This is a genomic window from Blautia marasmi, assembly GCF_900258535.1.
Classification (GTDB): domain Bacteria; phylum Bacillota; class Clostridia; order Lachnospirales; family Lachnospiraceae; genus Blautia; species Blautia hominis.
In genome coordinates, this window is record NZ_OIWX01000001.1 from 173,014 (window position 1) to 288,356 (window position 115,343).

Sequence of the window (115,343 nt, forward strand, 5' to 3'; positions counted from 1 at the left end):
CCCAGAAGGGCAACCATCACATACCCCAGATTTCCCACAAACTGCATGATAGGCATCATCATGCCTGAGAAAAACTGGGAACGCCATGCAGAGCTGTACAGCTTTTCATTTGTCTTTTCAAATTCACCGATCACGGACTCTTCCTTGTTGAAGGCCTTTACCACGTTGTGTCCGCTGTATATTTCTTCCACCTGCCCGTTTACTTCACCCAGATATTTCTGCTGTGCCTGGAAATATTTCTGAGAATGTTTCATGACTTTACTGATAATCGCCATGGATATAGGCAGGATCAGCAGTGCAGCCAGTGTCATCCATACATTGATACTCAGCATCATCACAAGCACACCGATCAATGTGGTGCAGGAGGTGATGAGCTGGGTCACACTCTGGTTGATCCCCATCTGCAGAGTATCCACATCATTGGTGATACGTGAAAGGATCTCACCGTGGGTCCTGCTCTCAAAATATTTCATAGGAATTCTGTTGATCTTCTGGGAAATATCTTTTCTCAGGCTGTACGTCACATCATTGGATATCCCGGTCATGATAAATCCCTGGATAAAGGACAGCAGGGCGCTGACCAGGTACAGGCAGAGGCATCCCAAAAGAATCTGAACAATCTTGTCAAAATTGATCCCGCTGCCGCCGTTTATCTTGGACACCAGTCCGTTAAACAGCTCTGTGGTGGCCTTGCCTAAAATCTTAGGTCCCACAATATTAAATACCGTGCCTCCCACAGCAAACAGGATCATCAGCATCAAACGGAACTTATACCGTTCCATGTATTTCACCAGGCGTTTCATGGCTCCCTTAAAATCTTTTGCCTTCTCCCCCGGCATTCCTTTTCCGTGACCACCCATCGGCCCTCTCGGTCTTCTCGCAGTATTACTCATTAGCCAATTCCTCCTCCGACAGCTGTGACATGGCAATCTGACGATATACCTCACAGGATTTCAAAAGCTCTTTATGGGTTCCCTGACCGACCACGCGTCCTTCATCCAGAACGAGAATACGGTCTGCATGTAAAATTGTGCTAATACGCTGTGCGACTATCAGGGTCGTGGCATCCTTGGTCTCTTTTTTCAGCGCACGGCGGAGCACCACATCTGTCTTGTAGTCAAGGGCAGAAAAACTGTCATCAAAGATATAGATCTCCGGACGTTTCGCAATGGCTCTGGCAATGGAGAGGCGCTGTTTCTGACCACCGGATACGTTGGTGCCTCCCTGGGATATTTCAGATTCCATCTTCTCTTCCTTCTCCTGGATGAAATCCCAAGCCTGGGCTACTTCAGCTGCACGCTGTACCTCTGCGTCCGTTGCATCCTCTTTTCCGTAACGGATATTGGAATCAATGGTTCCGGAGAAGAGCACACCCTTCTGCGGAACATAACCGACACGGTCTCTAAGATCCGTGAGCTTCATATCCCGGATATCCACTCCGTCTACCAGGATCCGCCCTGATGTTACGTCAAAAAATCTCGGGATCAGGTTCACCAGGGTGCTTTTTCCGCTTCCGGTACTTCCGATAAATGCCACGGTCTCACCTTTATGTGCTGAGAAATCAATATCCGTAAGTGTCTCCTCATCAGCCCCCGGATAGGAGAATCCCACATGTTCAAAGCGCACTTCCCCTTTGGATCCTTTGTCCGGCAGTGCACCGGCCTCACCATCCAGAATGGAAATCTCTGTATTCATAACTTCATTGATACGCTTAGCTGCAACGCTTGCCCTAGGAAGCATAATAGACATCATGGTGATCATCAAAAAGGACATGATGATCTGCATGGCATACTGCATAAATGCCATCATATTTCCAACCTGCATGGTTCCGTTATCCACTGCATGAGCTCCGTTGTAGACGATCAAAATGGTAATACCATTCATGATCAGCATCATAGCCGGCATCATAAATGTCATACAGCGGTTGACAAACAGGTTGGTCTTTGTCAGTCTGTCATTGGCATCCTCAAAACGTGCCTCCTCGTGTTTCTCACGGCTGAACGCCCGGATGACCGGAATACCGGTCAGTATCTCCCTGGAAACCAGATTCAATTCATCAATCATATACTGCAGTTTGGTGAACTTGGGCATTGCAATCTTAAAAAGCAGTCCCACCAGTATCAGTATTGCCACAACAGCCACACCCAGAATCCAGGTCATGGAGGCGTCAGTCTGCAGAACTTTTAAGACACCGCCGATACCCAGAATCGGCGCATAGAGCACGATCCTGAAAATCATGGCAAATACCTGCTGTACCTGCTGGATATCATTGGTGCTTCTGGTGATCAGGGACGCTGTGGAAAAATGATTCAGCTCCTCACCGGAAAAGGATATAACCTTCCGGTACACGCCGTTTCTCAGATTCCGTCCCAGGATTGCCGCTACCTTTGCCGATAAAAATGTAACGGTTATGGCTGCCAGCATGATGACAAGTGCCAGCCCCAGCATTTTAAGACCGGACATCAGTATATAGCGGATCTGCATCTGATCCACATCAATCCCCTGTCCTTCGTACTCCTGCTGCACATACTGCACAGCCGCCTGTGTCACAATGGAGTCCGGCATATCTTTCATATTTGAGGTCATGGCATCCATCATTTCCAGAAGCTGTTCTTTTGGCATCTGTGAAAATACCTGGAAAAGATCTGCGTCCTTGGGAAGCTGCATCTTTTCTTTGATCTGCTCCACCTGGTCTCCGCCTTCTTCCAGCCCTTCCACAGCCATCATGGGCATGCCGAAAATGCTGTTCAGCTTTTCTCTCTTGTCTGTATGCATTTCCTTTAATTCATAAGTATCACCTTTTAATGTATAGGCATCCTTTACAGTATCAACATCTTTTTCTTCCATAAACAGAAACAGCTTTTCCATGGACTCTTTCCGGATCTTTTCCGGAACTCCATCCTCGATCCCCTTCTGCTGGATTCCTATGTTGACGATTTTTGATGTGTAATCCGGCAGAGCCAGGTCACAATTGGCCTGCAGGAATAAAAGAGCAATGATCAGCACAATATAGTACCAGCGCTCTTTCATGTAATGAAACATTTTTATCATGGTGTCACTCCTTTTAGTTTATTTGGTCTGTTCCAGGTTCTCGATCATCTGTTTGAAAAACCGTTTCATGAGACAGATTTCGCTCTCAGAAAAGCCGCGGAAAATGGCATTTTCACTGTCTTCCACCATTTTTTGGACATTTTCGGTAAGCTCGCGTCCTTTGGGACTCAGATAAATACGGCTCATGCGCTGATCTTTCTCGTCCGTCCTGCGGATGATCAGACCCGATTTCTCCATTCTTTTAATTGAGACCGCTACTGTGGGAGGTTTTATTTTCATCTCCTGTGATATTTCCCGCTGACTCAATCCCTCTTTTTTCCCCAGCAGATGAAGCATGGGCACCTGCCTGGGATGCACATCCATCTCCCGCAGCGCATCGTAGGCCCTGCCAAAATACATATGGGTCGTTTTTAAAAACAGACTTTGCAGACTGTCATCATTTTTGCATATCATCTCTACCGCCTCCCTTCTCATTAGTTAGTCGACTAACTTAGTTTATCCCAATATTTATCATATTTCAATATAATCCTCTACATTTTATCCTTTTTTTATATTTTCTTTATCTTATTTTATTAGCCGTCTAATCTTTTTGTTACACCCGGCTAACGAAAAAACAGCCAAAAAAAGCACCGTGCAGACGATAATTTCGTCAATCGCACGATGCATATCCATGATCACTATTCTTTTTTTCGTCATGCTTTTTTCCTGGAAAGCGCAGGCCACATAATACACAGCATAGTAACAAAACAGGCAATGCCTCCGATAAAATTCGAGATTGGCTCTGCCAAAAATACGCCGTTTACTCCAAGACCGGCCATGTGGGGCAGGATGAGGGTGAGCGGCACCACGATCACAGCCTTCCTGAGCAGGGAAAAGAAAATTGCCTGTTTAGCTTTTCCAAGGCCTGTAAAGACCGTCTGCCCGGAAAACTGCAGGGACATAAAACAGAATCCGAAGAAATAGATCCTCATAGCATGGACGCCTGCCTCCATCAGTTCCCCGCTTCCATTGAAAATGGCGATAAAGGCGCCGGGTACCAGCATGGTCAGGATCCAGACCACCGTGGTATATCCAATGCAGATGACAGACATAAATTTAATTCCCTGTTTTACCCGATCATATTTACCCGCACCGTAATTATAGCCTATGATCGGCTGTGCCCCCTGCGTAAAACCATTGACAGGGACACTCAGAACTTCCCGCACAGAGTTGATGATGGTCATGACACCCACATAGACATCCCCGCCAAAGCTCTGCAGCGTAACGTTGCAGACGATCTGTACCATACAGTTGGTGGCCTGCATGATAAACCCGGAAAGTCCAAGAGCCAGAATGTCTTTCACATATGTGATCTTCAGCTTCATACACCCTGCCCTGAGTCTGAGAAGGGTCCGCCTGCCTGTCAGGAACCACACGATCCACAGGGCTGATACCGCCTGGGAGATAACTGTGGCAATTGCCGCTCCCCGGACTCCCATATGAAACAGGAAAATAAATACAGGGTCCAGCACAATATTGATAACAGCCCCGATCAGTACCGTCAGCATACCGATTCCCGCAAACCCCTGGCAGTTTATAAATCCATTCATCCCCATACTGATCATAACAAACACACTGCCCAGCAGATAAATGCTGATATAATCATTTGCATAGGGAAATGTGGCATCACTTGCGCCCAGCGCATACAACAGAGGCCGTTTCACTAAAAGACCCAGGATAATGATCAGAACACCGGCGATCACCACCAGGGCAAAGGCATTTCCCATGATCGTCTCTGCCTTGTCATCCTCCTGTTTTCCCCTTGCGATGGAGCAGAGCGGAGGCCCCCCTGTTCCGATCAGGAAAGCAAACGCCATGACCACCGTGATAATGGGAAACGAGACCCCCACGCCGGTCAGAGCAGAGGAGTCTGCCCCCGGAATACGGCCTATGTACATTCTGTCCACAATACTGTAAAGCACATTGATAAACTGCCCTGCCATAAGCGGCAGCGAAAGCCTTAAAATATTCCCAGGGATATTTCCCTGGGAAAAATCATGCTCCTCCTTATGGGCCTCATGCAGTTTTTTCATCCATTGCATTAATTACTACACTTCCTTTCAACAAGACCGGCCCAGAGCGTGCCATGTTTAAAGCTTCTGCTGATAATCGCTCAGGAAATCAGCCAGCTTGTCTGCCGCGCTTTTCAGCTGTTCCAGATTAGGCAGATAGACAATGCGGAAATGGTCCGGTTCCCCCCAGTTAAATCCTTTGCCGTGGGTGAGGAGCACCTTCTTCTCTTTCAAAAAGTCCAGAACAAACTTCTCATCATCCAGAATATGAAAGCGTTTTGTGTCTATCTTCGGGAAGATGTAAAAAGCCGCTTTTGGCTTCACAGCTGACAGTCCGGGAATATCATTGACTGCTTTGTAGATATATTCCCGCTGTTCGTAGATACGTCCCCCCGGCTGCAGGTATTCCTGGACACTCTGAAACCCACCCAGGGCGGTCTGCACAATGGACTGTGCCGGAACATTGGAGCAGAGGCGCATATTGGACAGCATGTTGAGCCCTTCAATATACCCTTTTGCCCTCTCCTTCGGTCCGCTCAGAACCATCCATCCGCAGCGGAAACCTGCCACCATGTGGGATTTGGAAAGGCCGTTCATGGTGACACAGAACACATCCGGAGCCAGGGCAGCGATAGAATGGTGGACCACACCGTCCATGGTCAAACGGTCATAGATCTCATCAGAGAAAATCATCAGATCATGCTCTCTGGCAAGGGCGGCGATCTCCTCCAGCACCTCTTTCGGATAAACAGCCCCCGTGGGGTTATTGGGATTGATGATCACAATGGCTTTCGTCTTATCCGTGATCTTGCTGCGCATATCTTCTATATCCGGATACCAGTCCGACTGCTCATCACAGATATAATGCACAGCCTTTCCTCCGGCCAGTGTCACACAGCCGGTCCACAGCGGATAGTCCGGGGAAGGTACCAGGATCTCATCCCCGTCATCAATAAGCCCCTGGGTTACCATATTGATGAGTTCACTGACGCCGTTACCCGTATAGATATCCTCCAGGGCAACATCTTTTATTTTTTTGATCTGGCAATACTGCATAATTGCTTTTCTGGCAGCAAATATCCCGTGGGAATCTGAATATCCCTGAGAATCCCGGAGTGTGTAGATCATATCCAGGATCACTTCCTCCGGCGCATTGAAACCAAAAGGTGCCGGATTGCCGATGTTTAATTTTAAAACATCAATGCCACTCTCCTGCATCCGGTTCGCCTCATCCAGCACCGGTCCCCGGACATCATAGCAAACGTTGTCCAATTTTGAAGATTTATCAAAAGTTCTCATGTTAGCTCTCCTCTCCATTTTTCCCAATATATTCCTCTGGGAGCATTATATATACCCTTTCAGGCATATCTTTTTTCACGCGGCTGCCGTGAAGTCTACTCAGACAATTTCTTTCCTATCTGTATCAAATGGAAAATTTTTGCTGATCATGTTGAAAATTTTATCACTTCGCCGTGGAAAACGCAAGCGGCATGATGCTTTTTATATGTTAAAAAGTGCTATGTTTGTAACCGTTAGGGAATGTATCCCGGACGCCGAACCCGGCCGCAGGCTTCCCTGCACGGGCGGGAGCAGAGAACTTCCAAGCTAATGCGTAAGCCGCACTAAGTTCATCGCCTTAGGGCTCTTCACTAAGTGCTTGCTAACGCATGGATCTTGTAAGCTTCTCTAAACGCTCCTAAACGCCCGTGCAGGGAAGCCCGCGGCCGGGTTCGGCTGACTTTGAATGTGGGACAGTTGGCAATCGCTAGTCATCAAATAAATGGATAAAACACGGACAGAAGGGCCTATAAATTACACTGGCTTCTTAGAAAAACAGCCGGGTCTGGTCATAAAGCCTGCCTGTACGGGCGTTTCAGGCAGGCTTATGACCAGACCCGGCGTCCGCCAAATGTCACATTCCTTCCACATCCAATGTTGCTGCCATCAACTCTTTTGTATATGCAGCTTTGGGATTTAAAAAGACCTCCTCCACATCCCCTTCCTCCACAATCCTTCCGTCCTTCATCACCAGAACCCTGTCGCACATCTGGTAGATCACATTCAGATCATGGGAAATAAAAAGAACGGAGAACTTCATCTCCTCCTGAAGCTTTATGATCAGTTCCATGATCTGCCTCTGGATCGTCACATCCAATGCGGATACCGGTTCGTCCGCTATAATAAACCGTGCCCCCTGGAGTAGGGAAACCGCTATACTCACCCTCTGGCGCTGACCGCCGGACAATTCCCGGGGATGCCGCTTCAGATGTTCCTCGGAAAGCCCCGTCTTTTCTGCCATAGCCAGGACTCTTCTTCGGCGCTCCTCTTTTGGAACTTTCTGCATGCGCAGCGGTTCCTCCAGAATCCACTCCACTCGTTTTCCCGGATTGAGGGAAGAATATGGGTCCTGGAATATCATCTGCGGATGTTTCGTGTGATGTATGATCTCACCTTCCTGCACATTCACAAATCCTAAGATTGCTTTGGAAAGCGTGGTTTTTCCGCATCCGCTCTCCCCCACAAGCCCCAGGATCTCATTCTCCCGGACAATAAGATCAACATCCTTTAAAACCTGCTGCTCTATCCTGCCTTCCCGGTAAGATGCGCTTACATGCTTCACTTCCAGTACAGGTCCCATCACCCATCACTCCTTTCCTGTTTCACTGCCGCCCGTTTTCTAAGCGAGGTCCTTCGGTTTGGTATGGCAGCCAGAAGCTTCTTGGTATATTCCATGGAAGGATGTTCAAATATATCCTGCACATTCCCCTGTTCCACGGCCTCCCCCCGGTTCATCACAATGACACGGCTGCAGAGGTGGCGGATAACTCCCAGATCATGGGAGATAAAGAGGATTGCCGTACCCTGTTCTTTATTGATTCTCTGAAGGAGTTTTAAGATCTGTGCCTGTATGGTCACATCCAATGCTGTGGTTGGCTCATCCGCGATCAAAAGTTTAGGTTCCATCACAAGCGCTGCCGCGATCATGACCCGCTGCCGCATACCGCCTGAGAGCTGATGGGGATACTTTCCGTACAACAGTTCCGGATTGGGAAGCTCCACATTTTTCATCATCGCCAGAGCCTTTGCTTTTCGCTCCTGTGCGCTGTAAGAGCTGTGGATGCCCATGGATTCTTCCACCTGTTCACCGATTGTCATTACCGGGTTTAAGGAAGTCATGGGTTCCTGAAAAACAATGCCTATTTCTTTTCCCCGGATACTCCAGAGTTCTTCTTTTGGCATTTTCAGAATATCCCTGCCCTGAAACAGGATCTCTCCCCTAGGCATTCTTGCGTGTTCCCCCAAAAGTCCCATGACAGACAGAGCTGTCTGTGTTTTTCCGGAACCCGATTCTCCTACAATCCCCAGTATTTCTCCTTCCATCATAGAAAAAGAAATGTCCTCCACAATTTTCGTAGGCGGGACTGTATCATGAAATTCAATTGCCAGATTTTTTATTTCCAATAACGCCATATCACTTCCCGCCTTTCTTCTGCAGACCATCACTCAGTAAAGAAAATCCCAGTGCCAGGAGGATAACTGCCACCCCCGGAAACAGGGCACACCAGGGGGCTGTTGCCAGATACGCCTGGGATTCCGACAGCATTCTTCCAAGGCTGGCATCCGGCGGCTGCACGCCGATCCCCAGATAACTCATCCCCGCCTCAGCCAAAACAGCATTGTTAAATCCAATGGCAGCCGTTGCCAGAATTGTGGGAAGCGTATTGGGAAGAATATGCACAAAAATGATCCGCAGATGGGATGCGCCCATCAGTCTCGCACTTTTTACATAATCCATTTCCCTCTGGGAAATAAATTCACTTCTGGTCATACGGGCAAAGCTTGGGATAAATACCACGCCAAGGGCCAGGATCACGTTATATTTTCCCGGTCCTAAAATACTGATAAATACCAGTGCCAGCAAAATGCTGGGAAACGAAACCACAGCGTCATTGAAACGCATCAGCACCTCGTCCAGCCACCCGCCAAAATATCCGGTAAACGCACCCACCAAAAGTCCGGCCCCGCCTCCGATTAGGACCGTTGCCGCACCCACAAAAAAGGTGGTTCCCGTCCCCTTCATGACACGGCTTAAAATATCCCGCCCAAACTGGTCACATCCAAACAGGTGGGCCAAAGAAGGTGCCGCAAATTTTGCTCCGCCGCTCATGGCATCCGGATCATAAGGGGTATACAAAAGTCCGATCAATAAAAACAACAGCATGAATCCTGCAAGGGAAGCGCCGACGAACAAATTGCCTGGCATTTTTTTTCTGTCTTTTCTCATCTTCTCTCCTCCTGCCTATGCATCCATGCGGATCCGTGGGTCTATTTTTCCATATAAAATATCCACTGCGAAATTTATGATAACCACCATAGCCGCGATCAGCACAATGATTCCCTGGACAACCGGGTAATCCCTGTTGGATATGGAAGTGATCAACAGACTGCCCATACCGGGAATGGTAAATACCTGTTCCAGAATGATACTGTTTGCCATAATATCGGCAATGGTCATAGCCCAGAAAGTGAGCACCGGGATCAGTGCATTTTTCAAAACATGCCTGTAGAGGACCCGTCCTGCCCTGTTTCCCCGGCTGTAGGCAGTCCGCACATAGTCCATACGAAGCTGTGTGATCACAGAACTGCGCAGCATCTTCACTGCCATTGCGCTTTTGGGGAGTGCGATGGCTATACTGGGTGCTATGAGGTATGCCAGAAATCCCCCGAAGCTTTCTGAGGGGGATACATACGCGCCGGGCGTAAACCACCTGAGCACCAGTCCGAACAAATACGTGATCAAGATACCCAGAAAAAATCCGGGTACTGACATGATCACCTGATTACAGGTCATGAGAAGGCGGTCAAGCCTGCCGCCCTCATGCTGTGCAGTAAAAATACCGAGCGGAATGGAAAACAGCAGGATAATTAAAAATCCTATCAGCACCATAGTGATATTGATCGGTATTTTATCTGCCAGCATATCCCGAACAGGCATGGAATAGCTGTAGGATTCCCCCATATCGCCGGTCACAAAATTCTTTAGCCACAGACCGTAACGGACAAGCACCGGTTTGTCTAACCCCATCTCATGCTGTAATGCCTCTACCTGTTCTTTTGTGGCCTCTGTTCCCAGTTTTGATTTTGCTGCGTCACCGGGAATCACGGAAAAGGCCATAAAAGACAGAAAAGAGACAATTAACAATGTTATAATGAGAGTACCTATTTTTTTCACAATATATTTCATTCTGTCTTTCTCCTTTTCCGTGTCCCATTCTTTATTTTATCTTATAAATCTTTGCCATATCCAGCACATACAAAGGATAGAATGTAAAGCCGCCGTATGACTTTCTCAGTGCAACCTCTGATGCCATATCCTGGATGTAGACATTTGCCGCATCATCCGCCAGAATGGTTTCCATCTTTTTGTAAAGTTCTGTCTGTTCCTCGTCGTCTGTGCTTTTCTTTACCTGCTGATAGAGTTTATCATACTCTTCATTGCTGAAGTTTATAAAGTTTTTGGAAGCATCTGAGGTAAAGCGCTCCAGCAGGGCCCGGCCGCTTAAATAAGCTGCATCCACACCAACTACAGTGGACTGGAATTTCCTGTCACCGTACACATCACTGAGCCAGCTGTCCCATTCCACAAGCTGGATCTCTGCGTTGACACCGATCTGTTTTAACTGCTCCACCAAAATCTGGGCTGTGTCCACATGCTGCTGGTAATTGGACGGTACGGTGATGGTCATGTCAAATCCATCCGGATATCCGGCTTCAGCCAGCAGTTCTTTTGCTTTCTTCACATCCTGTGGGTATTTGTCTGCAAGTTCAGGCATGTAGTATTTGTCAAAAGCCGGGAACATACTGCTGCCGATTATGGTTCCTTTTCCGTCTGCGATCATATCCAGGACATCCTGACGGTTCACTGCATAACAGAGAGCCTGACGTACCTTTATATCATCAAAGGGGGCTTCCGCATTGTTCAGATATAGTGCCTGTACCAGATTCATGCCGCCTTCATAGATGGTAAAATCCTCACCTTTGAGCTGGGCAGACTGGTTGGAGTCAATACGTGCCATCATATCCAGGGAGCCGCCTTTTAATCCCGTCACAATGGCATTGCTGTCACTTACCACTTTGAAGGTAACTTCATCCAGATATGCCTGATGCTCACTATCCCAGTAGTCTGCGAATTTTTTGATCTTAATATTCTCCTGAGGGGAGCGGGACTCATACATAAACGGGCCTGTGCCCACCGGATTGGTTGCCAGGTCCTGCACATCTTTTGGGATAACTGCCACGATCAGGTATGCCAGGAATTCTGTGTCGGCTTCTTTTAAATGGATGACAATGGTTTTGTCATCGGGAGTTTCAACGTTTTCCACATTAGAAAACGCCGCTATCAACGGTTCTGTTCCTTCCGTGATACCGGCGCATCGCTCGATCGAATATTTCACATCGTCTACGGTAACGTCCGCTCCATTGTGGAATTTTACGCCTTCACGCAGTGTAAAGGTGTAGGTCCTGCCATCCTCTGAAATGGTGTGCGACTGGGCTACTGCATCCATGTAATTGCCTTTTTCATCCGGCTTTACTAAGCCTTCATAAATATTGAATAGGACTTCTTTGGTTCCTGCCGCTACCGATTTGTGTGGGTCAAGACTATCCTCTATATCCTGAGGAATTCCTACTACAATGGAACCTCCCATGGTTGGTTCCGCTTTTGTTTCTGTGGAACTTTCGTTGTTTTTGGACTCTTTACCGCTTTCCTTTTTGTCTTGGCAGCCGCCGAGTACAGTAGTCAGGGTAAGTGCAAAGAGAAGTGTTAAAATTAATCTTGCTCTTTTCATGGTTTCTCCTTTAAACATTAGAAGTTCCCTCATTATTTAATTGTCATGGTTATTGTATCGAAATGATGGGGGGATTGCAAGTATTATTTAGGATACATGGGGAGGTTACGAGATTTGGAGGGGATGCGGGGGCCTGGGTGCGGGGGAAGATTCATCCGACGTTCCGCTGGCAGGCAGCTAACCTGCTGGCATTCACTAAATTCATCGGCAGCGGCCTCTTCATTAAGTGACTGCCGCAGGTGGATCTGCCAGCCGCTCCACTAAACCTACTGAATTTTCCCCCGCACCCAGGCCCCCGCATCCCCTCCAAATCCTGTAGGTTTTGGCTGAAAAAATAATGTTGCCGGGGGAGAGTGTTGGCGGGGTGCAGCGGGATGGCTTCGGAAGGTTTGATGGGTGGGCTTAGTAAATAGGTGAGGATGATATTTATTTTGCGTAATTTATGATGAACGCACTTTGTTTAAAATTAATTCAGGATTTTTTTTAGTTCGTCCATGAAGGTGTTTACGTCTTTGAATTCGCGGTAGACGGAGGCGAAGCGGACGTAGGTTACGGCGTCTAGGTCTTTTAGTTTGTCCATGACGATCTCACCGATCTGGGTGCTGGGGATTTCACGGTCTTCTTTGTTGAAGATTTCAGTTTCGATCTCGTCGATGATCTTCTCAATCTGTTCCACCGAGATTGGACGTTTGTAGCAGGCACGCATGATGCCGTCCTGGATTTTGGTGCGGTCGTATTGCTCCCGGCTCTGGTCTTTTTTGATGACCACCAGAGGGATCGTCTCTATTTTCTCGTAAGTGGTGAAGCGCTTGCCGCACTCGTCACATTGTCTCCTTCTTCGGATGGAATTATTATCTGGAACCGGTCTGGAATCTATGACACGGGTGTTGTCTTGATTGCAAAATGGACATTTCATTTAAAAGTCCTCCTTGATATGTTATGTAAAGTTATAACTGTTCAGTATCCTCACAGTTACAGACAAGAATCCATGCAAAATCGCCTTGGCGATGGGATTTTTGCTTGGCCGTGGTACACTTTCTTACGGTCAGCGCAGTGAATGCGCAGACCTACTGAATAGTTACGTAAAGTTATCTATGGCTTAGTATAGTACAGATAGACGTCTTACGTCAATGATTTTCCCTTGTATTTTTGCAGGCTTTCTGCTAGAATGTGCCTCATGGAAACCCCTGTTTTTTGGTGGATTCCAAAAAGACAGTTCGTAACCATCCTGTCTATAAATAAAACTAAGGAGAGAAAAAAATGAGTATTCAGGAACCAAGTAACCGTTATAGTGTCATACGGGAAAAGAATCCCCGGGAGATTTTGCTCCTTCGGGGAAGCGGCTGTAAATGGCGCCGCTGTACATTCTGTGATTATCATCTGGATTTTTCCAGGGATGAGGAAGCCAACTTTCATTTGAATCAGGCCGAGCTTGCTAAGGTCACAGGCTGTTTTCACAGACTGGAAGTGATCAACTCAGGTAGTTTTTGTGACCTGGATGAGAGGACTTTACAACTGATTCGTGAGGTCTGTGCGGAAAGAGGGATACGGGAGCTGCATTTTGAATGTCACTGGATGCATAAGGATGCGATCCAGGCAGCACGTGATTTTTTCGCAGAAAAAGGTATCTGTCTGAAGATCAAGATGGGGGTGGAGACTTTTGATGAGGAATTTCGTGAAAAGGTTCTCCAAAAGGGAATTGCTGCCGCTTCTCCCCGAGAAATTGCCAAATACGCAGACGAAGTATGTCTGTTGTTCGGCCTTACAGGTCAGACGTATGCTTCTATGAAAAGTGATATTGAGACAGGGCTTTCTTTCTTTGAGAGGATCTGCATCAATGTTATGGTGGAGAATTCCACTAAAATGAAGCCGGACAGGGATGTGATACGGATATTTGCCCAAACTCTTTATCCTGTTTATATAGGGAATGAGCGGGTTGATATCCTGATGGAAAATACGGAATTTGGGGTAGGTGACAAATATGAGTAATGAAATTTTGTTAATTGTATCCCTGGTACTGATCTATAGTTTTGTATTGCTGGCATATTACTTTTTTGATGTGTCCGGCCTGTATGGATGGACTGTTTTCTGTACCATCACTGCCAACATTGAAGTGTTGCTCATGGTGAAGGCTTTTGGCATGGAGCAGACCCTGGGAAATGTACTGTTTGCCTCGTCTTTTCTTGTGACCGATATTATCAGTGAGGTCGGCGGAAAGAAACAGGCACAGAAAGCCGTCAACCTGGGAATCTGTACCTCCTGCTGTTTTATACTGGTTTCCCAGATGTGGCTTTTATATACACCTTCAGCTAACGACTGGGCAAGTCCCGCGTTCCATACGATCTTTTCCAACACACCGCGCCTGCTTTTTGCCAGTCTGCTGGTTTACGCGGTGTCTCAGAAATTTGATGTGTGGGCCTATCATAAATGGTGGGCATTTACCACAAAACGGTTTGGAGATGCGGAAAGTTTTTTATGGCTGCGTAATAACGGTTCCACCTTGGTATCGCAGCTTTTGAATACCGTGTTATATACCTTTGGTGCATTTTGGGGCATGTATCCGCTCCCGGTGCTTCTGCATATCTGTGTTTCCAGCTATGTGATTTTTGTATTCACCAGTCTGCTTGACACACCGTTTGTATATTTAGCGCGTTGGATGAAACATAAAAAAGATGGAGCCGCGGCAAAAAAGAAAAATGCTGCGCTTGAATTGTAACTTGTTCAGGGTGCCTGCTGTTGAAAACGGTATGCACTCTGTTTTTAGATCAGGAGGAGAATTTATTATGGACAAATATTTAGAATACATACTGGAACAGATGAAAATGCTTCTGGCAATTGACAGTCCGTCGGGATACACACAGGAAGTTACGGATTATCTGATGGAGGAATATAAAAGATTGGGATATCTCCCTGAAAAAACCGTCAAAGGGGGCGTGCTGGTGGACCTGGAAAGCGGTGACAGGGCAAACGGGGTCCTTTTGGAAGCACATGTGGATACCCTGGGTGCTATGGTCTCAGAGATCAAGAGTAATGGACGGCTGAAGATCACACCTATAGGCGGAATGAACGCCAATAATGCAGAGGCGGAAAATTGCAGGATCATTACCCGTTTTGACGGTATTTATGAGGGAACCTGCCAGCTTGTCAATGCTTCGGTCCATGTAAACGGGGAGTATGATAAGACCGGAAGAACATTTGATACCCTGGAGATCGTGCCGGATGAACCTATCGCTGACAGGGAGGCTGCAGCCGCACTTGGGATCTCCACAGGGGATTATGTATGTTTTGATCCCAGAACAGTGATAACCAGATCGGGATATATTAAAAGCCGTTTTCTGGATGACAAACTCAGTGCAGCTGTTTTACTGGGTTATGCAAAATATGTGAAGGATGAAAAGATAACGCTGGCAAACAGAGTCTATCAGCATATGACCGTATTTGAGGAGGTGGGCCACGGCGGAGCTGCCTCTGTTCCGGATGGGGTGACGGAGGTGATCTCTGTGGACATGGGATGTGTCGGTGAGGGGCTTAGCTGCACAGAGCGGCAGGTATCTATCTGTGCCAAGGACAGCAGGGGGCCCTATAATTATGATTTAGTTACATCACTGGTGAAAACAGCCCGGGATATGGGGCTTTCGTATGCGGTAGATGTGTATCCTCATTATGGGTCAGATGCAGATGTGGCACTTACCGCAGGATATGATGTGCGGCATGGATTGATCGGTCCCGGGGTATATGCTTCACACGGGTACGAGAGAAGCCATGTGGACGGCGTTCTGAATACATTCCTGCTCTTAAAAGGATATCTTGGATAAAGCGGTGCATCTGTCTGAACATTGCGGCAGTCACGAATACAATGGCAGCTGCCTTTTCATTCAGTGACTACCGCAGATGAACCTTCCCTATCCCGCAAAAATCATAAGCGGTAATCAAGGATCCTTATAATACCTGCAGGATATGTTCATCTATTCGGCGTACAAGGCCGTGGGTATACGTAGCAAAATATTTCTGCCAGAAGGCATACGCTGCCGGGTTCAGGCTCTCGTAGTCTACCCCCAGACAGGTATAGCCTTCTTTTTTTAACAGATTTACCGCATAACTCAGAAGATTCTGGAAAACACCTCTGCCCCTGTATTCCGGAAGGCAGTATGCTCCTGTAATATGCAGATATTCCGGAATTTCCGTGATACAGGTTTCACCTGACTGTGATATCATGAGATATGCACATGGTTTTCCTTTGTATTTTGTCAGAAAGCACCTGCCCTGATCTGCTGTAAATGTACTGCAGAATACTTCACGGGAAGCCAAAGGCCGGTTCATAAAAAGCGGGCTGCTGTAAAAATGGCGGTTCAACATGACCTCCAGTGGATATGCTGTATCAATGGTCTCTCCGGTTAGTTCCTCCATTTCATAACCTTCGTTAAGATTACAGACGATCGGTTCCATAGTTCGGATGGCGTCTATGCAGCGCAGGCCAAAACCGTACCTGAAAAACTGCTGCTGCGCAGCTTCCTCATGAGCATATAAACAGATGCCATGGCTGACTGCCCCGGCCTTTCCCCATTTCTGCGCGGCATGCTGGTACATGGCAGCATATATTTTATCTCTGTCTTGCGTTACTGCCGCGTTAGCTCCCATGGGGGAAAAGACTCCCCTGGCATCCGTGGAGCCAAACGCATGGTCAAAGGGTTCCGTGCAGCATAGAAACCCCAGCATCTTTCCATCTTCGTATGCTGCCACCCCGAGACCATTGTCCGCAAAATATGTCAGATCAGGCAGTTCCACTGCACCCGGCAGGACAGGTACCCTGCTGCGTTCTTCCCGGTAACATAGCAGGGCAAGTTCTCTGGCATCTGCCATATGTTCACGTGTAAAATTGATAGTCCTCATGTACTCTCCTTTTTGATGTTAAAGTATGTCTGCAGCTTGCCATTGCATGTATCTGAAACGGTTTTTGGCAATCTGTACACCACCTTTTGTGGGTTGTACAGATTACCGGGATGAATTTCCAGACACACTTAAATGCGGGATTATTTTTTGTGGTAATATAAACGGCATACATCATCACCTTTGGCTATGGATTTCAAAAGCTTCAACCGTCCCCCGTAAGCTTCACCTATACCATGGTCACCGCACATGGCAATGTCGCAGAGTTTCCGTATTTCCTCGTCAGAACAGCCGGCTTTCTGCCAGGCTTTCACTAATGGGCAATAATGAAAATCAATGGCCAGCTCTTTGTCTGTGCTCTTTCTGATCTTCATCTCAAATACCCACTGGGCGGGTTTGGTAAAAAGTTGTTTTCTGAGGCCTTTCAAACTGCTGGTCCCCCCTTGTCTGACCAGCTCCCCGCCTTGTGAAAGACCACAGCGGCGAATGGCTTCGCTTCCGAAATCTTCCCAGGCAAGCCCTCTTTTTCCGGCCTCGTCACACAATAGATACAGCTAGGCCGCCCGCTGCTCAAGCTGTCCCCGGACAGCCTGAATGAGTTTATTTTTTATCTTCGGTTCGTTGTGGATTTGAGATGTGCAAGTATTTGACATATTATATCCCCCCAATCTTTTTCTCTCTATCATACTACTAATTTTGCTGCCGTTGTAATCCGCAGCATTTTGTGGTATATATTACTTTAACGTAACTGCTCTGCAGGTATGCAAAACGATTGCACTGACCAAAAAAGTCCTGTCCGGGAAGTCCTGAACGAAAAAAACTGCCCAGTCACGTCTTAATAAGTATAGCATGGGGGAGATCTTCCGGCAAATTTAATTTTCTTTAAAACAATAAGGAGGAACTGGCATATGAACTGTATTTTTTGCAATTGTATAGAAGACTCACAAATACTCTATGAGACGGATAATTTTATTGTAGTTTATGATATTGATCCAATTCAGAAAGGCCATTTATTAATGATTACCAAACAGCATTATGGAAATATCCGGGAGGTCCCGGAATCGGTTTTATATGAATTGATCCGGCTGGAACAGCAGGTGGCAGAAATTATAGAAAAAAATTTTGATGTACTTGGGGTGACCGTTATGCAGAATAACGGTCTAGTTATGGATGAGGGCACACATTTTCATGTGCATATCATTCCCCGGTACGCTGACGACGGTTTCTGGGAAAATCAGGCGGTGAAACAACATGAACTGCCGCTGGAGCAGCTCTCCCGCTGTTTAGCAGAACAGCTTCGCTAAAGTATGTCTATAAATTGCTTTCAGTAAGCTGTGCGCCCCACTTTATAGGAGAATTGACCCCGATGAGGGGGCGTAACGGGCTACGTTGACCGAATTGGGGGCAAATATACCATGAAGTGTAACGTGTAGCTTGCCAGAATGATTTTTCAGACACACTCCAGCATTATGATCGATCGATTGTCTTCCCACATCAATAAGCACTATATATAAATATTATATACCATATGCAAATTATTGCATTGCTTTTATATGAATAATTTTCCGAATCCTATTGAAATAACTTATGAAACATGATATATTGTATATAAAGAGGAACAACCGCCCAAAGTGGTTTGACCTGGTAAAGTTAGAAGAACCGCCCTACTGCTCGTCAAAGTTTAAGGGTGGTTTTTCTATGTATACTAATGACCCATCAAATAAATGTAGGTCAGTAGTGCAATTAGAAAGATTCCGAACTGCATCAGATCATTAAAACTGAATTTGTTCTTCATATGCACCACCTCCATTCTATACGGAATGAAGGTCAATCCACCCTGCAACACGCTTGTTCCACATATTGATTATATCATGCCCTTTTTCATTTTGCAATCTTATACTTATCATTTATCATTTACAATACTACTTTTCCTGTAAGTATCCGGTGACATTTCTGTATATTTTTTGAACACTTTTGAAAAATAAGTACAATTTTCAAACCCCAATATTTCAGAAACCTCATACACCAAAAGACCTTCCTCCAGCATTTCCTTGGCCAATTCCACTTTCCTCAGATTCACGTATTCAATAAAATTCTGTCCCATCTCTTTTTTAAATACTGTGCTCAGATACGCACTGGAAACACCGATTTCTTTTGCTGCCTCTGACTGGTGTATCTGTGTTTTCAAGTGGGTGTCAATGTAATGGAACGCACTGCGCAGAATTTCGGAACGGCTGCATTTATATTCGATCAAAAACCTTTCATGAAAAGCATCCGTAAATTCCTGAAACCATTTTTCAATCTCTGACAGACTGCTTATCATCAACAGACATTGGTAATGACAGTTATCCCCCCGCACCTGAATTTCCTCAATGGCTCCATTCAGCCCCTGGGCTGTCATAGAAAACACCCCCAGCATGTCCATAAAAATCCGGCGCAGCACATTCATGCTAATATATTTTTCCTGACGGATAGAAGAAAATATATTTGAAATAGCATTCCCAGTCTCCTCCCTGGCAAATTCGGCTGCCGCCTGCTTCAGTGCGGCCTGCATATGCGGCATTCCCTTAGGGCTGTGTTCTTTCGCCGGTATTTTCTCCGTGAAATAATGTATCCTCTGTTCTTCATCGTAATAACTTACCATGTTGATCTGCTCCGCAAGCGCAACCGCCTGATTCATATCCGATTCCTCTTTCATGACCCCCTCATAAATCCCCAGATAAAGCTTGATGGGAAACCGCTGTGCCAATGCCCGGTAAAGTTCCTCATAAAATGCCTTTGGAAGCCTGCTGTCAAACACAAAATAACAGCACTGGGCCCCTTTATGGATCTGCAGGTATTCCTGCCCGCGCTTCTGAAGCCACCTTCTGCAGTGCTCCGTGACAGCAAATATCCCTTCCTGTTTATCTATGTGGGGCAGTATGCAGAGAAGCGTCCGGTAGGTCCCCACATCCTGAAAAATGTCTTTGCCCGTATGGCTGATGATCTCCTCATACCGTATTTCCCGGACACGAAAAGGCTGGTGTTTTTCTGCCCTGCATTTCTGAAGGATTTGCTGCAGCTCCTCAGAGGAGAGGTTTAACTTTCTCAGATAATCATAAGCCCCCAGCTTCATGGCTTCTTTTACCATCTCAAACTCCTCGTTGCAGCTTATCACGATCACTTTGCAGTCCAGATTATTCTCTCGTAAATATTCAAGAATCTGCAGTCCGTTCTTTTTCGGTATATTCAGGTCAAGAAGCAGAATGTCCGGGTGATTCTCTTCAATGGAACGAATTGCTTCCTGTCCGTCTTTCGCATCTTCCAGCAGGGTAAATCCCAGTCCCTTCCAGTCCAATAACTGATGCAGGCCGACTCTTGCCAGTATCTCATCCTCTATGATCAATACCTTATTTTTCATTTCCAATCCTTTCTGCCTTCGGAACGCGCCTGATAATCTGTCCTCTTTGGGATCCGGATCCATATTTCAAATCCCGCTTTTACCTGTTCCTTAAAGATCAACCCATAATTATCCCCATACAGCATTTTCAATCTGGAATTTATATTGTAAAGTCCCATTCCGGTAAAAGTGCTCCGGTTCCTGTGAGGGCTTTTCAGCATTTCTTCCACCATATCTTTGTCCGCCGAATTTCCATTATTGAAGATGGAGATCATAAAATCCCGTTCATATTCCACAGCAGACACAATGATCTGGCCTGCTCTGATGTCCTTCACGCCGTGCAGAATGGCATTCTCCACAATGGGCTGCATAGTAAACGCAGGAATCTCACAAAAATATAATTCTGTGGGGATCACATTGTAATACTGAAAAGAGTTTCCAAACCTGAATTTCATGATGTCCACATAAGCTTCCAGCAGAGCCGTCTCCTGCCCCACTGTTGTCATGCCGTTCCTGTTGTCATACACACCGTGCAGTATTTCTCCCAGGGATTCCAGCGCGCAGGATGTCCTCTCATCCTGTTCCTCTTTTGCCATGATCCTGATAGAATTTACCGTATTAAAGATAAAGTGGGGGGAAATCTGGGACATCAGCATCTCATAATGGGCTTTTTCCTTCAGATGGCTTTCTGTTTTTACCTTCTCGATCAATTCCTCAATCCTATGTCCCGCCCTGTTATAGCTTGAAATAAATTTATGTATTTCCAAAAAGGACTGCTCCGGCTCCTGGAGTGTCAGGATTCCATTTTCAGAGTTTTCCAGTTTTTCCACCAGATTTGTGAGGGGACTTGACAGCTTTTTAGAAAAATAAACCATGGTTATAATCGTAGCTGCGATCAAAAGCAGTACCATTCCAAGAATATTCCTAGATATCCGTAGGTTTCCCTCCAGATAAACAAGAGTGGGAACCGCATACACTAACCTATTTCCGCCGTGCTCCAAAGAAACAGCCATGTATTGATAGCCGTCATGCAGCGTTCCCCGGGTAATGGTGTCCGTTTCTCCCTGCCATACAGCCTCCTCCTCCGTAAGAGACTGTACCAGTTCGTCTTTCTCTCCATTGTATTCCATCTGCATTTTTCTGCTGTTGTCAAAAATATAAAAGGTCCCCTCATGGGAGGGCACCATAGCCTGGGTAAATTTCCCCCATATTTTTGTACCGGACAGCTGTATCAGGAGGACACCCAGATTTTTTCCGGAATAATCCAGCACGCTTCTGCCAATATAAAGATAACGGTAGTCCTGTATGGGATATGTGGTCATCTCCGCAAAAAAGTCCTGCAGCTCTGCGCAGAATGTAGTTTTCCGCCCATTGTCTATAATCTGCTGATACCAATCCTGCCCTTCATATTCCACTGAAGTACGGCTTAGATTGTGGGCACCTATCAGATATCCGGACTCTGTAAGGATGGCTATCTTGCCGCCTACTGCATTCAACACTGAACTCTCCATCTCGGACAGCCTGGCTGAGAGTTCTGTTTTTGCCTGATACAGGTCATAGCCGTCCTCTGCCCGCGCCATGGTGCGAAGATTCTCCAGGACAGACTTGCTGGTCATCATCATGCTGGTAGAATAATTTGTCACTTCGATCATCTGATCTCCGTTTGCCTTAATCTGGGACAACAGGGTAGTGTCATAGCCGGTCTTGTTTTCTGTGGTGACCCTCTGCAGGTAAATGTTCAAAAACATTAATGCCAGACACAGGGGCAGAACCACAAAACACCCCATATACACTATGAGCTGCGTCCTGATACTTTTATTTTTCAGACTGAAATGTCTGCGTTTTTCCTTTTCCATTCTGTCTCCGACCTTTTTTATTATTCTAATATCTTATCCCTTTTTGTCAATGTTTCCGGTATACTTCCTGCAATTTCCAAGAAAGTACACTTTGGTTTTACAGCCAAATAGGGCTGACACACAAGATCTGTGTGCCAACCCTCAAATATATCTTATCCTTTTACCGCTCCGGCAGACAGCCCCTCCACCAGATTTTTCTGTACCAGGGCGAAGAACAGCAGTATAGGTATCAGGCTGATCACTACCGCTGACATCAAAAGTCCCCAATCCACGGAATACTGCCCGATAAAATCCTGCATCCCCACCTGAATCGTCTTTTTCAATGTTGTATTTATAAAAATAGACGCGTACATATATTCATCCCAGGAGGACATGAAGCAGAAAAGCGCTGTCACAAACAATCCCGGCTTTGCCACATAAAATATGACAGAGAAAAAGGAACGCAGCCTGCTGCACCCGTCAATCATGGCGGATTCCTCCAGTTCCCAGGGAATCGTGGAAAAAAATGCACAGGTATTCCAGATCGCAAAAGGAAGTGTAAAGGAACAATACATAAGTATCAGCCCGGTATAGCTGTCAATGAGCTGAAAATGTTTCATGATTATATAATATGGTATACACAATAGGATTCCCGGAAACATCCGCGTCATCAGCACAGCCATCTTGATCTTTCCCGCTCCCAAAATACGGTATCTTGTCAGCCCGTATGCTGCCATGACAGACAGTACCATACAGATCATTGTGGTCACTACTGTAATAAATATGCTGTTCATAAAGTATCTTACAAAATTGGACTCAAAAATCACATGGCGGAAATTTTCAAAAGTCACATATGTAGGAATGATCTGATTGGGATCGTAGATCTGCTCCTTTGTTTTCATCGCTGTCAGCACCACATACACAAAGGGGGCCACAGCGGCAAATACCATCAGAACCGTAAAAATATAAGCAACTGCCTTTCTGATCTTTTGTTTCTGTTTTTTATCCAGCATTTGCCATCCTCCTACTCTTTCTCGCTTACCATGCGCAGATATATCCCGGAAAATACTGCCATGAAAACAAATAATATCACAGACGCTGCTGCTGCGGTACCAAAATTATGGTTAATGAATGCCTCACGATAGGCAAAGGTATAGAGTATTTCCGTACTGTACAGCGGCCCGCCTCCGGTCATCAGCCAAATGGTGTTAAAGCATGAGACAATGCCGATCAGATTCAGGATCGTAGCAATTGCCAGTGGTTCCTTGATGATCGGCAGTGTGATCCGCCAAAAGCTCTGGAAACGGCTGGCCCCGTCAATCTCGGCGCTCTCATAAACGTCTCCCGGTATCCCCTGCAGGGCAGCCAGGATAAATATCATCTGGAATGGAATCCCCTTCCAGATTGCCACCAGGACCACACACCAGAACGCAGAGCCTATATTGCCAAGCCAGGAGACGGATTCTGTGATCGCTCCTAATTTTACTGCCAATATATTGATGATCCCCACATTGGCATTATATAAAAAGGTGAATGTCATTGCCGCAATGGCATGGGGTACCGCCCAGGGCACCAGGATCAACGTGCGGTAAACAGACCTTCCTTTCAATTTCATATTCAGCGCCAACGCCAGCAGCATAGCTGCCACAAGCTGTACGATCAGATTCACCAGCGTCCATTTTACCGTATTTCCAATAGACTGCAGAAATATCTTGTTGGCAAATATGTTTTTATAATTCTCAAGCCCTGCAAAGGTATTAAAAATGCTGTCTTTTGGACGTACCAGATTATAATTGACAAAGCTAAGATAAATACCGCGCAGAAGCGGATAAATAGAGAGGGCCAGGACAGCAATGACTGCCGGTGCCAGAAGCAGATACCCGGGCCAGTTTTTCTTCAGTTCCAGTCCCGCCCTTTTTTGTTTTCTCGCCATAATCCCACCTCAGGACGGGCAGCTCTCTCCGGCCGCATGCTGCCGCCGGAGAAATGTTAACCCGCTTTCTTGACTATTTGTAATTGGATGCTATATTTTCGTTCAGTTTCTGTGTCAAAGATCCCAGCGCCTCTTCTGCTGTTGCCTTTCCATAATCCACCTCCAAAATTGCATTGGTAATCAGTTCATCAATGGCTTTCTCATTGATAACCGCGGGACGGGCACAGGTATACGGGAATTCATCCGTAAATACTTTCAGACGTTCTTTCCCCTCCAACGCTTTTCCATAATCAAAATCTTTACGGGCAGAGATCTTTCCCTCCACATCCAGGATCGGATCTCCTTTCTCGGAATTGATGTACTGGATCAGATCATAGGCCAATTCCGGGTTTTTGCTGTTGGCATTGATATTCCAGGTCCATCCACCAAGCACGGTTGCCTGCGTTTTTCCTCCCACCATTGTGGCAATGCCATAATCCAAGTCCGGATTAATTTCATCAACACCGGTGGCGCACCAGTCTCCTCCCAGAAGGAATGTAGCTTCCCCATTAGCAAAGCTTTCATAAACCTTATCCCATGTGGTTGCCTCCTTAAATGACTCCACCAGGCCTCCTTTTGTGATCATATCGCAGATATAATTCCAGGCCTCGGTACCCTGTTCATTGTCGATGACCACAGACGGAGTCTCACCGCTTGTGTCGATCACCGGACATTCGTTCTGATAGAAAAAGGAATAAAAGGCATAGGCGCTCTGATAGGTAATGATTCCGCCATAACCGGCTTCTTTTACTTTTTCCAGTGCAGCTGAAAGTTCATCCCAATTGGTGGGGACAGCAAGTCCCAGTTCATCCAGACGTTCCTTGTTATAATACAGACCGCAGCAGTCCATATACCAGGGAACCGAGTAATATTCCCCCTGGAATTTCCCGGAGTTCAGGGGGCCTTCCTGATACTGGGACACCAGCTCCTCTGCTGAGGTCAGATCACTTAAAGGATATAAAAGCCCCATGGCTGCCAGATCAATGGCATGCCCTGAGTTATCCATGATCACCACATCCGCCCCGCCGCCTGCCAGCGCTGCCGTCTGGAAAGATTCTTTGATATCCTGCTGGGAGGCACCTTGAAGTGTGATCTTTGTACCCGGATGTTCCTCCTCATACTGTCTGATGGTTTTTGTAAACTCTGTACCCAGATCCGTAGATTCATCCACCCAGTCATTTGTCATAAGCAGCGTGATCTCCCCTGATTGCTCTTTAGAACCGGTCTCCTGGCTGCTTTCCTTTTCTTCGGATGTATCCTTTTCCCCTGTTTTATCCTCCTGACTGCCTCCGGAATCTCCGCATGCTGCTGTTCCCAGTATCATGGCCGCTGCCGTCAGAATTGCTATTACTTTTCTTCTCTTCATATTCTCTTACCTTCTTTTCCTCATTCGCTTTTTCTTGTTCTTTTTTCCTGTTCCGTATTGCAGTTCATTACGCCGGCTGTTACTGAATTGCTATAAGCACATTAAACCATATCTCTGTTGTTTTTAGAATAAATATATTATTTGACTTTTTGCCCTTCTCCCTTAAAAAAATTTCAGATTCCTTGTCATTCTCAAAGCTGTAATTTTTTTAACCTTTTCATGGGCATTTGCCGAAAAATGTGCTGATAAAGGCAGGAGCGTCTGCCTGTTTTTTGGCTGATTCCCATTTAATTGAAAAATTCTCTTCATTCCCTGATGAAAACATCTGATTTAAAATCTTAGATACAGAAGATAAGGAGGTCTTTGATCATGAAAAAACTAAATGTAGCTTTAGTGGGACTGAGCTTCGGACTTGAGTTTGTCGCCATCTACTGCAAACACCCTGATGTCGGCAAAGTCTATGTTGTGGACAAAAATGAAAAACTTTTAAACATTGCCAGGGAACGTTACAGCATCCCTAAAAGCCAGTGCTTCACGGATCTGCAGAACGTGCTGGACATTCCGGAGATTGATGCGGTACATCTGGTGACACCCCCATCCACCCATGCCCCATTTTCCGTACGGGTGCTGAACGCAGGAAAGCACTGTGGCTGCACCATCCCTATGGGCATGAGCCTGGAAGAGTTGAAACAGGTCATTCTTGCAAGGCAGGCCGCGGAAAAAAATTATATGTTCATGGAAACCACCATTTTTCAGAGGGAATTTCTCTATATGAAAGAGCTGTATGAAAAAGGTGAACTGGGGCGTCTCCAGTATATGACATGTGCCCATTATCAGGATATGGAAGGCTGGCCTGATTACTGGAAAGGTTTCCCTCCCCTTATGCATCCTACCCATGCCGTTGCCCCGTGCCTCATGCTTGCAGGACATCTGCCCCAAAAAGTATATGCAAGAGGTTCCGGTAAAGTAAGAAAGGAACTGGAAGAACAATATGGATGCCCCTACGCTTTTGAAGCTGCATTCATTACGCTTCAGGACAGTGATATCACCATTGAGATGGAACGCTTTTTATATGGAGTTGCCCGGAGTTATTCGGAATGTTTCCGTATATATGGAGAAAATAAAAGTTTTGAGTGGCAGCAGCTGGCGGATGAGGACCCTGTCCTCTATACCAGAACAGGAGCCTTGCAGAAAGTAGATATCCTCAATGAAGAAAAAGAAGAATCCAGCAGAGGCGGTGAAATACTGGAGGAGCGTATCAAAATTCCGGATTACGCCCACCTTCTGCCTGATGAGATCGCATCCTTCACTACTAATACGGTATATAACAATGAAAACACCCATCTCTCCTTTAAGCAGGGCGGCGGACACGGCGGTTCCCATCCCCACCTGGTACATGAATTCATCCGCTCTATCATCGAAGAACGAAAACCGGCCATGGATGATATTATGGGGGCCTACTGGACAGGAACCGGAATCTGTGCCCATGAATCTGCCATGAAGGGCGGAGAAGTGATCACGATCCCGCGGTTTGAACAACTTTAAATATAGTCAAAATCCCTTATTTTCAATACTTTTTTGTTGAAAACAAGGGATTTTTTCGTATAAATCACCTTCTGGTCTTTCTTTCATCCCATCTGTTTTTCTGAATTGTCAAGGGCTAAAACTTTATTAAATTTTCCGTGTTGTCGTATATTGTCCGCACCAGGTGAGAATCATTTTACTAGACATTAAAATTTCCAGGAGGATTCTTGCAATGGCACTTAATAAAGTTGAAATATGCGGTGTGAACACTTCTAAACTCCCTGTACTTACCAATGAAGAGAAGGATATTCTGTTCGAGCGGATCAAAAAGGGAGACACAGAAGCCAGAGAATTATATATCAAGGGAAATTTGAGGCTGGTGCTCAGTATCATCAAACGTTTCTCCGCCAGCAACGAAAATGTGGATGATTTATTCCAGATTGGCTGCATCGGACTGATGAAGGCAATTGACAATTTCGATACAACACTGAACGTGAAATTTTCTACTTACGCGGTTCCCATGATCATCGGTGAGATCCGCAGGTATCTGCGGGACAACAACTCTATCCGGGTAAGCCGCTCTCTTCGCGATACTGCATACAAAGCCATCTATGCCAAAGAAAATTACGTCAAAAAAAATCTCAAAGAGCCCACCATCAACGAAATTGCCGAGGAGATCGGCATGGAAAAAGAGGATATCGTCTATGCCCTGGACGCCATCCAAAGCCCGGTCAGTCTCTATGAACCGGTGTACACAGAAGGAGGCGACACCCTGTATGTCATGGACCAGATCAGTGACAAGAAAAACAGGGAGGAAAACTGGATTGAAGATCTATCCCTGAAGGAGGCCATGAAACGCCTGGATGACAGGGAAAAACACATCATTGAAATGCGTTTCTACGAAGGAAAGACCCAGATGGAGGTTGCGCAGGAAATCGGCATCTCCCAGGCCCAGGTCAGCCGCCTGGAAAAGCACGCACTAAAAAACATGAAAAACTACCTGCGTCCCTGACTTGACATTCTCCCCTATAAATGATATGCTAAACACCAATTCAGAGTGTGTCCGCAGACTGGCGGACCGGATCAAAGATCACACTCTGCCATACAGCCAACGCGTAGACAGGAAGAGTAAAATGGATATCCATACAGAGAGGGATGCATATGGTGTGAGCATTCTATGGAGAAGCATTTGAAGACCACCCTGGAGCGGCTTTAACAGAGCCCGGCCGACACCGTTATCGTCAATTTGAGTGGTATATAGTAACGAAAAAGGTACGGAACCGTTACTATAGGAACAACAAGGGTGGAACCGCGGTATCTTGTTTATCGTCCCTGGACAGTCTTCGGATTGTTCAGGGTTTTTTTGATTTTAATCATAATTCAGGAGGAAAAAAGCATGAAAATCCAATTAAAAGACGGCTCAGTAAAAGAGTATGCTGAGTCCAAATCTGTTATCGACATTGCCTTAGACATAAGCGAAGGACTGGCACGGGCTGCCTGTGCAGGCGAGGTGGACGGCCAAATTGTGGATCTCAGAACAGTTCTTGACAAAGACTGTACACTGAATATCCTCACAGCCAGGGACCCGGAAGGGCTTCGTGTCGTACGCCATACCTGCTCCCATGTTCTGGCAGAAGCAGTCAAACGCCTGTTCCCGGATGCCAAACTGGCAATCGGACCTGCTATTGACACTGGTTTCTACTATGATTTTGAGGCTGAACCCTTTTCAAGAGACGACCTGGACAAGCTGGAAAAAGAGATGAAACGTATTATCAAAAAAGGAAGCAGACTGGAACGGTTTACCCTCCCCAGAGAGGAAGCTGTCCTGTTTATGCAGGAAAAAGAGGAACCATACAAAGTGGAATTGATCACCGACCTTCCTAAAGATGCTGAGATTTCCTTCTACTCCCAGGGGGATTTCGTCGATCTGTGTGCAGGGCCTCATCTCATGAACACAAAGGGCATCAAAGCATTTAAACTGACTTCCTCCTCTGGCGCTTACTGGAGAGGAGATTCCAGCAAACCCATGCTGCAGAGGATTTACGGAAGTGCCTTCTCCACAAAAGATGAGCTGAACGAATATCTGCAGCATTTGGAGGATATCAAGAAACGCGACCACAACAAACTGGGCCGTGAAATGGAGTTATTCACCACCGTTGATGTGATCGGCCAGGGTCTTCCCCTGCTGATGCCCAAAGGTGCCAAAATCATCCAGACACTCCAGAGATGGATTGAAGATGAGGAGGATAACAACTGGGGATACATCCGCACCAAAACGCCCCTGATGGCCAAAAGTGACTTATACAAAATCTCCGGACACTGGGACCACTATAAAGACGGCATGTTTGTGCTGGGGGATGAGGAAACCGACAAAGAAGTGTTTGCCCTCCGTCCCATGACCTGCCCCTTCCAGTATTATGTGTATAAATCCAAACAGCGCTCCTACCGCGACCTGCCCCTTCGCTACAGTGAGACTTCCACCCTCTTTAGAAATGAGGACTCCGGTGAAATGCACGGCCTGACACGCGTCCGCCAGTTCACCATCTCAGAGGGACATTTGATCGTCCGCCCGGATCAGATGGTGGAGGAATTCAAAGGCTGCCTGGCTCTTGCCAAGAAATGTCTGACCACCCTGGGACTGCAGGATGATGTAACCTATCATTTATCCAAGTGGGACCCGGAAAACACAGAAAAGTATATCGGTGATGCAAAGGTATGGGAGCAGACCGAACAGCATATCCGAAACATTTTAGTGGAACTGGACGTTCCTTTTGTGGAGGATGCAGGGGAAGCCGCCTTCTACGGCCCCAAAGTAGACATTAATGCCAAAAATGTATACGGCAAAGAGGACACTATGATCACGGTACAGTGGGATGCACTGCTGGCTGAACAGTTTGATATGTACTACATTGACCAGAACGGTGAAAAAGTCCGCCCGTATATTATCCACAGAACCTCCATCGGCTGCTATGAGAGGACCCTTGCATGGCTCATTGAAAAATATGCCGGCATGTTCCCCACCTGGCTCTGCCCGGAACAGGTCCGCATCCTTCCTATCTCTGAAAAATACCAGGATTACGCAGTCCGGGTAGAAACCGAGTTAAAGAAAAACGGCATCCTTAGCACCATTGATGAGCGCTCTGAAAAAATCGGCTACAAGATCCGCGAGGCAAGGCTGTCAAAGGTTCCCTACATGATCGTTGTGGGAGAAAAAGAAGAAGCTGAAGGATTAGTGGCCGTCAGAAGCCGCTTCCTGGGAGATGAAGGCCAGAAACCCCTGCAGGATTTCATAGATGATATATGCAAAGAGATCCGTACAAAAGAGATCCGCAAAATTGAAGTACAGAACGATAAGTAATTGACAGCAAAGCCGCCTCATGCACACAGATATTGACCGCACAAAGCATCACAGAAAGGAAAAGACTTCATGGACTTTATAGAAATGATAAAAGCAGTCATTCTGGGCATCATCCAGGGTATCACAGAATGGCTGCCCATAAGCAGCACGGGACATCTGATCTTATTTGACAATCTCTGGCCCATGACCTCCACACCGGAATTTTTTGAAGTATTCAAGGTTGTCATTCAATTCGGTTCCATACTGGCTGTACTGGTACTGTTTTTCCATAAACTCAACCCCTTTTCTCCAAAGAAAAGTGTATCCGAAAAGCAGGAGACATTTACTCTGTGGAAAAAGGTTGCGGTAGGGTGCATACCGATCGTGGCTGCCGGTCTTCCGCTGGACATGGTACTGGAGGACTATCTGTCCAGCGTGTACATAATTGCTGCAACCCTGATCCTGTATGGTATTGCCTTTCTTGTCATCGAGAGCAGAAAAAAGCAGCCGAAAATGGAATCCCTGGAGGCACTGACCTACCGGACAGCTTTTTTTATCGGCTGTTTCCAGGTTTTAGCGGCAATACCCGGAACCTCAAGAAGCGGTGCCACCATTCTGGGCGCTGTCATCCTGGGCTGTTCCAGGTATGTGGCAAGTGAATTTTCCTTTTTCCTGGCAATACCGGTCATGGCAGGCGCCAGCGGTCTGAAGCTGCTGAAATATTTTTTAAAGACAGGCATGTTCTCCGGATCGGAGTGGATTCTTTTGATGATCGGAACATTGGTTTCCTTTGTTGTATCCGTATTTGCGATCCGAATGCTCCTGAGCTATATCAGAAAACACGATTTCAAGATATTCGGTATTTACCGTATTATATTGGGTATTATTGTCATTCTATATTTCAGCCTTCTGGCATGATAAGACTCAAACAGGGCGCCTTCCTACGGGAAGCGCCCTGTTTTCCATTCTTCAGCTGTCCGGACAGCCCGTTATTTCACTGCCAGATGCAGTACACTGCACGCAGGTACAGTAAATGCGATTCCTTTGTCTGTGATCTTCACATTCTTAAATTCTTTCACCTTTACATTTTCCGGCTCCTCGAATGTGTTCATGGCATGCATTTCTTCTGCCAGTATCTCTCCTTTTACCTCTGTCACGGGTCTTTCCAGAATCAGCGCGTCCACATCATAAGCCTCATCCAGAGACAGATTTGTGATGGTAATGTGCATCACACCCTCTGTATCCACAGAAACCGATTCCGTCATGTTGGGAACCTGATGCGCATCATCCACACCGATCGTCTTTGTATCCAAATGGCTCTCTAAAAGTTCCGCATCCTGATGATATTTATACATGTTAAATACATGATATGTAGGTGTCAGCAGCATTTTCTCTCCTTCTGTCAGAATGACGGACTGAAGGACATTCACAAGCTGAGCCAGATTTGCCATGTGGACACGGTCACTGTGCTTGTTAAAGATATTCAGGTTGATTCCAGCCACCAGCGCGTCCCTCATGGTGTTCTGCTGATAAAGGAAGCCAGGATTTGTCCCCGGTTCTACGGTAAACCAGGTACCCCACTCATCCACGATCATACCGATTTTCTTTTCCGGGTCGTACTTGTCCATAATGGCTCCGTGCCGGTTGATCAGCTCCTCCATATAAAGGGTTTTGCTCAGAGTCTTATACCAGACCTTGTCATCAAAATCCGTTGCACTTCCCTTGATCTCCCATCCCTCCGGATGTGTATAATAATGCAGGGAAAGCCCATCCATAAATCCATGCTGAAAAGACTGGCTGTGACGGAAGCAGGTATGCAGGACACGCTCTGTCCATTCATAGTCATCTACATTGGCTCCGCATGCAATTTTGTAAATCTTTTTGTCTGCCTTATAATCTCTCACATAAGTCTGGTAGCGGCGGTACTCATTGCCGTAAAACTCCGGAGTCATATTGCCGCCGCAGCCCCAGTTCTCATTGCCCACACCAAAAAATGCCACATCCCAGGAATCCTCATGCCCATTTTTCTTTCTCAAATCCGCCATAGGAGAAACGCCGTCGAACGTCATATATTCCACCCACTCTGACATCTCCCGTACGGTTCCGCTTCCAACATTTCCGTTCACATAGGCTTCACAGCCGAGCTGGCGGCACAGTTCAAAAAATTCATGGGTTCCGAAACTGTTGTCCTCCACAACACCGCCCCAGTGGGTGTTGATCATTTTCTTTCTGTCTTCTTTCGGTCCGATTCCATCCATCCAGTGGTACTCATCCGCAAAACATCCGCCCGGCCAGCGCAGCACCGGTATTTTCATTTCCTTCAGGGCTTCCACCACATCCGTGCGCATGCCGTTTACATTGGGAATCGGGGAATGCTCTCCCACATAAAGCCCTTCATAGATACACCTTCCCAGATGCTCGGAAAAGTGCCCGTAAATTTCCTTATGTATTTTGCTCTTCTTTACGTTAGGGTTGATCACCAGTTTTGTCATATCGCATATTCTCCTTTTCGTAACTGCGAAAACCCTGCACAGTTACCTTTTTGATAAATTATTTCTTATCTATAGAATATCACTTGTATGCACATTGATACAATTTGTTTTTTATCACCAAGCCGCATTAAAAACACGCCAAGCTTTTCCTTTTCCCCCTGCGCCTGAAAAACAGACACACCGCATAAATCACAAAAGCACTGTTACACAGCGAATCACACCACCCACAGGAAATCCCAAAGAAACAGCGCAAAATCCCCTTCTTTTGTAAAGATCAAGTCAAACAGCCAGACCGAGCCCCTCCCCTGCAAAAGCCACAAAAGCGACGGCTGATTCGCCAGAATCCACGTTTCCACACAAACAAGGACTTTACCTTATTCTTTCTTCAGAAACTTCTCCTCCTTGATCTCCACCAAAATAATATCCTCCCCAATCTGTCTAATACACTGCCAAGGAATCACATACTCACTGACCGGTCCAAACAACCCACAAAGCTTCCCCGGCACCGGCACAATAATAGCCGTCAAACACCCCGTCTTAGGATCAAACTCCACATCCAATGGACACCCCAGACTCTTACAAGTACAAATATTAATAACTTCCTTCTGCTTCAAATCACAAACCCGCATAATCCCACCAAATTTCACCCTTATTACCTATCCTATGCCCTCCACCTCGTCCATTTTCCACTTTCTTCCCAACACTCCATCCACTTCCTCCCCTTTCCCTACACACTCAGACTTACCACCCATCCTACACTTTCAACAACCCTCTCCGCACTACTTCTCAGCCTCATCTTCTTCTCCTCGCTCTCTGGGTCACCTATCGCACTATGCTCTCAGCTTTATCTTCCCCTCTTTGATTTCTGGTCACCTATGGCACTATGCTCTGACCCTCATCTTCCTCTCTTCACTCTCTGGGTCACCTATGGCACTATGCTCTCAGCTTTATCCCCCCTCTACGCTCTCAGGTCAAAGGGAAAGGCCGCCAGGGGCAGCAGACCGGCAGGGTTCCTTCTGGCAGATGTTTCGTAGGAGGCGTAGACTTGCTTAGGAAAAAATGAAGCCCCGGACAAGGAGAAATTTCGGTTACCATCCGAAATTTCAGGGCAGTTGAGCAGTACAGCCATAAAGGCTGGACTGCGGTTCTGCCCGGTGCCTTGTCCGGGGCTTCATTTTTTTCTTAGCAAGACTTGCCGACGGAGGCATCTGCCAGAAGGAACCCTGCCGGTCTGCTGCCCCTGGCGGCCTTTCCCTTTGACCGTCCCCTCTCACCCATCACCTCTCCATTTCCACCTGTCCCCCTACCCCCTTATGATTCCGTATGATCCTATCAATCTCCTTCAGATCACAAGAAGGCAGATCTCCCGGAATAGTATTCTTCACCGAACTGGTCGCATCCCCATACTCCAGCGCCTTCCGGCAGTCAAACCCATGTGCCAGCAGCCCATAAAGCGCCCCTGAAATATAAGCATCCCCGCTTCCAATCCTATCCACAACCTCAATATCCCGATACGGCTCCTCCTCATAATACCTGTCTTCCTTCGCATTATAGATCACAGACCCAAACGTATGCACCTTAGGGCTATGCACGATCCTCTGTGTGGACGCCACAATAGAAATAGGATATTCCTCCGTAAAACTCTTCATAATAGACTTCACATCCCCATCCTTCAAAAACGTCAATCGTGCCGTATCCTCAGAACAGAAAAAAATATCCACATAAGGAAGAATCTTCTCAATACATTCCTTCGCCTCAGGCCCAGTCCAAAGATTCCCCCGGAAATTCACATCAAAAGAAATGATCGCCCCGTTCTCCTTAAACCTCTTGATCATCTCCACCGCAGTATTCCTGGTATTCTCCGCCAAAGCCAGGGTAATGCCGCTGGTGTGGAAACACCTTGTGCTCGCAAACATCTCCTCCGGCAGTTCCTCCACCCTAATCTTGCAAAAAGATGCATGGCGCCTGTCATAAACCACACTGGGCTTTCTGGGATAAGCCCCGTTTTCATAGTAATAAATTCCCAGCCTTGCATCCGGCTCCTCATCATACACCAGATAATCATCACTTACCCCACAGAAACGGACTCTGTTCTTGGCGTAGACTCCAAGCGCATTATCCGGCAGCTTGGATATCATCCCCGTCCTAAGACCCAGAAGAGAAGCGCCGGACACTACATTCAGCTCTGCACCGCCCACCTGCTTCTGAAATGTCTCACCGCGCACTATCCTCTCATTATCCGGCGGTGACAGCCTCAGCAAAATTTCTCCCAATGAAAGCAAATCAAAATCTTTTTTCATCCTAAAACCCTCCCTAAATCATCCTTGATCCTACTTAACAGAACGCCGCGTAACGACTCCGCACCTGGACAGTTACAGACAGAACCCATCCACAACCACCTTGGGCAATGGAAGTCCGCAGCATGTGCTTTCCATTGTATTAATAATGGGATGCTGTTTTCACAACATCCCATTTTTATTTAAATGTTCACCCATGGCAAAAGGGCTATCATTTATAACTATTTCATCTGTCCTTATCTCTGGACACGTCCTGAACCGTCTCCGCCTGCAAGTTTGGATACTTCATCCATGGAAACCATATTGAAGTCACCCTCAATAGAATGTTTCAGACAGGAAGCAGCTACTGCGAACTCAATGGTGGACTGTGCATCATAGCCGTTTAAACATGCGCAGATCAATCCGCCGCCAAAGCTGTCGCCGCCGCCTACACGGTCAACGATGTGCATTTTGTATTTTTTGCTGAAGAAGTAATCATTTCCGTCATATAACATAGCGGACCAGTTATTGTCATTTGCAGACAGGGACTCTCTCAGTGTAATGGCAACTTTTGAGAAACCGAACCGGTCAGCCAGCTGTTTTGCAACATCTTTGTATCCCTCATGGTTTACGGTACCGGTTGTAACATCTGTGTTGGCAGCCTTAATGCCGAATACATCGGCAGCATCTTCCTCGTTAGCTATGCAGACATCCACATATTTACAAATTTCACCCATAACCTGTCCGGCTTTTTCCTTGGACCACAGTTTATTTCTGTAATTTAAGTCACAGGAAATGGTCACGCCTGCCTCTTTTGCAGCTTTGCAGGCTTCCAGACAGATGGCTGCCACTTCATCATTTAAGGCCGGTGTGATTCCTGTAAAATGGAACCAGTCAGCGCCGTCGAAAATATGTTTCCAGTCAAAATCAGAGGATTCTGCTGTGGCGATCGAGGAGCCGGCACGGTCATAGATAACCTTAGAGGGTCTCTGAGATGCGCCTTTCTCCAGGAAATAAATTCCCACGCGGTCGCCGCCCCGTGCGATCTTTGTTGTATCTACACCATATTTTCTCAAAGAATTGACAGCTGCCTGTCCGATCTCGTGTTTTGGCAGCTTCGTGACAAATGCTGCGTCAAACCCGTAGTTTGCAAGGGAAACAGCCACATTGGCCTCTCCTCCCCCGTATGTTGCGCCGAAGGTATCTGCCTGTACAAAACGATAGTATCCTTCCGGAGCCAGTCTCAACATGATCTCACCAAATGTGATTACTCTTTTTGCCATTTTTATTTCTCCTTTGCCATAAATCCTATATTATTTTCTCTGTGAAAACACACAGCTCTTCATAGTTTTTCTATTCTGCAGCCAGTCAGTTACTGTACACAGGCCACTGTACCGGGAGGCATTTTCATGCCGGAAGCATGAAAATCCCGACGCAGCCAGCGCGATATAGGGCAGAATGCGCCATATCTGTGCATCGCGAAGCGTGTTACTGGACACGGAGTGTACAGTAACGCCAGTCAATGACCGCATGATAACGATTCCGGGCTTTTTCCCTATCTTACTTCTTTCACCAGAGCAACGGCTTCCTCTGTGAGGGTTTTGATCTTATCAAATTCTCCTGCTGCGATCAAATCGCCTTTTACCATCCAGCTTCCGCCGCATGCAAAGATCTTATCACAAGTCAGATAGTCTTTTACATTCTTAGGATTGATTCCGCCTGTAGGCATAAACTTGATTCCCACATATGCTGCCGCCATAGCCTTGATGGTAGACACACCGCCGTACTGTTCAGCCGGGAAGAATTTCAGCACTTTCAAACCACGCTTAACCCCCTGCGCCACCTCGGAAGGCGTTACGCATCCGGGCAGGACTAAAATATCTTTGTCCAGGCAGTAGTCAACGATCTCCGGGTCAAATCCGGGGCTGACGATGAACTTTGCACCAGCTGCCACTGCACGGTCCACCTGCTCTGTAGTCAATACAGTGCCTGCGCCAACCAGCATTTCCGGAAATTTCTCTGTCATGGTACGGATAGATTCCTCTGCCGCTGCAGTACGGAATGTTACCTCTGCACAGGGAAGACCTCCCTCACATAATGCTTTTGCCAGCGGCTCCGCATCCTTCACTTCATTTAATACAACTACCGGAACAACACCGAATTTTGAAAGCTGTTCTAAGATCGCGTTCATAATTTCCTCCTTTTTTCAATCCACATACAGGGTTTTCCATCCGCCCTGCGTGAAATTGCAGCTATGCTGCTTTATCCGATTCGTTCGGATCACTTTTACCTATTCGCCTTTATGATTCCACATTATGAAACTCCGTTTCGTATTGTGATATCTTTATCTTGAATTATACTCCTCCGGCTCAGATTGTCAAGAGAAAAATGAAAAAAAATTCCGGTTGTTTCCTGAATGGGAAAGTGTTACAATAACGCCAAAGCCTATTCGTGAAAAATAACCAAAGGCAGGAATATATTATGGAAGAAAAAAATCCCATTCAGGTGGCTGACAGGCTTTTTCTGGTCCTGGAAACCCTGGCATGTGACGGTCCTATCGCGCTGGCAGATTTAAGCCGGCAGCTTGACCTGAACAAAAGCACGGTACATCGGCTGCTCTGCTCCCTTATTTACATGGGATATGTAAAACAGGACACAGACACCCAGAAATATGATTTGTCATTAAAAGTATTAAGCCTTTCCAACCGGCTGTTAAGCCGCATGGACATCCTGGAGATCGTACGCCCTCATTTGAAAAAACTCTCTGAAAAAACAGGAGAAACCGTACATTTTGTCCAGCTTGACGGTGCGGAGGCTGTCTATATCTATAAAGAAGAATCGTATCAGAACTCTGTCCGCATGGTATCCAAGGTGGGCAACCGGATCCCTCTCTACTGTTCAGGGGTTGGAAAAGCCATGGCAGCAGACATGGATGAGGAACAAATACACCGTTTCTGGAATGCAAGCAGTATTATCCGTCTGACCCCACACACCATTACGGATTACTCCCGGTTTCAGGAAAAAATAGAGGAAGTCAGAAAAAGAGGATATGCACTGGATGATGAGGAAAACGAACTTGGTGTACGCTGCATTGCAGTCAGCCTTCCTGATTATAAAGGGCGGGCCCGCTATGCCTTCTCGATCTCCGCTCCGGCTGCCAGAATGTCGGATGAACGGATTGCCCAGCTTGCAGAAATCATACTGAAAGAAAAACGGGAGATCCAGCAGAATATGTGATTTCAAAGTAACTATTCCGTAAATCTGCGCATTCACTGCGCTGACCGTAAGAAAGCATTCTGCAGCCAAGCAAAAATCCCATCGCCAAAGGCGATTCTGCATGGATTTTCGCCTGTAACTGTGAGAGTACTGAACAGTTACATTTCAAAAACATATGAAACAAAACAGCCGTCTAGGAATGGAAAACGCAAACCCCAACAGATCTGCTTTTCCGTATCATAGACGGCTGTTCTGTAAATCCACTAAAATCTTGCTGCAGATACTTCTATGCCATAGCCTTCAAAATAATGCTATTTTATTCGTATCTCACAATCTCTTTTTTCAATCTCTTCATGATGCGCTTTTCCAGCCTGGATATGTAAGACTGGGAGATGCCCAGAAGATCTGCCACTTCCTTCTGCGTCTTTTCTCTGCCGTCCGGCATATTGATGCCAAAACGCAGGCGCACAATGGTCTGTTCCCTTTTGGTCAGCTTTCCAATGGCCTTCCCCAGAAGGGAGCGCTCTACTTCACTCTCTATTCCCCTGTAAATGACATCCTCATCGGTTCCCAGAATATCGGACAGGAGCAGTTCATTGCCGTCCCAGTCCACATTCAGCGGTTCATCAATGGAAACTTCCATCTTTGTCTTGCTGTTTCGTCTGAGATACATAAGAATCTCATTTTCAATACATCTGGACGCGTATGTTGCCAGCTTGATCTTTTTTGTAGGGTTAAAGGTATTGATGGCCTTGATCAGTCCTATAGTTCCTATCGAGATCAAATCCTCCACCCCTACCCCGGTGTTATCAAATTTCTTGGCAATGTACACAACCAGACGCAGGTTATGTTCAATCAGACGGGATTTCGCATCCGCATTGTCCTCTGTCTGTAATTTTCCTATCATTTCCGCCTCTGCCTCTGCGTCCAAAGGCGCCGGAAGGACCTCTGCCCCTCCGATATAATGAATTTCTTCCCCTCTTCTGAATATAATATTGGAAAACCCCGAAAAAACAGGCATCTGTACTTTTCTCTCTGCTGCTGCTTCCATATTCATTTATGCTCCTCCCTAAAACTGTCAAAGCGATTTCTGACTTTTGCAGTGCTCTCATGAATGCAGGACCCCGTACTGTTCTGCGTTCACGATGCACGGATTGACGATTATCTGAAAGTTTCCGGCAGTGGAAAGCTGGTTCCCTGCAAGCCCTAAAACTGCATGTTTTACCACACTGCCATCTTCTCCTGCTGATACATATAGTTCATCTACAGTGACGGCAAGCATTAGTCCATTATCCTGCCCCACGCTGCGGTATGAAATATAATGGGGATGAAAGGCCAGCACCGATTTGGCACAGATATCCTCTGTGCTCCCGGTCCCTCCAAGAAGCCTCTCAAAAGAAGCCTTTTGGTCATCGCCAAGAAGCTCCTCAAACCTCCCGTATTCCACCACGCTCACCGGTTTTCTGGTGAGTGTGTCGCGCAGCCTGTTGCCAGTATCATACAGTCCTTTGACTTTCACTGATTTGCCGCCCGCGAAGATAGTGACTTCGCATATGGCGGAGCTTTTTCCTTTTAAGTATTCCAAGAGTCGCATTCCTAAGATGAGAATCCAGTAAGTGGCTGTGGTGATGAAACAAAACGTAAGTAAGCCTTCCTTTGTGCTTCCCGGCAGGGCAGTAAGGATTCCTCCTGTGAGAAAGGAAAAACCGTACAGCAGCAAAAGCCCTGTTACTAATTTTCTCCATGATCTGCAGCAGCAGCCCACCCACACCATGAGGACACCCAAAATTCCATGTGAAAGCAATACCCGCACGTAGGGGGACGATAAGGGCAGCAGTGTGATCACACAGATACCGGCAGCTCCCAGCGCCGCACCTGCCAGAGAACGAAGAGGAGTGGCAGTCCCCTTCAGCACCCGGTTTATCAGACGCAGCAGCAAAAAATCCATTACCAGATTGACTACGAAAAAAACGTCAATGTAAAATTCGTAGTACACAAAACACCCCCTAAACCTTGTATGACTCATTCATGACAGCAGAAAGACTGCAACACGCGCAATTTGTAACTCTGCATGCGCAGTGATTCTTTCCGCTGCATACTTATCTGGAATAAGTAATGTTCATTATAGGCGATAGGGGGTGTTTATTTTGTCAAAACCGCTTGGACGAATCAAAAATCTTTTCGACAGTTTTGGTCCCGTTTTTTCTTGTTATGTTATCCTTTTTATGTAAAGCTTTCATGAAGAAGGGCAAGGGTCCTGCGCATCCTGTCAGCAGGAATCTGACCCGGTGCCGAAGCCTTCATACCCGCTGCAAATGTGACGGCTGACCCTGCTGTCTCACCGCAGAGACGGCTTAGAACTCCGGCTTTTCCCATGGACATGGTGATGACCGGTTTGTCTGTCCTTTTCTTCATCATGACCGTTGCTGTCAAAAGGGACATGAGGTCCTCCTCACTTTTTGGCATAACAGCCAGCTTCAAAATATCAGCTCCGAAACCATCCATAGTCTCCAGCCTGTTTACCATCTCTTCTATAGAAGGAGTCCTGTGAAAATGATGGTTGGAGGCAACCACAAAAACACCGCACTCTTTGAGGCTTTCTATGAGTTTTTTTGTCTTAGCTGTGTCACAAAAAGCCTCCACGTCAATCAGGTCCACAAAGCCGGTTTTGGCGGCATTTTCCAGAAGATTTACATAATCCACACAGGTGATGGGCCGATTACCTCCTTCTTTGTCGGTTCTGAAGGTAAAAAGAAGGGGAATCGTGTCAAAAATACCGCGAATCGTTTTCAACATTTCCAAACTATTTTCGCTGTTCTCCCCCTCCTCATAACAATCTGCGCGCCATTCGACCAAATCCGGTTTCATATTTTTCACGGTTTCTGCTTCTTTTATGAGCTCTTCTTTTGTTTTTCCTGTAAGAGGAATACAGATTTTGGGAATTCCTTCTCCGATCTTAATACCTTTTATCTCTACGGTTTTCATGATTCTTTCTCCTCCTGGTGATTTCTGCCGCTATTATAGCATACTTTTTCTCTTGACACCATGGAAGTTTCCTTTTACACTTTAAATTAATGCAGATATCTGCTGTATGGAACGAACAGCAGGATATAAAGAAACACACCAGGAAAGGATGAAAAATGATGATACCAATTACAGGATATACACAGCTTACCGGACTACTGGGAAGCCCGGTGAAACACAGCATTTCCCCTATGATGCATAATACCGGTTTCCAGGCCCTGGGACTTGATTTTGTCTATCTTTGTTTCGATGTAAATGAGGAGACTTTGGAAGATGCGGTAAAAGGACTTCGTACGCTCCACGTAAAGGGATTTAATCTGACTATGCCCAATAAAAATAAGATATTGGAATATCTGGATGAGCTGTCCCCTGCCGCAAGGCTGATCGGCGCAGTCAATACCGTGGAGAACCGGGAGGGAAAGCTGATTGGGCATAACACAGACGGCATTGGATTTATGCGGGCCGTGAGGGAACAGGATATTGATGTGGCGGGAAAATGTATTACGCTCATGGGGATTGGAGGGGCTGCCACGGCTATCTGTACACAGGCGGCGCTTGACGGGGCCGGCAGGATTTATGTATTTGCCAGAATGACCAGCAAATATCTGCCCCGGATGAAAGAGCTGATCCGGCGTCTAAAAAAGGAGACGGGGTGTGAGATCCTGCTCTGTGATAATGAAGATAAAGACCGGCTCAAGAAAAGTCTGAGGGAGAGTGTGCTGCTTGTGAATGCTACTTCCGTGGGGATGGCACCGGATGAGGAAGGGTGTATTCTGCCCGGAAAGGATTATCTGCATGAAGGACTGGCTGTGGGGGATATTGTGTATAATCCGTGGGAGACACGGCTGCTGCGGATGGCAAAAGAGGCTGGGTGTAAGTGGTTTAATGGGTATGCTATGCTGTTGTATCAGGGAGCGGAGGCGTTTCGGATATGGACGGGGAGGGAGATGCCGGTGGAGGTTGTTCGGGAGAAATTGGGGAGGTAAGAGTTGATTCGTGGATTGCGGGGGCTGCATTGCATTGGTGGCTCACGGACGGAGAAAGGGAGGGCCAGGGGGCCGGGATGCCTCTTTAGTCCTGCTCGAGGCTCCGTGCGTCTCAGCTAACCTGCTCCCAGTCACTAGATTCGTCAGCAAAGGCTTCCTCACCAAGTGTCTGGGGCAGGTGGATCTTCGACTCACTCCGCTTAACCTCGCCTGACTAAAGAGGCATCCCGGCCCCCTGGCCCTCCCTTTCTCCTGGTAGTGGCGACGGATGGTTTTCTGTATGGTGGGGAGTGTACTTCCATATGAGGGAAAGAATGTATTGGGCGGGAGGAATGTATTTGGCGAAATGTGTTTTTGAACATTTATTTTGAGGGTATCTATTTGATTTTGGGGATGGTTGATTAACTTTTATTGATTGATGATTTTGATTTGCTGTTAAAAAAGAGTTGATTTCCGGAAAAAGGAGATCAACTCTTTGTATTTTAGGTTTTGATTATTGATTATTATTGATTGATGCTGTTTTATTTAAATTCTTTTGTGTGGGTGATTCGATTAGTTGATATCGTAAACGTTGTCGTTAATGATGATCTGGGAGATGTCGTCGGGGTTTACGATGCGGTTGTAGGTTAGGCGGAATTCAGTGTCTACGCCGCAGATGTAGCCGGTGTTGTCCAGTTCATCTTGTTTAAAGATAGTGTAGTTGGTGCCGTCTTTGTATTTGAGTTCGATGTATTTGATGCAGTATGGGTCCTGGGCCTCTTCTTCGGGGGCTTGGGCGGACATGTTGATGCTCATGGAGATGGGGGAATAGGAGCATATCCAGGTATCATCCTGATTCAGTGACTGCATGGGGACGTTTTCACACTGGGGAAGGTCCACGTAATCTTCTGTGACTTCTATCTGATCCCTCTTTTCCGTGTCTGTCTCGTTAATCTCCTGGAGCTCGCCCAAAGTGACGGGATAGGTGTAAATGTGCAGTCTGGGCTGGATGGGGGTGCTCTCTGTGCTGCCCCATATCATATAATCGTAAATGTAGTATTTGTCAGGTGTGCTTTTTTCTGTGTCTACATACATAAATTCACCGGAAGGGATTCCGTTCTGGTCCTCTATAAAGAAAGAGAAGTTAGACTCCGGGGAGAAATAGGCGCCTTTTGTACGGTTTGTCTCATCGTCCGCGTACAGTGCAGTGACTCCACCCGGTTTTTCCAGTGTCATAGACATGAGCATGCCGTTTCCGTCTGTGACGATGTTCTCGATGGTGAGGGTGTGGCCACCGATCTCTTTTGTGATGTTAACCTCTGTTACATTGCCTCCTATGAGTGCATCAGCTTTCTCCTCATCTACCGGAACGTATTCTTTGCCGGGGAGGTCCGCCATCATGCCGTCATCTTTGTCAGGGTCAGCAAGGACCTGGGTGTGTTCCTGGGAGGATTTTGTAGTGTTTCCAAACATGCCCTGGAAGAAATCTGTGTGCTCGGAGAGGTAGGCCGCTGCTGCTGTACCGCCGGTCACAGTCAGGGTGAGGGCTGCCACTGCCGCGGCTGCCGTTATTTTCCGCCAGGATTTTTTGGCATGGGTGGTTCTTGTTTTGTTCTGGGTACGGATCCGGCTGTAGGTGTCCTGCAGGCGTTCATCCACTTTTTTCGGTATCTCTATCTCCTGTTCCAGGATCTGTTTCATTTCGTTTTCTGTATACTTCATAGTGTGCCTCCTTTATTGATGCTGTAAGATATCGCTCAACTTCATCCGTCCTCTTCTAAGACGGCTCTTTACTGTATTTTCGCTGATGTCAAGCAGCTCCGCTATCTCTCTGGTGCAGAAGCCTTCCCCGTAGTACAGGACGAATATCATCCGGAAATCTTTCGGAAGCTCCTGTACCAGGTCTGTGAATCCGCTGTCGCTTTTCATTTCTTCCACTGCTCCTTCTTCAGGCACCTGTTCCACTACGGTGCATCTGCCCTGCTGCCGCAGGATGTCTTTGCAGCAGTTGATCAGGATTCTGGTGAGCCAGGTTTTGAAATACGCAGCAGATTTAAGTTCCCCTAGATGCTCATAAGCCGAAAGCACTGCCTCAGACATAGCGTCCGCAATATCCGCCTCACAGCTCAGATAGCTTCTGGCTATTTTATACATCGCCTGTTTATTCTGCTCGATCAGCTCCACAAAAGCATCGGCATCCCCTCTCTGGGCCTTTTTTACAAGCCACATGCTGGTCTCCTCTCTGTCAGCGTCCTGCCCATAGGCATTTCCCTTTTGGGAGCGGTACACTGGCTGTATATTTTGAACCGGTTCATTGTCTTTTACATACATTAGACGGATCCGGAGGGTGTTTGGGTGCACATATGAAATATTTTTTAACTATTCCGTAAATCTGCGCATTCACTGCGCTGTCCGTAAGAAAGTGTACCACGGCCAAGCAAAAATCCATGGCCAAAGGCGATTCTGCATGGATTTTTGCCTGTAACTATGAGGGTACTGAGCAGTTACAATATTTTTATAATAAAAAGGGATGTCCTACGGCTGGTCCTGGCTGCCGTATCACATCCCTGTCTATTTTCAAGCTATTATAACTTTCTGTTCTGCCCGCTGTGCAGACGCCTGTCCTCCATGGTCAAGTTCTGGCGCAGTTGTGGGCAGTTCCCTGAAGGATATCCAGGCCGTGTTCCAATTCCGGCAGGATATATTCCAGGCATTCTCTCACTGCCTTAGGGCTTCCCGGAAGGTTGATGATCAGTGCCTGTTTTCTGATGCCTGCTGCCTGGCGGCTCAGCATGGCGCGTTTGGTGATCTGCATACTGTATGCCCGCATGGCTTCCGGAATACCGGGCACCTGTCTCTCACAGATATCCATAGTGGCTTCCGGCATGCAGTCTCTGGGTGAGAAGCCAGTTCCGCCTGTGGTAAGGATCAGGTCCGCGATGTTTTCATCTGCCAGCCTTGCCATCTCACGGCTTAACATCCCTCTCTCATCAGGAAGGAGGATCTTATATGTAATCTGATAGCCTGCCTTCTCCAGAATGTCACAGATGACAGGTGCACTCATATCCTCTCTCTCTCCTGCATAACCGCTGTCGCTTGATGTTATCACTGCTGCTCTTCTCATAAAAATTCCCCCAATCTTTTTTATATCATTTCTTTTTATCAGACCCAAAATAAAAATCCCCGCTTTTGCCGCCCTTTTTCTCCACCAGATGGATTTCCGACAGGACCATGCTTTTGTCAATGGCCTTGCACATATCATAAATCGTGAGAAGGGCCACGCTGGCTCCTGTGAGGGCTTCCATCTCTACCCCTGTCTTGCCCTCCACCTTAACGGTACAAAAGGCGGTGATCGTCAGGTTCTCCCGGTCTGTCTCAAAGTCCACACTACACTTGCTGATCAGCAGTGTATGGCACATGGGAATCAGGGATGATGTCTGCTTAACCGCCATGATCCCAGCCACTCTTGCCACTCCCAGCACGTCGCCTTTTTTGGCTGTGTGATTCACCACAGCGTCCATAACTTCCCGGTTTACATGGATGCTGCCTTTGGCCGTGGCTGTGCGGCTTGTCACATTTTTGCCGGACACATCCACCATGATCGCATTGCCTTCCCCGTCAAAATGGGTCAGTCCCTTGTTATCCATAGCTGTTCTCCTCTGCCGCACCCGCCCTGAAAGTAAGGGTACACGGCTCTTTTGATACACGAAAGGCAGTCCGCAATAATTCCCGGACTGCCCTTTTATCCTGTGTGATTTTAATACTTATCTTCTGTTCTTCAGGAAATCCGGAATCTGGATATCCTTTTTCGGCACATTACTTGTGAATGTACCCTGCTGTGTACTTCCGAAGCCCTGCTGCGGCTGGAAGGACGGCATCTTGAATGCCGGCTGCTGCTGAGGCTGGCTGTATGCCGGTGCCTGCTGCTGCGGCTGTACCGGTGTCTGCTGCTGTACCGGTTCCTCCTGTCTCGCTGCTTTTTTGTCTCTGCTCACGCTTGGTTTTCTTGCTGTCTCATCATCCAGTCCGGTAGCGATAACAGTAATTCTGACATAATCAGCTTCTTTATCATCATACAGGGCACCAAAGATAATATTGGTATCTTCTCCGGTGAGATCCTGTACATAGCTGGCTGCATCGTTGGCATCCATAAGAGAAATATCTCCGGATACATTGATGATAACGTGGGAAGCACCCTCGATAGTGGTCTCCAGAAGCGGACTGGATACGGCCTGCTGTACAGCTTCCATGGCCTTGTCGTCGCCCTTTCCTTCACCGATACCAATATGTGCGATACCTTTGTCGATCATGACAGTCTGAACATCTGCGAAGTCCAGATTGATCAATGCCGGCAGGTTGATCAGGTCTGTAATGCCCTGTACGGCCTGCTGCAGTACCTCATCTGCTTTTCTGAGCGCTTCCGGCATAGTTGTCCGGCGGTCTACAATCTCCAGCAGACGGTCATTTGGAATGACGATCAGTGTGTCCACATTTTCTTTTAACTTTTCAATACCTGTCAGTGCGTTTGTCATACGGGTCTTAGCTTCAAAACGGAAAGGTTTTGTGACAACGCCTACGGTCAGGATACCCATTTCTTTTGCAAGGCCTGCCACGATCGGTGCGGCACCTGTTCCGGTTCCGCCGCCCATACCACAGGTGACAAATACCATATCTGCGCCCTGCAGTACCTGTTTGATCTCCTCGATGCTCTCCTCAGCGGCTTTTTCACCGATTTCCGGTTTTGCGCCTGCACCAAGCCCTTTTGTCAGCTTCTCACCGATCTGCACTACAGTCGGTGCTTTGCATAAGGTCAAGGCCTGTTTATCTGTATTGACTCCGACGAATTCCACTCCGCCGATAGCCTCTTCCACCATTCTGTTAACTGCGTTATTACCAGCTCCACCTACACCAATCACTATAATTTTTGCAGATGATTCAGCTTCGTTTGTCATTATCTCTAACAAAGTACTTCCTCCTTTAGCTTCCCTCGTATGTTGTAAAGCGGTTTTTTAACTCCACTTCGCTGCTTCTTCATGAACACAGATATCTGCATCTTATCCGCATTCGGGTACACTGACGTGTATGATTTTCTGTAATCAGGTTTATCTGTCTTATGTTTCTTGCTCAAGTTCTCAAAAGGTATTTATCATAAATTCCCCGAAAACCCAGGTACTTTAATTCTAAGTACCTTATGATGCATATAGATATATAATATAGTCTTTTGGAAAATTAATCAACTGGTAAATTTATTTTTTCACAAAAATTTTAAAAAAATCATCAAAATTTCCCGATTTGTGTCTCCTAAAAAACAAAATTCCGCTGTTATTCCTCACCGGAACCATCATCAGAACCATAGTCTTCATATCCGGAACCATCCTCATAGCCGGAATCCTCTCCGCTGTAATCGGAATCCTCATCCCCGGTATCATCGTATCCCGAATCCTCGTAGCCTAAATCCCCGTCATCCGAATCCTCATAACCAGATTCCTCATCACCGGAACTGTCAGAGTCCTCATCGTCATCCCCGGTATCTGAGCTGTCTGTTCCTTCACCGTTCTCGTTTTCCTTCTCCTTAAGTGCCTTTTGCTCCGCCTCGCTGAGCACCTTGTCAAAGACAACATTTTTTGAAGTTTCATCCACATTTTCCAGGTGAAGGACACCTTCCATGCCTTCAAGCTGTGGGATAATGCCCAGAAGCCGGCTCATTTTCTCATCCATATTCTGGTCAGAACCCATGCGGGCTTCCACCTTGCCGTAATAGAGCACAAGCTGTCCCTTCTCATCCAGTACCAGCCTGTCTGGTTTCTGATCACCCTTCTCCATCATCTTTGTCACACTTAAGATCAGGCTCAGGCTGCCTTTGTCAAGTCCGGGGATCTTCTCTCCCACCCCCACCTTGTCAAGGACAAGCCCTTCCACATTGGGTATGTTCTCCAACTCATCCGTGGTGCTTACCTGGACGATCCCGTTTCTGTCAAAGTATAGGTTTCCGTCCAGAAATTTCACATAGCCGATCAGCTCTTTTTCTCTTACATGGATCACAAGACTGTGACGGCTTGTCCTCTCCAGCCAGACTTTATTTATAAATTCCGCATCTTTTGTTCTTTCATCAGGATTAAGAAATCTCACAAGCACTGAGTTGCCCGAAAGTGGGCCTGACAGCACCATCTTTTTGATTTCATCTTCCGTATAATTCTGATTTCCTTCTACTTTAACACTGGTAATCTGAAAGCAGGTAAAGAATACCGCAATGGCTATTAATACGGCCGCTGCCAGGCAGCCCCAGAATATCCTGTGTTTTTTCCTGTCCATACATGTTCCCCTTTAATCTCTCTCAATTACGGCGCCAAGCTGTGATAGATCACGGCATATGTCCTCATACCCCCGCTCAATATACTGCCTGTTCCTCACAAGGGTCTCCCCCTGCGCCGCCAGCCCTGCTATCACAAGGGCTGCTCCGCCTCTCAGTTCCTGTGCCTCCACAGCCGCCCCATGTAAAGTCCCGCCGCGGATAACAGCCTTCCTGCCGTCCACCCGGACATCTGCTCCCATGTGCTGAAGCTGTGATGCTGTCTTAAATCTGTCCTCAAAAATCGTTTCCACCAGGCAGCTCTCCCCCGGTATGGTACACAGCACCGCCATGAGCGGAGACTGCAGATCCGTTGGAAATCCCGGATATACTTCCGTGCACTGTCTTTTCAGCGGAACTTGCACCCACTTGCTGCACAAAGACAGTTTACCACCGATTACTTCATATTGTCCACCCATTTTCTCATACACTCTCATGAGGGCTTCCATTTCCTCCACAGGCGCGTCCTCCAGAACAAGCTCCCCTCTGGTTGCTGCACAGGCACACACATAGGTTCCCGCCACGATTCTGTCCGCAGGTACGGTGAACTCTGTTCCGTGCAGCTCCTCCACCCCAGTGATGGTAAGGACGCTGCTGCCTGTTCCTTCAATTCTGGCACCGCATGCATTCAGAAAACGGCACAGCCATACAACTTCCGGTTCCCTGGCGCATCCTTCCAGACGTGTGATCCCGCTGGCAAGCACGGAGGCAAGCACAGCATTCTGGGTTGCACCCACACTTACCTTTGGAAAATGTATGGTGTTCCCAACCAGTCCCTCCGTCCTGGCCGTGAGAACGCCCTCTTTTTCCTCAAATACCGCTCCCAGCCGTTCCAGGGCATACAGGTGCAGGTCAATAGGGCGTTCCCCTATGACACAGCCCCCGGGATGGGGCACAGAGGCATTGTGGTATCTGCCCAGCAGACTTCCCAGTAAAATAACGGAGGAGCGCATTTTCTGGCCCTCACAGCAGTCTATCTCTGTCTTTCTGACATGGGAGGGGTCCAGAGTCAGAGTATCCCCCTCATGCTGAATCTGCATGCCAAGTTCCCGCAGGATCTCTTCCATAACAAAGACATCCGCAATCTTTGGACAACGGTGCAGTACACTTTTCCCTTTATGCAAAAGAGCGGCCGCCATCATTGGCAACGCCGCATTTTTAGAGCCTTGTATCCTTACTTCGCCTGTGAGCGGATTTCCGCCTTCTATCCTAATTTCATTCAAGTCTTACCTTTCCTCCCGCCTCCTGGCTATACACTATTGTATGCAGGGCGGGAAAAAGGGTTCCTGCAGGAGCATTCAGGGGGAACGAGTCCTGCTCACTGACAGCGCCAGACCCATCTCCCCCATCAGAAACAGCACTGAAGTTCCGCCGTAACTGACAAAGGGAAGGGTGATTCCCGTATTGGGGATGGTGTTGGTCACCACCGCTATGTTAAGGATCACCTGAATTGCCATATGCCCCATGATCCCAGCCGCGATCAGAGCACCGCACAAATCTCTGGCATGGGTGGCGATCACCATGAGCCTCCAGATCAACAGGGCGAAAATAAGGATCAAAAGGCAGGCGCCTATAAGACCTGTCTCCTCGCAGATAATGGAAAATATCATATCATTCTGCGCCTCCGGGACAAACCCCAGCTTCTGCAGGCTGCTGCCCAGTCCTTTGCCGAAAATGCCCCCGCTTCCAATGGCATACAATCCCTGGATAGTCTGAAATCCCTTCTCATATTTTTCCGGATTCCTCCAGATGGCAATACGCTCCAGGCGGTAACTGGCCATACTCAGAAATACCCCGATAAACAGCACGCCCACCCCTCCGATTCCCACAAACGGAAGGTATTTAGGATTGGAGACGAAGATCAGGATAACACCAATACCCAGGATAATAATGGCTGTGCTCAGGTTGTTGGTTCCCACAAGACCCACAATGGGCAGAAGCAGAGCCATGGTACCTGCCATATGCAGAAGACTGTCCTGCCGCTTCTTGGAATTTGTTATCACATAGGTGAGCAGCAGGATCACCGCCACCTTGGCAAACTCAGAGGGCTGAAAGGACAGAGGGCCAATGGACAGCCAGCGCTTGGAGCCGTTATATTCGTCTCCGAACAAAAGCACTGCCAGAGACAGCCCCATGGACACCACATAGAGAAAAGGTGCCATCCTTGTAATGATATGGTAGTCCATACAGGATACCAGATACATGCCCATCATTCCCAGGGAGGTTGCGAAAAGCTGCTTTTTAAAATAATAGGCAGGGTCATGAAACTTCACCCTGCCATTATATGCACTCGTGCTATATAGAAAAATCAGACCGCAGACTACCAGCAGCAGTACGAGAATCAAAAGCGTTCCATCCATGCGTCTTTTCTGCTCTTTTTCCTTCTCCACACGCATTTCCCTTTCCTTTTTGCTCATACTGCATTATATTGTCTGCCGGATTGGTTTATGCCTTGAGATTTCTCACGTATTCTTTGAATTTATCCCCTCTTTGCTCATAGTTGTCAAACTGTCCCCAGCTGGCGCAGGCAGGTGACAGGAGAACGGCATCTCCCGGGTTTGCCTTCTCTGCACAGATTTTTACGGCTTCCTCCAGGTCTTCCGCCAGTATTGTGCTCATGAACCCACAGCCGTGGGCTGCCTTTTCAATCTTCTCTTTTGTCTGTCCGATCAGGACCAGATACCGCACCTTGCCGTCAAAGGCCTGAATCCACTCCTCATAGGAGGACTCCTTGTCATATCCGCCGCCGATCAGAAGCGTGGGGCGGTTCATTGCCTGTATGCCTTTGATGGCCGCGTCAGGATTGGTCCCCTTGGAATCATTATAGTATGCCACACTGTCAATCTCCTCCACAAACTCGATCCTGTGAGGCACTGCTGTAAATCTTTTGATCACCTGCCGGATGGTATCCATAGGAACACCTCCGCAGTAAGCCATAGCCACAGCTGCCATGACATTTTCATGGTTATGGCGTCCCAGAAGTTTCAGTTCCTCTGTTCCTGCCACCAAAATCTCTTCTGTCCCGGTGCGCATGACGATCTGCCCGCCGTCCAGGAATATCCCCTGTTCCAGTTTATGTAAGCTCGAGAAGAAGACCACCTGCGCCGGACATTCAGAAGCAAACCGGCGAAGCTCCTCATCCTCATAATTGAGGACACAGAAATCCTCTTTTGTCTGGTTGCGGGCGATCAGTTCTTTCACCCGGATATATTCCTCCATGGTGTGGTGCCGGTTTAAATGGTCCTCCGTAATATTCAGGACAGCGGATACCTTCGGGCGAAACGCCATGGTTGTCTCAAGCTGGAAGCTGCTGATCTCCGCAACGGTATAGCTTTCCTCCGTCATGGAAAGCGCTGCGTCTGTGTAGGCATTTCCAATATTTCCCACCACAAAAACAGATTTGGCATGGGCCTTCATGATCTCTCCCAGAAGAGCTGTGGTTGTGGTCTTACCATTGGTCCCTGTTATGGCCAGCACTGTGCCGGCTCCCATGCGGTAAGCAAGCTCCACCTCCCCCCACACCGGGATTCCCGCTTTCTTTAATGCCTCCACCGGCGGGATATCAAGCGGGACACCGGGGCTCATCACCACCAGATCAAGAGAGGCAGGCAGCTCTTTCGGCAGTTCTCCCAGGATGATCCTGCAGGCGGAATGCTCCGGCAGACGTGTTCTTATTTCCTCTTTGTCCAGTTTTTCGTTTCCATCATATAATATCACCTCAGCCTGTACTGCCTCCAGCAGGCGCACCGCGCCGATACCGCTGATCCCTGAACCAAATACAAGCACACGTTTTCCTTTTAAATTTGTTCTGTCCATTTCTCTTCTTCCTTTCTTATAATGCCAGCAGTGCGATCAGGCACAGAATGGCCGTAATAATGGAGAATACGGCTACCACCCTGGTTTCGGACCAGCCGCACAACTCAAAATGATGGTGGATGGGGGCCATTTTGAAGATCCTTTTGCCGTGGGATATCTTAAAGTAAGTCACCTGTATCATTACAGAGAGCACCTCCACCACATAGATCAGTCCCACGATCAGTAAAAATAAAGGCATCTGCAGCATATACGCCGTACCTGCCACAAATCCGCCCAGAGCCAGGGAACCTGTATCCCCCATAAAAATCTTGGCGGGGTAGACATTGAAAAGCAGAAATCCCATGAGGGCACCCACCACCGCACAGGTGATCGGCTCAATCCCACTCTTTGTCCCAATGGCAACCACCGAAAAGAAGGTGGCAACCATGATTGTCACCGAGGAGGCAAGTCCATCCAGGCCGTCTGTAAAGTTCACACCGTTCACCGTACCGATGACCACAAAAAACAAAAGGGGAATGGTCAAAAATCCCGGATTTATCTCATAGCCCGCCGCAAACGGCACCTTGATCGTCATGGATACATCCGTGAATTTCATCAGATAGAACGCAAATATCCCTGTCACCACAAGCTGGCACAACATCTTCTGCCAGGCGAGAAGCCCGTCTGACCGCCGAAGTACCACTTTTAAATAATCATCCCAAAAACCGATCAGCCCAAATCCCAGCGTCAGAAACAGTACAGGGATGATCTTGGGATAATCCTTCACATAAAACAGGGATGTGACCACTGTGGAAAGCAGAAATATGATTCCTCCCATGGTAGGTGTCCCCGCTTTTTTCAGATGAGACTGTACACCGTTCTCCCGCTCAGTCTGTCCCATTTTCAGCTTTCGTAAATAGGGGATAATGATAGGCCCCAGAACCACACTGACTATAAATGCTGTCAGTACAGGCAGTACCATCTTATACTCTGTCATAACACACCTCATTTTTATGTATTTTTTTATCCATGCCCGGCAGCCTGCCAACAGACAGGGCTGCCGCCATACTTCCATTAGTATAAAGCTTTTGTCCTCAATTATCAACCGTAACTATTCCATCACCGGTTACGATCAGCCTTCAATGCCCATATAAGGCAGAATATTTTCATAGATATCCCGGATGACCGGAGCCGCTATGGTTCCGCCGTAATATACCCCCTGCGGATCGTGGATCAGGCAGATCCCCAGTATCTGAGGTGTCTCAGCCGGTGTAAATCCCAGGAAGGAGGAAATATACCGATTGGCACTCCTGGGCAGGGTTTGGGATGTGGCTGTCTTGCCTCCAATCGTTCTGCCCTCAATGGCCGCATTCTTACCGGAACCTTCCGATACTACCTTTTCCAGAATATAACGCACCTCCTCAGAAACCTCTTCCGTCACCACACCTTTCTCCACGGGATACTTAAGCGTCTCCACCAGATTTCCGTCCTCATCTGTCACCTTGACTCCAAAATGAGGGGTGATCCGGTTACCGCCATTGATGATGGAACTCACTGTGGTGGCGAGCTGGATCGGGGTGATCTGGAAAGACTGGCCAAAGGAAATGGTGGCAAGCTCCACCTGCCCGATATTGGATTTCTTATGCATGATGGTAGCAGCTTCCCCGGGAAGGTCAATCCCGGTCTTCTTGAGCAGTCCAAATTGCTTGAAATACTTATAGTAATTATCCACGCCCAGCCGAAGCCCCACCTCGATAAATACCGGGTTGCAGGAGTTCATAGCGCCCTGTACAAAGTTTTCAGCCCCGTGTCCTGTCCTCTTATGGCAGTGGATCCTTCTGTCCTCCACGATTTTAAATCCGGGACAGGAAAAGGTATCCTCCATGCTGACCACCCCCTCGGAGAGTCCTGCTGCCATGGTGATGATCTTAAAGGTGGAACCTGGCTCATAGGTATCGTTGATGGTCAGATTTCTCCACATCTGGTTACAGGCATCCTGTTTTTCCTTGTCCGTCATGCCCGAGGTGTCCGCATCCGTGTTCAGAGTGAACGGTTCATTGAGATTAAATTCCGGTACATTTACATCTGCGTAGATTTCTCCGTTCTGGGGATTTATGAACAAAATGGAGACCGCATCTGCCTGCTTTTCCTCCATAACTTTCTCTGCTGCCTGCTGTGCATACATCTGGATATTTTTATCCAGGCTGATGTGCAGGTCATATCCTGCCACCGGTTCCACACGGCTTTCCCCCAGCTCATCGATCTCCACTCCCCTGGCATCCGTAGTGGTGAGTATTTTGCCGTCTATGCCTTTCAGAATGTCGTCGTACCATACTTCCAGCCCAATGATGCCCTGGTTGTCTCCTCCTGTAAATCCCAGTACCTTGGAGGCCAGCTCATTGCAGGGGTAATACCGTTTGAAATCCTCATCCACTTTGACACCTGCAAGACCGTATTCCCGAATCCTGTCCCCCACTTCTTTCTCCACATTTGTCTTCACTTTTTCAATGGAAGAAACCTTCTCCACTCTTTTTCTGGCAGTCTCCTCCGTAAGTCCCAGCTCTTTCTGCAGCATGGCGATGATCTTATCCGGTTCCTTTACCTGGCTGTGTATGACGGAAATGGTGCACACCGCTTTATTATCCGCCAGGATCTCCCCCTTTGCGTCAATGATCCTGCCTCTGGCTGCCTTGATGTCACGCTCCCTCTCGTGGAGCTGCTCTGCCTTTTTTGCATAGTAATCAGACTTTATCACCATGAGATAGACCATCCGGCCCATAAGTCCTGCAAGCATCAGCACACAGGCGGCAAATACGATCACTGTCTTCTTCTTGTGGTACGTCCTGTTTTTTTTCATTCCCGGTTCCCCTGCAGCTTATCCTTATAAATATATGCACTGCCCCGCAAAAAAAAGAAGGGAATGCTGCACAGATTTCTCATCTGTACCGCATTCCGCTTTTCCCCACATCAAGCTTTCCTTCAGTCAAGCTTATTCTTCCTCGTCATATTCCTCATCGTCAAAACCGGCGTCTTCATTTGTAATACCATCACTCTGGGCATCGTTATGATCAAGCTCTTCTTCTTGGTCATCCTCGGGCGGTTCCGGCATGTCCGGATTTTCCGTACCGTCAATGACTACGCCTGAAGGACCGTTGCCGTCCTCCCCGTTCACGCTCTCATCCATCCGTGTGGTTCCCGTAAATTCATCCCAGAGCTGAAGCTTCTGGTCTGTATCCTGATCCGGATAAATGTTCAGATACGGGAAAATCTCTGAGAGAATCGCCTGGGCTATATACTGTGCGTAGGTACTGCTGGCCTGTTCCTCCACGTTCGGCTCGTCCACAACCACGTAAATCACAACCTGTGGGTTATCGAGAGGTGCAAATCCAACGAAGGATACCAGGTATTTATGATTTCCTCTGGGAACCTTCTCGGCAGTACCTGTCTTGCCGCCCATGGAATAACCCGGGATCTTTGCCGTCTGGCTGGTACCGTTTTCTACACTCATACCCATGTATTTCCGGATATCCGCGGAGACTTCCTGGGAGATCACCTCTTTTAAAACATTTCCGCTGAGGCTCTTTATGGTGTTGTTGTCCTGGTCTCTGATCTCTTTCACCAGGTGGGGCTGGTAATACGTGCCGCCGTTAATGCAGGCGCTGATGGCTGCTATCTCCTGTATCATAGTACAGGTAAATCCCTGTCCGAAAGTGGTAGTCGCCAGCTCTGTGTCAAACATAGTGTCTAAGTTGAACAGGATTCCCGTACCCTCTCCGGGTAGGTCGATCCCTGTCCTTGTACCAAAATTGAATTTATCCTGATAAGCCAGCAAGGTCTCTTTTCCCATTTTCCTTCCAATGGCCATCAGGGCATCATTGCAGGAGTTCTGGATGGCTTCTCCAACCGTCTCTGTTCCGTGGGAATCCGGATAGACCGCACAGTTGATATACCGGTCAGCCACCTGCTCTCCGCCGTCGCACACAAAAGTATCTTCCTCCGTAATGCTGCCGGATTCAAGAGCTGAGGCTACAGTGATAGGCTTCACTACAGAACCCGGTTCATAGGCATCTGTAATGCAGTAGTTCCTCCACATCTTATAAAGCGCCTCTTTTGTCTGGTCATCATTCATGGCCTCAATTTCACTGTCAGAATACTGGGCGGTCAAATCCCTGGGCTTGTTCAGATCATAGGGATCATTGCTTCCCATTGCCAGGATTTCTCCATTCTGCGGGTTTGCCACGATCACGCCTATATTCTTTGCCCCCCGGTAATCTGTATTTGGCCCGTCCTTCAGGTTCTCCATAAAGGCTTCGATATATTTATCCACTACACTCTGGATATTCACATCCAGGGTGGTAACCAGGCTGTTTCCGTTGACAGGGTCAATAATATTTTGTTCCAGGGAGGCGTCATCGTTGAAATAACCGATCTTTCTGCCGTCTGTACCATTCAGAGTGCTGTTGTAGTAACCCTCCAGTCCCCAGTCCGCTGTATTGCCGGAATAGGTAAATCCAATCACATCACATGCCAGTTGATTGAGGGGGTAAGTTCTCTTATAGTCTTCCTCAAACCACACACCCTGTGTATTGTTCCTGCGTGCTCTCTCATCCTCGGAGAGTGCCTTGGCCTCCTCCTCGTCCGACGGGATCTCTGTCATCTTTTCAAAGTTCTTTTTTTCATCCATGGAGATCTGCTTTTTCAGGATCTGATAGGGACTTTCTTTTGTCGCCTCACCGGTGAGCAGCTCCTCCACAGTATCCTCATCAATCCCCAGATATTCAGACAAGGCCTGTTTTGTGGGTTCCTTGTAATTATCATTGGAATTCACCACCTGACAGTCCAGGATCACATTGTATACCTTAATGCTGGTAGCCAGGATATTGCCGCTCCGGTCCAGAATATCTCCCCGCTTGTAAGGGATGGTAGTGCTGTCATACTGCTGCTGGGACTGCGCCAGCACCTGTTTGGTGTATTTGTCACCGCTCTTGGCATTGATAATGGTAATCCCAATGACCAGAAACACGAAAGCCAGCAGAATCAACACAAACAATCCCGCCAGCTTTTTCTTCATGGTGCCTGTCATTTTTCTTTTTTTTGATTCCTGTTTATTCAATCTATCACCTGCTTTGTCCTATGTACCGTCACTCCTTTGGTACATCCTGATACTGTCTCACATAGCTGCTGCCGCCCGGTGTATAATGTTTGATCTGATCCTCGGTGGGAAATTTCATTCCCAGCTCCTCAATGGCTTTTTTTCTGATGGCATCCAAATCCACACTGGAAATCGTCTCACTGTAGTACGCATCATTTTCTGCCTTTAACTGGCTGTACTTGAGTTCCTCTGAGGTAAGCTGGCTCTTCTGCTCTGTCAGTTCGGATTTCAGTTTCAGAAAATGTACGCAGGCAAACAAGACCGCCACACACATAACTGCCAAAAACATCACATACCCTCTGCTCATCTGCATGTTCCTGGCTCTGTTCTTCTGCGCGGCTGCGCTAACCTGCTTCTTTTTACGCTGGGGTACTTCCTCTACACGGCGGACCGTGTTCCCATCCACATAATACCCGGTGCCTCTATTTACTTTTCTGCTGTCATATCCCTCTCTCCCGGATACTTTTTTCATGAAATCAACCCCGATTCAGATTTCTTTGCCTATTCATTTTCTGTCCGGTAACCGTTCAGACAACTGAACCGTTACATGCATCCAGCCATTAAAAATCGCTTCGCGATGGGCCGGATACTTACTGCCACTACACAATCATACGGTCGGCACAGTGAATGCGCAGACCTGACTGAACTATTACCGGGTCCGTTCAAAGACGCGCAGCTTCGCGCTCTTGGAACGCTTATTTACAGCAATCTCCTCCTCATCCGGAAGTATTGGTTTCCTGGTTATGACCTTCCCCATGGGCTTTTTCCCGCACACACAGACCGGAAAATCAGGCGGACATGTGCATGGGTTCTCATTCCTCTTAAAATTAGTCTTTACTATGCGGTCTTCTAAAGAATGGAACGTAATAATGCAGATACGTCCGCCGTCATTTAATAGTTTGATCATATCATCCAGGGAATTTCTCAAGACTTCCAGTTCCTGATTCAGCTCAATACGAATTGCCTGAAATGTTTTTTTCGCAGGATGTCCTCCCACTGCTCTCATTTTCATGGGAATGGACTGTTTTATTAGTTCAATCAGTTCCCCGGTAGTCTCTATGGGCTTGTCCATCCTCGCCGTACAGATATTCCTGGCGATCTTCTTAGCAAATTTCTCTTCCCCATAGTCCCGGAGTACACGATACAGTTCGTTTTCAGTATAAGTGTTTACAATGTCTTTTGCAGTACGGCTTCCTCTTCGGTCCATACGCATATCCAGGGGCACGTCCTCCCTGTAGGTAAACCCACGCTCCGCGTTGTCAAGCTGGTAGGACGAAACACCCAGATCAAGCACGATCCCATCCACAGATGAGATGCCTATTTTCTGCAGTTCTTTTTTCATGTTGCAATAGTTGCTGCGGATGATCGTAACTATGTCTCCAAATTCCTGTAACCGCTCACCCGCAGCTTCGATTGCAGCTTCGTCTTGATCTATACCTATCAAGCTCCCCTTGGCAGATAATTGCCGGCACACCTCATAGGCGTGGCCGCCGCCTCCTAACGTTCCGTCAACATAAATCCCATCCGGTTTTACCTTCAGATTCCGGATTGTCTCTTCTAACAATACGGATTTGTGTTTAAATTCCATAGTTTCCTCGACCTTCCTGCAATTATATTAAGATACCCATTGCCTGCATCCCTTCTGCAATGGCATCCATATCTTCACAATTGCTGTTCTCCATCCATTTTTCCTTGCTCCAGATTTCAATCCTGGTGAGGTTTCCTGTGAGCACAACATCCTTCGACAGACCAGCAAACTCCCGCAGCGTTCCCGGTACGAGAATTCTCCCCTGCTTGTCCAGTTCACATTGTGTTGCACTGGAAACAAAAAAACGTACGAAGGCCCTTGCATTTTTATCATTAAGCGGTAAAGCTTTCAGCTTTTCCTCGAAATCCTTCCATTCATTGTTCGGGTAGATAGACAGACAACCATCCAGACCTTTGGTCAGCACAAAATCTTCGCCTAATTCTTCGCGGAACTTAGCCGGAATGATCAGTCTCCCTTTTGCGTCGATCGTATGACTATACTCTCCCATGAACATATGAATGTCACCTTCTTTCGTGAAGATGCGAGTCTCCCCTTCGCACCCTCCATGGGACAACGGGCGCTTCTGCCACTAGCCCCCCATTTGCCACCACTTTTCACCACCTTCTACCACTTACATGCCCATTCTATAACACAACTGGGAAAAAAGCAAGGGGAACATATATTCTTTAGAAATATTAAAAGAATCGAAAAATGGCGTAAAATCAATGATTTTACGCCATTTTGCCGATTCTTTTTAAGAGTTTCCAATATATGGCAGAGGTGGTGGGCCGGCCCACGTAACCGTTCAGTTTGTCTGAACTGCTGCTAGCCCACAAGTTCTGCGTTTTGCTGGTTTATACAAATATGTTCTTCAATCAAACGGTCCAGTACCAGGCTGAGTGCCATAATGGTCTGCATACCACGATTCTCTGCAATCGCTCTGTCCAGTCTCTGCCGTGCGTCTTCTATTCGTATTTCTAACTCTTTATCTCTCATCGCTACACTCCTTGTTCTTTCAACCTCTTCCTCCTGTTGTGTACGATAAGCAAAAGGGAACATACCACGAGAACGGCGGATAATGCCTGTGATACCGGAAATCCTATGCCCGGAATCAAAAGCTGATCCGTACGAAGTCCTTCTATCCAAAACCTTCCGGCTCCGTAGCCTGCCAGGTAGCATAAAAACAGTTCTCCCTGGAATTTTTTCTTTTTACGGAACCACAAGAGGAACAGCAGGACTCCCAGGTTCCACAGTCCCTCATAGAGGAACGTAGGATGAACCTGGATGTATTCCACACCGCCTATCGTTACCAGATGGTCCCACATGGCAGATGTGATCTCCTTTTCCCTGACTGCGGAGACAGGAAGCTGCATGGCAAGAAGCCCGTCTGTGTAACCGCCGAAGGCCTCCCGGTTGAAAAAGTTTCCCCACCGTCCAATGATCTGGCCTGCAACAAGTCCCATGCTCACTGTGTCCGCTACCAGCGGAAAATTCATCTTTTTTATTCTGCCGAAAATGTAAACCGTGATCGCGCCGACAATTATCCCCCCATAGATTGCCAGCCCGCCATTTCTGGTATTGAATATCTGTATCAGGTCGTCCTTATAGTTTTCCCAAGTGAAGATAACAAAAAAGGCTCTTGCCCCGATTACAGAAGTTACCATGGTAATCATTAGCATATCCAGGTAAGTATCCGGGTTTTGTTCCGTGCGCTTTGCCTCTTTCATGGCAATGGAGATTCCCACAATCATAGCCAGAGCGATAACCATACCATAGTAGGCGATATCAAAGCCAAAAATTGTGATAGTTTTTCCCACATGGGGCAGAGAAATCCCCAGATGCGGAAAGCGAATGGACATATCCATACAAGTAAGCCTCCTTTAAACGTTAAAGCGGAATAAAATCACATCGCCGTCCAGCACAACGTAGTCTTTTCCTTCCATGCGGACCAGACCTTTTTCCCTGGCTTTCGCATAGGACCCACAGTCAAGCAGATCTTTGTAGTTCACTACCTCGGCTTTGATAAAGCCGCGTTCAAAATCCGTGTGTATCTTTCCGGCCGCCTGCGGCGCTTTGGTACCTACTTTTATGGTCCATGCCCTGGTCTCATCCTCGCCGGATGTGAGGAAGCTCAGAAGTCCCAGCAGTCTGTAGCTGGCTACGATTAGTTTCTCCAGTCCTGACTTCTCTATTCCCAGATCCTCCAGGAATTCCTTCTTTTCTTCATCATCCAGTTCTGCAATCTCCTGCTCTATCTGAGCACACAGAGCGAACACTTCACTTCCTGTTTCTTCAGCATATTCCCTTACTTTTTGTACATGAGGATTGGAGGCCGCATCATCTGCCAGGTCATCCTCGGATACATTAGCCGCATAGATGACCGGTTTTCCGGTGAGGAGGTTATATTCCTTCATAAACCCTTCCTCATCCTCGTTATCAGGTTCAAATGTGGAGGCAGGTTTTCCGTCCTCCAGGTGAGCTTTCAGTTTCTTTAAAAGCTCCAGCTCTTTTGCTGCCTCTTTGTCCATACGGGCAGACTTTGTGGTTTTGGCAATCCTTCTTTCCAGTATCTCCAGATCTGAGAATATCAGTTCCAGATTAATGGTCTCAATGTCCCGCAGCGGATCAATACATCCGTCCACATGGACTACATTCTCATCTTCAAAGCATCTCACAACGTGAACAATGGCATCCACCTCCCGGATATTGGCAAGGAACTGGTTGCCAAGGCCTTCTCCTTTAGAAGCCCCCTTCACAAGTCCTGCGATATCCACAAATTCAATCACCGCCGGCGTCACTTTTTTGGAATGATAAAAATCCCCTAAGAGTTTCAGTCGCTCGTCCGGCACAGCCACAATGCCCACATTTGGATCTATGGTACAGAACGGATAATTTGCTGACTCCGCCCCAGCTTTTGTCAGAGAGTTAAAAAGGGTGCTCTTCCCTACATTCGGTAAACCGACAATACCTAACTTCATTTTTATGTCCTCTTTTCTTCTGTATTCCTTCACATGGAATTATTCTAACACACCTAAAAAGGCGAATCAAGCCTTTGACCCGCCTTGTTATTCGACAACTGTTAAAAAAATATCGACTTTTTTCGTTCTTTTTACTTGTCTTTTGACATGACCATCAACAGAAATCCCTGTCGAAATTCCACTAATGCTGTATCTTCCGCCAGCTCATTGCTCACTCCGATTCCGTCGAAATTTGTCATATCATAATCTTTCAGGGGGTATTTAAACCCCGAAAGTGTGATTCCGCGCACTTCATCTCCCATGGAAAAAAAAGAGATATATTTGCCGAAAGCGCACTCTTTTTTGATAGTCCGGCTGCGGGAAAGAACGGTCATGGCATTCTGCTCATCCAGAATCCATGCCTCCTTCCCGGCCATCGCGGGAACCACCAGAGACTGCAGATTTCCCATATAGTGGTCCAGGCGGCCTCCTGTGGCCCCCAGCAGGAAAATCCTGTCGCTGCCAAGCTTCAGGGCAAGTTCCAGACCCATGCGGGTGTCTGTGGCATCTTTTTCCGGCTTGTATTCCCGGACGGGGATTTCCGTTTGCTCTCTGTACCACGCGATCACCTCAGGGCTTATACTGTCAAAATCCCCCAGGATATACTGGGGCACGATCCGGTTCCTGTAACAGAATTCCAGTCCTCTGTCAATTCCAATGATGCAGTCCGGGCTTATATCCTCTATGCAGTCACGTACGAATGAGTCATCCATATGACCGCCGCACAAAAGTATTGTGTCCATATCTTCTGTCCCTCTCCCTTCCTGTGTAACCGTTCTGACAACGGAAGGCTTCCTGGCATCCGGCCATTAAAAACCGCTCCGCCATGGGCCTGATGCTTACTGCCGCCACGGATCCATACGGGCAGCGCAGGAAATGCACCGGCCTGTCAAAACGGTTAACTCCGTGCATTTATCACTGACGATTCCTGAATTCTTCTATTTTGGTCATCAGTGCATTGGCATTGGCAGCGATATCCCCGCCAAAGACAGCGGAACCGGCCACCAGGATATTGGCACCAGCCTCCAGAACCTGGTCAATGGTCTTTGTGGAAATGCCTCCGTCCACCTCAATATCGGCGGAAAGACCTCTCTCATCCAACATTTTTCTCAGTCTTCTGATCTTGTCCCCGGAATAAGGGATGTATTTCTGACCGCCGAATCCCGGATTTACCGTCATCAGAAGGACCATATCCACCAGCTCCAGCACCTGCTCGATCATCACAAGCGGCGTGGCTGGATTCAGGGCAACACCGGCCTTCATACCGGCCTCACGGATACAGTGCAGGGTTCTGTCCAGATGAGGGCAGGCTTCTGCATGTACAGTCAGCATATCCGCTCCCGCCTTTTTGAAATCCTCAATATAACGCTCCGGGTCCTGCACCATCAGGTGTACATCAAAAAACATGCTGCTTTTCTTTCTGATAGATGTGATGACCGGCATCCCCAGGGAAATGCTGGGCACAAAATTTCCGTCCATAACATCAATATGAAGCCAATTGACTCCGGCCTGTTCCACCTGGCTGATCTGTTCCCCCAGACATGCAAAATCTGCTGCCAGAATGGAGGGTGATAGTTCATATCTCATCCTCAATACCTCCTCTTATCTGCAAGCTCCTGATAAAGCTCCAGATAGCTTTCATATCGTTCTTTTGGGATTTCTCCCGCCTCAAGTGCCGTTTTCACGCTGCATCCCGGTTCATGGGTATGGGTACAGCCCTGGAAACGGCAGGTACCCTCGTACTTTAAAAACTCCCTGAAATAGTGGCGCAGATCTTCCTTGTCCATTTCTTCCACATAAAAAGAAGTAAATCCCGGCGTATCCAGAAGATACGTGTCAGGCTCCACTTCAATCATCTGGGAATGTCTGGTGGTGTGGCGTCCTCTTCCCAGCTTCCTGCTGATCTCTCCGGTCTCCATCACCACTTCCTGCTGCAGAAGGTTTGTCAGAGAAGATTTTCCCACTCCGGAAGGCCCGGCTACGGTTGTGGTCTTTCCTCTCAGGATACTACGCAGTTCCTCCATACCGTCTCCCTGGGATGCACTTGTGAGAAGGACTTCATAGCCGCAGGAAGTATAAATCTCCTGCATTCTTTGTGCTTCCTTGGCATCTGCCAGATCCTGCTTGTTAAAGCAGATGACCACCGGAATCTCCTGACGCTCCATAATAACCAAAAAGCGGTCCAGCAAAGAGAAATTGGGTTTCGGCTCCCTGGCTGCAAATATGACCAGTGCCTGATCCACATTAGCCACTGCAGGCCGGATCAACTCATTCTTTCTGGGAAGGATATCCACCACATTTCCCAGTTTTTCCTCTTCACTCAGGACCTCGATCTCCACATTGTCACCCACAAGGGGTTTTATTTTTTCCTTTCGGAATATTCCTTTTGCCTTACATTCATAAATTCCGGATCCTACTACTTTTATGTAGTAGAATCCGGAAATTCCTTTGATAATCTTTCCCTGCATTAATCTACCTTCTGGAATGTTACATCATACTGGTCAATGATCTGATAGCTGTCGCCAATCCATTCATAAAGACCTACTGTACCGGTTGCAATTCCCGGATGTCCTGTCATATCACTGATAGACAGCGGGAATTCCGGGTTTTCCACTTCCATGGACTGGTCAGAATAGGTATTGCCCTGGTCATCTGTCTGAACCAGTTCTATCTTAACTTTACCGCCCTGGTAGCTTGCCGGCTGGCCCAGCGCCTGGCCTACTGCCTTCCAGGTGCCATCTCCGCCGTTTGTGTTATCCGCGGGAGCATCCTCACCCCTAACATAAATGGTAACCGTAGTTCCGGCATCCACTCTGGTTCCGGCTGCCACGCTCTGGTCATATACATCGCCTACATCCACAGACTGGTCTGAACCGGTCTGAACCACAGGCACAAGACCTGCGTCTGAAAGTGCTGCTTTTGCATCCTCTTCTGCCCATCCGCGCACATCCGGTACTCTTGCAGCCGTATCCCCTTCACCGATACTGATGGTCAGTGTCACTGTGGTGCCTGACTTAACGGAGGTGCCTGCTGCCGGATCTGTGGAAATCACATTTCCAATGCTCACGGAGCTGCTGTTTGCCTTATTGATCTGCGTCTGCAGACCCAGCTCTTTTAAAGTTGCCTCTGCGGATGTCTGGGTTTCGTTCTCCAGGTCAGGGATTTCCACTTCCTGGGTTCCTGTACTGATATAACATACGATTTCCGTATGGGGGTCCACTTTTGTTCCCGCCTCTGTCTCCTGACGGACGATCTTTCCGGCCTCCACAGTGTCAGACGGTTCCTCACCGCCTTTTTTGTAGCCCAGCTTCAGGTTGTTAAGCGCGGTGCGGGCTTCGTCCGGTGTACTGTTTGTCAGATCCGGGACTTCCACTTTTTCGCTACTCTCTTTATCATCGGGGTCTGTCGTATTTTCAACTTTTTTATCATTATCTTTATCTTTGCCGCCAAATTTTAGGCCGCCGGATGCAAACACAATAAAATATACCAGGATACAGATGATGATGGCACCCACGATCAGGCCGCCGATGGTCATGGCTTTTTCCAGCTTTGTACTGATTCCTTTGCCGTTGTCATCATCACCCTCGTCGTCATCCTCGTCATCGTCATCATCATAGCCGTAATCATCGTCATCTTCATCTTCATCGTTATCACTGTAACGGCCGGAGCTGGAACCGGACGGTGCGTACGCCGCGTTCTTGATCTCCTTCATCTCATCCGGTGAGATGACTACCGTCTGCGCATGATTGCTCAGAGGAGCCAGGTTGACAAAGCTTCCGTTTGGATCTATCAGGGAATGCTTTAAATCGTTGATCAGCTCTGCCAGAGTGCTGTAACGTCTGTCCGGGCTTTTCTGTGTACATTTTAAAATGATCTCCTCCAGGCTGTGGGGAAGCTCCGGCACAAACTCGGAGGGAGGAAGCATCTCATCCTGCAGATGCTTGATGGCAATGGCCACTGTGGTATCCCCGTCAAAAGGAACTTTTCCTGTCACCATCTCATACATGGTGATACCCAGGGAATAAATGTCACTCTTGTAATCACTGTAGCCGCCACGCACCTGCTCCGGTGAACTGTAGTGTACAGAACCCATAGCATTGGTACTGATGGTGTTGGAGGACGCTGCTCTGGCAATACCGAAATCCGTCACCTTCACCTTGCCGTCTGTAGAAATAATGATATTCTGGGGTTTAATATCCCTGTGCACAATATTTCTGTTGTGTGCTGCTTCCAGTCCCATGGCCACCTGAATGGCAATGCTGGTTGCCTCTTTTACTGTCAGCTTTCCTTTTTTGGAGATGTATTCTTTTAAGGTAATACCTTCCACCAGTTCCATAACAATGTAGTTAATCCCCTGGTCCTCTCCAACGTCAAATACATTTACAATATTGGGATGGGCAAGTCCTGCTGCGGCCTGCGCCTCCCTCTGAAACTTTTTGATGAAGTTCGTGTCAGCGCTGAATTCCGGCTTCAGAACTTTCATGGCTACAAAACGGTTTAATTTATGATCCTTTGCCTTATAGACATCGGCCATACCGCCGGAGCCTACCCTGCCGGCAATCTCGTACCGCTCTCCTACGATAACTCCCACATTTAACATACTTCCACCTCTTTTGTTTCTGGTTCTACCAGAACTACTGCTATATTATCTCTGCCTCCGTTGTCATTTGCCATGGAAACAAGCCTGCGGCCCGTCTCCTCCAGCGTTTCGCTGGTCATTATCACCTGCCTGATATCCTCATCCGGTACCATATTTGACAAACCGTCTGAGCACAACAGCAAAATATCACCCGGAGTCAGACGGATGTCAAAAAAATCCACATCCACATCTCTTCCTGCTCCAAGTGCCCTGGTAATAATATTTTTATCCGGGTGATTTCTTGCGTCATCCCTGGATATCTCTCCCATGCGGACCATCTCCTCCACAAGAGAATGGTCTTTGGTAATCTGCGATATCTTATCTTCATCAATCAGATACAGCCTGCTGTCTCCCACGTTGGCCACATATGCATAATGTCCTACAATGGTCACCAGCACCATGGTGGTACCCATACCGCTCATAGCCTCATTGTCCGATGCTTCCCTAAGAAGCTGGGTGTTGGCATTCTCGATCGCAGCCCGTATGATCTTCACCGGATTGCTGTTCTCATCTTCCCGGATGGTAGAGAGCAAAATCTCTACTGCATAACTGGAAGCGAAATCTCCTGCCTTATGTCCGCCCATGCCGTCCGCAACTACGAAGAGGTTTGGCAGATTGCCCACTGGGGTCTCAGACGTGAATACAAAATCCTGATTCACTGTCCGCTTCTGTCCCACATCCGTGATAGAATATGACTTCATCCTACGAATCCTCTTTCTTATCGAATTGTTACATCGATATAACTCTTTCTTAATTGTCCACAGGCCCCATCAATATCCCGGCCCATTTCTCTTCTAATAGTAACATTAATTTGGTATTTTTCAAGTTTATTTTGAAAATTCTCGATAACTTTTTTATCCGAACGCACGTAACTACGCTCTTTTATGGGGTTTACAGGTATGAGATTTACGTGGCAGTTCAGGCCTTTTATAAGCTGGGCCAGACGCCTTGCATCCTCCTGGGAATCGTTTTCCCCGCCTACCAGGGCATACTCAAATGTAATGCGCCGTCCTGTTTTTTCATAGTAATTCCTGCAGGCATCCAGGACCTGTGTGATGGTATATTTTTTGGCGATGGGCATAAGCGCTTCCCGCTTCTCCTGGCTGGATGCGTGGAGGGATAAAGCCAATGTGATCTGCAGCTTTTCCTCCGCCAGCGCTTCCATCTTCGGAACAATTCCGCAAGTGGAAACCGTAAGGTTCCTCTGGCTGATATGAAGCCCGTTTTCATCGCTTATCATATGTATAAAGCGAAGCAGGGTATCATAATTGTCAAGCGGTTCACCGGTTCCCATGACCACCACATTGGATACCCTCTCCCCACTGTTTTTCTGTATACGGTATATCTGTTCCAGCATCTCCGCAGGGGTAAGGTTCCTGTTCCATCCGCCTATGGTGGATGCACAGAATCTGCATCCCATTTTACAACCCACCTGGGAGGAAATACACACACTGTTCCCATGCTTATAGCGCATGAGCACACTCTCCACCACATTGCCGTCATGGAGGGCAAAAAGGTATTTCTGTGTGCCGTCTATTTGGGAAGTCTGTACCTCCAGGGCCGTGAGCGTAGTGAGGGTGCAGGATCCTCTTAATTTCTCACGGAACGTTTTGGAAAGGTTTGTCATCTCCTCATAGCTTTCCGCCAGCTTCACGTGCATCCACTCATAGAGCTGTTTTGCCCGGAAGGGCTTCTCCCCCAGGGCTTCCACAGTCTTTTTTAATTCCTCCAAGGTCTGGGATTTTATATCTGTAAGTTCCATTTTATTCTATCCTTCTAAGCCTTGCCAGGAAAAATCCGTCGCACTTGTGGACCCCCGGCAGAAGCTGTAAATATCCTTGTTTTGTAGTATCACTTCTCAGTTCCTCACAGAGAAGATCGTCAATACTCTCCAATTTGTATGGGTATTCCCTGGTAAACCAGAGCACGTTTTCCAGATTCTCCTCCCTGCACACCGTGCAGGTACTGTATAAGAGCACGCCCCCGGGTTTTACATAGCAAGCTGCCTGCTCCAGGATCTTCCGCTGAAGCTCCACCAGTTCTTCCTGTTTACCCGGTGTGATCTTATACTTGATATCTGTCTTTTTCCCCATGACGCCCAGGCCGGAACAGGGTACATCCGCCAGGACAAGGTCTGCTTTTTCCACAGATTCATGGTCAAATTCTGTGGCGTCACGGACTGTGACGCTGATATTTCCCATGCCCATGCGTTCTACATTTTCACGGATCAGATCTGTTTTCTTCTCGCTTACATCCCTGGAATCCACCAGTCCGGTTCCCTGCATTTTGTCTGCCACACAGATGGTCTTTCCTCCCGGCGCTGCACACAGGTCAATGACATAGCTGCCTTTCCCGGGCGCAGCCGCTTCCCCCGCAAGCATGGAACTTACATCCTGTACCTGCATATTTCCCATGCGGAATGCGGTGAGCGCAGGCAGATAATCATAACCGCTAAGATAATAGGCATTGTCCACATATGGTGCCTTTTCCACCTTCACACCCTCTTTTATCAGGCTCTGTATCACCTGCTCTCTGTCTGTGAGATACTCTTTGATACGGACTGTCACAGGGCGCTCTTCTATGAATGCCTGAAGCATTTTTTCTGTATTTTCAAACCCGAATTGGTCCATAAAACGGACCACCAGCCATACAGGCATGGAATATGTGACGGAAAGGTACTCCACTTTATGCTCTTTGCCGGGAAAGGGAATCTTTTTATGATCCCTTGCGATGCCTCTCAGAACTCCGTTCACAAATCCTGTCAGATTGTAAAATCCTTTTTTTCTGGCAAGCTTAACTGCCTCATTGCAGACTGCGCTGTCCGGCACATTATCCATATAGATAAGCTGGTAGACACTGCTGCGCAGCAGCTCCCGAATCAACGGCTTCATCTTCTCCACCTTCACTTTTGAGAAGTAATTGATAATATAGTCAATCCGTATCCGGTTCTCCTGGGTCCCTTCGCAAACTCTGGTGATGAATGCCCGCTCTGTTTTCTCCAGATATTGGTATTTGTCCAGCGTACCGCGGATGGCAATGTGGCTGTACTGCCCCTCTTTGTTTATTTCCAATAGTATTCCTAATATTAACTCCCTTATATTCACTCTGCCTGTCATTTGTTTTCCTCTTTACTCCCCAAGGATCCATCCTTTATCTACTGTATATCCCCGCAGAAAGGCTGCGGTGTCTATTCTTTTCTTTCCTTCCAGCTGCAGTTCCCGTATTAACAGAAGATCCTTCCCTGTTTTTACCAGGATCCCTTCTTTTCCGGCCTCCAGGATCTCTCCCGGAACACCGTCACCGTCCCCACAGACCACATCAGCCACCCACAGCTTCAGGTTCTTACCATTTATGGACGTGTATGCGCTGGGCCATGGATCCAATCCCCGGATAAGCTGCTCAATCTCTTTTGCGGAGCGCCCCCAGTTAATTTTACCCATTTTTTTGTCAATCATGGATGCATAGGCTGTGGTGCTGCTTTCCGGCTGTTTTTCAAACACAGCCGTACCGTTTTCCAGCTTTTCCAGAGCCTTTACACAAAGCTTAGCTCCTGCCTTGCTCAGTTTGTCAAACAGGCTTCCGCCGGTCTCTTTTTCATCCAGCTTAACAACCACTTTCTCTATCATATCCCCTGTGTCCAGGCCTTCGTTCATGCGCATGATCGTGACACCTGTTTCTCTGTCGCCGTTGATGACAGCCCATTGGATCGGTGCTGCCCCCCTATAGGCAGGGAGCAGGGACGCATGGACGTTGATGCATCCATACCTGGGCATCTCCAGGATCTCTTTTGAGATGATCTGCCCAAAAGCCGCCACCACGATCACATCCGGTGCAATGGTACGGAGATTATCCACAAATTCCGGTTCCCGCACTTTTTTTGGCTGATACACCGGAATCCGGTGTGCAAGCGCTGCCTCCTTCACAGGTGTCATGGTCAGACTTTTTCCCCTGCCTTTTGGTTTATCCGGCTGTGTCACCACAGCTGCCACCTGATGACCGGCCTCAATCAAGGATTCAAGCGTACCCACGGCAAAATCCGGGGTCCCCATAAAGACTACTCTCATTCTTCATCCTCCTCGTAATTGTTCCGGCGAAGCTCACCTTCCACCAGTTCCGTATACATTTTTCCCTGGAGATGATCTGTCTCGTGGCAGATCGCCCTTGCCAGCAGCTCGGTTCCCTCCAGCTCATATTCTTCCATATTCTCATTAAGGGCCTTTACCTTCACATAATTCGGACGTGTCACAGTACCTGACATTCCCGGAAGGCTCAGACAGCCCTCATCTCCGGTCTGGGAACCGGATGTCTCAAGGATCTCAGGATTGATCAGCACATAAGGGTCCTCCCCTGTGGTGTCGATCACCACGATCTGTTTCAGCACGCCGACCTGGGGAGCCGCCAGACCCACCCCGTAAGCATCATACATGGTCTCAAACATATCCTCTATGAGTTCTCTCAGTTTCGGTGTCATGGCCTCCACTTTTCTGCATTTTTTTGTTAAGATACTGTCGCCTTGTGTTCTGATATTTCTCAGTGCCATATTTCTTTTTTCTCCTTTTTATATATTAAAATCAAACTGGATAAACATTTTATCAAATCCTTTATTTACCGCAATATACCGCTCCAGACAGTCTTTGATCTGCACCAGGGTCCTGCGGTTTTGATGTCTCATATAAATCACCATTTTATACATATCCTGGACCTTTGCCACACTCTCAGGCGCGGGCCCGATGAGGATCAGATCTTCTCCCGGATATATCTTCTCTATATATTTTTTACAATAAGAGAGCCCCTGATACAAAAGATTTTCATCCGCGCAGGCTCCCCGCACAGCTGCCATAGCTCTTGCGGGAGGGTATCCCATAAGCATCCGGTAGGCGATCTCCTCCTTGTAAAATCCGGGATAATCCTGCTCTGCGGATGCCCTGATGCTGTAATGTTCCGGCTGGTAGGTCTGTATGACCGCCTCCCCTGGCTTTTTTCCTCTTCCTGCACGGCCTACAGCCTGGGTCAATATCTGGAAGGTTCTCTCCCCTGCCCGGAAATCCTCCCCGTTCAGGGAAAGGTCAGCTGCCAGGACTCCAACCAGTGTCACATCCGGAAAATCGTGGCCTTTTATGATCATCTGGGTACCCACCAGCACATCCGCCTCTTTCCTTGCAAAAGCGGCCAGGATTTTCTCATGGTCATCCTTCTTTCTTGTAGTGTCCGCATCCATCCTTAACACCCTGGCCTGTGGAAACAGACGGTACACCATCTCCTCAATCTGCTGGGTTCCCGCTTTGAATCCTCCGATAAAGGGAGAACCGCAGGAGGGACACTTCTGCACATCCGGGATGGTATATCCGCAGTAGTGACAGATTAACTTTCCGTTTCTGTGGGAGGTCAGCGAGACATCGCAGTGGGGACATTTCATCACATGCCCGCAGGAACGGCAACTCACAAAGCCAGTATATCCCCTGCGGTTTAAAAACAAAATAACCTGTTCCCTTTTCTCAAGCCTGTCTTTGATCTTTTCCTGAAGAAGCGTGCTGAAGATAGAACGGTTTCCTGCCTTCAGCTCCTCTTTCAAATCCACGGTGTACACTTTGGGAAGCGCTCGGTTCTCATATCTGCGCTCCAGAGTCAAAAGCTGATAGGAACCGTTCATCCCCTTTTCATAGCTTTCCAGGGACGGTGTGGCCGAACCCATGACAATGCGGGCATTCTCCACCTGTCCCCTCCTGACTGCCACCTCCCTGGCGTGATAACAGGGGGTTTTCTCACTTTTATAGGAAGACTCATGTTCCTCGTCAATAACGATCAGTCCCAGGTTGGGAAAAGGGGTAAACAAGGCCGAGCGGGGTCCCACAACAATGGAGATCTCACCTTTTCTGGCCAGCTCAAACTGGTCAAAACGCTCTCCTGCAGAAAGACGGGAATGCATGAAGGAGACACCCTGGCCGAACCTCTGACTGAAGCGCTCCACAGTCTGATAGGTAAGGGCAATCTCCGGTATGAGGACAATGACCTGTCTGCCTTTTGCAAGGACTGTCTCGATCAGTTCCATGTAAACTTCTGTCTTACCGCTGCCTGTAACGCCGTAGAGCAGTGTGGGCCGGGGGGTGTCTTTGTTCCATTCTTCCAAGATTTTTTTTACAGCTTCCTGCTGGCAGGTATTCAGCTCTTTTTTTATGCGCTCCCGCTGTCCTGTATGCACAGGATTTCTCCACACCCGTTCACTCTCCACAAGGATCATTCCCTTTTCTTCCAGGCCGTGGATCACAGACGGGGCTGCTTTCCACACATTGACCGCCTGCTCATAGGGCATGGGACTCTGTTCCAGAATGCCTCTCATAAGACGGGCTTTGGCCTTAAAGTGTTTCTGCTCGCACGCCTCGAGAAACTGCTGCGCATTTTCTTTGGAGGCTTTTAAAACAAGGAATCTTTTCTCCTGTTTTTTCTTTTTTTCTTTTACCGGAAGCACTGTTTTCAGGGCCTGGTTCATGGTGGAACCATAGTTTTTTGCGATCCATGCTGCCAGGGAGATCAGCCGGGATTCTATGGGAATGCCCTGGCTTTCAGGTCCAAGGATCTGTTTCATCCTAGCAGCCTCCACCTTTGGCTGTCCCGTAATATCAATCACGTAGCCTGTAATCTCCCTGCTGCCGTTTCCAAAAGGGACTCTCACTTTTGTTCCTATCTGAATGTGGTCCTGCAGATGCTCTGGAATCTCATACTGGAACGTCCGATCCAGCTTTTCCTGGGAGATATCCACTATAATATCTGCATATAATCTGCTCATTTATCCACTCCGTATTCCGGCCGGCCCTATAAGGGCTGCTCAGCCAGGATCTCCCTGATCAAATCCCTCTCATCCATGGGATATTTCTTTCCTTTGATTTCCTGGTAATCCTCGTGTCCTTTGCCGGCAAGCACGATAATGTCCCCCGGCTGTCCGTGATGAATGGCATAGGCAATGGCCTCTTTTCTGTCTGCGATCTCCACGTGCTCACCCTCTGTCCTGCCGATCCCGATCTTAATATCATCTATGATCGCCTGTGGTTCTTCATTCCTTGGGTTATCTGAGGTTATGATGGTCAGATCAGCCAGACGTCCCGATACCTCCCCCATCTCATAACGGCGGAGCTTGGAGCGGTTCCCTCCGCATCCAAACAGACATACAAGACGTGTGGGCCGGTACTCCCGCAGGGTGGTCAAAAGGCTCTCCAGACTCATGGCATTGTGGGCGTAATCAATCATAAGGGTAAACGCATCGGAGACTTTTACCATCTCGATCCTGCCTTTTACCTTGGCAGCTTTCAGTGCCTTTTGGATATTCTCAACACTGACTCCAAAATGGCGGCAGATGGCAATCGCGGTAAGGGAATTATAAACACTGAATTTGCCGGGAAGGTCGATCTCCACCGGAAAATCCATAAGACCTTCCGCCTGATAGGCGATTCCCAGGGTTCCTTTTCCTGTGACGAGATGCAGATCTTTCGCACGCAGGTCCGCCTTTTCACTGAATCCAAAGGTTTCCAGTTCACAGGTATGACCCTCCAGCACGTTTTCCAAATGCTCATCATCCGCGTTCACGATACCCACCCTGCACTGTTTGAACAACATTCCTTTACAATGGATATAGTCATCGAAATCTTTGTGTTCATTAGGACCGATATGGTCCGGCTCAATATTGGTAAAAATGCCCAGGTCAAAAAGAAAACCTGCCGTTCTGTGGAGCATCAGACCCTGGGAGGAAACCTCCATGACCACGCTGTCACATCCGGCCTCCACCATCTGGGCAAAGTATTGCTGCACAATGTAGGATTCCGGAGTTGTGTTGGCTGCCGGTATGACTTTATCGCCGATGATGGCCTCAATGGTTCCGATCAATCCCACTTTGTGCCCCGCATTTTCCAGGATGGATTTTACAAGGTAGGTGGTAGTGGTCTTTCCTTTTGTGCCTGTGATACCAATCACTTTCATCTTCTCTGCCGGATGGCTAAACCATGCTGCGGAGATGCAGGCCATGGCGTACCGGCTGTCCGGTACTTTGATCACAGTCACCTGTTCCGGGACTGTCACATCATCCTGTACTACCAGGACGGAGGTACCTTTTTCTACAACCTCCTGTGCGTATTTGTGGCCGTCAGATACAGCGCCTTTGATGCAAATAAAAAGAGAGTCCTTTTCCGCTTTCCGGGAATCAAAGACTACACTCCTCACGTCTGTGTCCAGGCTGCCCTGTTCACATTTATATTCAAGGTTTTTTAAAAGTTCCGTCAGTCTCATTCTCAATCTGTCCCCTTTCATAATTGTTCGATCAGATCTGCGCATCTCCTGCGCTTATCATGCATAAAAGCAGCTACAACAAGTATTTGCCCCTTTCATGAAATCCGGAAGCGGGGTTTTGCTGCCGCCGGGACCGGCTGGGTTTCCCGGGGATTCCGGGGTGCCCTTTGGAATATAGAATAACATAGGGGTTGGGAGGGTGGCNGCAGGATATGTTTTATACAGCCACTTACACAAGCAGCGAGGTCTGCACTGCCCTGAATGGAATATTTGATCTCGGCCTGGACAAAAAATACTACCAGCCTAAAGAGCTGAATCAAAAAATAAAAAAAATCACCTAAGAAGGATTCCATACAACATTTTTTTCAAACTAAGAAGAGAAGAAAACCCAGTATTTATGAGGGTTCTCTTCTCTTTATTCTTTTTCAAGTGTCGAAAACGGGATTATAGGGAAGAAATGTGATGAAACTATGACGATTTTCTAAAATAAAACGAAAATCTCTAAAGAAAATTTAAATAATAGAAGCCACGCTTTGCGAGGTTTCTATTATCGTGAATGAAATTAGAAATAATCAGTTTTTGCCATGGTGTTTCTTTCTGAAAATCCTGTTGATGGTCTTCTGTGGTATCTCGAATACAAACACGATCCCCAGCACCATGGCTAATGCTATCCCAAGGGTCTGCCTTCCGTAATACAGGCTCTGTGTGCTTTCCTGCATCAGGGTATAGTAAAGGGTACGGTATATTCCGATGCCCGGCACAAGAGGAAAAATGCCGGCGATCAGGAACAATGTGACCGGACATTTTCTTATGGTGCTCCCAATACGTGAGGCTGTCACGATAAATACCGTGGCTATAAAGCTTCCCATCACTGCACTCATATGGAAAGGATTGGTACAGATCCAGCAGATCAGCCATCCGAAACCGCCTATGGTACCGCACAGGGGATACTGTTCCCTGGGTACGGAAAACAGTACGGAAAAAGCCACCGTTCCCAAAAACGCAGCAACAAACTGCGCTGCACCTTGTATCACTATCATAAGAGAATCCCCCCTGTCACTTTATAGTAAAGCATATACATAAGCCCCACGCCAAGGGCAATGCCCAGGGCTACCAGAAGGGTATCCAGCATCCTGACACCGCCCCCTATATAATCTCCGTCCGCAAAATCCCGGATGGAATTTACAAAAGAGACGCCGGGTACCAGAGGCATAATGGAGCCAACCAGTATACTTCCGTAATTTTCCCCCACTCCCAGCCTGTAGAAAACCACAGCTAAAAATGACCCCCAGAATCCTCCCAATAAATTTAATACAATCTTTGACGTTTTCTTCTCTCTTTTTTCCAGCGCAACTAATAATACATACAGCAAAAAGCCTGACAGGAAAGCGGCCGCCGCATCCCAGATGCCGCCTCCCAAAACATAGCAGAAACTGGCAGACCCTACACCGGATGCCAGAATCCTGGTGAAATCTCTTTTGCCGGGCATTTGCTTAATGGCCTCCAGTTGTTCCCATGCCTCCTCCACCGTGTATCTTCCCTCCACGATCTCTCTGGAAAGCTGGTTTACGGCTGACACCCGGTTAAGCCTGGCTGAATTGATGGGGATATGCTTAACCTGGGCATAAATGTCCTGCCCCTTACTCTCGGCTGTCAAAAAGATCCCTGTACTCATGACAAATGTACTGCTTTTTTCTATTCCATAGGCTTTGGCTATTCTCTGTATAGTCTCCTCCGCGCGGAAGATCTCTGCCCCGGCATCCAGCAAGGTCTTGCCAGCCTCCATTGCCAAATCCAGAATCTGTTTATCTCTGCTCTCCATAAATGCACTCCATTTTTGCTTGCCCCAGGATGTTATTCCCGCTGCTTGTTGTTTTCATTTTTCCCCGCTCTTGGAACTGTATTCCTCCATGATCCTAAAAGACAGCAGCAGATACAGTCTCTCCTCCGGGTCCTCCAGATTCAGATGTATCAGTTCCCGAATCCGCTCCATTCTGTTTATAAAAGAACTGCGGTGTATATACAGCGCCTTTGCGGATGCTACTGCATTGTACTGCAGACGTACATACGTGAAAAGTGTTTTATAATAGGAAGTTTCATTTTCCCTGTCATACCGGTACAAGGTGAGCAGTTCCCTGCTGCAGAGCTGTTCCGGCAAAAAATTTCCCACACCGTATTTTAACAGAAAATCTAACGCATAATCATCAAATTTATGATAACAGTATGTAAAATTTTTCCTAAGTCCCATCTCCATGGCAAATTCGGCCTGCCGGTAAGCGCTGCGGATGCAGGAGATATCTGTAAACTCCCGGCTGCACCCGGCTGCCAGCACACTTTCCCGGAGAAAATACACCATTTCCTTGTGGAACTCTAAATCTGTAGATTTTGAGAACATATTCCGGTTAAACAGCATGGCAATATCCCCGTCATGTGTCACACAGTATGCTCCGGGCCACATCCGTTCCATCTGTGAGCAGAGATATCTCATATTATATGCTTTTCCTTTTTGGAGAATGTTCTCGCGGATAGTAAGCATATAATAAATGTCACCCGGCAGATTTTTATTTGCCCATAATAACCGCAGAAGTTCTCCCTCGTCCGCCCCATCCGTCTCCAGACACTTTTTCAACATGTGATGCAGGTCCGCCAGACGCTGGGGGCCCAGTTCAAAACCTCCGCATTGGTCATAAAGCTGTTCCACATACCTGGCAAGATGGTTGAAGACCGCTTTCTCATATTCGGTCTTCGCGTCCTCCTGTCCCTCCTGGATCAGCAGGGACAAACGGCCCGCATATCTCCCTTCATGATAAATGTTTTTGTAGATCACCACTTCCCCTGCGGTATAGACAAACGCCTCTTTTCGTTCTTCCAGCTCCTTGAACCCGGGCATACTGGTCAGATCATTTACATCCTCCAGGGGAAGCTGATTCATATCGTCCACAAATTTCCCGCAGATCCCCTCATCGCTTGAGTAGGCAATGTATTTAAAGTCCCCGTCCATCAGTGCAGCAGGCTCCGGCAGAACCATCTGACAGCAGTCTAAAATCTCCTGAAATCCAATATTTCCGTTTACAATCCCGGTTAGTTTTCCCTCCCAATTGTCAAAAACATCAAATATTTCTGTCAGTACGTTAAAAAGGGTCTTCTCTGAAATCCCCTCCTCCAGAAAAATCACATCGTTATTTCCCTTGTCCCAGGCATTGACCCGGGAGCCAATACACAGGATGACACAGCCGCTCAAATAATTGACACAGTGTAGTATATTCTCCTTATCTGCAATGACAGCTCTCCCCTCTGTATGGACAGATGTCTCATAAAAAACAGGGCGTCCCACAAAATACTGTTGTGAATATTGTGCATGATTTATTTCAAAGTGTTTTGCCAGCTGGTAATATATCATAATACTGTTCAGTCTCATTTCCCATTCTCCTTTTTTCAACCCATCATACACATTGTACACCATCCGACAAAAAAAGCAATCAGATTCATGGATTTACACAGAGCAGTTTCCAGGCTAATATTAAGACAGAGCAACTTAACTCTACCTGCCGGCCTCCCAGGCTTCGTGCCGGCAGGCTCCATGTAAAAGCAATACAGACACTCTTGTGAAAGGAGTGGATCCCGATGAAAAAATCAGATTTTAAATACCCTCATCTGTTTGCCCCCATTCAGCTTGGCAATGTACTTTTCCGTAACCGAATCTTCGCCTCCCCGACCGGTTACCAAAACCTGAATGGCGACGGCTATCTAAACGACGGCGCTGCGGCCTACTATGGCAGAAAAGCCATGGGAGGCGCTGCCAGCGTTGCCACCTTCGAGGGAATTGTTGACGGGGAGCTTGGAAGAGGCGGGGCTACACATATTGCGCTTGATACGCCCAATATAGACCGGGGAATTTCCAGAATTGCCTATGGCATCAGCCAGTACGGCGCTGTACCAACTCTGGAATTACAGCACACCGGCATGTTTGCCAACCGCGATCTGTCCTTTTTCGGAGCAGAGGCCAAAGGTATTGCCTATGGCCCGGTGGAATGCCAATGTGCAGGCAGGAAAATCCGCCCTATGACAGAGGAGATCATTGAACGCACCATCCAAAAATATATAGACGCAGCGCTCCTTGCAAAGAAATGCGGTTTCGGCATGGTTCTGGTACATGCAGGACACGGATGGATGCTGCACCAGTTCCTGTCCCCCATTACCAACACCAGAACAGACAAATGGGGCGGACCGGAAATCGAAAACAGAAGCAGACTTCTGCTCTCCATCGTGGACGGCATTCACAAAGCCTGCGGGGCCGGTTTCCCCGTGGAGGTCCGCATCAGCGGTTCCGAATGCTATGATGGAGGCTATGACATAGAAAATGGCATTGCCATTGCCAAACAGCTTGACGGACACGCGGATCTGATCCATGTCTCCGCCGGCAATCATGAGGTGGAGGAAGTTTTTGCCGTCACCCATCCAAGTATGTTTCTGGAGGACGGATGCAATGTGCATCTGGCTGCAGAGATCAAAAAACACGTAAACACCCCGGTAGCCACCATTGGCGCGCTCTCAGACCCTGGGCTTATGGAAGATATCCTTGCCTCAGGAAAAGCCGATGTTGTGGAACTGGGCAGAGAATTGCTGGCGGACCCGGATTTTCCAAATAAGATCCGCGCGGGACACGAGGACAAAGCGAGAAAATGTATGCGCTGTCTCTCCTGTTTTTCCAGCGAGCTGACCAACGGTGAACCCTACTGTGCCATCAATCCGGAATCCGGCCGTGAACTGGAGCTTCGCCATGCGCCCACTTGTGCGCAGGTAAAGAAAAAGGTTCTGGTAGTCGGCGGAGGCGTGGGCGGCATGCAGGCAGCTCTAACATGTTCCAAAATGGGACATCACGTTATTCTCTGTGAAAAAAATGAGCGGCTGGGCGGTGTACTTCGCTGTGAAGAAAACGTCGCCTTTAAGAAAAATCTGGATTACTATTTAAACCAGCAGGCGAAATGTGTTGAGGAAGATGATAATATAGAACTTCGCCTGCAGACGAAAGTGACGCCAGAATATGCGGAGGACTTAAACGCGGACGTCATCATCGCAGCCCTGGGTGCACAAGCAGCCCGGCCGCAGGTACCAGGTATAGACAGAAAAGAAGTATTTTCTGCCCAGGAGGCCTACCCTCTGGCAGAAAAGCTGGGTCCCGGAGTGATCATTCTGGGAGCCGGCCTGGTAGGAATCGAACTGGGACTGCATCTCATCCGCTATGGAAAGGATGTTACCATCCTGGAGATGACAGACCACATGAGCGACGGAGGAAATTTCCTCCACATGCTCGGACTACATGCGGAAATCAGAAAGCGCGGACTTAAGATCCTTTTTAATACCCAGGCTGTCCGGATCACGGATACAGGGGTCGCCTGCCATACACCGCAGGGTGACAGATTTTATGAGGCAGACCAGGTTGTCTATGCAGCCGGTCAGAAGCCGCTTCGGGAAGAGACAACTGCTCTCGCCTGCTGCGCACCGGAATTCTACATGCTTGGGGATTGTGTAACCCCGAAAAATATCACGGCAGCTACATCCACTGCCTATATGACAGCCAGAAATATAGGCAGGGATTACTGACATATTGTTTCCCATTTCTCTATTGTCTGTAAAATAGCTTACCCCTGTTTTACAGACGACAAAAGGGCATTGCAGCTGCAATGCCCTTTTATCATGTCTTTATCCATTCCTTATCCCGCTATCGTAAAGTAGAGAAGCACAATGACACCCAGTACGATTCTGTACCATCCAAAGACTTTGAAATCATGCTTCTTAATATATCCCATAAGAAATTTGATCGCCAGAATAGAGACCACGAAGGAAACCACCATTCCCACAACCAGTATCATCAGCTCCGCCCCTGTAAAATGCAGGCCGAACTTGACCAGTTTCAGCAGACTGGCACCGAACATGGTCGGTATTGCCAGGAAAAAAGTATATTCCGCTGCAACCGTTCTGGAGGCCCCCAGAAGGATCCCCCCGATGATGGTAGCTCCTGAACGGGATGTTCCCGGAATCACAGCCAAAAGCTGGAATACGCCGATAAGAAGGGCCATCTTCCAGGAAATCTCAGCAATAGAATTTACTGCCGGGTCCCTTTTCTTGTTGTAATCCTCAATGAGGATAAACAGCACGCCGTACACAATCAGCATGACAGCTACCACGAAATAATTATTGAACTTCTCTTCAATAAAATCATTGAAGGGAAGTGCTATAATGATCGCGGGCAGACAGGACACCACAATCTTAAACCACATGATCATTTTGTCTATCTGCACAAAACGGCAGATAAAACCGGCTGTTTTCTCAATCTTAGTCACGTTATGATGCTTTGGCCTCCTGTTGTGAAATGGCCAGAGGTCTTTAAAATAAAGCACCACCACTGCCATAATGGCGCCCAGCTGGATCACCACCATAAACATTTCCCAGAACTGCTTGCTCACATCCAGTTTTACAAATTCTTCAACCAGAATCAGATGACCGGTGCTGCTGATGGGAAGCCATTCTGTGATGCCCTCCACGATCCCAAGAAAAATAACCTTCAGTAATTCAATAAAATCCATTACACCCTCCCTTATGTAAAAAACTACATGACCATTCCGTCCACTGAATCGTCATGCATATTCGCCCACTAAAATCACTCTGCGATGGGGCGAATGCCAACTGCCACTAATCTCAGACACAGCCAGCGAAATAACTCCTCAGATCTGACTGAACATTTAAGAAACCGCCGCAAAAATAATCATACGGCGGTTGTCTTTCCTTCTGTCACAATATGTAACTATTCAGTAGGTCTGCGCTTTCACTGCGCTGACCGTAAGAAAGTGTACCACGGCCAAGGAAAAATCCCATCGCCAAAGGCGATTTTGCATGGATTTTTGCCTGTAGCTGTGAGGGCACTGAACAGTTACCACAATATTATATTATAACGCTGCAATATCTATCAGTTCCAATTTCTGTATATCTGTATTCTCCAGGCTGGTCACAAGCGCCTCTGCCGTATCCAGTGCTGTCAGCACATTGACGCCAGTCTCAATGGCATTGCGGCGGATGATAAATCCGTCTTTTGCTTTTTCCACACCCTGTGACGGTGTATCAATGACAAGATCGATCTTATGTCCCAGGATCAAATCCATCAGGTTTGGGGATGCCTGCTCAATTTTATTTGTGCGGACAGCCTTCACGCCGTTCTCACTCAGAACCTTAGCTGTGCTTCTGGTTGCGTAGATACGGTATCCGAGTGCCTCAAAACGCCGGGCAATGGGTACAATATCCTGCTTATCCTCATCCCTGACTGTAATGATCATGTTCTTGTGCTTAGGCAGATTAATGCCGGCACCTAAAAATGCCTTGTAGAGTGCTTCATTGAAGGACTCCGCAATACCCAGACACTCTCCTGTGGACTTCATCTCCGGTCCCAGGCTGATATCAGCCCCGCGGATCTTCTCAAAGGAGAACACAGGCATCTTGATGGCAATATGCTTTGCCTCCGGCTGGAGACCCGGTTCATATCCCAGTTCTCTTAATTTGTACCCCAGGATCATCTTTGTGGCCAGCGGTACAATGGGAATACCTGTCACTTTGCTGATATACGGCACGGTACGGCTGGAACGGGGATTGACCTCGATGACATATACGTCCTCACCGCACACGATGAACTGAATGTTGATCATACCGATAACATGCAGGGATTTTGCCAGCCTCCTGGTGTACTCCTCGATGGTCTTCTTGGCCGTCTCACTGATCGTGCGTGCCGGATATACGGAAATACTGTCCCCGGAATGGATACCCGCGCGCTCGATATGCTCCATGATCCCGGGTATCAGAATATCCTGCCCGTCGCAGATGGCATCCACCTCAATCTCCTTGCCCTGGAGATACTTATCTACAAGAATGGGGTGTTCCTGAGCAATTCTGTTGATGATGCCAATATACTGGTCCACATCCTCATCATTGATGGCAATCTGCATTCCCTGTCCGCCCAGCACATAGGAGGGACGAACAAGTACGGGATACCCCAGTGTATTCGCCACGCGGATCGCTTCGTCTGCCGTATATACTGTATGCCCCTGAGGTCTAGGAATATGACATTCCTCCAGAATCTTATCAAAAAGCTCACGGTCCTCCGCAGCATCCACGTCCTCAGCGGATGTTCCCAGGATTTTTACCCCCATCTTCATCAGGGCTTCTGTCAGCTTAATGGCGGTCTGGCCGCCAAACTGCACGACAGCACCGTCCGGTTTCTCTATATTTACCACATTCTCCACATCCTCTGGAGTCAGCGGTTCAAAATACAACTTATCTGCAATGTCAAAGTCTGTACTTACGGTTTCCGGGTTGTTATTGATGATAATGGTCTCATAGCCTTCTTTCTTGAACGCCCATGTACAGTGTACGGAACAAAAGTCAAATTCAATACCCTGACCGATCCGGATGGGACCGGAGCCAAGAACCAGGACCTTTTTCTTCTCTGATTTTCCATCCGCCTCATTTTCCCCGCCGTAGACAGAGTAATAATAGGGTGTGGCAGCCGCGAATTCAGCCGCGCAGGTATCCACCATCTTATAAGCTGCCGTGATTCCCCAGTTATAGCGCAGGTCCCTGATCTCTTCCTCTTTTTTACCGGTAAGGCGTGCGATCACGTTATCCGGGAATTCAATCCTCTTTGCCTCACGGAGCAGTTCCTCGGTAAGCTCCTGTGATGAGAGTGCCTGCTCCATTTCCACAAGAATGGCAATCTTGTCAATGAACCACAGATCGATCTTGGTCACTGCATGGATAATTTCATAGGAAATACCCCTGCGGACAGCCTCTGCAATCCTCCAGATCCTCATATCATCCACAAGCTTCAGATCTTCTGTCAATTCCTCCTCGGAAAGATTTGTGAAATCATAGGACATCAAACTGTCCACATGCTGTTCCAGGGAACGGATGGCTTTCATAAGAGCACCTTCAAAGTTATTGCAAATGCTCATTACTTCACCGGTAGCCTTCATCTGTGTGGTCAGAGTCCTCTTGGCACTGATAAATTTATCGAAAGGCAGACGTGGTATTTTTACAACACAATAGTCCAGCATAGGCTCAAAGCTGGCATAAGTCTTACCTGTGATCGCATTCGGGATCTCATCCAGGGTATAGCCCAGGGCAATCTTGGCTGCCACCTTGGCAATCGGATAGCCTGTAGCTTTGGATGCCAGGGCTGAGGAACGGGATACACGGGGATTCACCTCAATGACACAGTATTCAAAGCTGTCCGGATTCAGGGCATACTGTACGTTACAACCGCCGGTGATCCCCAGCTCTGTGATAATGTTTAATGCAGAAGTCCGCAGCATCTGGTATTCCTTATCCCCCAGTGTCTGGGAAGGAGCCACAACGATACTGTCTCCCGTATGCACGCCCACAGGGTCAATATTCTCCATATTACATACTGTGATGCAGTTGCCTGCGCCGTCGCGCATAACCTCATATTCAACCTCTTTCCATCCTGCAATACAGCGCTCCACCAACACCTCACCTACACGGGAGAGACGAAGGCCGTTTTCCAGGATTTCCACAAGCTGCGCCTCGTCATAAGCTATGCCGCCGCCGCTTCCGCCCAGAGTATAGGCCGGACGCAGAACCACCGGGTATCCGATTTCATTTGTAAAGGCAATACCATCCTTCACGGTCTTAACAACCAGGGAAGCAGCGACCGGCTCACCAATCTTTTCCATGGTATCCTTAAATTCCTGGCGGTCCTCAGCTTTTTTGATGGTCTCCGATGTGGTCCCGATCAGGCGCACATTCTGTTCTTTTAAGAAACCTCTCTCCTCCAGCTCCATAGCCAGATTCAGTCCGGCCTGGCCGCCCAGGGTAGGCAGAACACTGTCTGGTTTTTCTTTGAGGATAAGCTGTTCCACTACCTCCACAGTCAGAGGTTCGATATAAACTTTGTCCGCAATATCCTTATCGGTCATAATGGTAGCCGGATTGGAATTCAGAAGAACAACCTCTATGCCCTCTTCCTTCAGGGAGCGGCACGCCTGTGTTCCCGCATAATCAAACTCAGCTGCCTGTCCGATAATGATCGGGCCGGAGCCAATCACCAGCACCTTTTTTATATCCTGAATTTTCGGCATTATTCGCTCACCTCCATCATTTTCATAAACCTGTCAAACAAATATCCGGAATCCTGGGGGCCTGGACAAGCCTCCGGATGAAACTGCACGGTAAAAATATTCTTACCTGTATATTTTAATCCCTCGTTTGTTTTGTCATTGACATTCTCGAATGCGGGTACCGCCACCTGAGGGTCCAGAGTGTCCGTATCTACCATATATCCATGGTTCTGTGATGAAATATATACCCTGCCTGTCTCCAGGTCCTTTACGGGGTGATTTCCGCCTCTGTGGCCGTATTTCATCTTCCTGGTATCCGCACCTGTTGCCAGCGCCATAAGCTGATGTCCGAGACAGATCGCAAAGATTGGCACCTGGGAATCATAAAGTTTTTTGATCTCTTCTATAATAGATGTGCACTCCTTCGGATCTCCGGGGCCATTTGAGAGCATAATGCCGTCAGGATCATCTTTAAGGATCTCCTCCGCTTTGGTAAACGCCGGATACACAGTGACCTGGCATCCGCGCTGGTTCAGAGACCGGGCAATATTGTCTTTTGCACCAAAGTCCATGAGAGCCACCTTTGGTCCGCTGCCCTTCAGCACTTTTTTCTCCTCACATGTTACCCGTTCCACGACTCTGCCTGTGGTATATTCTTTTAATTTTGGAAGAACCTCTTCCAGTTTATAATCTGCATTGGTGGTGATCATGCCGTTCATGGTGCCCTTTTCCCTCAGGATTTTAGTAAGGGCTCTGGTATCAATCCCCGCGATTCCGGGAATGTCATATCTTTTCAGGAAATTCTGTATGGTATCTTCACAGCGGAAGTTGCTTGGAATACGGGATATTTCCCTGACAATATAGCCGTCCGGCCATGGTCTTAAAGATTCCTGGTCCTCATGGCAAATGCCATAATTACCGATCAAAGGATATGTCATGCAGACTGCCTGTCCGGCGTAAGAAGGGTCTGTAAGAACTTCAAGATAACCTGTCATCGAGGTGTTAAAGACGATTTCACTGATAATTTCTTTCTTCGACCCTATGCTGGTCCCGGTAAAGACGGTGCCGTCTTCCAGTATTAAAAATGCTTTCATGCTTTCACCTGTCTTCCTTTCTATAGCGCACTGTTAATGGTTCCCCAAATTTTCCCCAAATTGTAAAAAGTGTATCACAACATGTAGTGTTTTTCAACCTTTTTTTCTTGTTTTTTCGCGGTTTTTTCACAGCCGGGATTTAGAAGCTTTTGAAATATCCGGCTGTTTGGATCCCGTATGATGGAATGTTTTAATATTTGGGGATGAGAATGTAGATTATGTAGTTAGCATTTCCTTATTATGACGGAAATATGGGATGATTTTATGACGGAGGGTTTTTGTCATTTTTTAATATGGAAGGATCATAGAATGGTATTCTTTTGTAAGGAAAAATAGGCACAAAATGTCGAGAACGTGAATTGCGTTAATTTTTTTAAAAACTTTGAAAATTAGTGTTGACATTTCCTGTAAAATCATGTAATATATGTCTTGTGCTTGAGAGAGCACGAACTTAATAGAAGATGCAGGAGTGGCGGAATTGGCAGACGCGCAGGCTTCAGGTGCCTGTGGTAGCAATATCGTGTGGGTTCAAGTCCCATCTCCTGCATCCTTTTTTTATTTTTTAACGGTGATTTATAGCGATGGCTGCAGTTGATACGGGCCGGCGGCCTTTTGTGATCAGGAGTTTTTAATTTTTTCAAAAAAGGTATTGACTTTCTTGTCCGAATCGTGTAATATATCACTTGTGTTCGAGAGAACACGAACTTAATAGAAGATGCAGGAGTGGCGGAATTGGCAGACGCGCAGGCTTCAGGTGCCTGTGGTAGCAATATCGTGTGGGTTCAAGTCCCATCTCCTGCATCCTTTTTTTGTTTAAAAATCAACTGGCACTTTTTATATATTGAAATAAAATCTTAAATCCCTGTTTATAAACACACCATGTTTATAAACAGGGATTTTTTAATTCATCATTTGCTACCTCGTTATAGCACCGGCGGCAGACCCCAGTAATTCAGAATCACCACTGCCATTTACCACATATACATGAATATTATATTCAGATACCTTATATGCAAAATCTGCTGCCCATACTTTTATCATATAGGTTCCGTCATCCTGTAATTCTGCCTCATACCATTTTAAATCACTCTGGTCCTCTTCCGCCCAGACAGCACACCTTACAGCCCGGCTATCTTCTGCAGGGGGAAGGTTCTGCACCAGTACATCATACTTTCCTGTTTTGAAATCATATGGTGTCACTGTGATCTCAATCTCGGCACTCTCAGGTATATCCTCCTCCACTTCCGGCCCGATCTCCTCACTCTCCTGAGGAACAACGATATCTTCTGTAAGTTTTTCCATCAGCTCTGATTTCTTATCCAGCTCATTATCAACGGTTGCCTTGTCAAACTTTTCCAGAAGTGTTGCCTCCGATGAAAAAAGGTTTGTACCTAATCCCAACCTGTTTCCCTCAATTTTCACTCCCAAACTTGCCAGGGTAGTGGGGAAATTATCAAATGTAGAGTAATCTCTGTAAACATTATTTTTCGCACTTGCAGCTGAGTTTATGTATGTTGTATATACTTTACGCTGATAATCCTCATCTACGTCCTCGCAAAAATCACTATCCATTGTAGGATGATCTCCTGAAATAACGATTGTTGTATTATCATAAAAATCCTGCTTCTGAACCCACTGCACGAACTCAGCTACTCTCTTACTGGAACAAGCAATAACGTTGGCATACTGGTCATCCTGAAAATCCTCCTGGCAATCCTCACAAACATACCCATCCTCAAAATGTGTATCCACTGTCAGCATTGTCAAATTGAACGGTTGATTTGAAGAACTCACCTCTAGAAGCCGTTGTTTCGCAAACTCAAACAACTTCTTGTCCTCATACCCCCAGAACACATGGTAATCCTCCGGAATTTCACCATTTTCCTTGCTGTAATAGTAATCGTAAATATTATAACCGCCATGTTGAGTAAAAAGCAGTTTCCTGCCCCCAAAATCAGCATCTGAGCCAATCAGAAGACTTTGATCATATCCTGCCTCCTGAAGAATATCTCCAATTGTCGTTAATCCCGGTAAAAAACTCTCCTGTTCATTCATGGCATTTGAATCCACCGGGATCATAAGGGGAAGTCCCGAACTCTGTGCAAACATGGCTGCCACGGTCCAGCCCGTACCATTGAAAGAGATTCCGCCATTCAAAGTCTCATGATCTCCCGAAAAATTTTCATTCTGATTGGATAACTCTGTTAATTCCGGTATTACATTTTCTTTAAACGCACCTCCGCTTTCCTTGTCGGAAAACGTATTTTCTACAGATTCAAGGTAAATATAAATAAGATTTCTCTTCTGCTCCGGAAACTGAATTTCCACATCCTGCGGACTCACATAATTATCATCGATGAATGTAGAGTAGGTACTTTTATTACTGGCATAAGCTTTGATATCAAGCCGCTTCCACATATACTGTATAGAAGAACCTGCAACAATAACGGATAAAACTGCCGTAGATAATAAAACCAAACCCTTTTTCTTCTTGATCATCCGGTATAACACAAATGTAAAACACAGAATTCCAATCGTCACCAGCACACAGGATAATATATAACTTACTATAATACCACTGTCCGTCCCCTGAAGGGGTGATTGGATATGAAACATCAGTTCATTCATAGTAAGGCCGGTCCATGTCCTGAACATCCATGATATGCTGGTGGCAATAAGCAGGGAAACAAATGCCACAAGGAACCCGATAATGATTCCAATTATTTTAAAAATCCTTTTGTGTTTCTGTAAAAAACTACCATCTTTTTCTTCGTCCATATACATCACCATTTGTCTAAATTTGATAAATCCATGCCGAGGCATTTCTCTTCTTTTTAAGATAACATAATTCGACAGCAGATTGCAATATAGACGTTAAGATTTCTTTATAATTCAACAGAAAACTTGATTTCAAAAACTTTTAACCTGATTTCCATTGTATAAATCTCCCACAATCCCGGCAATTGAGAGAGAAACATCTTTATCTATATATGAATTTATTTTTCCCATCTCTATTGATTTTACAAAAGCTACTATTTCATAGCGTATGCCTTCTCCATCCAACTGATAAAAATATCTTTTATTGTCATTAGGATTTTCATAACGGATTTCAAAGTAATCCGTTTTCCACCATGGAGCCGGCACGTAAATATATCCCTTTGTACCGCTGATCACCAGCTCTCCTTCAGATTTTACACCATTTCCAACTTTGAGTGATGCCACAGCATTATGATAAATAAAATCAATCTTGGTAAACATATCAAATTTTTTTGCCTCATCTGCAAAATGTGCAGCGATTGACCGCTCTGCATATTGACTTCCCAATAATTGAAAAATAGGAAGCATAGCGTTGGGCCCCCAATAACAAATGCTGTTCCACTCATTTGAAATATCCAACGGATTTAAACTATTTATATCACGAAGGCTTGTGCACACAGAATCGACAGAAACCACCTCACCGATTACACCGCTTTTTGCCAGAAGCAATAAACGACAGTAGGCAGTTGAATACGCTGTTTTTATAGCTTCCATCAAAATGCAGCCCTTCTTCTCCGCCAATTCATAGACTTCTTCACACTCTTCCCTGCTCATTGCCATAGGTGACTCACATAAAACATGTTTTCCGCTTAAAAGTGCCTTTTTAACCTGCTCATAATGTTTAGTTGGATGAGACACAATATAAACCGCATCCGAATACTCCAATAACTCCTCATATGTCTCGAACCTGGTGTATGAAGATTTTACGGAATCAGGAAGGAAGTCTTCATTACCGGTATAGATACCGGATACCACAATCCCATTAACATAATGGCTCTCCTTCTCAAACTTATCCAGCAGAAGTGATTCCCCCACTAATCCCAAACATATTTGTCTCTTTTTTTCCCGCAATTCCGAACTTGAAATTCCTTCCGTCCTCTCCAGATACACAACCCGGCAATATTCATTGAGATAATCAAATTTCCCTTTCCAATCCGAACCTACTGTAAAAATATCAACCCCATATCTTCTGATATCATCTATCTTTTGCCCCTCGTACTCCTCTACGATGATTTCATCGGCAATTCCTGTTGCCCTCACTGCCTCCAACCGCTCCATCAGGGACTGCTGCACATTTATTTTTCCTCTTGTCTTGTCAAAATCATCCGCCGTGACACCTACGATCAAATAATCTCCAAGTGCCTTTGCCCGTTCTAATAACCTGATATGTCCATAATGGAGCAAATCATAGGTCCCATAAGTAATAACTTTTTTCACGCTTATCCCCCTGTTCATCAAAATCCAAAGTATCCGGTAGATGGCAAACGTCACAAAGAATACATCAGATTTTTATAACTTTATATTTTGTTTTTCTCTTAAAAGATAACATATTCCAATAAACTTATGCAATAGGTTCTCCTTAATTTCTCTGCAACCGCTTGACTTTACCTATGAAATTGTGTAGTATGATTTTACGTTATGACTATATGAGGTGATACTATTGAATATAATATTAATCGGTCTTTTATTTTTACTTCAATTTTTTATTTTTTTCTGCTTTGGATCCCTGTTCTTTCATATAATCCATAAAAAAGTAACTTCATTTACCTTAACTGTAATCAGTGGATTTTTATTGAATTTCTCTGTTTTTGAAGTTGTTGCAATGCCTTTTATTTTGTTGAAACAGCCATTGTCACTACTTACTTATAGTTGGATGTTCTTTGCCGGACTCATCATACTGATCTCTGTTATATCCTGTCATCGTGAATGGTTTAAACTGGCAGCAACTTTTTCAATAAAAATAAGAGAACACTCCTGGTTGAGTATCGTATTGTTTGTCTGCATTATTTTTCAAATGTTGCTTGTTTTTACTCACATGGATGCAAGCGCCGACGCCAGTTATTATGTGGGCAAGGTTTCAACTGATGTTTATACGAATACTCTTGGTATCTATGACCCATACACAGGAAACAAACTGTCTTACTTTTATGCCCGTTATCTTTTTTCCTGCTATCCGGACTACAATGCAGTGTTTTCCCAGTTTTTTCATATACATGCACTTAAGCAGACAAAAGTCATTATGCCTGAAATCATTATTTTAGTTACAAATATGTTGTATTACCAGGTTGGATTATTACTGTTCAAAAAGAACAGAAAAAAGGCTGCCATACTGGTTCTGTTTATATTTATGGTCAATTTATATAGTAATACCATATATACTTCAGCCAATTTCCTGTTTTTAAGAACATATGAAGGCAAATCGATACTGGCAAATATTATTATAACAACTATAGTATATTGTTATCTCTCACTATATCAAGATTATTGCCGGAAACTGCCCAAAATACTTTTATTATTTGTTGGATTAAGCAGCGTAGCCTTTTCTTCCTCCGCCATGCTGATGGTACCCATAGCATTTGCTGCCGGCTTTTTTTTCTTTGTAATTTTGAAAAAGAACTGGATGTCTATTGGTTGGTATATACTATATATTTTTCCAAATTTGGCAACAGCAATGATTTATCTCATGCATACCAAGGGAATCTTATTATTTAAAATTTAGGAGGCGACAATGGGAAACGTAAATTTGGATGAATTAGGCCTTAGTTTCGTAAAAATATGTTTGCAAAATTATTGGGGGACTATTTATTTTTTTGGCATTTTCGCCGCATGTTTATTTGGAATTTACTTGTATAAAAAAAAGGAGGCTACAATTTTGGTTTTCTATACAGCCTTCCTATTTTTGACAATATATAATCCTTTTTTAGTAAAATTCTTTTACAGCAAATTAGGCTCAGATGTTATTTACTATCGTTTTTTCTGGCTTTTACCGATAAGTATCGTAATAGCCTATTATTGCGTGGAAATCATTTCAGGTTCAAAGGCATATGTCTCTAAGTGGATTGTTTCCGTTGCCCTGTGCCTTGTAATCACCATTGCAGGTGCTCCTATTAAAACCATCCCGGAAGCTGCTGATATCCCCCAAAATTTATACAAAGTGCCGGATTCTTTACTGGAAATGTGTCAGATCATTCATGATGATTCAAACATTCCCAATCCAAAGATTGTTGCAGAAACCTCTCTTCATATGCTACTACGGCAGTATGATCCGTCTATTATACTCACTGTAGATAGGGATAACCTCTTACATTATACGGGCAGTACCACCGTAGGAGCCAATTCAAATCCTTCTGCTTATCAGGAACAAGTTGCACTGCTGGAAGTGGTTCTTTATGGAAATCAAGAAGGCACTGACTCCTTTATTAGCGCAGTGCAAAATACTAAAACAAACTATCTGATACTTTATACCAATTCCACCACAAATGATTATTTACTTCAATTAGGATTTACAAATCTTGGGGAGTATGAGGGGTACACATTATATCGAACTTTTTTGTAATATATACCAATAGGATGGAATTAATAATTTACATTTCTTTTTCTTTTATTCAAAATGTGAGCAGCATATGTTTTCATCTTATCAATACTAACTGCAATCACAATTGGAACTATAATTCCAGACAGCAAATAGACGAAATACCATTGTGCTAAACCTTTTGGTAAATAATAATACCAAATATCCGAAAAATATTCAGACCAGTTAAATCCGGCACAAATATGTAAATATCTATTAGACAGCGCAAATATTGTTTTTATAAGATAAAACCCTAAAAATTGATTTATCATGATTGAAAATGTATGATCTGCCACTAATAGTACTATTTTACTTTTGAATAAAACGGGTGTCAAAATTTTTGCAATCCGTAGCCAAAAAGCCACACCACATATCCCCACAACAAAAGGTAGAATAACATTGCCAAAACCTGAGCACCATGCTGCAACATAGGAAACAGTTCCCCCATGTATTGTAATAATGGCAAGCTGAGCCATAAAAATAATCCCAAAATAAATCACATTAGAAAGCCTATCTTTTTTCTCCAAGGAATTTTTATAAACAATGCCCGCACCATAAAATGGAATAAAATACGCAATCCTCGCAAATATCAAGTAGAGACCTGTATTCCAACCGTTTTTTGCGGCATATATCCCGCCCACTCCACATATTAAAAATATTCCTTCTGCAATCCAATCCTTATTTGAAAATATTTTCCCTAATATCTTCCTGAGTAAGATATTTATTATAAAGATCATAAAAAGTGGACTTACAAACCATCCCCCTAAATTATATGCAAACTGGTGTCCTGTTACCCAGGGTGCAATAATTAAATTGTAAAAAGATATGTCTCCGCCTATTGAAAATCCAATCCACTTTGTAAAATAGACAAAAAAAGCATAAAAAAAATTCCATATATATAAGGGAATGACCAACTTTTTCATTTTATGCATAATAGCTTTAAAGATGTGTTTTTCACTATTACTGTTATAAAAATATCCGGAAGCAAACATAAATAATGCTAAATGGAATGCATACGGCGGAAAATACTCATAGCCTATGGAGACTCCCCCATTGCCGCAATGCCCCGCAACAATAAAAACCATACCCAAAGCATATAACACTTTAAACTCATAATTTATTTCTTTACTATTCTTCATTTCTCCCCTTCTCAATGATCAAATAGACTTGTACTTGTACATTGTACACCTGACTCATTGCTGGTGGAAATAAATACATTTGAATCTAATCAGAGTATATAAAACTATCTACGGTTCTCTTTAGACCATTTTCCAATGAAATCTCGGGTTTCCATCCTAAGTCTTCCAATTTTCTTGTAGATAGTTTAACCCTGCCCATTTTACTATACCCTATCCCCTGTGTCTTGGGGATATTATATAACAATTTAGAATTTTGCTCTGGATACATTTTTATCAGCATATCCGCCACATCACAGATTTTTCTTTCTTCTGTTTCGTTTGCAACATTATAGGCAGCACCATCCTCCCCCTCTAAAAGTATGAGTATTAAAGCAGCAATGGTATCGCTTATATAACAGAATGCCCTTTTTGCTTCACCTGTGCTTTTCAAGATTATATCTCTTTTATTTACAATATCACCTATAAAATCTGCCATCACTCTTCCATCATTCTCAATTGCCATTCCCGGTCCGTATGAATGAGCTATCCGCGCAACACAACAGTGCAAATCATATTGATATCCATAACATGCAAACATAGTTTCCGCTAGCCGCTTGCTCTCCGGATAACAGGATCTAATCTCCATAGTATCTAAAATCCCAAAATCAGACTCCCCAATTTCAGTTATATTCTCATTCATTTTTCCATATACTTCCCGCGTGGATGTGTAAATGATTTTTTTAATTTTTTTCATCCTGGCCAATTCTAAAACATTTAAAGTTCCAATTGAATTTGCTTTAATGATGTCAACAGGATCATTGATAATGCATTTTGGACTGGCGTTTCCTGCAGCGTGAATAATATAGTCTATCTGCCCGTCAATATGAAGAGGTTCACATACATCCTGCTCCAGAAGAAAAAAATTGCCGGACTCCCTGATTCCTTTAAAACGCATATGTGCTTTATGACTATTACGCACAAGTGCGTATATCTTTATATTAAAATTGCATTTTTCATTTAAATACTGCAGCATATATACTATATAAGTTGGCAGCATTCCATTTGCACCTGTTATTAAAACTGCCTTATCTTTTAATTTATCATATGGAATTTTCCGCAATAACAGCTCATGTAAATCATCCTGGACAAATCTATTATAGTAGCTAATAGTCATTTTTTCCTCCCATATCTCTGTCAGATACCAAATAGCTGAGAACTTTCTCTCGCTTCATATAATGCTCTAAATGTATAATAATCCATCGGCGTTGTAATTTTGATATTTTCCACCGGACCTGAAACTGTATACAGTGAATGGCCATAATGACGCATCAACGATGCGGAGTCTATAAAATCATTTTTATTTTCTTCTCTGGCACTTTCGTGAGCCTTTAATATTTCTTTTAAATAAAAGGACTGCGGTGCCCTGGCCATCAAACATTCTGATCGCTCAATGACATCTTTTATTTCTGAATTATTGTTTACTCGGATTATAGTCTCTATTGCCGGTGCTACAGTTACTGCATTTCCTTTTGCTTTAACAATTTGTATATTATCTGTTATTGTACCTTCATCTATTAATGGGCGTACCCCATCATGGATAAGAACAATGGTTTCTTCACTGTATTGTTTTTTAGTAGCTATCAGTCCTTTATATATAGATTCTTGCCCTGTGGTTCCACCAGATACAATCGCATCAACTTTATTTATATCAAATTTCTTTATGAGTTTTTTTAGATATGGAATCCATTCTTCTACACAGGAAATCACAATACCATTAATATCAGGATGATTTTCAAACACTTCCAATGTATGAATGATAATTTCTTTTCCATGCAATTTTAAAAACTGCTTTGGAAGTGCCTTCGTGTTCATGCGTTTTCCTATTCCACCCGCAAATATAATCGCAATATTCATATTCTCTCCTACATTTCTGTGATTTTTTTTGAAACATAAGTGCTGTAGAACTTAATCAGACATAATAACAGTCCATAAAATTTCCAGTAATAGAGCAAGGCTATAAACGATTGTGCTTTTTCAGTCTTCAGCATTTTAAAAAATCTCTCTCTTGTAAGATTAATTTCAAATGCATTGTCCTCCCCCATTTGTTTCAAATATCTTTTTTTTTCTTTGATTTTCCATGTGGAAATTGGCCTGTTAAGCATCAACAATAAAGGGATAATATATTCCCTCACTTTAGCAAACTCTACATCGACATTGAAATTATTTAAATAGCCCAGCTTATCCCATACACTTTTTTCATAATAATAAGATTGTTTATGTTTATCCAAAGCTTTTTCATTGAATTTAGCAGATGCACTATATGATTTACGTGTATAATGCGTATAATAACATCCTGGAATAAGAACCAAAGACTCTAAATATGGAAAAAGTTCCCTACAAAAAACGTGGTCTTCATTTCCATACCTAAATTCTTCATGAAAATAAACCTTATTCCTGCGCACAGTTTCTGTTTTATAGATTCCATCCCAAACTGCACTTAAACATTCCTTTTTCTCTAACTGAAAATAATTTTTTCTTATATCATCATTAAAATATTCTTCTTCTGTAAACTGGCGGATTTCATTATGAAGTAATTTATCTTCCGCATTTACAAACGAAGATTTCCTTCCAAATTTAACCATATCCGCCGAAAATTTCTTGGCCGCCTTGTAGGCATTTTCCAATAGTCCTGCGTGGATAATATCGTCATTATCCATAAAGGCCAGATATTCACCTTTTGCTATGTCAATAGCATTGTTTCTGGCCGCACACATCCCACTGTTTTTTTGATGCATTACGACAATTCTCTTATCAAATTCAGCATATCTATCACAGATATCTCCGCTGCTGTCTGAAGAACCATCATCTACCAAAATTATCTCTATCTCTTTTAATGTTTGATTTACAACAGAATCTATGGCCTTTTGGAGAAAATTTTCCGCATTATATATTGGCATTATCATCGTGACCTTAATCATATTACTCCTCATCCTTCCTATTTTGTTCTTAAAACTTTCCGCATAATTTCAACTATATCGCTAAAAGTCTTCCTCTTCCAAAACAAGTAGCAGACATAGGCTGTACCATATATAACAACCATAAGCCAGGAGTCAAAAAACCATCCCGATATAATAAACAGCAAGGACAGCCCCCACTCAGCAGCCATATCCTTCCATAAAGAATAATTTAAATAACGACTGATTAAAATTTCTCCTGCACTACACCTTATACCTATCAGTATTGTTAAAGATGCTATTGCCAATACCAAATTATCCATTCCATAAACCAAAACGCCTGCAGTCATTAATGTGAATATCACTGACCCCCAGTTAATAAACATAATTGCTTTTTCTTTCCGCAGAACCTTCAGATAAGTGTTCACTAACATTGTCATCTTGCTCTCAAATACACACATTGGGAATAATAACGCCATGTATTTTAAACTATCTGCATATTGGGGCAGCCACCAGGATAATATTACCCTTGCCGGGTAATAAATAATCAGCAATCCCAGAACAAAAATCATTAATACATTTCTTATTTTTATGTAAATATCAACATATTTATCCATAGAAATGTTTTTAAGCATGGGATACAGTACAATACTCACCGCGCTGATAAATGTAATTAACAAGTTGGAAGCTGTAATACTGAGAGAAACTTTTCCAAATGTCTCAACGGACCAATGGTTTTGTATTGTCCATCTCACGATTCCTAATAATAGCTGACTTGCTATATTGGCAAACATTAGTTTAATTCCAACGGTAACATTTATCCATGCTTCCCCAAAACCGTTTATTAGATTTGAAATTTTCCGAAAAATAATATCTTTGCACTCATGTGATAAGAGAATTAAAGTCACTCCCCGGGCAAAGAGATCGGCTCCTATCAGTAACTTATATTCTCTGTACCCAAAGGCAAGACAAATTATCACTAAACAAGCATATATAATTTTCTCAAATAAATAATTTCTGGCATAATCTACAATCCTATTAGTAGTTTGTAAAATATACTGAAGGAAAGTCCTTGGTATCTGTAGTATACAGCATAGACTGACTGCTGATATAACAGTATGTTTATCAGAATCAGAAATACCAAAGTTAGCAAATATGTTAATCAGTAAACATATAACAAATTCTGCAAATGTAAGTAGCCAAAATTGCCGGGTAAAGTATTCTTTATCAAGCTCCTCGTACTTTTTTCCTCCAAACCGCAAATAGACCCCATCAGCCCACCCGAAATGGAGAAAGCCAATATAAGAGGAATAAAATAAATATAATTGCCAATAGGAATATTCTTTTATCCCTAGTACCTTTGGCACAAAAAGAACCAGCAACATAGAAATAAAAGTGTTGCTGCCATTTGCCAAAACAGAATACGATAGATTTTTAAGGAGCTTTTTTACTTTCATGTACTAAACGCCCTTTCAAATATTGAGGAGCTTTAATCAGCGCTATATAAGAAATTGCCATATATATAAATAAATTCAAGGTTCCTAATGAAACATAATTAGACAAAAACAATTCATCTATACCCTGCATAACTAATGAATGCGCTAAAATAGAAAACAGGATTATCAGTAAAATACTGGAATATTTTTTCATAAAATAATATAGCAGCCCCCAGAAGCATCCCAGATAAAACTGGATGATATACATTCCCACGTACCCATAGTCATTAATATATCTTCTCAATGAGGTATAGACATTTCCTGATACCCCATTAAAATCAACAAATTCCAAATGCCTGCTGGTATCTGCGGCACATAATCCGAGTCGGTTTAAAACCGCATAAATTCCATATAAAGTTTCATTTCCAACCATCTGGATGTTATCATTAAAATTCTTCAAAAATTCATCAAAGGATGGTATAGAGAGTCCAATATAAAATGCAATTGTATCTATGATAGATTTACTGTTAAATCTGCTGGCCACCATACCCAAAAGCACAAATACCAACAGAAACAATGACAGAGTAATAATACCAAGCCCTATAATATTTAACGGACTAATATGTTTCCATTTTTCCTTCTTTGCATGTAATAAAACATATAGCATGAAAAAATATACAAGCCATGAAATGGCAAATCCTCTTGTAACAGTTCCCACTGCCTGAATGATAAAGGCTATCCCTATGGGCAGCAGTGAAATCATGTCAATTATTTTGGTTCTTTTATTTACGAAATTATTTAAAAACTGCCATCCATATATAAAAGATAGCGCCTGCGTAAAAACCAATATGTGATTTAAAGCCTTACTCCGGCTATAACCTTTTACTAAAGTCATCTTACGTGCAAACGATAGCATTGATTTATAACCGTCTGTATTCCCCCCCTGTAAAGATAACATATAAATATAATGAAGCGTCTTGCTTAAAAAGAGCAACATTATGAATATAACTAAAACTGTAACAATGAACGGTATTTCTATTCTTTTTTCCTCTTCCACGATTTTTGCTTTCCAAATTTCCACTGTACCAGTATGATCACAAACAGACTTTGCAAACATTTCGCCAAATCCAAAAATAAGAACACCTGTTACTATAATTAAAACAGTAAAATATGATAGTGAAAACTCCCATTTTTTCATATACAGCGCTGCTGTCACAGTACTAAGAAGATACATGGCAACCGTAAGAACAAACGGTGATAAAATTTCTTTTCCACTAATTAGATATGCCATTATCAACATAACTCCTAAAAAAGCAATCAACACATAACAACTCATATCTGCCAATGTATATCTCTATACATATCCTCCTGTTTATAGTTTCTGCTTTCAAGCATTTTAATTTTTCTTATTCTTTGTAATTATTTTAATACCCAAATAAGTCAAAGATAACATTAATCCCAAAATCATGCTCATTCCCATATATAATAACGTATTTACCTTTTCTTCTCCCGCTGATAAAACCTCCTGCTTCTGATCAATCTCTTTAACTACTTTATACTGTAAATTCTCATCAGTCATTTTCACCAAATCAGTTGCATATTCTAAATAACACGATAAAACCTCACTGCTGGCATTCTTAAATACCTCCTCTTCCGCATCAGATATTTCTGCGGAATAAACTATGCTATACATTGTAGAGGATGCAAATCTCTTTATAGTTATCTTATCAAGCAACCAGTTACGTTTACTTTTGTTATCCATATTATCCCAATCGGAAACTAAATCTTTTATCTTTCCATTCTTATCTAACAGTTCCACGCAATCGTTGATTAAAACTTCATCCTGCCACACCGACGTATAATCATAAACAGCAGCAGTTCCATCACCCAAATAATTATAACTAGAAATATCAAAACAGACAACAAGCCCCTCTATCATCTTACTTCTGGGCTCTATTTCTTCTTTTCCATTAATTTTATATAAGACAAAAAAACAAATTATTGTGCCCAAAATAAAAATAATAGCCATTGCTTTCCCATATTCTTTCCACTTTCCTTTAATTCTCTCCATTTAAGTACTCCTATTCTATATTTAATCCCACTCAATCTTTCTTACTCTTATACTATGCGTCTTCCTATCCTTTTCCGGTGGCAATTCCATATAACCCCCGTATATATTTCTTAAATATATATCATAATTAGCAGGTGCCCAGAATAAATTCTCTTCAAATTGAAGTTCTATTTTTTCCTTGCAGTCACGGTACAGCCACCGCTCTTTTGTACCTGCCATTCCTGAAACTGCAGCAACATATTTATGGCGCCGACTATCAAATAACATACCTATTTTTTCACACAAATATGCCAGCCTAAATTTTCCAATTACCTTTGCCAGAGGCCTGATTAAATTTTTAAATACCTTTTTATTTCTGGATAAACCTGAATTTGTTTTTGAAGTTGCCGCTGACATAAGTACCCGGAAAAAATAATAAATTTTCTCATATAGAAGATAAACTATCTTTGTATCAGGAACAAAAACAATAGGGAATATATCCATTCCGACATAGGGACAGTCATCATCTACCACATATGCCTCTTCCTTATGATAATCTTTTCTGATATATCTGGCATAATCCCGGGCAAAAGTTTTATCTCTTATAGAAACAATTTGCCGGTGAGATGTTTTATTCTCAAATTCATCTTTCAACGACAGCAGTTTCTCGTAATCTTTTCTAAGCATCATAATATCAGTGTCATCGTCCCATGGGATAAATCCTTTATGACGCACTGCACCTATCAAGGTACCTCCTCCCAAATAATAGGAGATTTTCTTTTCTCTGCAAAACTGGTCAAACTCTATCATCAACTCAAGATTCAATGCCTGTATTGTTTTAATATCCGTTATATATTCTTCCATCAAAAGCTCCTTAAAGATTTTATTTGGTAGAAACAAACTCTGCACTATGTTTATTTCTATCGTTCTCTGGAGGCGGTGTCATATAGTCCGGACCATATATGGCTGTTAACACCGCTTTTGCATTGACAGGTCCCTTATATCTTGAACCTTCAAACTCATAAAAAGCGCCATCACCCTGATCTTCGTAATTAAAAGTTTCCTTAAATCCAAACCCACCAGTAAAATCACAAACCTTCTTACAATCTTCATAGTTATATTTTTGCAACTGTTTATCCAGCTTTAAAATATATTTCCGATAATCTTTATTGCGGGTAAATATAGGCAGACCTACAATTTTAACAATGATATTATTAATAAACCCTCTCTTTCTTACAACATTAACAACATCGTCATACTGTGCTATTTTACTTCTACTTTCAAAATATACCAATTTAACTTTATGGATAAGATTTAATATTGGATTGTTCGGCAAACCATCTAATGGAAAAATGTCAATCCATGCATCCAAAACCTGAGGGTTATTCGTCGCTTTAGCAATAATTTTATAGTTTCTATTTGCCAGCAAAATTTTATCCCAACGGCTTTCCGGATTATGGTGTATATCAGCAACGTATATTGGTTCTTTAACTTCTTTACCAGCTACTTTCCAAAACTTTTCATAATCCGGCCTTGGCATAACAACATCTATATCATCATCCCACGGTATGAAACCTTTATGGCGCACAGCACCCAGCAATGTACCTCCTGTAAGATAATATCGCAACTTATATTTCTCGCAAATCTCAACAAATACATCTAATATTTTTTTCTCTTCTAATTGCAGTTTGCGTAATTCAGTCTCCATTCTACCTCTCCTAAAATAACTATTTTACCGCCTTGCCTTTAACCTGGAAAATAATTTTGTATTTCTGGTTTTCACGAAAGTAATAATCTGTGCTTCCAGTAATGTTAATGTCACATTCTTTAATTTTATGGGCACCAGCATCATTTTCATATAAAAAGATTTTGGTTTTGCAAGTTCCAATGTCTGCTTAACTCGCTGTTTCCCCAACATCATCTTTACCTTATTACGCTTTTCTCCATATGTAAGATTACAATTAGGATTTGTCAAATTTTCAACACATCCAATAAAACGTTCAATATATCTCCGGGCAATCACTTCTTTGCTCTCCGAATTATGGACATTCCATTCTTTATAGAGCCCAATCATCCAACTATGCTCTTCCTCCCTTTTTTCGTACATATTAGGACGATATGCCGCTGTCTCGGATTCCGCACGTTTTCTTATAAAATGGTAGTACTGTTTAGAGGTTACTGAAACTCTCTCTATATTACGCACAATACTAATATTAAAAGGAAAATCATCCCAAAAAGTTTGAGGGAATTTCAAATTGTTTCCTTTAATATATTTTGTCTCAAAAAGTTTATTCCATGGTGTATAAAGCAAATTTCTATCAAATAATTTATGTGCATTCTCCCTGAAAGTCCTTTGTTCCAAATATAGTGCGTCCTCTGCAACAAAATTATCCTGCCTGTACTCAGTATCCGTATAATAAGTATCAATATAAAAACCAGCGACTACAAGCTGAGCGTTACTGCTCTTTGCTAAATCGTACATTTCCTCAAGCATAGTGGATTCTGCCCAGTCGTCTGAATCCATAAAATACAGGTATTCCCCTTTTGCCATATCTATTGCTGAATTTCTTGCACTGGGAGCACCCCCGTTTTCTTTGTGTATAACATGTATTCTTTTATCACTTGCAGCGTATTGATCACAAATATCACCGCTTTTATCAGGGGTACCGTCGTCCACAATTAAAAATTCAAATTCTTTAAGGGTTTGTGACAAAATACTTTCAATGGCCTTGCCTACATATTTTTCCACTTTATAAACTGGCATAATTACACTTACTTTAATATCTGACATTATAATTAAAATCTCCTATTCTAAATTTTTGCACATACAAACACAATACATATTATAAACTTTACTGGTTCTATTCTTCATCATCTCCAAATATTAACAAACCTTCCAGTTCCGATTCAGTTTCCAGTTCAAATGCCTCTGTACTGTCTGACTTCAACAAAACAATAGCCGTTTGAAACAACAACTGAATATCCTTCCAGATAGAATATTTCTCAATATATAATAAATCCATCATCAACTTATCCTTCGGTGAAGTATTATATTTTCCAGCTATCTGGGCATATCCTGTCAATCCCGCCTTAACTCTCAAACGATATTTAAACTCTGGCAATTCTTCTGTATAAGCATTCACATTTTCCAGCATCTCGGGCCGTGGCCCCACAAAACTCATATCCCCCTTCAAAATATTTAATAATTGCGGAAGCTCATCCAGCCTGGTTTTCCTCAAAATTTTGCCGGGAGGCGTAATCCGGTCATCCTCCTTCGTTACAGAGCGGTTTTCTACATTTTCTTTCATAGTCCTAAATTTATATACTTCAAAAACTCTTCCATTTAAGGTTGCTCTTTTCTGTTTGAATAATACCTTCCCATGGTCATGTGACTTAATCATGAATGCACTAATCACCCATACAGGGAAACTTATAACCCCAAACAAAACTGCAAGGAGCAAATCCATAGACCGCTTCACAAGACGCTGTTCCAAAGTCAAAGTTTTCACATTATAATTAAATACACTGATATCATCCAAAAGATAATTTTCAGAGTTCGCTTCCACTATATCCGATATTTCCGGTGTAAAATAAACATTTTTCCTATATTCATAACAGTAGTTAATGATTTCTGTCCGCTCTAAGACCGGAATATCACAAATAAAAACTGTATTTACTTTTTTTAAGGCTTCAAATACTTTCTTACTTTTATAATTTACCACATAATTAATTTTGTATTGTTTTTTGTATTTCATGACCCCCCTCAGCACCCGTTTTAACCCTACTTTAGATGCTATAATCACACAACAACTTTCAGGCTCATGCAGATAAAAATAAAAGGCATTTCCTCCATATACAAATAAAATTATAATCAGCAACTGTACCAACATAGTTATGAGCAGCCATTCCAGACTTGTAAAACGGAATGCATGAATATTAGGAATAATCGTATTCATTATCATCAGCTCCAGATAAGTTACGATATCCGTAAATACAATAGCCAAGAAAAGAGAATAAATTATAGGTTTGCTTTTTCTCCGTCCAATATCATATGTCCCATATATTTTCAAAAAAAGCATCCCCACAATTATAAAGGTAAGTAGTGTGCTTCCCATCGTCCTGGAGACAATCATCAACGGCCTATTTTTATAAGACATTATCAGAAAAAAAGTACCCAAGAGCAAAACATATAAAATTATCTTTAAAAATAACAATAAACTTTTATCCAGTTTTTTCAAATATTTTTTCAACATATCTAAGTCCTTTATTTTCTCTTTAACTTCACACCAGTTATGTGTATTCTGTAATTCGTTTATGACTTAATCCGGTAAATTATAACATACCTTGTTTATATTTACAATGGTTCTAAAAACATGGCTGGTCATGGAATGGATAGAAGTTACTGTTCGTAGACCCGCCAAATAGCTTCACATTCTTTGCATCACAAAATTCTGGTTATTATATTCTTGTATAACCAAAACTGTATACACCAAATTCTACTTTTTTTGATGTTTTTACCTAAGACTTTTTTGTTTTTCTTGGAAATCTGAATCCCATTTTTGATTCCTGCTAAATACTCCCTGCCAAACCCCTTACATGCAAAAAACACCGCCTTTATCCCAAATCCCACTAGAAACAGCGGAAAATTCAGTACAATCTGCCAAAGCGGCATATTTTTATATATCATATACACATTATTTCTGGACGAATATCTGATTTTAAATAAGTTATACCTGGAACCACTGGTGCCGCTGCCTACATGGTAAACACGGGCATTTGGACAAAACCAGTTCTCATACCCATAAAGGCGTGCCCGATACCCAATATCCAAATCTTCCAGATAGGCAAAATGCTCCTCATCGAAACAGCCGATTTCATTTAAAATACTTTTTCTATAAATAGCCGCTCCGGCACAGGAGGCAAATATCTTCTTTCTTTCATTATAGTTCTTTTCCGGCTTTCCTTTTCCATCTGCGAAAGCCCATCCCAGGGCACAGTAATAATTCCCCGCATCATCTATCTTGCCTTTATCATGCATCTGCAGCATTTTCGCCTGGCAGGAAAATATATCAGGACTTTTTTTAATATCCTGAACCAAAGCCTTAATAAAGCCTTCCTGGACGATCGTGTCATTATTGAGGAGCAGAATATACTTTGCCTGTGATGTATGGATTCCAGCATTTACTGCTCCGCAGAACCCCGTATTCTCTTTTAATGCAATAATTCTGACCTGCGGGTAATTCTCTTTCAGATATGTGACACTGCCATCTTCTGATCCGTTATCTACCACTACTATTTCAAATGAAGGAAAATCCTGCACAAGCAGTGCATCCAGACAATCCTTCAAATATTTTTTTCCATTAAAATTCGGAATGATCACCGATACTTCATACATGTTTTCTGGAAACCTTTCTGACACAGCCTTATGCTAAATGCTGTGTCCTGAGATTTTTATTCTTTTGGCCGCAGGGAATAGTTCCACTTTGTAAGAGAGAGGTTTTTGTTATAATAGGGATCCCCTTCCTTTAGCAGCCTCTCCCAACGGCAGCGCATAAATTCAATCTCACTTTGAAATCTCCGCACTTTCTCTTTGCTGTCCTCTGTTCCCCGGCTTTTTGACTCATAATGATACAGTTCTGCAAAGGGATCATAAACCACCAGATATCCCTTCTGCCGAACACGGAGGCAGAAATCCACATCATTGAAGGCAACGGTAAGCTTCTCTTCAAAACCACTGACTTCAAAAAATACATCCTGTTTTACCATCATACATGCAGCCGTAACCGCGCTTAAATCCTGCTGCAGAGAAGCCTTGTGCAGGTAACCGGTGCGCTCTCCCGGCATGTCCACAAACATATGCCCCGCGATTCCGCCTATACCGATAACCGTACCTGCATGCTGAATGGTGCCATCCGGATAGTATAATTTAGCGCCCACAATTCCTGTATCCGGTCTCTGGCAGTGTCCCAGCATCTCTTCTATCCAATTAGCTGAAATGACTTCCATATCATTATTTAAAAACAGAAGATATTCGCCCCTGGCCTTTTTTGCAGCGTAATTGTTTATAGCCGAATAGTTAAATGGTTTCTCCCACTTTAAAAGACGTATTTTATCCTGTCTTCTCAGTTCACGGTAATAAGAAAAAATCTCGTCTGTCTTACTATTATTTTCTACAATAAGAATTTCGTAATTCTGATATGTTGACTTATTTAAAATGGAATCTATGCACTTTTTCAAAGCTTCCTTCTCATCTTTATTAGGAATGATAATGGAAACTATGGGTAACTCCTGCACGGTGTACTCCACACGGTAAAAGCCATAATCTTTTGTATGGCTGACCTTCCCGCAAAGGCCGCAGCGCTTTAAATTGCCCTCAATAGCCCGCTTTCCTGCTTCATAGGCGTACATCTTGCTGGCAGGATTATCGGCAGTAGAAGCCTGGTGTGTCCGCCAATGGTATAAAATCTCCGGTATATGATGTATCTTCTTTGCGTTCTCCACACATCGGAATATAAAATCATAGTCCTGGGCACCGTCAAACTCTCTGCGAAACCCGCCTGTCTGCTCCATGATTCCCCGTCTCACCACAAAAAAATGGCAGATGTAATTATTTGCCCGAAGCAGATCCGGATTATAATCCGGCTTTAAATGGGGCTGAAAATGTTCCGACAGATCTGCTCTCACTTTATCCTCATCTGTATAGATCACATCAATATCCGGTTCTTTTTCCAGGGCTGACGCAACCTCATACAATGCATTAGGAGCAAGCAGATCGTCATGGTCTAAAAGCCCGAAATACTCCCCTGAAGCCATAGCAAATGCTGCATTTGTATTCTCTGCGATTCCGAGATTGCTCTCCAGTTTCTTCCAAACAATCCTGCTGTCCGAAGAGGCATACTCTTTCATTACAAATTCCATGGAAGCATCTTCCGGACTGGCATTGGCTATACACAGCTCCCAGTTGCCGTATGTCTGGTTTTTGAGAGAGTCTATCATTTCCCGCAGAAACCTTTCAGGTGTTCTATATGCCGGAACCACGACGCTGATCTTAGGATTGTATTTCCAGGTATGTTTCCGCTGCTTTTCCAAAATCTCGCTTGTAGGACGGTATGCCTCATACCATGGTCCATATGGGACTTCCTCCGGTTCAAATCTCTCATGCAGGCGAATCCAAAACTCTTTCAGACCATAGTGTTTTAAATAGCGGTATCCTTTTTGTATGGTATAAGGAGATAACTTCTTTATAATTCTTACCCATTGTAGCTTACTTTTTGACATATCCTCACCTTGACTCTATACATCTTTCAACGTTTTTATTTACGGCACCATAATTTTATTTAATAATGGTATCTTTTTTAAGATTATTACAATAAACAGACTAACACCATATACGACTGGTATAAAACCAATTCTCCACATTAAGCTGTTAGATGAAAGACCTGTAATTTGCTGCATATATGTCATAACAAGTATATGAATCATATAAACCCCCAAACTGCAGGATGATACAATAGATATAATTCTCTTTAACCAATCGTCGATGAGAATTTTATCCCATGGTATGTATTTGAATAGCACAAACACCGCCACTCCAAGCAGTACACTCGGGAAATACATATATTCAAACAGAAGCGTATTTTTTTCACCTTGGGATATTGAGGTCACCAATGTATAAAAATACCTAAATGCCGCGCCAACAATGCCTAGAACCCATAATACCACTCTGATATTTTTCGGTATTTCATTGTGAGATAATACGTAACCTAAAAGCACAAATATGAGATACCCTGAGCCCACGTAAAGCTGCATCCCCCCATTCCATCTGAATCCAACTATTTTAAATATACAAGGCATTACAGAATATAAAAGAAATTCTATGATTATCATATATATAAATATTTTATTAATCTTCTTACGTTCTTTCATAGCCTCTACAATCATAGATAAAACCGGAATGGATAAATAAATAGAAAAAAGAGGTATAAAAAACCAATATACATACTGAATTTCATTATTTGTGAACATAGAAATTATATCTTTTATGCCTCTTCCGTTTAAATCAATTTGCTCTGTCCAACTTTTCCATATCAGAAAAATCAAATCCCAAAAAAATAACGGAATCATCGTCCTTAATATCCTCTTTTTAAAAAAAGTCTTTGTATTATACTTTTTTCTGTAATCAATCAGTGTTGCACCAGTCAGCATAAAGAAAATGGGAACCGCCCAATAACAGACCACTTCAATTACTAAAGCCTCTCTCCAAGCAGAACTGTCACTAAATGAGTGAACTAAGCCATTTTGATGCAATGCTATAACACATATGCATGCCGCAATGTTCAACATATCATAATAAAGTATTCTTTTACCTTTCATCTCTTTTCCATCCCCTACAGCGTGTTTTAAATTCTTTGTACATTCTATCACATTTCTGGTTTAAAGGAAACCTTAAATATGCTATACTTAAAAAGATTGAGATTTACCAAACAACAGGAGGCGATATTTTGAAATTAAATAAAACACTATCTTTTGTCATTCCATGCTACTATTCAGAAAAAACTATATCCCTTGTAGTAAGCGATATATTTAAAGCTTTCCCGCAAGAGGATTATGAATATGAAATAATTCTTGTAAACGATGGCTCCAAGGATAATACATTCCCAGTATTAAAAGAACTGGCACAAAAATACCGACAGGTTACAGCCATTAACCTTGCCAAGAATTTCGGACAGGACGCAGCGCTCATGGCCGGATATACTTATGCCACCGGTGATTATATCATCTCACTGGACGATGACTGCCAGAATCCACCTGCTGAGGCCCACAAACTGATTGCAAAAATAGAGGAGGGCTATGATGCAGTCTTTGGCAAATATCATGTAAAACAACATAGTGCATTTAAAAACTGGGGAAGCCGTCTGAATGATAAGATGGCAACTCTGTTGCTCAAAAAGCCGAAAGACCTGACTTTGTGCAGCTACTTTATCATGAATTCTTTCGTAAAGGATGAGATGCTGCGGTACGACAGCGCTTTTCCTTATATATGGGGACTGATACTGCGTACAACAGATCATCTGACCAATGTCTTCATTGACCATAAAAAACGTGAGGTTGGTACAACCACATTTACTGTTAATAAACTGGTTATGCTCTGGCTAAATGGATTTACTTCATTTTCTGTAAAACCTCTCAGAATCGCCAGTTTTTTCGGCGGCTTCTTTGCATTTCTTGGTTTTCTACTCACTGTAATCATGGTCATACGGCAGTTTATCTGCCCGGATCCTATTATTGGATGGACATCTCTCATGTGTGCTCTGCTGATTGTCAGTGGTCTGAATATGCTGATGCTTGGTTTATTAGGTGAATATATAGGCAGGATTTTTATTTCTCAAAATAAATCGCCTCAGTTTGTCGTTCGGGAATGTTATAAAACCCCTCAGACACAGGAGAAAATATAGTAAAACCGGTCTGCAGTTTAAAACAACAACTGCAGACCGGTTTATATTTTTAAATATAGTTTGGTACAAAGACAAAGATATACACAGCTACGGCGGAAGCCATATACAGAATATCCAACCCTTTATAAACCCAAACCCTAATTTTTTCTTTTTTAATCAATTTCTCCATCAGATTCTGATACCCCAGCGTTATAAAATACATAAACGGTATGAGCATGGGCATTAGATATCGTCCCTGTGCCTGAAAGTCGCTGGAATATGCGTATTTCACCAACAGGATAAACGGAATTACCATAGCGGCCAACATGCAGATATGAAAATAGTTTTTTATATACCATTTTTTCTCTTTTCGTATCACGATATGCTCTGTTTTTCCCTTATCATCTTTCTGATATGTTACCTGTTTTTGAAGTCCGGTGACAAAAAACTGCCTGCGTAACTGAAAAAACAAACCAAATATTCCAAGTCCAAAAACAGTACAATACAGCAGGGTCCAAATCTTCGGCATAAATATATCCAGAAATCCAAATGTTCCCACAAAACTTACCACTACTGTCCCCAGCCAATTATGCCTCCACTGGCCAGGTACCCAGAAGAACATATCAACAATACTCATCCCTTGTCTCTCCGGTGTCATCCTGTTTGATGGCTTCAGATCTGTTCTAGCATACAGTTCTGCAAACTCAGAAGAAGTTTTCATTCCCAGTATATCTCCATGGTAAAGAAATCCATTTCTTATAAACCACCATCCCGCGCAAATAACCACAATAAGAGTGATCAGAATTCCCAGAGTAAACATTCTTTTCATATTATTCTGTCTGTCCTCACAGAATAATATACTTCCACAGAAAAAGAACACACTGCATAAAATAAACCCATATGCATTGTAATAAGATAATGCGCAAACTGACAGCGCCACGGCCAGCTCCACGGAAAGTTTTTTAGTCCATCCCTTTTTAACCGCTTTGACCCAGCACCATACAATCCATGATGTGGAAAACACTGCGATTGAATCTGTGTTGATATAGGAATGTATAAATAAAGAACCCGGCAGAAAACATACCAGCACTATAAAAAATCGGGCAGTTTCTTTTTTAAACATAGTCTTCCCTATTTTGATTGTCAGAGCTGCTGTAGCCATCCCAAAAATCACATTGACAAACCTTGCACCGATCACAGGAGCCATTGCTGACCCTGAAACCAGTGCTGCTGCTTTGCCAGTCACTGCACCCAGCATATAGGATAAGATTGGATTAAACGCATAGGAAATCCCCCACAGCTCATGGCGTATTTCCGGGTCTCCTCCATGGGGCAGCCGCCAGTGCTTCATAATATATTCCACTATCTGATACTTCATATCTTCATCCGGCGATGCATTATAAGGCTGAATCACCGCCCATGCAAGCAGAAACAAGCCGACTGCCAATACAAACAAAAATTCCGGCAGAATTGTTTTACATTTATTCTTCATCCTTCAGCACATTTAAATCCTTTTCAGTGAGAAATCCTGGCTGTCTAAAGTCAGGTTCGGGTTGTAATAGGGATCCCCATTTTTTAATATATCTGGCCAGCGCTCTTCAAATGTTTTTATTTCACGGTTAAAGCGAGCTACTTTTTCCGGAGTATCTTCCAATCCCCTGGACTTTGACTCATAATGATAAAGCTCTGCATAAGGGTTGTATACCACCAGGTATCCTGCCTGCTGTAATTTCATGCAGAAATCGATATCATTAAATGCTACCTGGAGTTCCTCACTCAGACCATTCACCTGCTCAAATGCTTTTCTCTTTACCATCATGCAGGCGGCAGTTACAGCGCTGTAATCCTGCGCACAGATAATCCTGTGGCAGTAGCCCGTAACGCCTCTCTTCTGCTGCACGAAACAGTGACCAGCTATTCCTCCAAACCCAATCACCACTCCTGCGTGCTGAATCGTATCATCTTCATAATAAAGACGTGCGCCTACAGCCCCAACATCTTCCCGCAAACAATAACCCAGCAATTCTTCCAGACAGTCTTCGTTGATAATCTCGGTATCATTATTCAGAAGAAGCAAATACTCTCCACGGGCATGTTCCACACCATAATTATTGATTGCAGAATAATTAAAAACACCCTTCCAATATACTACATGAATCTTTTCATTTGCTTTTTCCAATTCCTTGTAACAGGCAAAAGTCTCTTTTTCTGTACTGTTATTTTCTACAATGATAAACTCATAATTTTTATAGCTGCTCTTATTTTCTATAGAGTTGATACACCTTTTCAAGTCTTCAATATGATCCTTATTCGGTATTATAATAGAAATCAGTGGATCATAGTTTCTTATATACCTGGTCCGGTAAAGCCCTAAAAATTCTCCTGGATACACCTCCGCCGTGATTCCCAACCGGTTATAATGTGCCTGAACTGCCTTTCGTCCCGCATCAAAAGCATATCTCTTGCTTTCCGGATTTTCAGCCGTAGAGTCTTCATGGCAGCGCCAATGATACAAAATCTTTGGAATATGGCAGATATGCTCTCTTCCAGCTTCTTCCACACACCGGAATATAAAATCATAGTCCTGTGCTCCGTCAAATTCTCTGCGCAGCAGCCCTGTCCTGCAGAGTATGTCTCTTTTCACCACAAACAGATGACAGATATAATTTACTGTACATAGCAGGTCAATATTAAAGTCAGGCTTAAAATGCGGCTGAAAAAATTTATTACCATCCATAGTCATTTTATCTTCATCCGAATACAGAACCTGAATCTCTTTATTTTTATTCAGGGCTTTGACACATTCATACAAAGCATTCGGTGTCAAAGTATCATCGTGGTCTGCAAAAACAAGGAAGTCCCCGGAGGCAGCCCCTATGGCCGCATTTGTATTTTCTGATATTTGAAGCTGTTCCTTATGCGGTATTACAATAATCCTGGAATCCTTCCTTGCATACTCCTCCAACTTCTTTTTCAGGGGAGAATCTGAACCGCTGCCATCAGAAAGGCATAGTTCCCAATTGCTGTAAGTCTGCGCTTTCACAGAATCAATCATGCTATACAAGTATTTTTCCGGCGTCTTATAAAGAGGAACCACAATACTGAATTTAGGTTTCCACCCAAATACCTCTTTTTTCTGTGCTTCCAGTTCAGCAGCCTTAGGCAGATGTTTCGGCAGCCATTTAGAATATTCTACAGGTCTTTTATTGTAATTCTGTATTTTAGAATATATCTTGGATGAAAGTCCGGATAGTCCATGAAATTTAAGATACTTCACCCCTTTGTCAAAATACAGTACAGCTTTCTCCTGAACTATCCGGCTTTTTCGGAAACTCAGCCATTTTCCAATTTTCTGTTTTCCCGAGGTAAACACAAGAATAAAATCTGCAGTCGGAATATTTGCTGCCTCCAAATAAAATCCGCATGGCTCTGTAAGAGAATATTCCTTATACATTTCATCCACATCCGGACGCTGCATCCTTTGAACAACACAGGGGATTTTATTTCTCTCTGCATCCAACACCGTAATTTCTACGGCGCTGTCAAATGCTGCCCATCCCCTCACACTGCAATGCCTGTTTCCGGCGTCACATTTAACTTCCTCCAAATAAAATTGTGGTTTCCCCTGCTTTTTGATCAGATTTTTTACCGATATCGAATACCATAAAAACTTTTTTCCTTTTTCCGTTCCGTAAATGTTCAGTTTTTTATAACCGGTAATATCTTCGGGCAGTTCCACTGCCACGGTTATCTTTTCATTATGGAGGGAATCCAAATCCACAAATCGCTCCAACGCACTTACATTTTCCCACTGGGAAATCTCTGCAGGTACTGTAAGTCTATTGTCCAGAGATGCCATTACTTTTCCTTCTTTTGGAAAAGTCCCCTGCAATAAATAGCGGTTCGGATTCTCTAAATCAAATCTCTCACGTTTTACTACTGCTATATCCTGCTGCACCTGTACATCCTCCGTTCCCGGCCGACGTTACTTTCTTAAAGAACAGTCACCTTTTTTTAATGTCAGATTTTTATTGTAATATGGATCCCCGTTTTTCAAGATATCCGGCCACTTTCTTCTGAAACGTTCCACCTCACCCCGAAATCGCTCGAGCTGCGCCGCTGTTTCTTCTTTTCCTCTTGATTTTGACTCATAATGGTATAGCTCCGCATAAGGCGTAAAGACCACCAGTTTGTCAAGGGCCCTTACTTTCATGCAGTAATCCACATCATTAAAAGCCACTTCAAAGCTTTCATCAAAGCCATCCACCGCTTCAAAGATTCTCTTATCCGTCATCATACAGGCAGCTGTCACAGCACTTAAATCCTGTGCGCTTACCAGACGGGCCCCATAACCATATTCTTCTCTTGGAATACAGGAAAAAACATGTCCTGCGATTCCTCCCAGACCAATGACCACGCCGGCGTGTTGAACTGTTTCATCCGGATAATAGAGTTTAGCTCCGGTTATACCTACATCTTCTCGTTGGCAATATCCCAGCATTTCCTCCATCCAGTGCTGACTAATAATCTCAACATCATTATTTAAGAACAAGTAATAATCTCCCGAAGCATATTGAACAGCATAGTTATTGATGGCTGCATAGTTGAAAACACCCTTCCAAGTGATCACTCTTAGATTCTCATGCGTATTTGCCAACATTTCATAATAGGCAAATGTTTCCTTTTCCACACTGTTATTTTCAGCTATTATAATTTCAAAGTTCTCATAACTGCTCTTTTCATATACCGACTTCAGGCACTTATCCAAATCATCAATATGATCTTTGTTCGGTATTATGATGGAAATCCTAGGCTCCCCTTCAATTTCAAAAAATGTACGGTATCTTCCAAAGATTTTTGTCAATTCAACAGATGCCTTAATTCCCACCCTGCGATAATGTTCTTCCAATGCCTTCCTGCCAGCCTCAAAAGCGTACATTTTACTGTCCGGATTTCCTGCCGTTGAATTTGGATGAGAACGCCAGTGATACAGTATCTTGGGTACATGGGCAATCACCCTGGCTTTTTCACAGCAGCGTAAAATCAAATCAAAATCCTGCGCACCATCAAACTCTTTTCGGAAACCTCCAATCTCATGGATCAGAATTCGTCTAACCACAAAAATATGACAGATATAATTACTACTTCTAAGGAAGTCTAAATTAAAATCCGGCTTAAAACAAGGCTCAAAAAAGTCTTTGCCATCCATAGTAACTTTATCTTCATCTGTATAGACAATATCTGTCTCCGGATTCTGATTAATGGCTTTTACAATCTCATAGACAGCGTCTTTGGCTACTATATCATCATGATCAGCCAACATAATAAAGTCACCTGCAGCAAGTGCCAGCGCAGCATTTGTATTTTCTGAAATCCCCCCATTATTCTCTAATTTTTTGTAAACCACATGAGGGTTTTTTCCATACTTTCTTAAAACAAACTTTTCCACGCCTCGATCCGTACTGCCGTCTGCAAGACATAACTGTACCTTACTATATGATTGTTGTAACACAGAATCTATAATTTCCTTCAAGTATTTAAGCGGCGTATTGTATAAAGGAATTACGACACTGATTAGCGGTTCATATTTAAAATGCTGGTTTTTCTGTCTCCTGAGCATGGGGACTGTTGCGCTGTGTTGTTTCAGCCACAGGTTATAATCCCCATAATGTGGATTCATCTGTGTTTCGAGATAATGATAAAACGCCTTCCAGCCATATTTGCTAATATAAGCCTTGTTGTTCTCCTTATTTTCTTTAGCAAGTGCT

Annotated in this window: 95 protein-coding genes and 2 tRNA genes (2 of these 97 only partly in view); 16 read left to right on the forward strand and 81 right to left on the reverse strand. The window is 44.9% G+C overall.

Annotated features, from left to right (window positions below; all coding sequences use genetic code 11):
• The 11 genes from C6P39_RS00735 to nrdR all read right to left on the reverse strand — a co-directional run.
• A protein-coding gene (locus tag C6P39_RS00735) for an ABC transporter ATP-binding protein (RefSeq protein ID WP_095174088.1) crosses the window boundary here: on the reverse strand, positions 1 to 893 show its 5' end (the start). Its footprint begins 952 nt before the window's first position; only the first 893 of its 1,845 coding nucleotides appear in the window; the start codon lies at positions 891 to 893; its stop codon lies off the left edge, out of view.
• Positions 886 to 3,051 (reverse strand): ABC transporter ATP-binding protein, encoded by a 2,166-nt coding sequence (locus tag C6P39_RS00740; protein WP_095174086.1) that lies wholly within the window; start codon positions 3,049 to 3,051, stop codon positions 886 to 888. The genes C6P39_RS00735 and C6P39_RS00740 overlap by 8 nt, the downstream gene beginning before the upstream one ends.
• Before the next feature lie 18 nt (positions 3,052 to 3,069).
• Positions 3,070 to 3,504 (reverse strand): MarR family winged helix-turn-helix transcriptional regulator, encoded by a 435-nt coding sequence (locus C6P39_RS00745; protein ID WP_065541015.1) that lies wholly within the window; start codon positions 3,502 to 3,504, stop codon positions 3,070 to 3,072.
• Between the two features lie 239 nt (positions 3,505 to 3,743).
• Positions 3,744 to 5,132: an MATE family efflux transporter gene (locus C6P39_RS00750; protein ID WP_104802444.1), complete on the reverse strand. Its 1,389-nt coding sequence runs from the start codon at positions 5,130 to 5,132 to the stop codon at positions 3,744 to 3,746.
• Between the two features lie 48 nt (positions 5,133 to 5,180).
• Positions 5,181 to 6,401, reverse strand: a complete 1,221-nt coding sequence (locus C6P39_RS00755) for an aminotransferase class I/II-fold pyridoxal phosphate-dependent enzyme (RefSeq protein WP_095174081.1) — start codon at positions 6,399 to 6,401, stop codon at positions 5,181 to 5,183.
• Between the two features lie 613 nt (positions 6,402 to 7,014).
• Complete coding sequence (locus tag C6P39_RS00765) at positions 7,015 to 7,740, reverse strand: ABC transporter ATP-binding protein (RefSeq protein ID WP_242986849.1); 726 nt, start codon at positions 7,738 to 7,740, stop codon at positions 7,015 to 7,017.
• Positions 7,740 to 8,573, reverse strand: a complete 834-nt coding sequence (locus C6P39_RS00770; protein WP_104802447.1) for an ABC transporter ATP-binding protein — start codon at positions 8,571 to 8,573, stop codon at positions 7,740 to 7,742. The genes C6P39_RS00765 and C6P39_RS00770 overlap by 1 nt, the downstream gene beginning before the upstream one ends.
• 1 nt (position 8,574) lies before the next feature.
• Positions 8,575 to 9,387 (reverse strand): ABC transporter permease, encoded by an 813-nt coding sequence (locus C6P39_RS00775; RefSeq protein WP_095174075.1) that lies wholly within the window; start codon positions 9,385 to 9,387, stop codon positions 8,575 to 8,577.
• Between the two features lie 15 nt (positions 9,388 to 9,402).
• Complete coding sequence (locus tag C6P39_RS00780) at positions 9,403 to 10,347, reverse strand: ABC transporter permease (protein WP_104802448.1); 945 nt, start codon at positions 10,345 to 10,347, stop codon at positions 9,403 to 9,405.
• A gap of 31 nt (positions 10,348 to 10,378) precedes the next feature.
• On the reverse strand, positions 10,379 to 11,950 hold the full coding sequence (locus C6P39_RS00785; protein WP_242986851.1) for an ABC transporter substrate-binding protein: 1,572 nt from the start codon (positions 11,948 to 11,950) through the stop codon (positions 10,379 to 10,381).
• A 466-nt stretch (positions 11,951 to 12,416) separates the two neighbouring features.
• Positions 12,417 to 12,866 carry a transcriptional regulator NrdR gene (nrdR, locus tag C6P39_RS00790; protein ID WP_095174068.1) on the reverse strand — a complete coding sequence of 150 codons (450 nt, stop codon included), beginning with the start codon at positions 12,864 to 12,866 and terminating at the stop codon, positions 12,417 to 12,419.
• Between the two features lie 344 nt (positions 12,867 to 13,210).
• On the opposite strand from nrdR, the gene C6P39_RS00795 reads away from it, so the two are divergent.
• The 3 genes from C6P39_RS00795 to C6P39_RS00805 all read left to right on the forward strand — a co-directional run bounded on the left by C6P39_RS00795 (position 13,211) and on the right by C6P39_RS00805 (position 15,765).
• Positions 13,211 to 13,939 carry a radical SAM protein gene (locus C6P39_RS00795; protein WP_104802449.1) on the forward strand — a complete coding sequence of 243 codons (729 nt, stop codon included), beginning with the start codon at positions 13,211 to 13,213 and terminating at the stop codon, positions 13,937 to 13,939.
• A complete protein-coding gene (locus C6P39_RS00800) occupies positions 13,932 to 14,666 on the forward strand; it encodes a queuosine precursor transporter (protein WP_095174063.1) in 735 nt (244 codons plus the stop codon). Before C6P39_RS00795 ends, C6P39_RS00800 begins: the two co-directional genes overlap by 8 nt.
• Positions 14,667 to 14,733: 67 nt before the next feature.
• Positions 14,734 to 15,765 (forward strand): M42 family metallopeptidase, encoded by a 1,032-nt coding sequence (locus C6P39_RS00805; RefSeq protein WP_104802450.1) that lies wholly within the window; start codon positions 14,734 to 14,736, stop codon positions 15,763 to 15,765.
• A 124-nt stretch (positions 15,766 to 15,889) separates the two neighbouring features.
• On the opposite strand, the gene C6P39_RS00810 is transcribed toward C6P39_RS00805, so the two are convergent.
• Both C6P39_RS00810 and C6P39_RS00815 read right to left on the reverse strand, forming a co-directional pair.
• Positions 15,890 to 16,840, reverse strand: a complete 951-nt coding sequence (locus C6P39_RS00810) for a GNAT family N-acetyltransferase (RefSeq protein WP_104802451.1) — start codon at positions 16,838 to 16,840, stop codon at positions 15,890 to 15,892.
• Positions 16,841 to 16,980: 140 nt separating this feature from the next.
• Positions 16,981 to 17,382: an L-2-amino-thiazoline-4-carboxylic acid hydrolase gene (locus C6P39_RS00815; RefSeq protein WP_242986853.1), complete on the reverse strand. Its 402-nt coding sequence runs from the start codon at positions 17,380 to 17,382 to the stop codon at positions 16,981 to 16,983.
• Between the two features lie 363 nt (positions 17,383 to 17,745).
• Here C6P39_RS00815 and C6P39_RS00820 point away from each other — a divergent pair, with 363 nt between their 5' ends.
• Positions 17,746 to 18,141, forward strand: coding sequence for an HIT family protein (locus C6P39_RS00820; RefSeq protein ID WP_104802452.1), 396 nt, complete (start codon positions 17,746 to 17,748; stop codon positions 18,139 to 18,141).
• A gap of 42 nt (positions 18,142 to 18,183) precedes the next feature.
• Here C6P39_RS00820 and C6P39_RS28635 read toward each other — a convergent pair whose 3' ends face one another.
• From C6P39_RS28635 to C6P39_RS00845, 6 genes are all read right to left on the reverse strand, one after another.
• Positions 18,184 to 18,342: a DUF6783 domain-containing protein gene (locus C6P39_RS28635; protein ID WP_408608506.1), complete on the reverse strand. Its 159-nt coding sequence runs from the start codon at positions 18,340 to 18,342 to the stop codon at positions 18,184 to 18,186.
• A 398-nt stretch (positions 18,343 to 18,740) separates the two neighbouring features.
• Positions 18,741 to 20,237: a response regulator gene (locus tag C6P39_RS00825; RefSeq protein ID WP_242986855.1), complete on the reverse strand. Its 1,497-nt coding sequence runs from the start codon at positions 20,235 to 20,237 to the stop codon at positions 18,741 to 18,743.
• On the reverse strand, positions 20,234 to 22,072 hold the full coding sequence (locus C6P39_RS00830) for a cache domain-containing sensor histidine kinase (RefSeq protein ID WP_104802454.1): 1,839 nt from the start codon (positions 22,070 to 22,072) through the stop codon (positions 20,234 to 20,236). Before C6P39_RS00830 ends, C6P39_RS00825 begins: the two co-directional genes overlap by 4 nt.
• A 152-nt stretch (positions 22,073 to 22,224) precedes the next feature.
• Entirely contained in the window at positions 22,225 to 23,064 is an 840-nt protein-coding gene (locus C6P39_RS00835; RefSeq protein WP_104802455.1) for a carbohydrate ABC transporter permease, read from the reverse strand.
• 11 nt (positions 23,065 to 23,075) lie between these two features.
• A complete protein-coding gene (locus C6P39_RS00840; RefSeq protein ID WP_095174042.1) occupies positions 23,076 to 23,984 on the reverse strand; it encodes a carbohydrate ABC transporter permease in 909 nt (302 codons plus the stop codon).
• A gap of 73 nt (positions 23,985 to 24,057) precedes the next feature.
• Positions 24,058 to 25,389: an ABC transporter substrate-binding protein gene (locus C6P39_RS00845; protein ID WP_104802456.1), complete on the reverse strand. Its 1,332-nt coding sequence runs from the start codon at positions 25,387 to 25,389 to the stop codon at positions 24,058 to 24,060.
• 369 nt (positions 25,390 to 25,758) lie between these two features.
• Here C6P39_RS00845 and C6P39_RS00850 point away from each other — a divergent pair, with 369 nt between their 5' ends.
• From C6P39_RS00850 to C6P39_RS00870, 4 genes are all read left to right on the forward strand, one after another.
• Complete coding sequence (locus C6P39_RS00850) at positions 25,759 to 26,934, forward strand: Gfo/Idh/MocA family protein (RefSeq protein WP_095174038.1); 1,176 nt, start codon at positions 25,759 to 25,761, stop codon at positions 26,932 to 26,934.
• 211 nt (positions 26,935 to 27,145) lie between these two features.
• Positions 27,146 to 27,925, forward strand: a complete 780-nt coding sequence (sigG, locus tag C6P39_RS00855; RefSeq protein ID WP_095174035.1) for an RNA polymerase sporulation sigma factor SigG — start codon at positions 27,146 to 27,148, stop codon at positions 27,923 to 27,925.
• A gap of 384 nt (positions 27,926 to 28,309) precedes the next feature.
• A complete protein-coding gene (gene thrS, locus C6P39_RS00865; RefSeq protein WP_104802457.1) occupies positions 28,310 to 30,271 on the forward strand; it encodes a threonine--tRNA ligase in 1,962 nt (653 codons plus the stop codon).
• Positions 30,272 to 30,340: 69 nt separating this feature from the next.
• Complete coding sequence (locus C6P39_RS00870; RefSeq protein ID WP_095174031.1) at positions 30,341 to 31,168, forward strand: undecaprenyl-diphosphate phosphatase; 828 nt, start codon at positions 30,341 to 30,343, stop codon at positions 31,166 to 31,168.
• A 71-nt stretch (positions 31,169 to 31,239) separates the two neighbouring features.
• On the opposite strand, the gene C6P39_RS00875 is transcribed toward C6P39_RS00870, so the two are convergent.
• From C6P39_RS00875 to eda, 5 genes are all read right to left on the reverse strand, one after another.
• Complete coding sequence (locus C6P39_RS00875; protein ID WP_104802458.1) at positions 31,240 to 32,742, reverse strand: alpha-N-arabinofuranosidase; 1,503 nt, start codon at positions 32,740 to 32,742, stop codon at positions 31,240 to 31,242.
• Between the two features lie 374 nt (positions 32,743 to 33,116).
• Complete coding sequence (locus C6P39_RS00880; RefSeq protein WP_065544604.1) at positions 33,117 to 33,371, reverse strand: YlmC/YmxH family sporulation protein; 255 nt, start codon at positions 33,369 to 33,371, stop codon at positions 33,117 to 33,119.
• 648 nt (positions 33,372 to 34,019) lie between these two features.
• Positions 34,020 to 35,042 carry a sugar kinase gene (locus tag C6P39_RS00885; protein ID WP_095174027.1) on the reverse strand — a complete coding sequence of 341 codons (1,023 nt, stop codon included), beginning with the start codon at positions 35,040 to 35,042 and terminating at the stop codon, positions 34,020 to 34,022.
• 233 nt (positions 35,043 to 35,275) lie between these two features.
• Entirely contained in the window at positions 35,276 to 36,301 is a 1,026-nt protein-coding gene (locus C6P39_RS00890) for a sugar kinase (protein WP_095174024.1), read from the reverse strand.
• A gap of 272 nt (positions 36,302 to 36,573) precedes the next feature.
• The gene (gene eda, locus C6P39_RS00895) at positions 36,574 to 37,209 is read right to left on the reverse strand and encodes a bifunctional 4-hydroxy-2-oxoglutarate aldolase/2-dehydro-3-deoxy-phosphogluconate aldolase (RefSeq protein WP_065540998.1); all 636 of its coding nucleotides are present in this window, start codon (positions 37,207 to 37,209) and stop codon (positions 36,574 to 36,576) included.
• A gap of 290 nt (positions 37,210 to 37,499) precedes the next feature.
• Between eda and C6P39_RS00900 the strand changes: the two genes are divergently transcribed.
• Positions 37,500 to 38,255, forward strand: a complete 756-nt coding sequence (locus tag C6P39_RS00900; protein ID WP_104802459.1) for an IclR family transcriptional regulator — start codon at positions 37,500 to 37,502, stop codon at positions 38,253 to 38,255.
• Positions 38,256 to 38,550: 295 nt separating this feature from the next.
• Here C6P39_RS00900 and sigE read toward each other — a convergent pair whose 3' ends face one another.
• The 3 genes from sigE to aroD all read right to left on the reverse strand — a co-directional run bounded on the left by sigE (position 38,551) and on the right by aroD (position 41,219).
• The gene (sigE, locus tag C6P39_RS00905) at positions 38,551 to 39,255 is read right to left on the reverse strand and encodes an RNA polymerase sporulation sigma factor SigE (RefSeq protein ID WP_225305410.1); all 705 of its coding nucleotides are present in this window, start codon (positions 39,253 to 39,255) and stop codon (positions 38,551 to 38,553) included.
• Between the two features lie 87 nt (positions 39,256 to 39,342).
• Positions 39,343 to 40,230, reverse strand: coding sequence for a sigma-E processing peptidase SpoIIGA (locus C6P39_RS00910; protein ID WP_158661416.1), 888 nt, complete (start codon positions 40,228 to 40,230; stop codon positions 39,343 to 39,345).
• Between the two features lie 227 nt (positions 40,231 to 40,457).
• Positions 40,458 to 41,219: a type I 3-dehydroquinate dehydratase gene (gene aroD, locus C6P39_RS00915; RefSeq protein ID WP_104802461.1), complete on the reverse strand. Its 762-nt coding sequence runs from the start codon at positions 41,217 to 41,219 to the stop codon at positions 40,458 to 40,460.
• 158 nt (positions 41,220 to 41,377) lie between these two features.
• Between aroD and C6P39_RS00920 the strand changes: the two genes are divergently transcribed.
• A complete protein-coding gene (locus C6P39_RS00920) occupies positions 41,378 to 42,244 on the forward strand; it encodes a shikimate dehydrogenase (protein WP_104805824.1) in 867 nt (288 codons plus the stop codon).
• Between the two features lie 552 nt (positions 42,245 to 42,796).
• Here the strand turns inward: C6P39_RS00920 and C6P39_RS00925 are convergent.
• From C6P39_RS00925 to C6P39_RS01080, 32 genes are all read right to left on the reverse strand, one after another.
• Positions 42,797 to 43,945, reverse strand: coding sequence for a DUF4179 domain-containing protein (locus C6P39_RS00925; protein WP_104802462.1), 1,149 nt, complete (start codon positions 43,943 to 43,945; stop codon positions 42,797 to 42,799).
• Between the two features lie 12 nt (positions 43,946 to 43,957).
• Positions 43,958 to 44,452, reverse strand: a complete 495-nt coding sequence (locus C6P39_RS00930; RefSeq protein WP_242986856.1) for an RNA polymerase sigma factor — start codon at positions 44,450 to 44,452, stop codon at positions 43,958 to 43,960.
• Positions 44,453 to 44,855: 403 nt separating this feature from the next.
• Positions 44,856 to 45,347: a MogA/MoaB family molybdenum cofactor biosynthesis protein gene (locus C6P39_RS00935; RefSeq protein ID WP_095174345.1), complete on the reverse strand. Its 492-nt coding sequence runs from the start codon at positions 45,345 to 45,347 to the stop codon at positions 44,856 to 44,858.
• 25 nt (positions 45,348 to 45,372) lie between these two features.
• Entirely contained in the window at positions 45,373 to 45,870 is a 498-nt protein-coding gene (moaC, locus tag C6P39_RS00940; protein ID WP_104802463.1) for a cyclic pyranopterin monophosphate synthase MoaC, read from the reverse strand.
• A 117-nt stretch (positions 45,871 to 45,987) separates the two neighbouring features.
• Entirely contained in the window at positions 45,988 to 47,175 is a 1,188-nt protein-coding gene (ftsZ, locus tag C6P39_RS00945; protein WP_033139078.1) for a cell division protein FtsZ, read from the reverse strand.
• A gap of 370 nt (positions 47,176 to 47,545) precedes the next feature.
• Positions 47,546 to 48,535, reverse strand: coding sequence for a cell division protein FtsQ/DivIB (locus C6P39_RS00950; RefSeq protein ID WP_095174007.1), 990 nt, complete (start codon positions 48,533 to 48,535; stop codon positions 47,546 to 47,548).
• Between the two features lie 12 nt (positions 48,536 to 48,547).
• Positions 48,548 to 49,795, reverse strand: a complete 1,248-nt coding sequence (gene murA, locus C6P39_RS00955; RefSeq protein WP_095174005.1) for a UDP-N-acetylglucosamine 1-carboxyvinyltransferase — start codon at positions 49,793 to 49,795, stop codon at positions 48,548 to 48,550.
• 75 nt (positions 49,796 to 49,870) lie between these two features.
• Positions 49,871 to 50,989: an FtsW/RodA/SpoVE family cell cycle protein gene (locus C6P39_RS00960; protein WP_330397286.1), complete on the reverse strand. Its 1,119-nt coding sequence runs from the start codon at positions 50,987 to 50,989 to the stop codon at positions 49,871 to 49,873.
• A 28-nt stretch (positions 50,990 to 51,017) separates the two neighbouring features.
• Positions 51,018 to 52,388 (reverse strand): UDP-N-acetylmuramoyl-L-alanine--D-glutamate ligase, encoded by a 1,371-nt coding sequence (murD, locus tag C6P39_RS00965; RefSeq protein ID WP_104802464.1) that lies wholly within the window; start codon positions 52,386 to 52,388, stop codon positions 51,018 to 51,020.
• A 16-nt stretch (positions 52,389 to 52,404) separates the two neighbouring features.
• A complete protein-coding gene (gene mraY / locus C6P39_RS00970; protein WP_065544602.1) occupies positions 52,405 to 53,364 on the reverse strand; it encodes a phospho-N-acetylmuramoyl-pentapeptide-transferase in 960 nt (319 codons plus the stop codon).
• A 135-nt stretch (positions 53,365 to 53,499) separates the two neighbouring features.
• Positions 53,500 to 55,224: a peptidoglycan D,D-transpeptidase FtsI family protein gene (locus C6P39_RS00975; protein WP_095174000.1), complete on the reverse strand. Its 1,725-nt coding sequence runs from the start codon at positions 55,222 to 55,224 to the stop codon at positions 53,500 to 53,502.
• 132 nt (positions 55,225 to 55,356) lie between these two features.
• A complete protein-coding gene (locus C6P39_RS00980) occupies positions 55,357 to 57,480 on the reverse strand; it encodes a peptidoglycan D,D-transpeptidase FtsI family protein (protein WP_104802465.1) in 2,124 nt (707 codons plus the stop codon).
• A 28-nt stretch (positions 57,481 to 57,508) separates the two neighbouring features.
• A complete protein-coding gene (locus tag C6P39_RS00985) occupies positions 57,509 to 57,991 on the reverse strand; it encodes a hypothetical protein (RefSeq protein ID WP_095173998.1) in 483 nt (160 codons plus the stop codon).
• Positions 57,992 to 58,168: 177 nt separating this feature from the next.
• Positions 58,169 to 59,107 carry a 16S rRNA (cytosine(1402)-N(4))-methyltransferase RsmH gene (gene rsmH, locus C6P39_RS00990; RefSeq protein ID WP_104802466.1) on the reverse strand — a complete coding sequence of 313 codons (939 nt, stop codon included), beginning with the start codon at positions 59,105 to 59,107 and terminating at the stop codon, positions 58,169 to 58,171.
• 22 nt (positions 59,108 to 59,129) lie between these two features.
• On the reverse strand, positions 59,130 to 59,561 hold the full coding sequence (mraZ, locus tag C6P39_RS00995; RefSeq protein ID WP_065540982.1) for a division/cell wall cluster transcriptional repressor MraZ: 432 nt from the start codon (positions 59,559 to 59,561) through the stop codon (positions 59,130 to 59,132).
• 311 nt (positions 59,562 to 59,872) lie between these two features.
• Positions 59,873 to 60,043, reverse strand: coding sequence for a Spo0E family sporulation regulatory protein-aspartic acid phosphatase (locus C6P39_RS27335; RefSeq protein WP_147737723.1), 171 nt, complete (start codon positions 60,041 to 60,043; stop codon positions 59,873 to 59,875).
• A gap of 2 nt (positions 60,044 to 60,045) precedes the next feature.
• Positions 60,046 to 60,912, reverse strand: a complete 867-nt coding sequence (gene lgt / locus C6P39_RS01000; RefSeq protein ID WP_095173996.1) for a prolipoprotein diacylglyceryl transferase — start codon at positions 60,910 to 60,912, stop codon at positions 60,046 to 60,048.
• Between the two features lie 15 nt (positions 60,913 to 60,927).
• Entirely contained in the window at positions 60,928 to 62,025 is a 1,098-nt protein-coding gene (gene ychF / locus C6P39_RS01005) for a redox-regulated ATPase YchF (RefSeq protein ID WP_095173995.1), read from the reverse strand.
• A 131-nt stretch (positions 62,026 to 62,156) separates the two neighbouring features.
• Positions 62,157 to 62,807, reverse strand: coding sequence for a thiamine diphosphokinase (locus C6P39_RS01010; RefSeq protein WP_104802467.1), 651 nt, complete (start codon positions 62,805 to 62,807; stop codon positions 62,157 to 62,159).
• A 172-nt stretch (positions 62,808 to 62,979) separates the two neighbouring features.
• Complete coding sequence (gene rpe, locus C6P39_RS01020) at positions 62,980 to 63,651, reverse strand: ribulose-phosphate 3-epimerase (RefSeq protein WP_104802469.1); 672 nt, start codon at positions 63,649 to 63,651, stop codon at positions 62,980 to 62,982.
• Between the two features lie 2 nt (positions 63,652 to 63,653).
• Positions 63,654 to 64,532, reverse strand: a complete 879-nt coding sequence (gene rsgA, locus C6P39_RS01025; protein ID WP_104802470.1) for a ribosome small subunit-dependent GTPase A — start codon at positions 64,530 to 64,532, stop codon at positions 63,654 to 63,656.
• Entirely contained in the window at positions 64,532 to 66,664 is a 2,133-nt protein-coding gene (gene pknB, locus C6P39_RS01030; RefSeq protein WP_104802471.1) for a Stk1 family PASTA domain-containing Ser/Thr kinase, read from the reverse strand. The genes rsgA and pknB overlap by 1 nt, the downstream gene beginning before the upstream one ends.
• Positions 66,658 to 67,404 carry a Stp1/IreP family PP2C-type Ser/Thr phosphatase gene (locus C6P39_RS01035; protein ID WP_104802472.1) on the reverse strand — a complete coding sequence of 249 codons (747 nt, stop codon included), beginning with the start codon at positions 67,402 to 67,404 and terminating at the stop codon, positions 66,658 to 66,660. Before C6P39_RS01035 ends, pknB begins: the two co-directional genes overlap by 7 nt.
• Before the next feature lie 17 nt (positions 67,405 to 67,421).
• Positions 67,422 to 68,465: a 23S rRNA (adenine(2503)-C(2))-methyltransferase RlmN gene (rlmN, locus tag C6P39_RS01040; protein ID WP_104802473.1), complete on the reverse strand. Its 1,044-nt coding sequence runs from the start codon at positions 68,463 to 68,465 to the stop codon at positions 67,422 to 67,424.
• A gap of 1 nt (position 68,466) precedes the next feature.
• A complete protein-coding gene (rsmB, locus tag C6P39_RS01045) occupies positions 68,467 to 69,819 on the reverse strand; it encodes a 16S rRNA (cytosine(967)-C(5))-methyltransferase RsmB (RefSeq protein WP_095173978.1) in 1,353 nt (450 codons plus the stop codon).
• 12 nt (positions 69,820 to 69,831) lie between these two features.
• A complete protein-coding gene (fmt, locus tag C6P39_RS01050) occupies positions 69,832 to 70,767 on the reverse strand; it encodes a methionyl-tRNA formyltransferase (RefSeq protein ID WP_104802474.1) in 936 nt (311 codons plus the stop codon).
• Positions 70,764 to 71,243, reverse strand: a complete 480-nt coding sequence (gene def, locus C6P39_RS01055) for a peptide deformylase (RefSeq protein WP_104802475.1) — start codon at positions 71,241 to 71,243, stop codon at positions 70,764 to 70,766. Before def ends, fmt begins: the two co-directional genes overlap by 4 nt.
• Before the next feature lie 18 nt (positions 71,244 to 71,261).
• Complete coding sequence (priA, locus tag C6P39_RS01060) at positions 71,262 to 73,487, reverse strand: replication restart helicase PriA (protein ID WP_104802476.1); 2,226 nt, start codon at positions 73,485 to 73,487, stop codon at positions 71,262 to 71,264.
• 26 nt (positions 73,488 to 73,513) lie between these two features.
• On the reverse strand, positions 73,514 to 74,977 hold the full coding sequence (locus C6P39_RS01065; RefSeq protein ID WP_104805825.1) for a UDP-N-acetylmuramoyl-L-alanyl-D-glutamate--2,6-diaminopimelate ligase: 1,464 nt from the start codon (positions 74,975 to 74,977) through the stop codon (positions 73,514 to 73,516).
• A 572-nt stretch (positions 74,978 to 75,549) separates the two neighbouring features.
• On the reverse strand, positions 75,550 to 76,017 hold the full coding sequence (locus C6P39_RS01070) for a threonine/serine exporter family protein (protein ID WP_104802477.1): 468 nt from the start codon (positions 76,015 to 76,017) through the stop codon (positions 75,550 to 75,552).
• Positions 76,014 to 76,799 (reverse strand): threonine/serine exporter family protein, encoded by a 786-nt coding sequence (locus C6P39_RS01075; RefSeq protein ID WP_095173959.1) that lies wholly within the window; start codon positions 76,797 to 76,799, stop codon positions 76,014 to 76,016. The genes C6P39_RS01070 and C6P39_RS01075 overlap by 4 nt, the downstream gene beginning before the upstream one ends.
• Positions 76,800 to 76,853: 54 nt before the next feature.
• Positions 76,854 to 78,395, reverse strand: a complete 1,542-nt coding sequence (locus C6P39_RS01080) for a helix-turn-helix domain-containing protein (protein ID WP_158661417.1) — start codon at positions 78,393 to 78,395, stop codon at positions 76,854 to 76,856.
• Between the two features lie 206 nt (positions 78,396 to 78,601).
• On the opposite strand from C6P39_RS01080, the gene C6P39_RS01085 reads away from it, so the two are divergent.
• The gene (locus C6P39_RS01085) at positions 78,602 to 80,581 is read left to right on the forward strand and encodes an oxidoreductase (RefSeq protein ID WP_095173955.1); all 1,980 of its coding nucleotides are present in this window, start codon (positions 78,602 to 78,604) and stop codon (positions 80,579 to 80,581) included.
• A gap of 110 nt (positions 80,582 to 80,691) precedes the next feature.
• On the opposite strand, the gene C6P39_RS01090 is transcribed toward C6P39_RS01085, so the two are convergent.
• The 3 genes from C6P39_RS01090 to C6P39_RS01100 all read right to left on the reverse strand — a co-directional run bounded on the left by C6P39_RS01090 (position 80,692) and on the right by C6P39_RS01100 (position 86,195).
• The gene (locus tag C6P39_RS01090; protein ID WP_095173953.1) at positions 80,692 to 81,564 is read right to left on the reverse strand and encodes an undecaprenyl-diphosphate phosphatase; all 873 of its coding nucleotides are present in this window, start codon (positions 81,562 to 81,564) and stop codon (positions 80,692 to 80,694) included.
• A gap of 360 nt (positions 81,565 to 81,924) precedes the next feature.
• Complete coding sequence (carB, locus tag C6P39_RS01095) at positions 81,925 to 85,122, reverse strand: carbamoyl-phosphate synthase large subunit (protein WP_095173951.1); 3,198 nt, start codon at positions 85,120 to 85,122, stop codon at positions 81,925 to 81,927.
• Positions 85,122 to 86,195 carry a carbamoyl phosphate synthase small subunit gene (locus tag C6P39_RS01100; RefSeq protein ID WP_104802478.1) on the reverse strand — a complete coding sequence of 358 codons (1,074 nt, stop codon included), beginning with the start codon at positions 86,193 to 86,195 and terminating at the stop codon, positions 85,122 to 85,124. The genes carB and C6P39_RS01100 overlap by 1 nt, the downstream gene beginning before the upstream one ends.
• A gap of 463 nt (positions 86,196 to 86,658) precedes the next feature.
• Between C6P39_RS01100 and C6P39_RS01105 the strand changes: the two genes are divergently transcribed.
• Together C6P39_RS01105 and C6P39_RS01110 are read left to right on the forward strand one after the other, a co-directional pair.
• Positions 86,659 to 86,742 (forward strand) — tRNA-Leu (locus C6P39_RS01105).
• Positions 86,743 to 86,912: 170 nt separating this feature from the next.
• Positions 86,913 to 86,996, forward strand: a tRNA-Leu gene (locus tag C6P39_RS01110).
• Between the two features lie 114 nt (positions 86,997 to 87,110).
• Here the strand turns inward: C6P39_RS01110 and C6P39_RS01115 are convergent.
• Together C6P39_RS01115 and C6P39_RS01120 are read right to left on the reverse strand one after the other, a co-directional pair.
• The gene (locus C6P39_RS01115; RefSeq protein WP_167398039.1) at positions 87,111 to 88,973 is read right to left on the reverse strand and encodes a GBS Bsp-like repeat-containing protein; all 1,863 of its coding nucleotides are present in this window, start codon (positions 88,971 to 88,973) and stop codon (positions 87,111 to 87,113) included.
• Between the two features lie 132 nt (positions 88,974 to 89,105).
• Positions 89,106 to 90,449: a Gfo/Idh/MocA family oxidoreductase gene (locus C6P39_RS01120; RefSeq protein WP_104802480.1), complete on the reverse strand. Its 1,344-nt coding sequence runs from the start codon at positions 90,447 to 90,449 to the stop codon at positions 89,106 to 89,108.
• Between the two features lie 223 nt (positions 90,450 to 90,672).
• Between C6P39_RS01120 and C6P39_RS01125 the strand changes: the two genes are divergently transcribed.
• Both C6P39_RS01125 and C6P39_RS01130 read left to right on the forward strand, forming a co-directional pair.
• On the forward strand, positions 90,673 to 91,731 hold the full coding sequence (locus tag C6P39_RS01125) for a DUF6077 domain-containing protein (protein ID WP_158661418.1): 1,059 nt from the start codon (positions 90,673 to 90,675) through the stop codon (positions 91,729 to 91,731).
• A gap of 9 nt (positions 91,732 to 91,740) precedes the next feature.
• A complete protein-coding gene (locus C6P39_RS01130) occupies positions 91,741 to 92,568 on the forward strand; it encodes a hypothetical protein (protein WP_104802482.1) in 828 nt (275 codons plus the stop codon).
• Positions 92,569 to 92,588: 20 nt separating this feature from the next.
• On the opposite strand, the gene C6P39_RS01135 is transcribed toward C6P39_RS01130, so the two are convergent.
• The 14 genes from C6P39_RS01135 to C6P39_RS01200 form a co-directional block, all read right to left on the reverse strand.
• Entirely contained in the window at positions 92,589 to 93,722 is a 1,134-nt protein-coding gene (locus C6P39_RS01135) for an acyltransferase family protein (protein ID WP_104802483.1), read from the reverse strand.
• Between the two features lie 85 nt (positions 93,723 to 93,807).
• Complete coding sequence (locus tag C6P39_RS01140) at positions 93,808 to 94,875, reverse strand: NAD-dependent epimerase/dehydratase family protein (protein ID WP_104802484.1); 1,068 nt, start codon at positions 94,873 to 94,875, stop codon at positions 93,808 to 93,810.
• Between the two features lie 20 nt (positions 94,876 to 94,895).
• On the reverse strand, positions 94,896 to 95,615 hold the full coding sequence (locus C6P39_RS01145; RefSeq protein ID WP_104802485.1) for an IspD/TarI family cytidylyltransferase: 720 nt from the start codon (positions 95,613 to 95,615) through the stop codon (positions 94,896 to 94,898).
• 8 nt (positions 95,616 to 95,623) lie between these two features.
• The gene (locus tag C6P39_RS01150; protein WP_158661419.1) at positions 95,624 to 96,679 is read right to left on the reverse strand and encodes a glycosyltransferase family 2 protein; all 1,056 of its coding nucleotides are present in this window, start codon (positions 96,677 to 96,679) and stop codon (positions 95,624 to 95,626) included.
• 17 nt (positions 96,680 to 96,696) lie between these two features.
• Positions 96,697 to 98,112: a lipopolysaccharide biosynthesis protein gene (locus C6P39_RS01155; protein WP_104802487.1), complete on the reverse strand. Its 1,416-nt coding sequence runs from the start codon at positions 98,110 to 98,112 to the stop codon at positions 96,697 to 96,699.
• Positions 98,090 to 99,382, reverse strand: a complete 1,293-nt coding sequence (locus tag C6P39_RS01160; protein WP_158661420.1) for an O-antigen polymerase — start codon at positions 99,380 to 99,382, stop codon at positions 98,090 to 98,092. The genes C6P39_RS01155 and C6P39_RS01160 overlap by 23 nt, the downstream gene beginning before the upstream one ends.
• Before the next feature lie 105 nt (positions 99,383 to 99,487).
• Complete coding sequence (locus tag C6P39_RS01165; RefSeq protein WP_104802489.1) at positions 99,488 to 100,162, reverse strand: hypothetical protein; 675 nt, start codon at positions 100,160 to 100,162, stop codon at positions 99,488 to 99,490.
• Positions 100,163 to 100,183: 21 nt separating this feature from the next.
• Positions 100,184 to 101,005 carry a LicD family protein gene (locus tag C6P39_RS01170; RefSeq protein ID WP_104802490.1) on the reverse strand — a complete coding sequence of 274 codons (822 nt, stop codon included), beginning with the start codon at positions 101,003 to 101,005 and terminating at the stop codon, positions 100,184 to 100,186.
• A 19-nt stretch (positions 101,006 to 101,024) separates the two neighbouring features.
• Entirely contained in the window at positions 101,025 to 101,849 is an 825-nt protein-coding gene (locus C6P39_RS01175) for a LicD family protein (RefSeq protein WP_104802491.1), read from the reverse strand.
• A 24-nt stretch (positions 101,850 to 101,873) separates the two neighbouring features.
• Positions 101,874 to 102,932 carry a glycosyltransferase family 2 protein gene (locus C6P39_RS01180; protein WP_104802492.1) on the reverse strand — a complete coding sequence of 353 codons (1,059 nt, stop codon included), beginning with the start codon at positions 102,930 to 102,932 and terminating at the stop codon, positions 101,874 to 101,876.
• Positions 102,933 to 103,002: 70 nt separating this feature from the next.
• Positions 103,003 to 104,394, reverse strand: a complete 1,392-nt coding sequence (locus tag C6P39_RS01185) for a sugar transferase (protein WP_242986858.1) — start codon at positions 104,392 to 104,394, stop codon at positions 103,003 to 103,005.
• 188 nt (positions 104,395 to 104,582) lie between these two features.
• Complete coding sequence (locus tag C6P39_RS01190) at positions 104,583 to 105,536, reverse strand: glycosyltransferase family 2 protein (RefSeq protein WP_104805827.1); 954 nt, start codon at positions 105,534 to 105,536, stop codon at positions 104,583 to 104,585.
• Positions 105,537 to 105,592: 56 nt separating this feature from the next.
• Positions 105,593 to 107,419 (reverse strand): glycosyltransferase family 2 protein, encoded by a 1,827-nt coding sequence (locus C6P39_RS01195; RefSeq protein WP_104802493.1) that lies wholly within the window; start codon positions 107,417 to 107,419, stop codon positions 105,593 to 105,595.
• A gap of 39 nt (positions 107,420 to 107,458) precedes the next feature.
• On the reverse strand, positions 107,459 to 108,514 hold the full coding sequence (locus tag C6P39_RS01200) for an acyltransferase (protein WP_104802494.1): 1,056 nt from the start codon (positions 108,512 to 108,514) through the stop codon (positions 107,459 to 107,461).
• Between the two features lie 128 nt (positions 108,515 to 108,642).
• On the opposite strand from C6P39_RS01200, the gene C6P39_RS01205 reads away from it, so the two are divergent.
• Positions 108,643 to 109,596 (forward strand): glycosyltransferase family 2 protein, encoded by a 954-nt coding sequence (locus C6P39_RS01205; protein ID WP_104802495.1) that lies wholly within the window; start codon positions 108,643 to 108,645, stop codon positions 109,594 to 109,596.
• Between the two features lie 49 nt (positions 109,597 to 109,645).
• Here the strand turns inward: C6P39_RS01205 and C6P39_RS01210 are convergent, their stop codons facing one another.
• The 3 genes in view from C6P39_RS01210 to C6P39_RS01220 are tightly spaced (at most 27 nt apart) and all read right to left on the reverse strand, a layout consistent with a single transcriptional unit that may run on beyond the window.
• The gene (locus tag C6P39_RS01210) at positions 109,646 to 111,067 is read right to left on the reverse strand and encodes an ArnT family glycosyltransferase (RefSeq protein ID WP_104802496.1); all 1,422 of its coding nucleotides are present in this window, start codon (positions 111,065 to 111,067) and stop codon (positions 109,646 to 109,648) included.
• Positions 111,068 to 111,079: 12 nt separating this feature from the next.
• Positions 111,080 to 113,533, reverse strand: a complete 2,454-nt coding sequence (locus C6P39_RS01215) for a glycosyltransferase family 2 protein (protein ID WP_207657101.1) — start codon at positions 113,531 to 113,533, stop codon at positions 111,080 to 111,082.
• Between the two features lie 27 nt (positions 113,534 to 113,560).
• Positions 113,561 to 115,343, reverse strand: partial view of a glycosyltransferase family 2 protein gene (locus tag C6P39_RS01220; RefSeq protein ID WP_104802497.1) — the 3' portion only. Its footprint extends 698 nt past the window's final position; 1,783 of the gene's 2,481 nt are visible here — the last part of the coding sequence; its start codon lies off the right edge, out of view — the gene reads right to left on this strand; it ends in the stop codon at positions 113,561 to 113,563.

Bases quoted from the DNA above. Each gene is read 5' to 3' on its own strand.
- C6P39_RS01100 (WP_104802478.1), bottom strand. From the start codon at position 86,195: ATGAAAGCATTTTTAATACTGGAAGACGGCACCGTCTTTACCGGGACC.
- C6P39_RS00835 (WP_104802455.1), bottom strand. From the start codon at position 23,064: ATGCTGGATAAAAAACAGAAACAAAAGATCAGAAAGGCAGTTGCTTAT.
- C6P39_RS00930 (WP_242986856.1), bottom strand. From the start codon at position 44,452: ATGTGGCTTGTAAAAAAGGCCCAGAGAGGGGATGCCGATGCTTTTGTG.
- C6P39_RS00765 (WP_242986849.1), bottom strand. From the start codon at position 7,740: ATGGGACCTGTACTGGAAGTGAAGCATGTAAGCGCATCTTACCGGGAA.
- C6P39_RS00845 (WP_104802456.1), bottom strand. From the start codon at position 25,389: ATGAAGAGAAGAAAAGTAATAGCAATTCTGACGGCAGCGGCCATGATA.
- C6P39_RS00800 (WP_095174063.1), top strand. From the start codon at position 13,932: ATGAGTAATGAAATTTTGTTAATTGTATCCCTGGTACTGATCTATAGT.
- C6P39_RS00875 (WP_104802458.1), bottom strand. From the start codon at position 32,742: ATGACAAAACTGGTGATCAACCCTAACGTAAAGAAGAGCAAAATACAT.
- C6P39_RS00745 (WP_065541015.1), bottom strand. From the start codon at position 3,504: ATGATATGCAAAAATGATGACAGTCTGCAAAGTCTGTTTTTAAAAACG.
- rsmB (WP_095173978.1), bottom strand. From the start codon at position 69,819: ATGACAGGCAGAGTGAATATAAGGGAGTTAATATTAGGAATACTATTG.
- sigG (WP_095174035.1), top strand. From the start codon at position 27,146: ATGGCACTTAATAAAGTTGAAATATGCGGTGTGAACACTTCTAAACTC.
- C6P39_RS00820 (WP_104802452.1), top strand. From the start codon at position 17,746: ATGAACTGTATTTTTTGCAATTGTATAGAAGACTCACAAATACTCTAT.
- carB (WP_095173951.1), bottom strand. From the start codon at position 85,122: ATGCCGAAAATTCAGGATATAAAAAAGGTGCTGGTGATTGGCTCCGGC.
- C6P39_RS01070 (WP_104802477.1), bottom strand. From the start codon at position 76,017: ATGATAGTGATACAAGGTGCAGCGCAGTTTGTTGCTGCGTTTTTGGGA.
- C6P39_RS01175 (WP_104802491.1), bottom strand. From the start codon at position 101,849: ATGGAGACTGAATTACGCAAACTGCAATTAGAAGAGAAAAAAATATTA.
- fmt (WP_104802474.1), bottom strand. From the start codon at position 70,767: ATGAGAGTAGTCTTTATGGGGACCCCGGATTTTGCCGTGGGTACGCTT.
- C6P39_RS00885 (WP_095174027.1), bottom strand. From the start codon at position 35,042: ATGAAAAAAGATTTTGATTTGCTTTCATTGGGAGAAATTTTGCTGAGG.
- C6P39_RS01185 (WP_242986858.1), bottom strand. From the start codon at position 104,394: ATGTTGAAAAAATATTTGAAAAAACTGGATAAAAGTTTATTGTTATTT.
- moaC (WP_104802463.1), bottom strand. From the start codon at position 45,870: ATGGATAACAAGGGACTGACCCATTTTGACGGGGAAGGCAATGCGATC.
- C6P39_RS01130 (WP_104802482.1), top strand. From the start codon at position 91,741: ATGGGAAACGTAAATTTGGATGAATTAGGCCTTAGTTTCGTAAAAATA.
- ychF (WP_095173995.1), bottom strand. From the start codon at position 62,025: ATGAAGTTAGGTATTGTCGGTTTACCGAATGTAGGGAAGAGCACCCTT.
- C6P39_RS01165 (WP_104802489.1), bottom strand. From the start codon at position 100,162: ATGGAGAGAATTAAAGGAAAGTGGAAAGAATATGGGAAAGCAATGGCT.
- C6P39_RS01140 (WP_104802484.1), bottom strand. From the start codon at position 94,875: ATGACTATTAGCTACTATAATAGATTTGTCCAGGATGATTTACATGAG.
- C6P39_RS01170 (WP_104802490.1), bottom strand. From the start codon at position 101,005: ATGGAAGAATATATAACGGATATTAAAACAATACAGGCATTGAATCTT.
- rlmN (WP_104802473.1), bottom strand. From the start codon at position 68,465: ATGGAACTTACAGATATAAAATCCCAGACCTTGGAGGAATTAAAAAAG.
- aroD (WP_104802461.1), bottom strand. From the start codon at position 41,219: ATGAAAACCGTAGAGATAAAAGGTATTAAGATCGGAGAAGGAATTCCC.
- C6P39_RS00785 (WP_242986851.1), bottom strand. From the start codon at position 11,950: ATGAAAAGAGCAAGATTAATTTTAACACTTCTCTTTGCACTTACCCTG.
- C6P39_RS00880 (WP_065544604.1), bottom strand. From the start codon at position 33,371: ATGCGGGTTTGTGATTTGAAGCAGAAGGAAGTTATTAATATTTGTACT.
- rpe (WP_104802469.1), bottom strand. From the start codon at position 63,651: ATGAGATATGAACTATCACCCTCCATTCTGGCAGCAGATTTTGCATGT.
- C6P39_RS00810 (WP_104802451.1), bottom strand. From the start codon at position 16,840: ATGAGGACTATCAATTTTACACGTGAACATATGGCAGATGCCAGAGAA.
- C6P39_RS00925 (WP_104802462.1), bottom strand. From the start codon at position 43,945: ATGAAGTATACAGAAAACGAAATGAAACAGATCCTGGAACAGGAGATA.
- C6P39_RS01155 (WP_104802487.1), bottom strand. From the start codon at position 98,112: ATGAAAGTAAAAAAGCTCCTTAAAAATCTATCGTATTCTGTTTTGGCA.
- C6P39_RS00920 (WP_104805824.1), top strand. From the start codon at position 41,378: ATGATACCAATTACAGGATATACACAGCTTACCGGACTACTGGGAAGC.
- C6P39_RS00870 (WP_095174031.1), top strand. From the start codon at position 30,341: ATGGACTTTATAGAAATGATAAAAGCAGTCATTCTGGGCATCATCCAG.
- mraZ (WP_065540982.1), bottom strand. From the start codon at position 59,561: ATGTTCATGGGAGAGTATAGTCATACGATCGACGCAAAAGGGAGACTG.
- eda (WP_065540998.1), bottom strand. From the start codon at position 37,209: ATGAACGCGATCTTAGAACAGCTTTCAAAATTCGGTGTTGTTCCGGTA.
- C6P39_RS01090 (WP_095173953.1), bottom strand. From the start codon at position 81,564: ATGGATTTTATTGAATTACTGAAGGTTATTTTTCTTGGGATCGTGGAG.
- C6P39_RS00935 (WP_095174345.1), bottom strand. From the start codon at position 45,347: ATGAGAAGAGCAGCAGTGATAACATCAAGCGACAGCGGTTATGCAGGA.
- C6P39_RS01080 (WP_158661417.1), bottom strand. From the start codon at position 78,395: ATGAGACTGAACAGTATTATGATATATTACCAGCTGGCAAAACACTTT.
- rsgA (WP_104802470.1), bottom strand. From the start codon at position 64,532: ATGCAGGGAAAGATTATCAAAGGAATTTCCGGATTCTACTACATAAAA.
- C6P39_RS00950 (WP_095174007.1), bottom strand. From the start codon at position 48,535: ATGGACAGGAAAAAACACAGGATATTCTGGGGCTGCCTGGCAGCGGCC.
- def (WP_104802475.1), bottom strand. From the start codon at position 71,243: ATGGCACTGAGAAATATCAGAACACAAGGCGACAGTATCTTAACAAAA.
- C6P39_RS01085 (WP_095173955.1), top strand. From the start codon at position 78,602: ATGAAAAAATCAGATTTTAAATACCCTCATCTGTTTGCCCCCATTCAG.
- C6P39_RS00900 (WP_104802459.1), top strand. From the start codon at position 37,500: ATGGAAGAAAAAAATCCCATTCAGGTGGCTGACAGGCTTTTTCTGGTC.
- C6P39_RS00750 (WP_104802444.1), bottom strand. From the start codon at position 5,132: ATGCAATGGATGAAAAAACTGCATGAGGCCCATAAGGAGGAGCATGAT.
- C6P39_RS00740 (WP_095174086.1), bottom strand. From the start codon at position 3,051: ATGATAAAAATGTTTCATTACATGAAAGAGCGCTGGTACTATATTGTG.
- C6P39_RS00830 (WP_104802454.1), bottom strand. From the start codon at position 22,072: ATGGAAAAGGAAAAACGCAGACATTTCAGTCTGAAAAATAAAAGTATC.
- murD (WP_104802464.1), bottom strand. From the start codon at position 52,388: ATGGACAGAACAAATTTAAAAGGAAAACGTGTGCTTGTATTTGGTTCA.
- C6P39_RS00795 (WP_104802449.1), top strand. From the start codon at position 13,211: ATGAGTATTCAGGAACCAAGTAACCGTTATAGTGTCATACGGGAAAAG.
- C6P39_RS01200 (WP_104802494.1), bottom strand. From the start codon at position 108,514: ATGAAAGGTAAAAGAATACTTTATTATGATATGTTGAACATTGCGGCA.
- C6P39_RS01180 (WP_104802492.1), bottom strand. From the start codon at position 102,932: ATGTCAGATATTAAAGTAAGTGTAATTATGCCAGTTTATAAAGTGGAA.
- C6P39_RS00975 (WP_095174000.1), bottom strand. From the start codon at position 55,224: ATGAAAAAAAACAGGACGTACCACAAGAAGAAGACAGTGATCGTATTT.
- C6P39_RS01075 (WP_095173959.1), bottom strand. From the start codon at position 76,799: ATGGAGAGCAGAGATAAACAGATTCTGGATTTGGCAATGGAGGCTGGC.
- mraY (WP_065544602.1), bottom strand. From the start codon at position 53,364: ATGACAGAGTATAAGATGGTACTGCCTGTACTGACAGCATTTATAGTC.
- ftsZ (WP_033139078.1), bottom strand. From the start codon at position 47,175: ATGACAAACGAAGCTGAATCATCTGCAAAAATTATAGTGATTGGTGTA.
- priA (WP_104802476.1), bottom strand. From the start codon at position 73,487: ATGAGCAGATTATATGCAGATATTATAGTGGATATCTCCCAGGAAAAG.
- C6P39_RS00825 (WP_242986855.1), bottom strand. From the start codon at position 20,237: ATGAAAAATAAGGTATTGATCATAGAGGATGAGATACTGGCAAGAGTC.
- C6P39_RS00770 (WP_104802447.1), bottom strand. From the start codon at position 8,573: ATGGCGTTATTGGAAATAAAAAATCTGGCAATTGAATTTCATGATACA.
- C6P39_RS01150 (WP_158661419.1), bottom strand. From the start codon at position 96,679: ATGATTAAGGTCACGATGATAATGCCAATATATAATGCGGAAAATTTT.
- C6P39_RS01145 (WP_104802485.1), bottom strand. From the start codon at position 95,615: ATGAATATTGCGATTATATTTGCGGGTGGAATAGGAAAACGCATGAAC.
- C6P39_RS00850 (WP_095174038.1), top strand. From the start codon at position 25,759: ATGAAAAAACTAAATGTAGCTTTAGTGGGACTGAGCTTCGGACTTGAG.
- C6P39_RS01190 (WP_104805827.1), bottom strand. From the start codon at position 105,536: ATGTATGAAGTATCGGTGATCATTCCGAATTTTAATGGAAAAAAATAT.
- C6P39_RS01035 (WP_104802472.1), bottom strand. From the start codon at position 67,404: ATGAAGTCATATTCTATCACGGATGTGGGACAGAAGCGGACAGTGAAT.
- C6P39_RS01195 (WP_104802493.1), bottom strand. From the start codon at position 107,419: ATGTCAAAAAGTAAGCTACAATGGGTAAGAATTATAAAGAAGTTATCT.
- C6P39_RS01135 (WP_104802483.1), bottom strand. From the start codon at position 93,722: ATGAAGAATAGTAAAGAAATAAATTATGAGTTTAAAGTGTTATATGCT.
- lgt (WP_095173996.1), bottom strand. From the start codon at position 60,912: ATGGATATGTCCATTCGCTTTCCGCATCTGGGGATTTCTCTGCCCCAT.
- C6P39_RS27335 (WP_147737723.1), bottom strand. From the start codon at position 60,043: ATGAGAGATAAAGAGTTAGAAATACGAATAGAAGACGCACGGCAGAGA.
- C6P39_RS00840 (WP_095174042.1), bottom strand. From the start codon at position 23,984: ATGGCGAGAAAACAAAAAAGGGCGGGACTGGAACTGAAGAAAAACTGG.
- thrS (WP_104802457.1), top strand. From the start codon at position 28,310: ATGAAAATCCAATTAAAAGACGGCTCAGTAAAAGAGTATGCTGAGTCC.
- C6P39_RS00755 (WP_095174081.1), bottom strand. From the start codon at position 6,401: ATGAGAACTTTTGATAAATCTTCAAAATTGGACAACGTTTGCTATGAT.
- C6P39_RS01160 (WP_158661420.1), bottom strand. From the start codon at position 99,382: ATGGCATATCTAATTAGTGGAAAAGAAATTTTATCACCGTTTGTTCTT.
- C6P39_RS00805 (WP_104802450.1), top strand. From the start codon at position 14,734: ATGGACAAATATTTAGAATACATACTGGAACAGATGAAAATGCTTCTG.
- C6P39_RS01010 (WP_104802467.1), bottom strand. From the start codon at position 62,807: ATGGACACAATACTTTTGTGCGGCGGTCATATGGATGACTCATTCGTA.
- rsmH (WP_104802466.1), bottom strand. From the start codon at position 59,107: ATGGAATTTAAACACAAATCCGTATTGTTAGAAGAGACAATCCGGAAT.
- C6P39_RS01115 (WP_167398039.1), bottom strand. From the start codon at position 88,973: ATGGACGAAGAAAAAGATGGTAGTTTTTTACAGAAACACAAAAGGATT.
- C6P39_RS00780 (WP_104802448.1), bottom strand. From the start codon at position 10,347: ATGAAATATATTGTGAAAAAAATAGGTACTCTCATTATAACATTGTTA.
- C6P39_RS00985 (WP_095173998.1), bottom strand. From the start codon at position 57,991: ATGAAAAAAGTATCCGGGAGAGAGGGATATGACAGCAGAAAAGTAAAT.
- pknB (WP_104802471.1), bottom strand. From the start codon at position 66,664: ATGTTAAATGTGGGAGTTATCGTAGGAGAGCGGTACGAGATTGCCGGC.
- C6P39_RS01065 (WP_104805825.1), bottom strand. From the start codon at position 74,977: ATGAGACTGACGGAACTTTTAAAAAACCTTGAATATAAATGTGAACAG.
- C6P39_RS00890 (WP_095174024.1), bottom strand. From the start codon at position 36,301: ATGGCAAAAAGAGTAATCACATTTGGTGAGATCATGTTGAGACTGGCT.
- nrdR (WP_095174068.1), bottom strand. From the start codon at position 12,866: ATGAAATGTCCATTTTGCAATCAAGACAACACCCGTGTCATAGATTCC.
- C6P39_RS01210 (WP_104802496.1), bottom strand. From the start codon at position 111,067: ATGAAGAATAAATGTAAAACAATTCTGCCGGAATTTTTGTTTGTATTG.
- sigE (WP_225305410.1), bottom strand. From the start codon at position 39,255: ATGCCTGTTTTTTCGGGGTTTTCCAATATTATATTCAGAAGAGGGGAA.
- C6P39_RS00960 (WP_330397286.1), bottom strand. From the start codon at position 50,989: ATGAGCAAAAAGGAAAGGGAAATGCGTGTGGAGAAGGAAAAAGAGCAG.
- C6P39_RS00775 (WP_095174075.1), bottom strand. From the start codon at position 9,387: ATGAGAAAAGACAGAAAAAAAATGCCAGGCAATTTGTTCGTCGGCGCT.